This window comes from Acetobacter estunensis, from assembly GCF_011516945.1.
GTDB classification, from domain to species: Bacteria; Pseudomonadota; Alphaproteobacteria; order Acetobacterales; family Acetobacteraceae; genus Acetobacter; species Acetobacter estunensis.
The window spans coordinates 1-115,343 of sequence record NZ_WOTH01000001.1; the positions used below are offsets into that span (position 1 = coordinate 1).

Annotated in this window: 99 protein-coding genes and 2 pseudogenes (1 of these 101 running past the window's edge); 41 read left to right on the plus strand and 60 right to left on the minus strand. The window is 58.7% G+C overall.

Annotation, left to right across the window (positions count from 1 at the left end; genetic code table 11):
* Window positions 1-162: 162 nt before the first annotated feature.
* Genes GOB87_RS00005 through GOB87_RS00065 form a run of 13 tightly spaced genes read right to left on the minus strand, consistent with a single transcriptional unit; the run spans window position 163 to window position 14,490 of the window.
* A complete protein-coding gene (locus tag GOB87_RS00005; RefSeq protein ID WP_242006061.1) occupies window positions 163-1,368 on the minus strand; it encodes an NADH-quinone oxidoreductase subunit N in 1,206 nt (401 codons plus the stop codon).
* On the minus strand, window positions 1,365-2,876 hold the full coding sequence (locus GOB87_RS00010; protein ID WP_166312501.1) for a complex I subunit 4 family protein: 1,512 nt from the start codon (window positions 2,874-2,876) through the stop codon (window positions 1,365-1,367). Before GOB87_RS00010 ends, GOB87_RS00005 begins: the two co-directional genes overlap by 4 nt.
* Window positions 2,873-4,840, minus strand: coding sequence for an NADH-quinone oxidoreductase subunit L (gene nuoL / locus GOB87_RS00015; RefSeq protein ID WP_166312502.1), 1,968 nt, complete (start codon window positions 4,838-4,840; stop codon window positions 2,873-2,875). The genes GOB87_RS00010 and nuoL overlap by 4 nt, the downstream gene beginning before the upstream one ends.
* Before the next feature lie 5 nt (window positions 4,841-4,845).
* Window positions 4,846-5,157 carry an NADH-quinone oxidoreductase subunit NuoK gene (nuoK, locus tag GOB87_RS00020; protein ID WP_166312503.1) on the minus strand — a complete coding sequence of 104 codons (312 nt, stop codon included), beginning with the start codon at window positions 5,155-5,157 and terminating at the stop codon, window positions 4,846-4,848.
* Window position 5,158: 1 nt separating this feature from the next.
* Window positions 5,159-5,659 (minus strand): NADH-quinone oxidoreductase subunit J, encoded by a 501-nt coding sequence (gene nuoJ, locus GOB87_RS00025; protein WP_166312504.1) that lies wholly within the window; start codon window positions 5,657-5,659, stop codon window positions 5,159-5,161.
* Window positions 5,660-5,664: 5 nt separating this feature from the next.
* On the minus strand, window positions 5,665-6,177 hold the full coding sequence (gene nuoI / locus GOB87_RS00030) for an NADH-quinone oxidoreductase subunit NuoI (protein ID WP_166312505.1): 513 nt from the start codon (window positions 6,175-6,177) through the stop codon (window positions 5,665-5,667).
* Between the two features lie 25 nt (window positions 6,178-6,202).
* Window positions 6,203-7,159 (minus strand): NADH-quinone oxidoreductase subunit NuoH, encoded by a 957-nt coding sequence (gene nuoH, locus GOB87_RS00035; protein ID WP_166312506.1) that lies wholly within the window; start codon window positions 7,157-7,159, stop codon window positions 6,203-6,205.
* Window positions 7,156-9,891, minus strand: coding sequence for an NADH-quinone oxidoreductase subunit NuoG (gene nuoG / locus GOB87_RS00040; protein ID WP_166312507.1), 2,736 nt, complete (start codon window positions 9,889-9,891; stop codon window positions 7,156-7,158). Before nuoG ends, nuoH begins: the two co-directional genes overlap by 4 nt.
* Window positions 9,888-11,192 (minus strand): NADH-quinone oxidoreductase subunit NuoF, encoded by a 1,305-nt coding sequence (gene nuoF, locus GOB87_RS00045; RefSeq protein WP_166312508.1) that lies wholly within the window; start codon window positions 11,190-11,192, stop codon window positions 9,888-9,890. Before nuoF ends, nuoG begins: the two co-directional genes overlap by 4 nt.
* Window positions 11,189-11,680 (minus strand): NADH-quinone oxidoreductase subunit NuoE, encoded by a 492-nt coding sequence (gene nuoE, locus GOB87_RS00050; protein ID WP_166312509.1) that lies wholly within the window; start codon window positions 11,678-11,680, stop codon window positions 11,189-11,191. Before nuoE ends, nuoF begins: the two co-directional genes overlap by 4 nt.
* Window positions 11,667-13,427, minus strand: coding sequence for an NADH-quinone oxidoreductase subunit C/D (gene nuoC / locus GOB87_RS00055; RefSeq protein WP_166312510.1), 1,761 nt, complete (start codon window positions 13,425-13,427; stop codon window positions 11,667-11,669). Before nuoC ends, nuoE begins: the two co-directional genes overlap by 14 nt.
* Window positions 13,428-13,432: 5 nt before the next feature.
* Window positions 13,433-14,068 (minus strand): NuoB/complex I 20 kDa subunit family protein, encoded by a 636-nt coding sequence (locus GOB87_RS00060; RefSeq protein ID WP_166312511.1) that lies wholly within the window; start codon window positions 14,066-14,068, stop codon window positions 13,433-13,435.
* A complete protein-coding gene (locus GOB87_RS00065) occupies window positions 14,065-14,490 on the minus strand; it encodes an NADH-quinone oxidoreductase subunit A (RefSeq protein WP_166312512.1) in 426 nt (141 codons plus the stop codon). Before GOB87_RS00065 ends, GOB87_RS00060 begins: the two co-directional genes overlap by 4 nt.
* Window positions 14,491-14,810: 320 nt before the next feature.
* On the opposite strand from GOB87_RS00065, the pseudogene GOB87_RS00070 reads away from it, so the two are divergent.
* Window positions 14,811-15,252, plus strand: a pseudogene (locus GOB87_RS00070) (IS5 family transposase); the annotation flags it as partial.
* Between the two features lie 101 nt (window positions 15,253-15,353).
* On the opposite strand, the gene GOB87_RS00075 reads toward GOB87_RS00070, so the two are convergent.
* The 19 genes from GOB87_RS00075 to GOB87_RS00165 form a co-directional block, all read right to left on the minus strand.
* Window positions 15,354-16,271, minus strand: coding sequence for a LysR family transcriptional regulator (locus GOB87_RS00075; RefSeq protein WP_166312513.1), 918 nt, complete (start codon window positions 16,269-16,271; stop codon window positions 15,354-15,356).
* Between the two features lie 210 nt (window positions 16,272-16,481).
* A complete protein-coding gene (gene argE, locus GOB87_RS00080; protein ID WP_166312514.1) occupies window positions 16,482-17,642 on the minus strand; it encodes an acetylornithine deacetylase in 1,161 nt (386 codons plus the stop codon).
* Window positions 17,639-19,255 (minus strand): GMC family oxidoreductase, encoded by a 1,617-nt coding sequence (locus GOB87_RS00085; protein ID WP_166312515.1) that lies wholly within the window; start codon window positions 19,253-19,255, stop codon window positions 17,639-17,641. Before GOB87_RS00085 ends, argE begins: the two co-directional genes overlap by 4 nt.
* A complete protein-coding gene (locus GOB87_RS00090) occupies window positions 19,255-20,649 on the minus strand; it encodes a purine-cytosine permease family protein (RefSeq protein WP_166312516.1) in 1,395 nt (464 codons plus the stop codon). Before GOB87_RS00090 ends, GOB87_RS00085 begins: the two co-directional genes overlap by 1 nt.
* A gap of 127 nt (window positions 20,650-20,776) precedes the next feature.
* The gene (locus GOB87_RS00095) at window positions 20,777-21,184 is read right to left on the minus strand and encodes a RidA family protein (protein ID WP_166312517.1); all 408 of its coding nucleotides are present in this window, start codon (window positions 21,182-21,184) and stop codon (window positions 20,777-20,779) included.
* 272 nt (window positions 21,185-21,456) lie between these two features.
* Window positions 21,457-22,716 (minus strand): flavin-containing monooxygenase, encoded by a 1,260-nt coding sequence (locus GOB87_RS00100; protein ID WP_166312694.1) that lies wholly within the window; start codon window positions 22,714-22,716, stop codon window positions 21,457-21,459.
* A gap of 114 nt (window positions 22,717-22,830) precedes the next feature.
* Window positions 22,831-23,508, minus strand: a complete 678-nt coding sequence (locus tag GOB87_RS00105; protein ID WP_166312518.1) for a DUF1028 domain-containing protein — start codon at window positions 23,506-23,508, stop codon at window positions 22,831-22,833.
* 282 nt (window positions 23,509-23,790) lie between these two features.
* The gene (locus GOB87_RS00110; RefSeq protein ID WP_242006063.1) at window positions 23,791-24,735 is read right to left on the minus strand and encodes a LysR family transcriptional regulator; all 945 of its coding nucleotides are present in this window, start codon (window positions 24,733-24,735) and stop codon (window positions 23,791-23,793) included.
* A gap of 28 nt (window positions 24,736-24,763) precedes the next feature.
* Entirely contained in the window at window positions 24,764-25,726 is a 963-nt protein-coding gene (speB, locus tag GOB87_RS00115; protein ID WP_166312519.1) for an agmatinase, read from the minus strand.
* Window positions 25,723-26,673 (minus strand): agmatinase, encoded by a 951-nt coding sequence (gene speB / locus GOB87_RS00120; protein WP_166312520.1) that lies wholly within the window; start codon window positions 26,671-26,673, stop codon window positions 25,723-25,725. The genes speB (GOB87_RS00115) and speB (GOB87_RS00120) overlap by 4 nt, the downstream gene beginning before the upstream one ends.
* Entirely contained in the window at window positions 26,670-27,443 is a 774-nt protein-coding gene (locus GOB87_RS00125; protein ID WP_166312521.1) for a creatininase, read from the minus strand. The genes speB (GOB87_RS00120) and GOB87_RS00125 overlap by 4 nt, the downstream gene beginning before the upstream one ends.
* A gap of 31 nt (window positions 27,444-27,474) precedes the next feature.
* Window positions 27,475-28,185: an SDR family NAD(P)-dependent oxidoreductase gene (locus tag GOB87_RS00130; RefSeq protein ID WP_166312522.1), complete on the minus strand. Its 711-nt coding sequence runs from the start codon at window positions 28,183-28,185 to the stop codon at window positions 27,475-27,477.
* A 6-nt stretch (window positions 28,186-28,191) separates the two neighbouring features.
* Window positions 28,192-28,944 carry an SDR family NAD(P)-dependent oxidoreductase gene (locus tag GOB87_RS00135; protein ID WP_194303142.1) on the minus strand — a complete coding sequence of 251 codons (753 nt, stop codon included), beginning with the start codon at window positions 28,942-28,944 and terminating at the stop codon, window positions 28,192-28,194.
* A complete protein-coding gene (locus GOB87_RS00140; protein ID WP_166312523.1) occupies window positions 28,941-29,732 on the minus strand; it encodes an ABC transporter ATP-binding protein in 792 nt (263 codons plus the stop codon). Before GOB87_RS00140 ends, GOB87_RS00135 begins: the two co-directional genes overlap by 4 nt.
* A gap of 2 nt (window positions 29,733-29,734) precedes the next feature.
* Window positions 29,735-30,550 (minus strand): ABC transporter permease, encoded by an 816-nt coding sequence (locus GOB87_RS00145; RefSeq protein WP_166312524.1) that lies wholly within the window; start codon window positions 30,548-30,550, stop codon window positions 29,735-29,737.
* Window positions 30,547-31,536, minus strand: coding sequence for an ABC transporter substrate-binding protein (locus GOB87_RS00150; protein ID WP_166312525.1), 990 nt, complete (start codon window positions 31,534-31,536; stop codon window positions 30,547-30,549). The genes GOB87_RS00145 and GOB87_RS00150 overlap by 4 nt, the downstream gene beginning before the upstream one ends.
* Window positions 31,537-32,004: 468 nt before the next feature.
* On the minus strand, window positions 32,005-33,465 hold the full coding sequence (locus tag GOB87_RS00155) for a glycosyltransferase family protein (protein ID WP_166312526.1): 1,461 nt from the start codon (window positions 33,463-33,465) through the stop codon (window positions 32,005-32,007).
* Window positions 33,466-33,564: 99 nt separating this feature from the next.
* Complete coding sequence (locus tag GOB87_RS00160; RefSeq protein WP_166312527.1) at window positions 33,565-34,485, minus strand: polyphosphate kinase 2 family protein; 921 nt, start codon at window positions 34,483-34,485, stop codon at window positions 33,565-33,567.
* A 27-nt stretch (window positions 34,486-34,512) separates the two neighbouring features.
* Window positions 34,513-35,268: an SDR family NAD(P)-dependent oxidoreductase gene (locus tag GOB87_RS00165; protein ID WP_166312528.1), complete on the minus strand. Its 756-nt coding sequence runs from the start codon at window positions 35,266-35,268 to the stop codon at window positions 34,513-34,515.
* Between the two features lie 86 nt (window positions 35,269-35,354).
* Between GOB87_RS00165 and GOB87_RS00170 the strand changes: the two genes are divergently transcribed.
* The 4 genes from GOB87_RS00170 (at window position 35,355) to GOB87_RS00185 (ending at window position 40,412) form a co-directional block, all read left to right on the plus strand.
* The gene (locus GOB87_RS00170; RefSeq protein WP_166312529.1) at window positions 35,355-35,957 is read left to right on the plus strand and encodes a YqgE/AlgH family protein; all 603 of its coding nucleotides are present in this window, start codon (window positions 35,355-35,357) and stop codon (window positions 35,955-35,957) included.
* A gap of 114 nt (window positions 35,958-36,071) precedes the next feature.
* Complete coding sequence (locus GOB87_RS00175; protein ID WP_166312530.1) at window positions 36,072-37,010, plus strand: SMP-30/gluconolactonase/LRE family protein; 939 nt, start codon at window positions 36,072-36,074, stop codon at window positions 37,008-37,010.
* A gap of 155 nt (window positions 37,011-37,165) precedes the next feature.
* Entirely contained in the window at window positions 37,166-38,989 is a 1,824-nt protein-coding gene (gene typA, locus GOB87_RS00180; RefSeq protein ID WP_166312697.1) for a translational GTPase TypA, read from the plus strand.
* Window positions 38,990-39,260: 271 nt separating this feature from the next.
* On the plus strand, window positions 39,261-40,412 hold the full coding sequence (locus GOB87_RS00185) for a mechanosensitive ion channel family protein (RefSeq protein ID WP_166312531.1): 1,152 nt from the start codon (window positions 39,261-39,263) through the stop codon (window positions 40,410-40,412).
* A gap of 7 nt (window positions 40,413-40,419) precedes the next feature.
* Here GOB87_RS00185 and GOB87_RS00190 read toward each other — a convergent pair whose 3' ends face one another.
* The gene (locus tag GOB87_RS00190) at window positions 40,420-41,019 is read right to left on the minus strand and encodes a DNA-3-methyladenine glycosylase I (RefSeq protein WP_166312532.1); all 600 of its coding nucleotides are present in this window, start codon (window positions 41,017-41,019) and stop codon (window positions 40,420-40,422) included.
* A 165-nt stretch (window positions 41,020-41,184) separates the two neighbouring features.
* On the opposite strand from GOB87_RS00190, the gene acs reads away from it, so the two are divergent.
* From acs to GOB87_RS00210, 4 genes and pseudogenes are all read left to right on the plus strand, one after another.
* Window positions 41,185-43,086, plus strand: coding sequence for an acetate--CoA ligase (gene acs / locus GOB87_RS00195; protein ID WP_166312533.1), 1,902 nt, complete (start codon window positions 41,185-41,187; stop codon window positions 43,084-43,086).
* A 326-nt stretch (window positions 43,087-43,412) separates the two neighbouring features.
* A complete protein-coding gene (locus GOB87_RS00200) occupies window positions 43,413-45,038 on the plus strand; it encodes an inorganic phosphate transporter (protein ID WP_166312534.1) in 1,626 nt (541 codons plus the stop codon).
* 52 nt (window positions 45,039-45,090) lie between these two features.
* Window positions 45,091-45,888 (plus strand): annotated as a pseudogene (locus tag GOB87_RS00205) (IS5 family transposase); the annotation flags it as partial.
* Window positions 45,889-46,206: 318 nt separating this feature from the next.
* Window positions 46,207-46,953 carry a DUF72 domain-containing protein gene (locus GOB87_RS00210; RefSeq protein WP_166312535.1) on the plus strand — a complete coding sequence of 249 codons (747 nt, stop codon included), beginning with the start codon at window positions 46,207-46,209 and terminating at the stop codon, window positions 46,951-46,953.
* Between the two features lie 90 nt (window positions 46,954-47,043).
* Here the strand turns inward: GOB87_RS00210 and GOB87_RS00215 are convergent, their stop codons facing one another.
* Window positions 47,044-53,070 (minus strand): DUF3320 domain-containing protein, encoded by a 6,027-nt coding sequence (locus GOB87_RS00215; protein WP_166312536.1) that lies wholly within the window; start codon window positions 53,068-53,070, stop codon window positions 47,044-47,046.
* A gap of 435 nt (window positions 53,071-53,505) precedes the next feature.
* Here GOB87_RS00215 and GOB87_RS00220 point away from each other — a divergent pair, with 435 nt between their 5' ends.
* From GOB87_RS00220 to GOB87_RS00265, 10 genes are all read left to right on the plus strand, one after another.
* Window positions 53,506-54,402, plus strand: a complete 897-nt coding sequence (locus tag GOB87_RS00220; RefSeq protein ID WP_166312537.1) for a LysR family transcriptional regulator — start codon at window positions 53,506-53,508, stop codon at window positions 54,400-54,402.
* Window positions 54,403-54,571: 169 nt separating this feature from the next.
* The gene (locus GOB87_RS00225; protein WP_198911699.1) at window positions 54,572-55,933 is read left to right on the plus strand and encodes an LLM class flavin-dependent oxidoreductase; all 1,362 of its coding nucleotides are present in this window, start codon (window positions 54,572-54,574) and stop codon (window positions 55,931-55,933) included.
* On the plus strand, window positions 55,930-56,814 hold the full coding sequence (locus GOB87_RS00230; RefSeq protein WP_166312538.1) for a sulfurtransferase: 885 nt from the start codon (window positions 55,930-55,932) through the stop codon (window positions 56,812-56,814). The genes GOB87_RS00225 and GOB87_RS00230 overlap by 4 nt, the downstream gene beginning before the upstream one ends.
* A 1-nt stretch (window position 56,815) precedes the next feature.
* Window positions 56,816-58,207 (plus strand): amidase family protein, encoded by a 1,392-nt coding sequence (locus GOB87_RS00235; RefSeq protein WP_166312539.1) that lies wholly within the window; start codon window positions 56,816-56,818, stop codon window positions 58,205-58,207.
* A 66-nt stretch (window positions 58,208-58,273) separates the two neighbouring features.
* Window positions 58,274-58,657 carry a RidA family protein gene (locus GOB87_RS00240; protein ID WP_166312540.1) on the plus strand — a complete coding sequence of 128 codons (384 nt, stop codon included), beginning with the start codon at window positions 58,274-58,276 and terminating at the stop codon, window positions 58,655-58,657.
* Window positions 58,658-58,728: 71 nt separating this feature from the next.
* Window positions 58,729-59,514 (plus strand): hydroxyethylthiazole kinase, encoded by a 786-nt coding sequence (locus tag GOB87_RS00245; RefSeq protein ID WP_166312541.1) that lies wholly within the window; start codon window positions 58,729-58,731, stop codon window positions 59,512-59,514.
* Between the two features lie 43 nt (window positions 59,515-59,557).
* The gene (locus tag GOB87_RS00250) at window positions 59,558-60,094 is read left to right on the plus strand and encodes an NADPH-dependent FMN reductase (protein ID WP_166312542.1); all 537 of its coding nucleotides are present in this window, start codon (window positions 59,558-59,560) and stop codon (window positions 60,092-60,094) included.
* Window positions 60,091-60,597, plus strand: coding sequence for a flavin reductase family protein (locus GOB87_RS00255; RefSeq protein ID WP_166312543.1), 507 nt, complete (start codon window positions 60,091-60,093; stop codon window positions 60,595-60,597). The genes GOB87_RS00250 and GOB87_RS00255 overlap by 4 nt, the downstream gene beginning before the upstream one ends.
* A 76-nt stretch (window positions 60,598-60,673) precedes the next feature.
* On the plus strand, window positions 60,674-61,783 hold the full coding sequence (leuB, locus tag GOB87_RS00260; protein WP_166312544.1) for a 3-isopropylmalate dehydrogenase: 1,110 nt from the start codon (window positions 60,674-60,676) through the stop codon (window positions 61,781-61,783).
* 110 nt (window positions 61,784-61,893) lie between these two features.
* Window positions 61,894-62,406: a hypothetical protein gene (locus tag GOB87_RS00265; RefSeq protein WP_166312545.1), complete on the plus strand. Its 513-nt coding sequence runs from the start codon at window positions 61,894-61,896 to the stop codon at window positions 62,404-62,406.
* Window positions 62,407-62,445: 39 nt separating this feature from the next.
* On the opposite strand, the gene GOB87_RS00270 is transcribed toward GOB87_RS00265, so the two are convergent.
* The 8 genes from GOB87_RS00270 to GOB87_RS00305 form a co-directional block, all read right to left on the minus strand.
* On the minus strand, window positions 62,446-63,693 hold the full coding sequence (locus GOB87_RS00270) for an MFS transporter (RefSeq protein WP_166312546.1): 1,248 nt from the start codon (window positions 63,691-63,693) through the stop codon (window positions 62,446-62,448).
* A 22-nt stretch (window positions 63,694-63,715) separates the two neighbouring features.
* Entirely contained in the window at window positions 63,716-64,117 is a 402-nt protein-coding gene (locus GOB87_RS00275) for a GlcG/HbpS family heme-binding protein (protein ID WP_166312547.1), read from the minus strand.
* Window positions 64,118-64,211: 94 nt separating this feature from the next.
* Entirely contained in the window at window positions 64,212-64,937 is a 726-nt protein-coding gene (locus GOB87_RS00280; protein ID WP_166312548.1) for an IclR family transcriptional regulator, read from the minus strand.
* 445 nt (window positions 64,938-65,382) lie between these two features.
* Window positions 65,383-67,533, minus strand: coding sequence for an FUSC family protein (locus GOB87_RS00285; protein ID WP_194303148.1), 2,151 nt, complete (start codon window positions 67,531-67,533; stop codon window positions 65,383-65,385).
* A gap of 228 nt (window positions 67,534-67,761) precedes the next feature.
* Window positions 67,762-68,289, minus strand: a complete 528-nt coding sequence (locus GOB87_RS00290) for an adenine phosphoribosyltransferase (RefSeq protein WP_166312550.1) — start codon at window positions 68,287-68,289, stop codon at window positions 67,762-67,764.
* A gap of 174 nt (window positions 68,290-68,463) precedes the next feature.
* On the minus strand, window positions 68,464-70,701 hold the full coding sequence (locus tag GOB87_RS00295; protein ID WP_166312551.1) for an ATP-binding protein: 2,238 nt from the start codon (window positions 70,699-70,701) through the stop codon (window positions 68,464-68,466).
* Window positions 70,702-70,773: 72 nt separating this feature from the next.
* Window positions 70,774-72,057, minus strand: a complete 1,284-nt coding sequence (locus tag GOB87_RS00300) for a multidrug effflux MFS transporter (protein ID WP_166312552.1) — start codon at window positions 72,055-72,057, stop codon at window positions 70,774-70,776.
* A 127-nt stretch (window positions 72,058-72,184) separates the two neighbouring features.
* Window positions 72,185-72,949, minus strand: coding sequence for a TVP38/TMEM64 family protein (locus tag GOB87_RS00305; protein WP_242006064.1), 765 nt, complete (start codon window positions 72,947-72,949; stop codon window positions 72,185-72,187).
* Between the two features lie 122 nt (window positions 72,950-73,071).
* Between GOB87_RS00305 and GOB87_RS00310 the strand changes: the two genes are divergently transcribed.
* On the plus strand, window positions 73,072-74,121 hold the full coding sequence (locus GOB87_RS00310; RefSeq protein ID WP_242006075.1) for a COX15/CtaA family protein: 1,050 nt from the start codon (window positions 73,072-73,074) through the stop codon (window positions 74,119-74,121).
* 116 nt (window positions 74,122-74,237) lie between these two features.
* On the opposite strand, the gene GOB87_RS00315 is transcribed toward GOB87_RS00310, so the two are convergent.
* Both GOB87_RS00315 and GOB87_RS00320 read right to left on the minus strand, forming a co-directional pair.
* On the minus strand, window positions 74,238-74,876 hold the full coding sequence (locus GOB87_RS00315; protein WP_166312554.1) for an SGNH/GDSL hydrolase family protein: 639 nt from the start codon (window positions 74,874-74,876) through the stop codon (window positions 74,238-74,240).
* A 34-nt stretch (window positions 74,877-74,910) separates the two neighbouring features.
* Window positions 74,911-76,092, minus strand: coding sequence for an OpgC family protein (locus tag GOB87_RS00320; RefSeq protein ID WP_166312555.1), 1,182 nt, complete (start codon window positions 76,090-76,092; stop codon window positions 74,911-74,913).
* 219 nt (window positions 76,093-76,311) lie between these two features.
* Between GOB87_RS00320 and GOB87_RS00325 the strand changes: the two genes are divergently transcribed.
* Window positions 76,312-77,421 (plus strand): Mrp/NBP35 family ATP-binding protein, encoded by a 1,110-nt coding sequence (locus tag GOB87_RS00325; protein ID WP_166312556.1) that lies wholly within the window; start codon window positions 76,312-76,314, stop codon window positions 77,419-77,421.
* Window positions 77,422-77,504: 83 nt separating this feature from the next.
* Here the strand turns inward: GOB87_RS00325 and GOB87_RS00330 are convergent, their stop codons facing one another.
* The 4 genes from GOB87_RS00330 to GOB87_RS00345 all read right to left on the minus strand — a co-directional run bounded on the left by GOB87_RS00330 (window position 77,505) and on the right by GOB87_RS00345 (window position 80,046).
* Window positions 77,505-77,843 (minus strand): hypothetical protein, encoded by a 339-nt coding sequence (locus tag GOB87_RS00330; protein ID WP_166312557.1) that lies wholly within the window; start codon window positions 77,841-77,843, stop codon window positions 77,505-77,507.
* 172 nt (window positions 77,844-78,015) lie between these two features.
* Window positions 78,016-79,011 (minus strand): NAD(P)H-dependent glycerol-3-phosphate dehydrogenase, encoded by a 996-nt coding sequence (locus tag GOB87_RS00335; protein ID WP_373320722.1) that lies wholly within the window; start codon window positions 79,009-79,011, stop codon window positions 78,016-78,018.
* Complete coding sequence (locus GOB87_RS00340; protein ID WP_166312558.1) at window positions 78,993-79,844, minus strand: 23S rRNA (adenine(2030)-N(6))-methyltransferase RlmJ; 852 nt, start codon at window positions 79,842-79,844, stop codon at window positions 78,993-78,995. The genes GOB87_RS00335 and GOB87_RS00340 overlap by 19 nt, the downstream gene beginning before the upstream one ends.
* A gap of 43 nt (window positions 79,845-79,887) precedes the next feature.
* Window positions 79,888-80,046 carry a hypothetical protein gene (locus GOB87_RS00345; RefSeq protein ID WP_166312559.1) on the minus strand — a complete coding sequence of 53 codons (159 nt, stop codon included), beginning with the start codon at window positions 80,044-80,046 and terminating at the stop codon, window positions 79,888-79,890.
* Between the two features lie 481 nt (window positions 80,047-80,527).
* On the opposite strand from GOB87_RS00345, the gene GOB87_RS00350 reads away from it, so the two are divergent.
* Window positions 80,528-81,334 carry a tyrosine-type recombinase/integrase gene (locus GOB87_RS00350; RefSeq protein ID WP_166312560.1) on the plus strand — a complete coding sequence of 269 codons (807 nt, stop codon included), beginning with the start codon at window positions 80,528-80,530 and terminating at the stop codon, window positions 81,332-81,334.
* A gap of 16 nt (window positions 81,335-81,350) precedes the next feature.
* Here the strand turns inward: GOB87_RS00350 and GOB87_RS00355 are convergent, their stop codons facing one another.
* The 7 genes from GOB87_RS00355 to GOB87_RS00385 form a co-directional block, all read right to left on the minus strand.
* Window positions 81,351-81,545 (minus strand): hypothetical protein, encoded by a 195-nt coding sequence (locus GOB87_RS00355; RefSeq protein WP_166312561.1) that lies wholly within the window; start codon window positions 81,543-81,545, stop codon window positions 81,351-81,353.
* A gap of 1,024 nt (window positions 81,546-82,569) precedes the next feature.
* Window positions 82,570-82,815 carry a hypothetical protein gene (locus GOB87_RS00360; protein ID WP_166312562.1) on the minus strand — a complete coding sequence of 82 codons (246 nt, stop codon included), beginning with the start codon at window positions 82,813-82,815 and terminating at the stop codon, window positions 82,570-82,572.
* 301 nt (window positions 82,816-83,116) lie between these two features.
* Entirely contained in the window at window positions 83,117-83,854 is a 738-nt protein-coding gene (locus GOB87_RS00365) for a hypothetical protein (RefSeq protein ID WP_166312563.1), read from the minus strand.
* Window positions 83,851-84,429: a type 1 glutamine amidotransferase domain-containing protein gene (locus GOB87_RS00370; protein WP_166312564.1), complete on the minus strand. Its 579-nt coding sequence runs from the start codon at window positions 84,427-84,429 to the stop codon at window positions 83,851-83,853. Before GOB87_RS00370 ends, GOB87_RS00365 begins: the two co-directional genes overlap by 4 nt.
* 183 nt (window positions 84,430-84,612) lie before the next feature.
* Entirely contained in the window at window positions 84,613-86,205 is a 1,593-nt protein-coding gene (locus GOB87_RS00375) for a bifunctional aspartate transaminase/aspartate 4-decarboxylase (RefSeq protein ID WP_166312565.1), read from the minus strand.
* Between the two features lie 135 nt (window positions 86,206-86,340).
* Window positions 86,341-87,756 carry a sensor histidine kinase gene (locus GOB87_RS00380; RefSeq protein ID WP_166312566.1) on the minus strand — a complete coding sequence of 472 codons (1,416 nt, stop codon included), beginning with the start codon at window positions 87,754-87,756 and terminating at the stop codon, window positions 86,341-86,343.
* Between the two features lie 138 nt (window positions 87,757-87,894).
* Window positions 87,895-90,282: a glucose/quinate/shikimate family membrane-bound PQQ-dependent dehydrogenase gene (locus tag GOB87_RS00385; protein WP_166312567.1), complete on the minus strand. Its 2,388-nt coding sequence runs from the start codon at window positions 90,280-90,282 to the stop codon at window positions 87,895-87,897.
* 359 nt (window positions 90,283-90,641) lie between these two features.
* Between GOB87_RS00385 and GOB87_RS00390 the strand changes: the two genes are divergently transcribed.
* The 3 genes from GOB87_RS00390 to GOB87_RS00400 all read left to right on the plus strand — a co-directional run bounded on the left by GOB87_RS00390 (window position 90,642) and on the right by GOB87_RS00400 (window position 93,898).
* A complete protein-coding gene (locus tag GOB87_RS00390; protein ID WP_198911700.1) occupies window positions 90,642-91,478 on the plus strand; it encodes a hypothetical protein in 837 nt (278 codons plus the stop codon).
* A gap of 88 nt (window positions 91,479-91,566) precedes the next feature.
* Window positions 91,567-91,773, plus strand: coding sequence for a hypothetical protein (locus tag GOB87_RS00395; RefSeq protein ID WP_194303157.1), 207 nt, complete (start codon window positions 91,567-91,569; stop codon window positions 91,771-91,773).
* A 10-nt stretch (window positions 91,774-91,783) separates the two neighbouring features.
* Window positions 91,784-93,898 (plus strand): beta-N-acetylhexosaminidase, encoded by a 2,115-nt coding sequence (locus GOB87_RS00400; protein WP_242006065.1) that lies wholly within the window; start codon window positions 91,784-91,786, stop codon window positions 93,896-93,898.
* Between the two features lie 2 nt (window positions 93,899-93,900).
* On the opposite strand, the gene GOB87_RS00405 is transcribed toward GOB87_RS00400, so the two are convergent.
* From GOB87_RS00405 to GOB87_RS00415, 3 genes are all read right to left on the minus strand, one after another.
* Complete coding sequence (locus GOB87_RS00405; RefSeq protein ID WP_166312568.1) at window positions 93,901-96,900, minus strand: rhamnan synthesis F family protein; 3,000 nt, start codon at window positions 96,898-96,900, stop codon at window positions 93,901-93,903.
* 66 nt (window positions 96,901-96,966) lie between these two features.
* Window positions 96,967-97,839, minus strand: coding sequence for a TIGR01459 family HAD-type hydrolase (locus GOB87_RS00410; RefSeq protein ID WP_166312704.1), 873 nt, complete (start codon window positions 97,837-97,839; stop codon window positions 96,967-96,969).
* A 14-nt stretch (window positions 97,840-97,853) separates the two neighbouring features.
* The gene (locus GOB87_RS00415; RefSeq protein WP_166312569.1) at window positions 97,854-98,915 is read right to left on the minus strand and encodes a quinone-dependent dihydroorotate dehydrogenase; all 1,062 of its coding nucleotides are present in this window, start codon (window positions 98,913-98,915) and stop codon (window positions 97,854-97,856) included.
* 283 nt (window positions 98,916-99,198) lie between these two features.
* Here GOB87_RS00415 and GOB87_RS00420 point away from each other — a divergent pair, with 283 nt between their 5' ends.
* The 16 genes from GOB87_RS00420 to GOB87_RS00495 all read left to right on the plus strand — a co-directional run bounded on the left by GOB87_RS00420 (window position 99,199) and on the right by GOB87_RS00495 (window position 112,559).
* On the plus strand, window positions 99,199-99,441 hold the full coding sequence (locus GOB87_RS00420; protein WP_166312570.1) for a helix-turn-helix domain-containing protein: 243 nt from the start codon (window positions 99,199-99,201) through the stop codon (window positions 99,439-99,441).
* Window positions 99,442-99,649: 208 nt separating this feature from the next.
* Window positions 99,650-99,943, plus strand: a complete 294-nt coding sequence (locus tag GOB87_RS00425; RefSeq protein ID WP_166312571.1) for a hypothetical protein — start codon at window positions 99,650-99,652, stop codon at window positions 99,941-99,943.
* Window positions 99,944-99,987: 44 nt separating this feature from the next.
* The gene (locus GOB87_RS00430; protein WP_166312572.1) at window positions 99,988-101,283 is read left to right on the plus strand and encodes a terminase; all 1,296 of its coding nucleotides are present in this window, start codon (window positions 99,988-99,990) and stop codon (window positions 101,281-101,283) included.
* Window positions 101,284-101,333: 50 nt separating this feature from the next.
* The gene (locus GOB87_RS00435; protein ID WP_194303143.1) at window positions 101,334-102,812 is read left to right on the plus strand and encodes a hypothetical protein; all 1,479 of its coding nucleotides are present in this window, start codon (window positions 101,334-101,336) and stop codon (window positions 102,810-102,812) included.
* A gap of 9 nt (window positions 102,813-102,821) precedes the next feature.
* Window positions 102,822-103,343 (plus strand): phage scaffolding protein, encoded by a 522-nt coding sequence (locus tag GOB87_RS00440; RefSeq protein ID WP_242006077.1) that lies wholly within the window; start codon window positions 102,822-102,824, stop codon window positions 103,341-103,343.
* An 82-nt stretch (window positions 103,344-103,425) separates the two neighbouring features.
* On the plus strand, window positions 103,426-104,793 hold the full coding sequence (locus tag GOB87_RS00445; protein ID WP_166312574.1) for a DUF4043 domain-containing protein: 1,368 nt from the start codon (window positions 103,426-103,428) through the stop codon (window positions 104,791-104,793).
* Between the two features lie 59 nt (window positions 104,794-104,852).
* Window positions 104,853-105,248, plus strand: a complete 396-nt coding sequence (locus GOB87_RS00450) for a hypothetical protein (RefSeq protein WP_166312575.1) — start codon at window positions 104,853-104,855, stop codon at window positions 105,246-105,248.
* Window positions 105,248-105,925 carry a hypothetical protein gene (locus GOB87_RS00455; RefSeq protein WP_166312576.1) on the plus strand — a complete coding sequence of 226 codons (678 nt, stop codon included), beginning with the start codon at window positions 105,248-105,250 and terminating at the stop codon, window positions 105,923-105,925. The genes GOB87_RS00450 and GOB87_RS00455 overlap by 1 nt, the downstream gene beginning before the upstream one ends.
* Entirely contained in the window at window positions 105,925-107,826 is a 1,902-nt protein-coding gene (locus GOB87_RS00460; protein ID WP_166312577.1) for a hypothetical protein, read from the plus strand. The genes GOB87_RS00455 and GOB87_RS00460 overlap by 1 nt, the downstream gene beginning before the upstream one ends.
* Before the next feature lie 23 nt (window positions 107,827-107,849).
* Complete coding sequence (locus GOB87_RS00465) at window positions 107,850-109,415, plus strand: phage tail protein (RefSeq protein ID WP_166312578.1); 1,566 nt, start codon at window positions 107,850-107,852, stop codon at window positions 109,413-109,415.
* Complete coding sequence (locus GOB87_RS00470; protein WP_166312579.1) at window positions 109,412-109,837, plus strand: hypothetical protein; 426 nt, start codon at window positions 109,412-109,414, stop codon at window positions 109,835-109,837. The genes GOB87_RS00465 and GOB87_RS00470 overlap by 4 nt, the downstream gene beginning before the upstream one ends.
* A complete protein-coding gene (locus GOB87_RS00475; protein ID WP_166312580.1) occupies window positions 109,837-110,151 on the plus strand; it encodes a hypothetical protein in 315 nt (104 codons plus the stop codon). Before GOB87_RS00470 ends, GOB87_RS00475 begins: the two co-directional genes overlap by 1 nt.
* Before the next feature lie 26 nt (window positions 110,152-110,177).
* Entirely contained in the window at window positions 110,178-110,315 is a 138-nt protein-coding gene (locus GOB87_RS00480) for a hypothetical protein (protein ID WP_166312581.1), read from the plus strand.
* Between the two features lie 986 nt (window positions 110,316-111,301).
* Window positions 111,302-111,439, plus strand: coding sequence for a hypothetical protein (locus GOB87_RS00485; protein ID WP_166312582.1), 138 nt, complete (start codon window positions 111,302-111,304; stop codon window positions 111,437-111,439).
* Window positions 111,439-112,356: a hypothetical protein gene (locus GOB87_RS00490; protein WP_166312583.1), complete on the plus strand. Its 918-nt coding sequence runs from the start codon at window positions 111,439-111,441 to the stop codon at window positions 112,354-112,356. The genes GOB87_RS00485 and GOB87_RS00490 overlap by 1 nt, the downstream gene beginning before the upstream one ends.
* On the plus strand, window positions 112,353-112,559 hold the full coding sequence (locus tag GOB87_RS00495) for a hypothetical protein (RefSeq protein WP_166312584.1): 207 nt from the start codon (window positions 112,353-112,355) through the stop codon (window positions 112,557-112,559). The genes GOB87_RS00490 and GOB87_RS00495 overlap by 4 nt, the downstream gene beginning before the upstream one ends.
* Window positions 112,560-112,603: 44 nt before the next feature.
* Here the strand turns inward: GOB87_RS00495 and GOB87_RS00500 are convergent, their stop codons facing one another.
* On the minus strand, window positions 112,604-114,847 hold the full coding sequence (locus GOB87_RS00500; protein WP_166312585.1) for a TonB-dependent receptor: 2,244 nt from the start codon (window positions 114,845-114,847) through the stop codon (window positions 112,604-112,606).
* Between the two features lie 211 nt (window positions 114,848-115,058).
* Window positions 115,059-115,343, minus strand: partial view of a sugar porter family MFS transporter gene (locus GOB87_RS00505; RefSeq protein WP_242006066.1) — the end only. It continues 1,176 nt past the right edge of the window; 285 of the gene's 1,461 nt are visible here — the last part of the coding sequence; its start codon lies beyond the right edge, outside the window — the gene reads right to left on this strand; it ends in the stop codon at window positions 115,059-115,061.

Below are 115,343 nucleotides of genomic sequence, written 5' to 3' on the forward strand. Positions count from 1 at the left end.
GACGCCCCCATCCGAACTCATGCGACCCCCGTCAAAACGGGCCACAACACGCCGTCCACAGGAGGCTGGAAACTCATACGCGCCTGCGCTACACTCTGTCTGCATCGGGTTTTCTTGATGATTATGGAAATTTCTTTTCTACAAAACAGACTTTTTCATAATCTAACCCGATGTACAACCCTTCTGTGAGATTTCCGCGTCGAATTTTGCAAAAAATCCGATGCTGGGTGGAATGCCCGCAAGCGAAAGTAGCATGAACGACATGGCCGAAGCCAGGAACGGACGGGTGAAAAACAGTCCCTTCCATTGCGCGATAACCGTGCCATCCGGTCCATCAGGGCTAGCAAAGGCGGTCATGGTTGCAAATACGCCTAATGTACTGGTGGTGTAGGCCAGAAGATAAATGGTTATGGCGCCTGATTGCAGACGGCCGGGGCAAAGAAAGGCAATTAAAAGATACCCCACATGCGCAATGGATGAACATGCCATAAGACGAGTGAGACTGGTTTGACGTAATGCAAGCAAGTTGCCTCCCATAATGGTCAGGATTATGACGACATATAGGATGTCGTTGAAGAAGAGAGGCTGCTCTCCCGTCCCGAAATACCGAACAAATGAGGAAAATATCGCGATTTTTGAAACCACAGCCAAAAACGCCGCCACAGGAATGGACGCGCCTTCCATCACGTCCGGTAACCACATATGGAAGGGAACCATGGAAAGTTTAAAGAAAATGCCGACAAGAATCATGACCGTGGCGGCAATCGGCAATACTGGAAAAATATCCCCGGTTGTGATGGGTGGCATGAATCGTAGCGATCCCGTAACACCATAGGACAGACCAACACCAAACAGAAGAATGGCGGAAGATACCCCTGATAGGATCAGGTATTTCATTGCCGCTTCATAAGCCTGTATGGCGGACTCGTGCCGGAAGGTCACAAGTCCCATGAGAGAGACGCCAAGTATTTCCAGACCTAAGAAAAACGGCATGTAATTTGCGCTGAAGACCATGGTCAGCGCGCCAAGCGTACCCAGCATGCATAACAGAGGATATTCATCCAACTGCGGCGTGGTTCTGTCGTGCGCGCCATTCCGCCACGACATGAGAAGAATACAGATGCTGGAAAACATGATGAGTATGGCAGTATAGTTTGCCCATTGATCCTGAATGAACAAACTGTCCCCATTACTCCACGCTGTGCCCGTATGGTGCTCTACAAACATAAGAGCCAGCAGCAGTGTTACCATGCCAGTCAGAAAGCTGCGGTTCACCGAACGTCGCCACGCTGTAGCAGCAAGCATGACCGTGATCCCTACGCAGAGCACCGGCAAAGGTGTTGGTAGGAAAACATCGTGTCCGATCATGGCACATGACCTCCCAGACTGTTCGTCGTCATGACGGACAGGGGAGATGGAGCGGAAAACGTCATGAAAGGTTGTGGATGCAGGCCCAGCACGATCAGAAAAATCATGGCACAGGCGAAAGCCGCCATCTGCGGGACGGACAGATCCTTCAGCGGGGGTTGGCCCTCCCGACGAGCTGCCAGAAAGACACGATTGACCATTCGCAGCGCATAGATGGCGGCCAGAACGAGTCCCACGGTCGTCACTGTCGCAATGATGGGACTGACTTGCCATGTCGCCAGTAGCACGAGGAATTCGCCCGCGAAATTACCCAGTCCCGGCATTCCGAGCGATGCTACGGCAAAAAATAGTCCCGTGGCGGACAGGCGTGGCATGGCCGTCCACAATCCACCGATACGGTGCATGTCACGTGTATGCAGTCGGTCTTGAATAGCACCCGCAATGAGGAAAAGTGAGCCTGCGCTCAACCCATGGGCAAGCATCTGGATGATCGCCCCCTGCATCCCCATGCGTGAGCCGGTAAAGATGCCAAGCACCACGAAGCCCATATGGCTGATACTGCTATAGGCGATCAGACGCTTGATATCCTCCTGCGCACAGGACAGCCACGCCCCATACAGAACCCCGACAACACCCAGCCCCATGGCGACGGGTGCGAAATACATGGCTGCATCGGGAAATAGCATGACATTGAAACGGATCATGCCATATCCGCCGGTTTTGAGAAGGATGCCTGCCAGAAGTACGCTGGCCGCCGTGGGCGCCTGCGTGTGGGCGTTGGGCAGCCAGACATGGGCCGGCACGATCGGCAACTTGACGGCAAAGGCGATGAAAAAGCCCAGCATGAGCAGCATGGACAGGGTGGGGGAAAGATGTGTCTGTGCCAGTGTGAAGTAATCGAATGTCAGCACACCGGTTTCCCGGTCGTGCGTAATGACCAGCCCGAGGATGGACAATAGCATGAGCAGCCCGCTGCCCTGCGTAAACATGAAGAACTTCAGGGCAGCACGCTGCCTGTCCTCATGTCCCCATACGGCAATGAGCACGAACATTGGCACCAACATCAGTTCCCAGAAAAAGAAGAACAGGAAGAGATCGGTGGCCAGAAATGTTCCGATAATACCGGTAAGAGTTGTAAGGAAAAGGAAGTGGAAAGTCCCCGCCTTGACCGTAGCCTGACGGGTTGCAAGACAGGCGCACAAAAAGCAGAGGATCAGCGAAAGCCAGATCAGTGAGAGCGAAAGGCCGTCCATGTCCAGCCTGATCGCGATCCCCATGGTGGGGACCCAAGGCATGGAAAAATGCTCCAGCCATGGTCCCGTATGGCTGGTCGGATGACTGAATGTGATCCATGCAAGCAGCAGCGTTTCCACAATCAGGGTCGCCAGCATCGCCCACCATGACGCATTGCGAGAAGGGGACGAGGGTGCGGGCTGGATACGTTCAGCCAGCCATGCCAGTCCGCCGCCGATGAAGGGCAGCAGCACGAGAGCGGGAAGGGGATTCATGACAGCATTGCCATGGCGAGACCCGCGCTCAGCCCACCGGCAATCCATGCCGCATACCAGCGCACGCGGCCATTCTGTATCTGGCCCAGCAGGCGATCCGTCTCTCTGATGCCACTGGTTCCCCATAGGGTCAGCGTGCCCAGAAAATCCGTTCGCGCCCTGAGAACCGAGGTGCTGGCTGTCCGTGTCAGCCGCCCTGTTCCGGTTATGATGTAATCAAGAATGTCATGCCGCGTCAGCCACGTCAGGAAACGAAAGGGCTGTACGAACAGACGGTCATACAGCATGTCGATGCCCTCGCCGGTGCGGGCAAAGCGGATGACGACCGCCTGTCCCGGCATCTCGCGCATGACGGGTGAAGGGCGTCCCCACAGCACCCATGCGACGGCAAGTCCGGCAAGAGGAACGACCGCGCCCGCCAGCACAAGCCAGCCGGGTTCATCCGCGTGTGAGTGGGATGCCGCAGGATCAAGAAGGGCGCTGAACAGATGAAGGGGAGGAAATGTCGTGGGCATTTCAATGATGCCTCCGCAAAGGGACAGAACGCACAGACAGCCAAGGGGAATGGTCATCAGGCGTGACGTCTGGCCCCTCGTTGTGGTTCCAGATTTTCCGAAAAAAACGATGAATACGCAGCGGAAAATATAAAGCGCGGTCAGGAAGGCTCCCAGCAGGGCCATCCCCCACAGGAAATGTCCGTTCAGGGTCAACTCATGCGTCAGGCGGAAATGGGCGGGCCATACGCCCGACAGGATCATTTCCTTGCTATAGAACCCGGCCGTGACCAGCGGCAGACCGGCCAGTGCAGATGCACCCGTGACAAAGGCGGCGGTCAGTCCCGGCATGGTGTGGCGGAGGCCGCCTAGACGGAAAATATCCTGTTCATGATGGGTACGGACGATAATGGCCCCTGCGGTCAGGAAAAGCAGTGCCTTGAAGAAGGCATGGGTCATCAGATGAAATAGCGCCGCCTGCCACACGCCGCATCCAAGGGCGAGAAACATGTAGCCAAGCTGGCTGATGGTGGACCAGGCAAGGATACGCTTGAGATCGGACTGCACCAGCGCCGTGCAGGCTCCCATAAGAATGGTCAGCGCTCCGAGCACGGCCGTAAGCGCCATGACGGGGGCCGCTTGGGCAAAAAGGTCATGCAGGCGCGCAATCAGGTAGACGCCTGCCGTGACCATGGTCGCCGCGTGGATCAGGGCAGAGGTTGGTGTGGGTCCGGCCATGGCATCCGGCAGCCATGTCTGGAATGGGATCTGCGCCGATTTGGCGAGAGCCCCTATGAGGATGAAAAGGGCTGCCATGTTTAGGGCGGAGGGGGCTATCTGCCCGTTTGTCACCGCCGCCAGCACGGTATCGATATGCAGGGAACCTACCGCCGTAGCCAATAGCAGCAGCCCGCACAGAAAGGCCGTATCTCCCATGCGGGTCATGTAAAAGGCCTTGCGTGCAGCGGCAGTATTGACAGGGTTATCGTACCAGAACCCGATGAGCAGGTAGGAGCACAGTCCCACGCCTTCCCATCCGATAAACAGGCAGAGCAGATCGGACGCCAGCACCAGCACCAGCATGGAGGCCACGAACAGCGTCATGCAGCCAAAAAAGCGGGCAACCCCCGGATCGTCGCGCATATAGCTTGCGGCATAGATATGAATCAGCAGCCCCACGATCGTGACGACAAGGATCATGACCATGGAAATCCGGTCCAGCATGAACGCGATATCGGCTGAAAATCCCGCGATATGCATCCATGGCCATAGCGTTGCCTGCAATAGTCCTGTCGCTGGACCGGACAGAAGCAGGACGGACAGCACAATGCTGATGACGGCGGATAGCCCCACACCTGCGCAGGCAACCGTTCCGACAGCACGTGCACTTATGCGCCCGGCGGAGATAAACAGGATCTCGGAAGCTGCAAGCGGTGAAAGGATGAGGAGGGGAAGTAGAATTTCACCCATGGCCCTTATCCTTGCAGAAGGTTGCCGGTATCGGCATCCAGCGTGGGGCGTCCCCTAGCGTGCAGGCACAGGATGATGGCCAGCCCCACCGCCGTTTCCACGGCAGCGAGGGCGAGGATTAGCAGAAACATCACCTGTCCCGCCGCATCATGCCAGCGCGCGCCAGCGCCCACGAAGACGAGGGCGGCCGCATTGAGCATGATGTCCAGTGACATCAGCATGAAGATCATGTTGCGCCGGACCAGAACGCCCGCCAGTCCGACGGAAAACAGGACGGTGGCCAGAAGCAAGGTATCGTTGAAGGAAAAGACCGGCATGTCAGCGATCCTCCACGCGGTTGCGTCCGATGTGAAAGGCCGCGACCAAACCCGCCAGAAGCAGGAATGATGCCAGTTCGACCATCAGCACGTAGCGGCCAAACAGGCTCAGTCCGACATCATGTGCCGTTATTGGGACAACGGAGGGCACGGAGTCGGAAAGAGGCACGATACAATAAAGAAGTTCCGCACATATAATGGCGGCCAGAACCCCCGGTCCCAGCCACACGTGCGGGCGCAGCCATTCCTTTTCGCGCGCGCTGTCCGGTTGCCCCAGATTGAGCATCATGATGACGAAGACGAACAGCACCATGATTGCGCCGGCATAGATGATGATCTCCAGCATCGCCGCGAAGGAGCCTCCCAGCATCACAAGTAATGCCGCCAGCCCCAGCATTGTCGCGACCAGATACAGCACCGCATGCACGGCGACTTTCCGGGTAATGACCATGGTGGCCCCGATGACGGTCACACTGGCAGCAAGGAGGGCCAGGGCGTGCATGATGGTTACGGCAGCAGGGAGTGGAGATCGACAGGCGGGCGTTCGCGTTCGGACGCGCCTCGCGCCTTGCCGGGAATGGGGATGCCCGCGACATTATAGAAGCTGTAATCGGGATATTTCCCTGTCCCGCTTATCAGAAGATCTTCCTTTTCATAAACCAGGTTGGGGCGCGCATATTCGCCCATTTCAAAATCGGGCGTCAGTTGTATGGCATAGGTTGGACAGGCTTCCTCACAAAAGCCGCAGAAAATGCAACGGGAAAAATTGATCCGGAAATATTCTGGATACCAGCGGCCATCGGTCTCGGTTTTCTGGAGACTGATGCAGTCCACCGGACAGGCGACAGCACATAGGTTGCACGCCACGCACCGTTCCATCCCATCGGGATCGCGCGACAGGATGATCCGCCCACGATACCGCGGCGGCAGGTAGGGCTGCTGTTCGGGATACTGCACGGTAGCGCGCCGGTGGAAAGCATGCAGCGCCGTCAGGAGCAGGGTGCGCAATGTATTGAACATGGGGGATGCCTTTGCATCGGGCGTGTCACAAAGACGCACGCAGCATAAGAAGAGTTCCGGTCACCATGACATTTAAAAGCGAGAGCGGCAGCAGGACTTTCCAGCCCAATGCCATCAACTGGTCATAACGCGGGCGGGGCAGACTTGCGCGCAACAGAATGAAAAACGCCACCATGCTGCCGGTCTTGAGCAGGAACCATACGGCAGGGGGCAGCAGCGGGCCGCGCCAGCCGCCAAGATAGAGCGTGGTCACAAGGCTTGAGATCAGAACGATCCCGGCATATTCGGCAATGAAGAACATGCCGAATTTCATGCCTGAATATTCGGTGTGAAAACCTGCGCCTAGTTCGTTCTCTCCTTCGGGAAGATCAAAGGGAAGACGGTGTGTTTCCGCAATGCCTGCCAGCAGGAACACGGCAAAGCCGAGACATTGCGGGATGATGAACCACAACCCCGCCTGCGCCGTCACGATGTCGTGTAGGCTGAATGATCCGGCCATCATGACCACGCCCAAGAGGGAAAGTCCCATGAAGACTTCGTAGCTGATCATCTGGGCGGCGGCCCGCATGCCACCCAGCAGTGCGAACTTGCTGTTGGACGACCACCCGGCCAGCACTACCGCATAGACGCCCAGTCCCATCATGCCGAGGATGAACAAAAGCCCGACATTCAGGTTGCTTGCAATGCCTATGCCCATTGTGAATGGAATGACAGCAAAGGACAGCAACACCGTCATCATGCCGATAGCCGGTGCAAGGATGAAAACACCCTTATCAGCGAAGGGAGGAATCCAGTCCTGCTTGAACAGAATCTTGATTCCATCTGCCACCGCCTGAAATAGGCCACCCGGCCCTACGCGGTTGGGGCCATACCGGTCCTGCCATAATCCCAGTAGCCGCCGTTCGACCCATGTCAACACTGTCGCAAGGGCAAGGAGGAGAAATGGCATAAGAATGATGGTGAGGAGCGCTGAAGACGTCATGTCCGTTCTCCTTCACCGGGAAAATCCTCAAGCCGGGCCATGCGGGGAAAGCGGAATGCGCGTGCGACCATGTGCGCGGGACAGAGGGCAGTGTCCGCAGGGAGACCGGGCACGGGTTTCACGGGCAGGACGTGTGGTCCGTCTTCCAGATGCAGCATCATGCGATCTGAGGTAGCCGTGTTGGCGGGCAGTCCCAGGGTTGGCGCACTTGATCGCTCCATGATGGGGGGCGAGAACATACTCAGTTCCTCGCTGCCGAACAGACGCGTATCGGGTAATACCAAAACGACATTCGCCTGCGGAACATAGGGAGGCGGAATGTCCGTGGTGTAAGTGTAGGGACGCGCTTGCGTGTTTTTATTTTCCGCAGGAGATAACAGACAGATGCCGGATGGACCGCCACGCAGGGGACCTCCGATTTCGAACTGGAACCGGTTGAGCGCCTGTACCGAATTCCATGCAGGCGTCTGATAGAAGGAAACCAGCGCGCCGGGCATATCCGGTTCATAAGCCCCTTCCATTGAACTGCTGAATGGTGTGTCCGGACTGGCGGGTGGTGGTTGGTCGCGCACACTGACAAAGGAACGGATGACGGTCCGCCCGCTGGCGCGATAGGTCTGGCTGCGCAATTTCTCACCATTGATACGGTAATCCCCTCCCGGTGCGGCCATGGCTGCCGGGGCAAGACCGGGAAATGCCGTTGCCAGAGCGGCGAGAACCGCATCGAGACTTCCCCAGCCGATCAAGCCCGTTACAGGGAGCGTGGAGGGGTCAAGACCGCGGGCCAGTGTCTGTATCCACCGCCAGCCAGCCTGTATGGGGGCAGGGGGAAAGACCGCCTGAAAAAAGCGTTGTGCCCTGCCTTCCTGATTGACCAGTGTACCGTTGCATTCGCTGAAGGCCGCAATGGGCAGGACAAGACTGGCGTGCTGACACAGCGGTGTCATCGTATGGTCGATCACGACGATGTTGGGGACGGTTGCCACAAGGTCTGCCACATCCGCCGGATCGAGATGACGCGTCAGATCATTTTCTACGACGATCAGGGTGAAAATCTCGCCCGCTCGCGCCTGTTCCATCACCGTTTCCAGCGACAGTCCGCCCATCATGGCCAGTCCCATGCTGTTGCATTCCGGCAGAACCAGTGACAGGCCCGCGGCTGGCGTGGTGCGCGCAAGGGCCGCAGCGATACTGGAAGTGGCCTGCATCAGTGCGCGGGAGCCGTATTGCATGCCGGATACGATCAGCGGCTTTCGGGCGGCCATAAGCGTCTGCGCCAAGCGTGCGACGCGTGCGGCATCATCCGGCGTTAGATCCGTGACGGGTGGGGCGGAGGGATCAATTTCGTGAGCGATGGCAAAGCCAAGCCGTGCGATATCATCTGGGGCTGCGTGAAAGGTTTCCGCAGCCACACTGTCGAGATCGGTCGGCGCAGGTGTCAGGATATGCAGGGTGGAAGGGCATTCGCTTCCTAGTGTACGGACCGCTGCATCCATCCACCGAGGCACCTTGGCGTTGTCCGCCGTATGGAAGGAGGCCTGACGCACCGACTGGTGCAACGACAGGCCCAGCCGGGGAGCTGTGGCGCAGACGTCTTCGCCCAGCACCAGCACGGCATCGGCGCTTTCCATTTCATGCAGAGTAGGAAGAGCGCCGGGATGCCGGGTGAGCAGCGCATGCGCCAGTTCCGCGCATTCTTGTTCCTGCCGTGTCTGGCCGGTGGAAAAATGCTTTGCCCCTACCAGCGCCCACAGGCTGAAACAGGTCTCCAAGGCCGCGCGGGAAGAGGCTATGCCCACAACCCGCCCTTTCGTCGCCATATGGGCGAAGGCCGTGAGAGCATCCGCCGTGGGTACGGGCACCTGCTGCCCGTCAATGATGCGTAGCGGCGTGCGTATCCGTGTCGGCGCATTCACAAAACCATGGCCGAACCGGCCCCGGTCGCACAACACATAGCGGTTGATGTCCGTATTATAGCGGTTGAGGACGCGACGGAGGGTTTCCTCGCGGGCATTGACGATGGTGTTGCAACCCACCGCACAATGTACGCACACCGAGGGCGCACCCCGCATGTCCCATTTGCGAGTGTACACGGCAGAAAAGGGTTTGTCGGTAAACACGCCGGTCGGGCAGATTTCCACCAAATTGCCACTGAACGCGTTTTGCAGCGTGCCGTCTTCGGCGCGACCGAAATAGACATTGTCATGCGACGCGAAAGCCGCCAGATCATCGCCGCCTGCGTAATCACGGTAGAACCGCACGCAGCGATAGCAGGCGATGCAGCGGTTCATTTCATGTTTTACGAACGGCCCAAGATCCTGATTGCGATGGGTCCGTTTCGTAAACCGGTAACGGCGGGTGTTGTGCCCGGTCATGACCGTCATGTCCTGCAGGTGGCATTCGCCTCCTTCCTCGCAGACGGGGCAGTCATAGGGATGATTGACCATCATCCATTCGATGACGCTAGCCCGAAAGTCGCGGGCTTCCGGATCGTCGATGGAAATGATGGCGTTCTCGCTGACAGGGGTCATGCAGGCCATCACGATGCGGCCCTTCCTGTCCTCCGGCCCGCTGAACTGTTTGATGGCGCACTGTCGGCACGCCCCGACGGAGCCGAGTTCGGGATGCCAGCAGAAATAGGGCAGGTTCGCGCCTGCTTCCAGACAGGCCTGAAGCAGGTTGATGTCGCTGCGGGTCGGCCAATCCCGCCCATCGATGCGAATGGTGGTCATGGTCCTGCTCCAGCGTGGTGCGGGCAACGGCCCTGCTGGATGTGGGCGGTGAAATCGGCGGCAAAAAGCTTCAGCCCACTGGCCAGAGGCGCCATCGCTCCCGGCGCATGGGCGCAGAAGGTCCGGCCCGGAGCGCCCAGCATGCGGGCATGGCGGTCAAGCTGCTCCATGTCTTCATCCTGCCCTGTTCCGTCCTCAATCGCGTCCAGCAGGCGCTCCACCCATGGCAGTCCATCCCGACAGGGCGTGCACCAGCCGCAGGATTCCTGTGCGAAGAAATGTTCAAGGTTGCGGATCATGCCGATGGGGCAGGTGCGATCATCCAGAATGATGGCCATGCCGGTGCCAAGCCTGCTGCCCGCCTTTTCCACCGATCCGTAATCCATGGCGACATCGAGGGCCGTCGTGTCGATAAAGGCGGTGGACGCTCCGCCGGGCAGCAGGGCGCGCAACTGGTAGCCGGAGCGCATGCCGCCTGCGTGGTCTTCAATGATCTGACGCAGCGGCGTGCCGATCGGCAGTTCCCATGCGCCCGGCTTTGCCACGCGCCCGCTGACACCATAGATCTTGGTGCCGCCATCCTCTCCAAGCCCGAGGCCAGCGAACCATTCCGGTCCGTTGACGATGATATGGGGCAGATTGCACAGTGTCTCGACATTGTTCACCACGCTGGGCGCGCCCCACAGGCCACCGGTCTGCGGAAAGGGCGGCTTGCTGCGTGGCGTGGCGCGACGGCCTTCCAGCGCGGTCAGAAGGGCGGTTTCCTCGCCGCATATGTAGCGCCCGGCACTGGAATGTACGTGGATGTCAAAACTGAAGCCTGAGCCGAGAATATTCTCGCCCAGCCATCCCTGCTGCCGTGCCTCACCGATCGCACGGTGCAGGCGGACGCAGGCTTCCTGATATTCCCCGCGCAGGAACACGATGCCATGCGCCGCCTGCACGGCATAGGCGGCAAGGATCATACCTTCGACCAGTTGGAGAGGATTGCCTTCCAGCAGCCAGCGGTCCTTGAAAGTGCCTGGCTCCATCTCATCGGCGTTGGCGATCAGGTATTTGCGGCGTTCAGAGGCAGGTTCCTTGGGCACAAAGTTCCATTTTTGCCCTGTTCCGAAGCCTGCGCCTCCACGCCCGCGCAGCTTTGAGCGTGTCACCCTGTCAATGATCTCAGCCGGGGTAAGGCTTCCGAGTGCCAGACGTGCGGCCTGCCAGCCCCCAGCGCGTTCGTATGTCGCGCAGTCCGGCGGACCCATGGCAGGGTCGATCATGGCGGTCAGGGGGCGTTCGGAGGCGGCCGTCATGGCGTGTTCCTCAGCGTATCGATCAGGTGATCGAGACTTTCCGTGGTCACATCCCCATGCAGCGTGGCGTCAACCAGCATGGCCGGGGCGTGATCGCAGTGCCCGATACAGACCGTGGGGAGCAGCGTAATGGTGTTGTCCGCCGTGGTTTCTCCGGGCCTGATGCCCAGTTTTCGGCACAGGTGGGCGCAGAGCGGTTCACGTCCCATGATCCAGCATGAAACGCTGTCGCACAGCATGATGACATGTCGCCCGACCGGCCTGCGGAACAGCAGGTTGAAATAGGTCGCGACACCATCGAGATCATCCGCCGACATGCCCAGCAGATTGGCCACTTCGCGCAGATGCGCCGTGCTGATCCAGCCAAAACGGGCCTGCACCAGCCGCAGGGCCGCGACACTCGCGCCGCGCGGGTGCAGTTCCTGCGCCGCAAGGGCAAGGATTTCCGTGCGCAGGGGCGCTGGAAGCGAGAGATCAGCGATCGGCATCGGCCATCACGAAATCGATGCTGCCCAGGATCGCGATCAGGTCCGCGACCATGATGCCGCGACTGAGCAGCGGAAGCATTTGCAGGTGGGCGAAGGACGGTGTGCGGATGCGCGTGCGGTAGCACGTCGTGCCGCCGTCGCTGATGAGGGTGTAGGTGTTCACGCCTTTCGTGGCTTCGATGCTGGCCCGTGCTTCCCCCGGCGGAATGACCGGCCCCCAGCTTACGCTGAGAAAGTGATGGATCAGGGTTTCGATGTTGTGCATCGTCCGCGCCTTGGGCGGTGGGGTTGTCAGTGGATGGTCGGCCTTGACCGGGCCTGCGGGCATGTTGTCCACGCACTGGCGGATGATGCGCAGGCTCTGGCGTATTTCCTCCACATGCACGGCAATCCGGTCATAACAGTCGCCGTTGGCACCAGTGGGAATGTCGAATTCGAGTTGGTCGTAACAGGCATAGGGTGCGTGTTTGCGGTAGTCCCATTCCAGCCCCGTGGCGCGCAATCCCGGCCCGGTAACGCCCCATTCAATGGCCTCTGCGGTGGTGTAGGCGCCAATGCCTTTCGTCCGGGCGCGGAAGATGGGGTTGCGCATGACCATCGCATCGTATTCATCCAGCCGCTGGGGCAGGTCATGGAGAAAGTCGCGAATCAGTCCTTCCCATCCATTGGGTAGGTCCATGGTTACTCCGCCAATGCGGAACCATGCAGGGTGCATGCGAAAGCCGCAGATCGCTTCGATAATCCCGAACACGCGCTCGCGGTCGGTAAACATGTAGAACACCGGAGAAAGTTGCCCGACGTCCTGCGCCATGGTGCCGTAGAAGACGAGGTGACTGGCAATGCGAAATAGTTCCGCCAGCATGACGCGGATCATCTGCGCTCGTGGCGGTACGGTAATTCCGGCGAGTGTTTCGACGGCCATCACATAGGGGAAATTGTTCATGACGCCGCCGAGGTAATCCACCCGGTCGGTGTAGGGGATGTAGGTGTGCCATGACTGGCGCTCCCCCATCTTTTCCGCGCCCCGATGGTGAAAACCGATATCGGGCACGGCATCGACAATCCGCTCTCCTTCGAGTTGCAGCACGATGCGGAAAACGCCGTGTACGCTGGGGTGATTTGGGCCGAGATTGAGAAACATGAAGTCGCTGTGGTCACTGTGTCGCCGCATGCCCCATGCGGAAGGGTCGAAGCGCAGGGCGTCCTGCTCCTGCGCTTCGTGGTCTTCCGTCAGGCTGTAGGGCGGCATTTCCGTGGCGCGGGCGTGGTGGTCCTTGCGCAGGGGATGCCCGGTCCATGTGGGCGGAGTCAGGATACGGCGCAGGGAAGGATGGTTCTGGAAATGGATGCCGAACAGATCCCAGACCTCGCGCTCATACCAGTTGGCGTTGGGCCACAGATCACAGATACTGGGCAGGGTGGGGGCTGCTGCGCCAAGAGGCACCTTGATCCGCACCTCATCCGTACGGGTGGCTAGCGACATCAGGTGATAAACAACCGTGAAGGCCGATTCTGGCTGCCCGTCGCGGTGGGTGCGTTCGCGTTCATCTATGGCCGTCAGGTCCAGCAGCATGAGGGATGCAGCAGCCTTCAGTGCGGCAAAGGTGGGGCGCAGATCGGTCGCCGCGATCCAGAGGATGGAGACACCGTCGCATCCAGTCTGTGTGGCCAGAAGACCGTTGGGAAGACGCTCCGAAATTCGTTCCGCAAGACTCTGTTCGCGGACGGGAGAAAGGAGCGTCGTCATGGGCGTCAGATCCCGTCAGGCGTGCGCAGGTCGCGCACGGCCCGACGCTGGTCGCGCTTTGCATCGCGCAGGCTGGGTGGTGTCACAGGTTCTGCGCCTTGCGACCCCACCATCCAGCTTAAGGGCCTGCGTTGTGTGCCAATGGATTTTTGTAATAGCAGGAGTCCCTCCAGCAGCGCTTCGGGACGTGGGGGGCAGCCGGGCACATACACATCCACGGGCAGGAAACTGTCCACGCCCTGCACGACACTGTAAATGTCATACATGCCGCCGGAATTGGCACACGACCCCATGGAGATCACCCAGCGTGGCTCGAGCATCTGATTGTAAAGATGCTGGATAACCGGAGCCATTTTGACGAACACGGTGCCGGAGATGACGATCAGGTCCGCTTCGCGTGGTGTGGCGCGCAGGACTTCCGACCCGAAGCGGGCGATGTCGAAGCGGCTGGTGAACGCTGTTGCCATTTCCACGTAACAGCATGACAGGCCGAAATTCAGCGGCCAGATCGAATTTTTCTGTCCCCACGCTACAAAATCCTGTAACCGGCCCATGATCAGGTTACGGCGGAGGGTTTCACTGAAACTGGGCGAGGGTTGTACGTCTCTGGGCGTACCGGAAGAAGAAAGGGACCAGTTCATGTCGCACGGTCCTTTCGTGGGGCCGTTACAGCGTGCAGGCGAACCTGCGGCCCCCAGTCCAGTGCTCCGGCTCGCCACAGATAGGCAAGAGAAATCGCGAGTAAGACAATGAAGGCGAGCACCGCGCCATAACCAATCCATCCTGTTTCGGTCACAACGGTTGCCCATGTCAGGAGAATGGCTGTTTCGACATCAAAAATGACAAAGAACATGGCTACCAAATAATACTGTACAGGCAGCCGCAAGTGCGCCGATCCCGTGGGTACGATGCCGGACTCAAAAGGCATGGACATGGAGCGCCCCATGGCTCTGCCGCTTCGTCGGGTGCCGGTTATGGCGGATAGTCCCATCATGCAGGTCATTACTATTCCTATGACAACAACATAGGTGAAAATTGACCATATATTGGAAACATTTTCCATAACTGGTAATTCCGTTTCTATTTGTTCTGAACGGAGATGTTTTGTGTAGGGTTGTTAGCCCTGATGGGCGATAATCGGCCGCTGCTTCATGAAGAAGGTATGTAGGCACCTTCTTCATATTCCGGCTGGATGTATGGAATGCCGGAATATGCCGCCAGTCGCTTATACGCAGCTCTAAAAAGAAAGTTGCGGTATGGGTATGCGAATTTTTTTGTGACGATGTGGTTTGTTACGGGGGCCTGATCCAGGCTCAGGACCTGTTAATTCATTGAACTGGGTATTGCGTTGTGATTCACAGACTTACCGATGGAGGCGAGGCTGTGAGTGACGTGTTTTTGCGGTCTGAGCGCCAGATGGAACGGATCAGACCGTTTTCCCTCTGGCTCACGGAGTACCGCGCGTGGATGATCGGCGGGTTCTGAGCGGGATCATCTATGTGATCTGCAATGGGCTTCAGTGGAAAGATGCCCCGAAATCGTGTGGTCCGCCCAAGAGCTTATACAATCGCTTTATCCGGTGGAGCCGCCTGGGTGTGTTCGATCAGATCTTTGTCGCCTTGGCAGAACAGGCCGGTCGTTCGAAGCCTCTGATGATTGATGCGACACATCTGAAGGCGCACCGGACATCGGCGTCCGTACTCAAAAAAGGGCTTTTTCCAGCCGTATCGGACGCACAAAAGACGGCCTGAACTCAAAGCTTCATGCTGTGTGTGATGACCAGGGACGGCCTGTCCGCCTGTATCTGACTGCAGGACAGGCCTCTATCGATCAAATGATAGAGGCCGATGAAGGAGGCTTATTCTTTCATATTTTCAAGTTGTGATCGCAAGTAAAGTTATCATAATTGAAACCATATGGACCAAATTAGATCGTGCCCGGTAGGTTTCGATTGGAGAGATTTCCGATGCACATTTCGAGAAACGCCGAGACCCGTAGTGGAAGGCGCTGTCCGGTTACGGTGAAAAGCCCATAGACTAGCGGCGCGCATTCATCTTCCAGACCCAGATATGCCAGCGGTTTACCATCAAGGGCGTTCTGATTGCGCGGTCTGGCATTGCCCAGTCCGAACCCCACTCCTCGCGCGGCCAGACTGCGGATGACATCCATACTTGGATAATGTCCTGCGATGCGCGGAGCAATGCCGGCGGACGAAAAGAGCTGAAGAAAGTAATCGCGTGAGAAGGGGAGATCGAGCAGAAGAAAAGGCTCGTCCACAAGGTCTTCCAACCGGACACGTCCCGTTGTTGCGAGGGGATGATCGACAGAAGTGAACACGTAAGGCGGTAAAGCGGAGAGCGGCTGAAAGCTGATCGCCTGTGGCATTGGCATGTTGTAGCCGATCATGACCGAGACTTCTCCGTCACGAAGTTTCTCTGTCAGTTCCTCGTGATGTCCGGCAATGACACGCAAACGGGCGTCGGGGTGAGTGGCCGAAAAACTTTGAATCAGATCGGGCGCCAACAAGGGAAAGAGCGTGGTCATGCAGCCGACGGCGACTTCTCCCTGAACACGTCCCAACATACCGTTGAGTGATCCGCCAAGTTCCTGTGCATGGAGGAGAAGCGTGCGGGCTTCCTGTAACACCATGCGGCCTTCCGGGGTGAGGGAGAGCCCCTGCGCGTGATGGCGGATGAAAAGCGAGACGCCAAACACGTTTTCCAGATGGGCAATCGCGGCCGAGATCGCGGGTTGGGAGATGGGAATCTGGCGTGACGCCTGCACGATGGACCCGCTCTCGGCTGTGGCGACGAAATATTCGATCTGTCGCAGGGAGAACTTCACTCTGGGCAACTCCTCGTGGATGGCGGAGAGGGTCCGCTGTCTGGGAGATAGTGCCGTATCAGGCGTCATGGTGAAATGGATATTTCACAATCGGAATGTTGGCTTATGCCTCGACCACCGGATTTTGATCTGTATCTGGGTTCACCAAAAAATATTGAAAGAATAGTCAACGGCTTTACCGAGCTTTCTTCGCACTCCCTCGTAGCCACGTCAGCTATGAGCCAACATATCTATAATTCGCTCCACGAAACGCACGCCTGTATTCAATTCTTCCGGCAAAATGAATTCATCCGCCTTATGGGCACGATCGATGGAGCCGGGGCCACAGACCACGACGGGCATATCCAGATAATCGTGGAACAGGCCGCCTTCCGTGCCAAAACCGATACGTGAGGGGGCATTGTCGCCTGTAATCCGCATGATTTCATGCAGGAAGGGAGATCGGTCGGGCGTATGCAGACCGGGGTAGGTGTTGAGGGTTTCGATTTCGATGCGGGCATGAGAGTGCTGCGCGCAAAGACGATCCGCTTCCTGTCGCAGTCGATCCAATACGGGTTGGGGGCTGACGCCCGGCAGAAGACGCATCTCGAACTGGACTTCGCACAGATCCGGCACAATGTTCAGCGCCACGCCGCCCCGGATCAGCCCGACCTGCAAGGTGCTGAACGGCACTTCATAACTTTCGTCGTGAGCACCAGCATCTTTCAGTTCTTCCTGTAAAGCCTCAATAACTTTCACCATATCCGTGGCCAGTCCGATGGTATTGCAGCCACGCGAAGGATTGGCCGAATGGGCGGCCAGACCATGACAGGTGATACGCGCGGCCAGCTTGCCCTTGTGCCCAGAGACGGCGTGCAGGCCAGTCGGTTCTCCAATGACACAGCCTTGGGCCTGAAAACCGTTGGCGGCCAGATCGCGCAGCAGCGAGTGTACACCCACACATCCGATTTCCTCGTCATGGGAAATGGCCAGATGCAAGGGAGCGCGAAGAGATGATCGGGCGGCATGGCAGGCCGCCATCAACATGCAGGCAAGAAACCCCTTCATGTCGCTACTGCCGCGTCCGTACAGTTTCCCATCGCGTTCGGTCAGGACAAAGGGATCGGTCGTCCAGGGTTGTCCTTCTACCGGCACCACGTCGCTGTGGGCCGACAACACAACGCCATCCGGTGTGTCCGGGCCGATGCTGGCAAAGAGATTGAACTGCCCGGCTTCTTTGCCCGGGACGCGGTGACATCGTGCGCCGAGGGAGCGAAGGAATGTTTCCACCCAGTCGATCAGTTCCGCATTTTCCGTGCGGCAGAGCGTGCGGAACGCAATCAACCGGTCCAGAATCTCACGAACGGAGAGATCGTGAAAGTCTGCGGTCATGTTGCCTCCGCGAGGATCATGTCGGAGGCCTTGTCCCCGATCATCATTGTCGGCGCATTGGTGTTGCCGCTGATGAGGGTAGGCATGATGGACGTATCGGCCACACGCAGTCCTTTCAGTCCGCGCACTTTCAGTTCCGGTGTGACCACGCTGGCGGCGTCCGATCCCATGCGGCAGGTGCCGGAAGGATGGAACACGGTGCTGGCGGAGGCTCGGAGATAGTCCATGAGCTGGGCATCCGTCTGGAGGTCCGCTGTGGGAGCCATCTCCTTTCCACGGATGGCATCGAACGGAGAGGCGCGCAGGATGCGGCGTGCAAGTTTCACGCCTTCCAGAAGCACGAGTGCATCCCGCTCGTCAGAAAGGAAATTGAAATCGATCTCGGGGTTGCGACTGCCGTCGCGCGCCAGACGAATACTGCCCCGGCTTTGAGGACGCAGCACGCAGGTATGAAGCGCGAACCCGTGGCCCCACTCGAACAGGCGGCCCCGATGGCTACGATAGCCCGGTACGAAGTGGAACTGCACATCCGGCACGCCTTCGGCGTAGCGGGTTGAGGCGAAACCGCCGGCCTCCACGTAATTGGTGGTCAGCCAGCCTTTGCCTCGGAGCAAAAATTGCAAGGGTGCAGGCAGGACAGAGCCGAGTGAGGAGCGCGAGAACCCGAGCGTCGTGGGTGAGTCCGAGCGGACGGTCACCAATCCGTCGATATGGTCCTGCAGATTGCGGCCCACTTCCGGCAGATCCGCAACAACAGGCACGCCGGATTGCAGGAGTTCTTTCGCATTGCCGATGCCCGATGACATCAGGAGATGCGGAGAACCGATGGCGCCAGCGGAAAGGATCGTCTCGCAATGCGCACGCAGAACGTGGAATTGTCCGTTCTGCTCCACGGTGACGCCCTGCACCTCCCGGCCGTCGGTCACGAGCGAGACCACGCGGCATCCCGTCAGCACATGCAGGTTGGGGCGTGATCGCACGGGGGCGACAAAAGCGCGATAGGCGCTGAGGCGTTTGCCGTCCTTCTGCGTCACGTCATAGACGCCCACGCCGTCCAGCCGCGCTCCGTTGAAGTCGGTGTTTTCCTTCAGTCCCACTTCTTCGGCGGCCTTGATGAACAGCCGCGACACGTCCAGCGGGTCACGCGGTTGATCGACCACCAGTTCGCCACCCGTGCCATGAAAATGTGGGTCTTGATGCAGGCGGTTGTCTTCCTCGCGCATGAAGTATTTCAGCACGGAGTCATAACCCCAGCCGGTGCAGCCCATCGCCTCCCAGCCGTCATAATCCGAACGCGCGCCACGGATGTAGATCATGCTGTTCATGGACGAAGAACCGCCAAGCATCCGGCCGCGGGGCACATGGACGCGGCGGTTATCGAGATGCGTCTGCGGCGTGGAGTAATACTGATAGGTGTATTTTCGGCTTTTATAGAGCGAGATGGTGCCGGCCGGCACATGGATGCGGGGCGTATTGTCGGGACCGCCAGCTTCCAGCAGCGCTACACGCAAATTGCTGCGCGCGCTCAGGCGATTGGCGAGCACACAGCCCGCCGCACCGCCCCCCACAATGATGAAGTCGAACTCGGTGGGAAAATCGTTCTGGGCACTCATCAGTCGGCGCTCCCCATGACAGGTTGGGCATGACGTTCGTTGCGCATCATCCAGACGTAGAACACCGTCACGAAGATCAGCCCTACGATCCATGAGATGTCGGCGCCGCCCAGCATGGTGGCGACAGGGCCGGTGTAGAGACCATTCGAGACGAAGGGGATCTGGATGAGAATACCGAAGACGTAGGCGATCAGCGCGGGCCAGCAGTAGCGGCCATAGATGCCGCCATCGGCGCGGAAGAAGGAGGCAACGTCATATTCGCCGTGCCGGATCAGATAGAAATCGGCAAGGTTGATCGCGGTCCACGGCACCATCACGTAGAGCAGAAGAAGGATGAAGTTCGTGTATTCTTCCATAAAGTTCGCTTCCGCACCGAGAGCGATCAGGAGCGAAAGCCCGGCCAGCACGATGGCTGTGCCCGCCCGCCCGACATGCGTGGCCTTCCACGAAGGAATGATGGTCTGCACAACCGTGATGGCCGAAAGTGCGCCGCAATAGAGGTTCATCGCGTTGGTGGAGGCGATGCCCAGAGACAGCACGGGGATGATGAACAGTGCTAGGGGGCCGACCTGTGTCGTCAGTGTCGCCACCACGTCGCCGCCTCCCGCAATCACACCCAGAAGGGCACCGAGGATCATGGGAAAGAGCGAGCCGAGCACACAGCCCCAATAGCTGGCCATGAAGGCCTGACGGTTGCCTGTGCCCGGAGGCAGATAGCGCGAATAATCCGAGACATAGGGGGCATAGGCGATCTGCCAGAGCGCTGCGGTTGAGAGGCCGCCGAGGAAACCCGAGAGGGTGAACGTGCCGTGTGACAGCGTTTCGGAAGACACACCGTTCACGCACAGGATCCACACGAAGCACAGCGCCAGTGCGATACCTGAAACGACAGTCATCAGCTTTGTATAGGCATGGATCAGGTCGTGGCCATAGATCGTGGCGATCAGGCTGACGAGGCCCAGCAGGATGACGCAGGCTTTTTCGGGCAGGAAGGTCGCGACCGTGTGCAGCGACTGGCCGCCCAGCACGAGGTTGGAGGCGAAGAAGCCCACATACATCACCACCACAAGGCAGATGACGGCCATCGCCCCCATGGAGCCGAACTGTCCACGGGTCTGCACCATCTGCGGCACGCCCAGTTGCGGCCCCTGTGCTGCGTGCAGCGCCATGAACAGACCGCCGATCATGTTGCCCAGCACGGCCGAGAGCATGGCGGGCCAGAACGGCAGGCCGAACACGGTGGTGGCCAGTGCCCCGGTGATGATGGTCAGCATCATGATGTTGGAGCCGAACCACACGGTGAACAGGTCACGCGCCCGCCCGTGCCGCTGGTCGAGCGGGATCTGGTAGATGGTGTGGGCCTCTGGGCCTTTGGCCGTCGCGGCGTCGGTCATGGGGCGGTTCCTTCCTCTGGCGTCAGACGGCGGGAGCGTGCCGTAGAGGTTTTTTTGTATCGGAATCGTAATGGTATCGGCCGCATAAGCCCCGCCTGTGCCTGCGGCGGGCGGGGCTGCGGTCAGATCACTCGCGTTCGGCGATGACATCGACCTCGATCAGCCATTCCGGGCGGGCGAGAGCCACGATCACAAGACCGGTAAACACCGGGAAGACACCCTTGAGGCGGCGTCCCAGCACGCGATAGGCGGCCTCACGGTGACGGATATCCGTGAGATAGACCGTGACCTTACAGATATCGGTGAGCTTGCCGCCTGCTTCTGTCAGGAGAAGCTCGATATTGTCCATCACCTTTTCGGCCTGCGCGATCGGATCGCCCACGCCCACATTCTCACGTGTGTCGAGATCCTGTGGCACCTGTCCGCGCAGATAGATCGTGTTGCGCGTGATGACGGCCTGACAGAGATCGTTGTCGAGCGACTGCTCGGGGTAGGTGTCCTTCGTGTTGAAGGGACGGAGGCGGGTGTGGGCCATGATCTGTGTCTCCCTGTGTGGGCTGGTGCGGTCCGGTGGTTTTGTGCACCGGAGCGGATTGGTCCTGCGCGAACGGGGACGGGGTGGAGCTTATGGAAACGTGGAGCGGCTTCCGGTCTCCATCCCGCATGATCCTGTTGCGAGTGTGGAACGAATTGGGCTTTCAGAAAAAGAAATTATTTCTGACGTTCTGCTTCGGTAATCCTGATGCCCCTGTGAAACCGGATGGTCTTCAGCGATAGCCAAAAGTCAGGCTGGTCACGCGGCCTTCCTCACTTTTCTCCATGCGATGGGCGGTAGGCCATATAGCTGCGCTGCTTGGCGATGTGGTCCGCGACATATTTCGCGTCATGCCACACACCCCAGATGAAGGAGGAGCCCCGGCGCGTCTGCCAAGGCAGACCAAGGAAATACACGCCCGGTTCGGAGGAAACGCCACGCTGATGGCGTGGGCGGCCGTTTTCGTCCAATGCCTCCACTTTCAGCCAACTGTAATCCACACCGAAACCTGTGGCCCAGATGATGGTGCTAATGCCCGCTTTTTTCAGATCGAGTTCAAGCAGGGGATGTTTCGCACACTCGGGGTCAGGAAGGAAATCGCGGGCAGATGGCTCTTCGGGAAGATCCAGACCGTTACGGGTGACATAGGCATCCGCTTCCCCGAGAAGAGAGAGATAATTGGCGTCGCCCTTGGCGATGTTTTCGGCGAGATCCGGTGCGAAGGTCAGCTTGCCGTCCTCGAAGGTTTCGGTGCGTCCAAGAAGGGTCATGCTGTCCGCGGCAAGGCGACGGAAATCGACAGTGTGTCCACCATTGGCGCCACTGACGGCAATGGTCGTGTGTTCCACGCCCGGCGTGGCTTCCGCGTCCCATTTGTTGAGAACGCCAAGCCACCATACGAAGTCACGCCCGCGATAGCTGCGGGGTGGGCGGTCATGGGGGCCGATCGAGAGATAGACTTTTCGGCCATTGCGCATCAGTTCTTCTGCAATCTGTGCGCCAGAGGAACCAGCACCGATGACAAGGACCGCACCCTCTGGAAGCTGCTCTGGATTGCGGTAACTGGCTGAGTGGATCTGGGTGAAACCCGCTTTGTCCGGCACAACCGAGGGAATGACCGGGATCTGGAAAGGTCCGGTGGCAGCCACGACACATTCGGCCTCGATCGGTCCTTCGGAAGTTTCGATCTGAAAGCCGGTCTGTCCCTGTTTGCGGCGCACATCCCTGACCTCAACACCACACCGGATGGGGGCTTCGATCTTTTGTGCGTAGGCAGCGAGATAATCGGCGACCCTCTCCTTGGGTACGAAATCGTCCGGACCGTCTTTGGAAAAAGTCAGGCCGGGAAAGCGGTCATGCCATGCCGGTCCATTGGCGACGAGGGAATCCCAGCGGCAACTGCGCCAGCGTTCCGCCACCCTGTTGCGTTCCAGCACGATATGCGGAATGCCGTAACTGTGCAGGTGTTCGCTCATGGCGATCCCAGCCTGTCCGGCTCCCACCACGAGGACTTCGGTTTTCTCGACAGACATGGCTGTCTCCTTTTTCATGACCGCAGCCGAACGCGGTTAAAATGATTCTGTATCGAAACGATTGGACGTGAGAGCCACTCATTCCGAGTGGCGTGTTTTCAGGCAGATCCGAGTCTATTCGTCGCCGGGAACGCCGTAAGACGGAGCGGCTTCGGGATTGAGGCAGCGGGTGACGTAGTCGTGCATCTGCGGCTTCCAGACGGACCACAATGTCGCCAGTCGCGTGATGGGATCGTCTTCCCAATCCACCCGCAGATCGGCCAGCGGCCACGCTTCGCGATCGACCACCAACATTCCGGCAGAGCGCACGGGACCGGCTTCTCCTCCCGCCGCGACACCGGCCTGCATGGCCATCATTACCCGTTGACCGAGTTCCATGTCCGGGTCCGACTGTTCGAAACTGCGCACAATGGCTGCGGGCACATCCGCAGAGGCGAGCAGGTTGCCAGCGGACACGACGTTGACACCTTGGAAGTCCGCGTTGGTGCCAAGAGATTGCTCACCCGACCACAGGGCTGTCCGGCCTTCACGGTCGATCAGGGTCATCTGGCGATAAGATGGAAACGTGCAGGTGCGGACGATGATGTCTCGCGCCTCTAGAGCGGATGCGCCGGCTTCCATAAGATCGAGCGCCCAGGGGCCAAGACGCGGATCGGTCACATTCTGCGTGGTGACGGCTCCCACGCCTGCCCGTGCGAACGCGCAACGGGCCGCTACGGCTGGTGAGGAGGAGGAAACGGCGACCGCAAACTGGCCACTGCGAGAACAACGCGCAACGAGGGAAAAGGTCATGGCTTCGATGTCTCTCCGCAGGAAAACCCTTTCAGTCAGGAAAGGAATTCTGACTGTCTGAAGAGGCTAACATCGTTGTTCTGATACCGTAACATGGACTTTCTGGGGTTTTGGTTCTGTTTTCCTGATGATGAATGTGGCTATGGATCAGAGAAACCGGCACCGCAGAGTAAGATCGGATTCTTGCGACAGCAGGAGAGCACCGATCCTTTTGTCTCACGATCGGTTTGCAAAGTTCGCGCCCTTTGGGGGCATGAAGGCAGCGTTCCTGTCTTGCTGCTGTTAACTCGTTGACCGATGGTTCTTTGTGATTTCATCGATAAATACATTTATCAGGCAGTTATTTTTATCTATATTTCTAAAGGCGACATAGTGCTGGGATGAAAATGTGTAGATGTTGTGCTTTATCGCGCGCATCTGCTTGGTTTTCACGTAAGGGCGGGCGGATTGTTCCGGCAGGAACCCGATGAAACGTCCCGAGAGGATCATCATCAGTTGCGCTTCCATGTGCACGATGCTGCCGCTGGCGCGTGGATGGCGTATGCGCTGAAGATCTTCGAGTTTCCGGTAGGATCTGACCGAAAACCGGGCCTGATCGATCATGTCTTTTGAAATATCCGCATCCTTCATGGTGAAGAAAGGATGCTGGTTGCCGCAGTAAAGTCCGTGTGGTTCCTCGCAAAGTTCCACATAGTGCACGCCGGGCGCGTGTCGGGCGAAGGGGCCTATCACGACATCGCGTGTTCCTTCCGCCACCTGAAGCTCCAGATCCTGAGGCACGCCCAGCCGGAGGTCGATATAGACATTGGGGATCTGATCGACGATGCGGGCCAGCACGTGTTGGAGCGCCATCTGCGGACTGTTGATGATCCCGCCGATCGTGCCGATACGAAGCCGTCCGCCAAGTTCGGTTGGAGCCTGACTGATCCGTGACTGAAAAGCGTCGATGCTTTCAAAAAGATCCTGAATGGCCTCGACTGTTTCTTCCCCAAGAGGCGTCAGACGAAAGCCCTTGCGGCCCCGAAGGCACAGCGCTCCACCCAGCCGTTGTTCCAGTGCGGCCAGGTGGGTGCTCAATGTGGACTGGCTGAGGTTCAGGACGATCTGGGCTGCGGCAAAGCTGCCTGTTTCCGCGAGCGTCGCAAACACGCGCAGAAGCCGCAGATCGATGTTGTCGAACCGGCGCATCCGCGTCGCGCCCGGCACAGCCTGTTTTTTCTGGCTCATCATGGGCGCGACTGTAGATTAAGCGCGTCTAGGAGTCATGGCTCCTGAAATACAGGATGCGGCCGATAAAATTAAGCAGCAGTTGTGAGGCAAGGATCGGGGTTATTTTGGCGGGATCGTAATCGGGTGCGACTTCCACCAGATCGATCCCGGCCACACGTCCTCGCGCGGCAAGGGCGGCGAGCAGTTCCAGTATTTCGTAATATAGAAAGCCACCGTGGCTCGGTGTGCCGGTTCCGGGGGCGATGGAAGGATCGAAGGCGTCGATGTCGATGGAAAGATAGTAGTTCACACCGGCAGGGATACGCTCAAGCAGGGCGTCCAGCCCCAGTTTGCGGACCTGTCGCACGCTGAGGATGTCGGAACCGAATTCCCGCGCGTCCGCATAACCCTCGCGGGCCGTTGAAGAGACGTTGCGGATGCCGATCTGCGTCATGCCGGTGATGTAGGGTTGCTCGGCGGCGCGGCGCATCGGATTGCCATGACCGTGGCGGACCCCTTGCCGCTCATCTACGAAATCGAGGTGGGCGTCGATCTGGATAAGATGCATGGGCGGCTGGTCATCGAACGCCCGGATGCAGGGAATGTTGATCGAATGATCGCCTCCCAGCACGACGGGGAGCGCACCGGCCGCAAGAATGGCACGCACGCCGGCTTCGATGTTGGCGTGGCTCCGTTCCGTATCGGTGTGCACGATGTCGGCGTCCCCGATATCGACAATGCGCCCTCCGGTTCCATCGAGATAGACCCGGTCATCTTCGTGATCGTAAGCTCCCGCATGACCGAAGGCGAAGAGCGTGGATGCTTCGCGGATGCTGCGGGGACCAAAGCGCGTGCCGCTCCGCCACTGTGTGCCGCAGTCGAAGGGCGCCCCCATGATGGCGACGTCCGCATCGATGGCCGACCAGTCTGTCTGGATCGGATATTTCCCAAAGCTGCAGATGCCGACGAAAGGCAGGTCGAGGCGTCCGCTGTCGTAGCTGTTTTTCATGCTTTTTCTCCTGCCGCGATGGCGCAAAGCAGTTCGAACATCATGGTGGCGCCCGCAAGCGACGTGATCCCGCCCACATCGAACGGTGGTGACACCTCCACGACATCCGCACCGATAATGTCGAGTCCGTTGAGACCCCGGATCATTTTCTGGGTCTCGCGTGTCAGGAAGCCCCCAGCTTCAGGCGTGCCCGTGCCGGGTGCTACGGACGGATCGAGGCAATCGATATCGAACGACACATAGACTGGCCCATCACCTACACGTTCACGAATGGCGCGCACGATGCCGTCCGGTCCCAGATCCATGGCTTCGTCCATGAGGATGAGCCGGAACCCGGCTTCGCGGGCGAAATCGTAATCCGTGGGGGAATACAGCGAACCGCGCAGGCCAATCTGGAGAGTCCGGTCCCCGTCGATCAGACCTTCTTCCACAGCGCGACGAAACGGCGTGCCGTGTGTGTAGCGGTTCTTGCCGAAATAGGCGTCACCCGTGTCGGTGTGGCTGTCGAAATGGATCAGACCGACGGGGCGATCTGCTGCAAGGCCCCGCAGGATCGGCAGGCTGACCAGATGATCGCCGCCCGCCGTGATGGGGATCGCCCCCGCGGCGGCAATCGCCGCGTAATGTGCGGTGATCATATCGAGGCATTCCGTCACATTGAACGGATTGACCGGACAGTCCCCGATATCGGCGACATTCAAGACCTCATAGGGCGCGATGCCGTTGGCGTTCACCTGCCGCATCAGTGAGGAGGCATTGCGCAGTTCGCGTGGGCCGTGGCGCGCACCGGAGCGGTTGGTCGTGCCGCCGTCATACGGAATGCCGGTGAAGACGACATCATACCCCTCCGGCCCGGTGGCCAGAGGCAGCCGCATGAAGGTCGGCACACCGGCGAAGCGGGGCACCTGACTGGCGTCGATGACATGAGTTTCACCGTGATGGGTCATAGCCCGAACTCCTTGCGAATGGCGTCCGCCAGCAGGCGTGTGTGATCGTCCATCAGCCACTGGCCTTTTTCGGCGGTCGATCCCTGCGCCTTGGCCAGCACACCTGATGGGGGCACGAAATCCGCACGCAGCGGCCAGCGGTCATAGGGGGGGAACGTGGCGGGGCCGTCATCGGGGGTCTTGCTCATATCGACCAGATCGGCCCGCACGAGCAGCATCAATGAGGTTTCCAGCAGGCTTGCGTGTTCGAGTTCCGTGCCGGGGAAACCTTCGGGGAACAGGCGATCGAGCGTCGCGCGTTCAACGAAATCCCAGTATTCGAGACGCATGGCGGTCAGGCCTTCGATCCCGTCGCGCCGGATGTCGCGCATGGCCAGATCGAGACCTTCGACGGCAGGCCATGCATTTTCGAAATGACCATTGACCAGAACGATCCGTCGGACACCGTGATGCGCCAGCCGACACACGATGTCGCGGATGACCAGCGTAAGCGTGTGGGCATCCAGCCCGATGGTGCCGGGAAAATGCTCTCCACCGCCCGAGCGGGGTTGTGATTTGTAGCCATAGGGCAGTGTCGGTGCGACCAGGCCGCCCACCTTTTCGGCCACGCGCTCGGCGACGGCGGTGGGAAGGATCTGATCGACATTCAGCGGCAGATGTGGGCCGTGCTGCTCCGTGGCACCGATCGGCAGAAACACCACGGGATTTTCAGCCACGCGGGCTGCGAATTCAGGCCAGCTGAGTTCGGCAAGTTTGACGGTTCTGGACATGATGGACTGAAGCCTCCGAACGGAAAGCGGGTCAGTGCATGGCGGCGCCGCCATCCACGTTGAGGCACTGGCCGGTGATGAAGGATGCGTCCGCAGACGCGAGGAAGAGGACGGCCCGCGCAATTTCGTCAGGTCGCCCGATGCGCCGCAGCGGATTGGCAAGATCCTGTGCCTGCGTGGCGGCATCCTGCTGTGCGAAGTTCAGAAGCGGTGTATCGACCGGCCCCGGTGCGATGGCGTTGACCCGGATGCGAGGCGCCAGTTCGCGCGCCCATGAGCGCGTCATGGACAGCAGCGCGCCCTTGGTGGCGCAGTAGGCAGAGGCACCCGCGCGCCCCAGATAGGCCAGTTCGGACGCGATGTTGAGAATGCAGCCGCCCTCGCTCATGAAGGGCAGGGCGTTTTGCGTCACGAGAAACGGCGCACGCAGATTGACCGCCAGTGTAAGATCGAGCGCTTCGCAGGTCAGATCGTGGAGTGTTTCCTCGATCATCACACCCGCGCAGTTGATCACCACGTCAATGCGCTGTTCCAGACGACGGGCGGCTTCCTTGACGCCGTTTCGTATCGCCTGCGCATCGGCCAGATCGACCTCAAGACCCTCCAGACCTGTGGCGGGAGCATTGCGGTCCAACCCGATCACGGTGGCGCCGGATTCCTGCCAAGCCCGTGCGATGGCAAGGCCGATGCCGGAAGAGGCGCCTGTCACAAGAACATGCTGGCATGAGGGGTGTGCGTTCATCGAGACCTACAGAGGATGCTCGCCACGATCGATCTGGATCGTCTGGCCGGTGATGCTGGTAGCGAGAGGAGAGGCAAGGAACAGATAGGTGTCGGCCACATCGGCGGCTTCCATGAGACCGGGCAACGCCTGCGCGTCCATGATGGTGCTCAGGCAGTTGGCTTCGCTCTCACCCGTGCGCGCGGCCATTGTCGCCAGAGACCGCATGGCGGCTTCCGTGCGGACCCAGCCGGGGGCTACGGCATTGACGCGGATGCCCTGCGTCCCGAGTTCCAGCGCCCAGGTTTTCGTCAGGCCGATAATGGCATGTTTGGAAGCGACATAAGCTCCGAACAGCGGTTCCGCCACACGTCCCCAGATCGACGCCGTGTTGATGATGGCGCCCCCTGTCGGCATGAGCGGACGCACCAGCCGTGTGACATGGTAGGTGCCGACGACATTGGTGTGGATGATCCGCTCGAACAGGGTGATGGTTTCGCTGTCCTGATTGTCCAGCGGTGTCAGCCGCTCCAGTCCGGCGTTGTTGATCAGGACATCAACCGGCCCATGCTCGTGCAGACACGTCGCCACAGCCGATGGATTGCCGATATCGGCCACTACGCCGCGGGCGTTGAGAGAAGCGGCGACATCAAGGATCGCGTCATCATCGGCAAGGAGAGTCAGGGAAGCGCCTGCACGGGCGAATGCCTGCGCCACACCAAGACCGATCCCTCGGCTTGCGCCGGTGATGAAGACGGATTTGTTTGAGAAATCCATCATGATGCTAGAGACTTTTTTATCTCGCGTCCTCGGAGGAGGTGCAGGATTTCGGTGCGGAGGTGGAAAAACCGTTCGCTGTCGCGCACATCTTCGTTTCTTTCGGGACCGATCAGGGAGGTGACGTCCACATCCGCTATGACACGCGCCGGACGCGGCCCGAACACGATGATCCGATCGGCAAGGAATACGGCTTCCTCGACATCGTGCGTGACGAAGATCGTGGTCTTTCCAGAGTTCTTCTGAATTTTCCGCAGCTCGAATTGCAGGTCTTCACGCAGGTTGGCATCCAGCGCGCCGAAGGGTTCGTCCATCAGCAGCACGTCCGGGTTGGCGGCGAGGGTGCGGGCGATGGCCACGCGTTGCCGCATGCCGCCAGAGATGCGTGAAGGATAGCTCGAAGCAAAATCGCCCAGCCCAACCAGCTTGAGAAAATGCTCCGCGCGTTCCTTTTTCTGAGTAACCGAAAGGTCTCTGCGGAAACGCATGCCGAATTCGATGTTCTTGCGAACCGTCAGCCATGGAAAGGAGGAATAGGACTGAAACACCATGCCGCGCCGGATGTCCGGCTCACCCACAGGGGCCCCTTGCAAAAGGATCTCACCCGAACTTGGGGTGTCGAGGCCACCGATCATGCGCATGAGCGTGGTCTTGCCGCACCCCGATGGGCCGAGGAACACCGTGAACTGACCGGCAGGAATGGCAAGATTGAACGGCTGCTGCACGACCGGCACGTCCCCGAAGCATTTCGTGACGTTCTGGAACTGCAGATAGGGGGAAGGCTGTTCCATGTTCACTGATACCTGAAGAGCTTGCGGTGCAGCAGGCGCAGGCACTGGTCGGTCACAAGACCGATCAGACCGATCATGATGACGCCCGCCATGACCTGATCCGTTTTCATGAAGCGTCGCGCGGTCCAGATGACGAAACCAAGCCCGCTGTCGGAAGCCACGATTTCCGCGATAATGACATAGGTCCAGCACCAGCCGAGGCTGATGCGCATGCTGTCCATGAGCTGCGGCAGCATGGCCGGAAGAGCTACGGGCAGGAGCGTCTCGCGCGGGCGGGCGCCCAATGTATAGGCTGTTTCGAAATATTCGTTGGGGATACGCTTCATGTCGGCCGCGATCATGAGAACGAGCTGAAAGAACGTACCCAGCCACAACAGGAAGATCTTGGTCGTTTCCCCCACGCCGAACCAGATGATGGCCAATGGCACCAGCGCTGGCACGGGCAGATAGCGGATGAAGTCGATCATCGGTTCCAGCGTGGCCCCGATGATGCGGTATCCGCTCATCAGGATACCCAACGGCACGGCCAGAAGTGCCGAGAGCAGAAAGGCCAGCCAGACGCGCCGGACGGAAACCACCGTGTTGGGCAGCATTGCGCCGTCCGTGCACATGTGGACAAAGGTCTGTGCGACCTTGAGAGGCGTGGGCAGGAAGACGGGCGCCACCACACGCAGCGACACCAGCAACTGCCATCCTCCGAGAAAAGCCGCCGCTCCCAGCAATGCGGCCAGCAGGACGGCGCTGTGTGGAATGGGCTCCCGGAAGCGGAACAGGCTGCGGGGGTTTTTCCGGGAGGTGGGAGAGGCGGTTGCGGTCATGGGGTGGGGAGCGCAGCAATCAGGCTGCTGTCGATGGAATGGGCCGGGTCGAGACGAACGGATGCGGCTCCGTTCTCAAGGTTGAGGTTCATGAGAGTGGCGAAGATCTCCGTAATCTTCCCCGGTTTCTCGGGTGTGCCCATATAAGCCTTGGACTGTGCCAGATCCGTGTATTCAAGGCTTCCCACGACACTTTTCTTGAAATCGTCGGTCGAAAGATCGAAGTGGGGAGCGGCAACTTTCGCGAAGTTTTCCGGGTTGGACTTGTAATAGGCCACGGCTTTGTAAAGGCAGGTCAGAAAGCGCTTGTATTTGTCGGGATTGGCCTTCAGATCGTCATTGCGGGCCACGAGGACATCCACGATGTAGTCGGGATAATCCGCCGATGAGACCAGTTCTTTCGGATTGCGGTCGGACGAGACGGTCAGGATCTGCTGAAGAAATGGCTGATAGGTCACGACCGCCGCAATGCTTGGGTCTGCGAACACTGCCACGCTGTCGGAGGTCAGGATTTCCTTCATCTTGAGATCGGCCAGCGTCATGCCGTGCTTGTGCAGTTCCATCTGCAGCAGCAGGCGGCCCGGAATGTTGCTCTCTGATGCAACAGTCTTGCCTTTGAGTTCGCTCACGTCGTGGATGGAGCCGTCAACGATTACACCGTCGCCGCCAAGGCTGCGGTCGATGGAGCCGATGATGATGCCCGGAGTGGTCTCGTCACGCGGCCGGCCCTGATATTCGTTGAGAGCGCGCATCTCCATCTCGATGGAACCGTGCGCCATGGCGGCCATGACATCGGACCGTTCATCGGAGAATTTCAGATCGACGGACAGATGGGCGTCCTTGAAATAACCGAGATCCTGAGCGACCACGACGGGCGCGAACCCCGTCCAGACCGGTGCCATGATACGGATCGTGTCGTCGGCATGTGCGGCCGTCGTCGCGCAGCCAAAACTGAGTGCAACTGCGAGCACCTTGAGTGACTTCATTACGCACCCCCACCTCATAACGTTACCGAAACATATTAGAGGCGCGATTGCTTTGTGTGTATCAAAATGTTCCGAACATTATATCGATAAATCCGGGTGTATCGTCAGGTGGTGTATTTCATGACGGTTACCGGCTCCAAATTTCAGGATTGCGGCGTCGAGGATGGCATATTTTCTGTCTGCATCGCTGGACAGAAAGTAAAAATCTTTCCGTAATGTCAGTGTTCTATCACTCTCTGATGGAGGAGGATTGCAGCGCTCAAGTTGCCGAATGCGGCAGGTAATTCGTGTTACGGACTTCCTGTTCGGACAATCTATAGCGTCGTCTCCGTCAAAAAAGCCGTTGTGCCGACGGCTTCGTTCCAGAAAGGCAATGGGGGCTAATCGTTACCCCTTGAGAGGCGGAATGGCTACTCATTCCATATCAGGCAAAGGATGAAAAATTCAGATATCGTTGAGATTATTTTGTTACTTACCTATCGTCATCAATTTATTCGAGATCTCATCGAATTCTGGAAATCCAAGACATTTTCCAGGACGATGATAAATGCACATAGAATTATCTACGCATTTAATAAGTGTCCATTTATTTTTTCTTTCAAAAATGACCTGCATGTCATCTGTAATTAGGTAATTAAATTTTTCTTCATTGTAATGAAGTTCATTCATATTATCAAATAGGTAAATAGGAACAATATTTTTTAAAATCGAGTAACCACCACCAAGATTGGAGAAAACACTACTGCTATCATAACCCCACGAGGCAATTCCGCACACGTCATTTTGTTTAGAAGCCCATCTTTCAAAATTAATACCATTTCCTTTCTTGGAAAGGATAGGGGCGTAAGAACCTAAAAAAACACATGTCATGGACACGGAAAATATAAGTATATATCTATACTTTTTTTGGTTATTATTATTCAATACATTATAAAACCCCAAAGCTGCACATAGAATTAAAATAGGAACTGCAGGATACACAAAACTGACTTCCTTATGAGAAATCAAAGAGTGATAAAATACAATAAATGATGATATTGAAATCAAAAAAACCTTTTCTTTTCCTGATTGCAATGCAAATAATATAACTAATGGCAGAAATCCTCCCCATAATTCTGTGTATTTTTTAATATAATAAGTGATGGATTTTTTACCGAAGCTATCTGCAACTCCTAATGTTTGATTGTAGTGATAATTTTTTGTTATAGACTGAAAAATTGATCCTAATGTAATATAATCAAATATACCTAAAAATAAAATCGGAATAACACTAAATATTGATGCAAGAAATATCTGCTTTTTGTGGCCTTTTTTGAAAATAAATAAGAACGCGAGCACACTGGCTGGAGCTATTTGAAACCTTACAGCAGCTGTTGCCCCTAATAGAAATCCAGCACAAGATGCCAAAATGGACGATACTCTAGGATTATATTCGTCTCGATAAGCAATTATGAACACCACAGCTAGGCACAAAAGGTTTCCGGCAACAAATTCTCCAAGAGTTCTCATCCCTCCGCTTGCAATATCAGGCCATAGAGCCGCAGCTAACCCAAGAATCAAAGCTAAAAATAGTCCTCCTTTACGCCAACCATACCAAAAAAATACGGCAACTAAAGACAACGAAATAGTAGAGAAGCACAAACGAATAAAAAGTATAAGATTATCGAAGCCTAAAGCGATTCCTATTTTCATTAAAATTGCAATGAAAGTAGGCAGCAGCCAAGATCGAATGCCAGTTCTCCACTCCCAGGTAACTACACCATGACCGTCTAGTAACTCGTGTGCAGGTTCCATATATTGAAATATTTCATCTGAACGCCAAGCTCCAGGTAAGAAAACAGCAATGCAGATACGCACCAACAATGCAAAAAACAAGCAAAAAATTAAAGGAAATAAGTATTTATTTTCGATAATTTTATTAATATTCATGATGTATTCTTTGCTGGCCGTGCAAATTCTCATACTGACAGATGCTCTGGGTAATATTGTGCATTTCCATCGTCAAATCATGATGAATACCTATACGTCTTAATCCGGTTTCTCGCTCATCAGTTCGTCCCGATACCGATCCAGACTCGTGGCAAAGGCCGGATCCATCACGGGTGGCTTTTGTTTGAGGGCCTCCAGCGCGTCGATAATGGTCTCCATCACGACCAGCCGGGCGTACCATTTGTGGTTGGAAGGCACGACAAACCACGGAGCATAAGGACGTGAGGTATGGCCGACCGCCTCTTCATACGCGCACTGATACTTGTCCCAGAACTGACGTTCCTTCACGTCGGATGTGGAAAACTTCCAGCGCTTTTCCTTGTCGTCGAGCCGTGCCAGCAGCCGCTCGCGCTGTTCCTCACGTGAGATGTTGAGGAAGAACTTGAGGACCACCGTGCCCTGACGGGCGAGATAATGCTCGAAATGACGGATGTCCTCGAATCGTCCCTGCCAGAAGGCATCCGTGTTGATCGCACCGGGAAGGTGCTCGCGTTCCAGCATTTCCGGATGCACGCGCGTGACGAGGACATCTTCATACTGGCTGCGGTTGAAGATGCCGATCCGCCCAGCGGAGGGGGCTACGATGTGAACGCGCCACAGAAACCCGTGCAGCAGTTCCTGCGGACCGGGCTGTTTGAAAGAGGAAACGCTCACGCCCGCAGGATTCACACCTGACATGACGTGCTTGATCGTGCCGTCCTTGCCGGCTGTGTCCATCCCCTGAAGTACGATGAGCATGGAGGTCGTGCCGTTGGCGTAGAGCAGTTCCTGAAGCTCGGACAGCCGTTTGCGTGACAGTTTGAGCAACGCCTTGCCCTGCGCCTTGTCCAGCCCCAGCCCGCCATCGTCTTCCGGGTCATGATCCGCGATGTGAAACGGCTTGGTGCCGTCCACACGGTAGCGGGCGGGAAGAGCTGCGAGGATATTGCGCGAGAGTTTGTGCGTGTCGTGTCCAGTCATGGGGGGAGCATCCCCCATATGGTGCGATCAGTCCATGTCGCGCCGGACAGCAAGGCCACCTGCGGCCTGACACACCGGCATCATTTCGATGCGGTTGATGTTCACATGCGCGGGCAGACCGATGATCCACGCCACCGTCTCGGCAATGTCCTCGGGCAGGAGAGGGTGCGTGCCGCGATAGACGTCCTCGGCCTTTTCATCGCTGCGCAGGCGCACATTGCTGAATTCGCTGCCGCCGCACAGTCCGGGCTCGATATTGGTGGCGCGCACATGGGTGCCGAGCAGGTCGGTGCGCAGGTTGCGCATGAACTGCGACACGAACGCCTTGGTGCCGCCATAGACGTTGCCGCCCGCGTAAGGATAGGTGCCGGCCGTGCTGCCGATGGAGAGGATGTGACCGTGGTCGCGCTCCACCATGCCGGGCAGAAGGGCGCGGGTAATCTCCACGACGCCGGAGATGTTGGTGGCGATCATGCTCTCCCAGTCGTCGATTTCGGCGTCCTGTGCGGGACCGATTCCAAGAGCGAGTCCGGCGTTGTTCACCAGCACGTCCACACGCCGCCACTCCTCGGGCAGACTGTGGGGAAGGGCGCGCAGCGCCTTGCGGTCGGTCATGTCGAGCGTGAGGGGGTGAAATTGCGCCCCCAACTCCGCATGAAGTTCCTCCAGCCGCGCCGCGCGTCGGCCTGTGCCGATCACGCGGTGGCCGTCCTTCACCAGCCGTCGGGCAATCGCCGCGCCAAATCCTGCCGTGGCGCCCGTCACCAGAACCGTCTCGACCATGATGCGTCCTTTCCAGATTGATGCCGTCATTAGCGGCAGCGCGTGCCTGTGTTGTCAAACGGGAAGGGGCACACCATATCTGGAGCATGTCTCATGCATCCATTGACACGATTGCGCCGAGCGACGGGACTGAAAGTCTGACGGGACACCTTCTCATCGCCATGCCATCTCTTGCGGAATCCGGGTTCGACCGGAGCGTTATTTATGTGTGTGCCCATTCGGCCGATGACGGCGCCATGGGCATTGTCGTCAACCGCCGACTTTCGCAGCCACCGCTGGAAGACCTGTTCTCGCAGCTCGATATCGCGCCCACACCACCACGTCGCCGGATCGGCATGTGCGCGGGTGGGCCGGTGGAAATGGGGCGTGGGCTGGTGCTGCATTCCTCGGACTGGAATGGGGACGGCACATTGGCCATCGATGGGGACGTCTCGCTGAGCGCCAGTCTGGACGTGCTGCGCGACATTGCTTCGGGCGAGGGACCGCGTGACGCCCTGCTGGCATTGGGGCACGCCGGATGGGCGGCGGGACAGCTTGAGGAAGAACTGACCCGTCATTCCGCGTGGTTGGTGGCGCCTGCTACGCGCGAGATCGTTTTCGGCACGGATCATGCGACCAAGTGGCGCAAGGCTCTGGCCGCCATCAATATCGATCCATTGCGGCTGGCGTCCTTTACAGGCAACGCCTGATCCACTTTTGCGGCCTCTGCAACCCTGCTGATCGGCGCGGGGTTGCAACCTGTTGCAAAGTCGAGATGTTCTCTCTTGGGGCGTTGCGCGCCGATCCAAGATAGAGAGTCGATCATGACGAATATACCTTTTCCTGAAACGAGCCGTTCTTCGCACGATGACGCGGTGGTGTGCGTCTGGTCGCTTGAGGCGCAGCTTGGCGAGGGACCGGTATGGAGTGCCGCAGACGACGCCTTCTACTTCGTGGATATCCTCGGACACGCCCTGCACCGCTATCGCCCGTCCGATGGGGAGCGGCGGTCATGGACCGCGCCCCGACGCCCGTGTTTTCTCGTGCCGGCGCAGGATGGTGGCCTGATCTGCGGCATGGAAGATGGGCTTTATCTTTTCGATCCCAAAGAGGGCCGGAAGCATCTTATCATGCCGATTGAAGCGGATCGTCCGGGCACGCGACTGAACGACGCGCATCTCGACGGGATGGGGCGTCTGTGGTTCGGGACCATGGACGACGCGGAGAAAAATCCCATCGGTTCGCTCTACAGCCTCGATCGCACGCTTTCGCTGCGGCGGCATCACAACGGTTACACGATCAGCAACGGACCGGTGGTCTCGCCGGATGGTCAGACGCTCTATCATTGCGATTCCGCGGAGGGCGCGATCTATGCCTTTGATCTCGATGGGGATGGAGCGCTGCACAATCGGCGGGTCTTCGCCCGGATTGAGGCGGAAGGTCAGGCACCGGACGGGCTGGCGATGGATGAGGCCGGGACCGTATGGGCGGGTGTATGGGGCGGCGGGCGGCTGGAGCGCTTCCGCGCGGACGGCACGCGGCTTGACCCCATAATGCTTCCCGCCCGCAATGTGACCAAAGCGGCCTTTGGGGGCTCGGATCGTCGCACCCTGTTCATCACGACGGCCCGCAAGGGGCTGTCGGAGGCCGAGATTGCCCGCCAGCCTCTCAATGGGGGCGTGTTCTGCCTGCGGGTGGATACTCCGGGTCTTGAGCAGGGTGTGATGATCCTGCCGGAGTTGACCCCCGACGTCGAAAACTGACCGGTTGACGTGGCTGCAGGGGGCGCTCACGCAAGTTTCGCGTGCAATCCCGGTCGCTGCGCTCTATTGACTGCGGGCAACAGGGGTCCGCTGCAGGCTTGATAGGCTGTCAGTGGCGGATCTGCATGCAGGAAAAGAGTCAGGCCCGCCACACGATGGATATTCGTAACATCGCCATTATCGCGCACGTCGATCATGGCAAGACCACACTCGTCGATGAACTGCTCAAGCAGTCCGGCTCGTTCCATGAGCACCAGCAGGTGGCGGAGCGCGCGATGGACAGCAACGATCTCGAGCGTGAGCGCGGCATCACCATTCTGGCCAAGTGCACCTCGGTCGTGTGGAAAAACACCCGCATCAACATCATCGACACACCGGGTCACGCCGATTTCGGTGGTGAGGTCGAGCGTATCCTGAGCATGGTGGACGGCGCGATCGTGCTGGTGGACGCCGCCGAGGGCGCGCTGCCGCAGACGAAATTCGTCGTGGGCAAGGCGCTGGCCCGCGGCCTCAAGCCGATTGTGGTGGTGAACAAGATCGATCGTGGCGATGCCCGCCCGGATGAGGTTCACAACGAGATTTTCGACCTGTTCGCCTCGCTTGGCGCGAATGACGAGCAGCTCGACTTTCCGATGCTCTACGCTTCGGGTCGTCAGGGCTGGGCGGACACGGAGCTGGACGGACCGCGCAAGGATCTTTCCCCGCTGTTCGATCTGGTGCTGCGCCATGTTCCAGCACCGAACCTCGACAAGGACAAGCCGTTCGCGATGGTCGCGACCATCCTCGAGTCCGACAACTTCCTTGGCCGTGTGCTGACGGGGCGTGTCGAGCAGGGGCGCGCGAAGGTCAACATGCCGGTCCGCGTCCTGCGTGAGGACGGCAGCGTGGTCGAGACGGGCCGTCTGACCAAGCTGCTGTGCTTCCGTGGTCTCGACCGCGTGCCGGTGGACGAGGTTGAGGCTGGTGACATCGTGGCTGTGGCCGGTCTGTCGGAGGCCACCATTCCTGACACCATCGCGTCTCCGGAAGTGACGGCACCGCTGCCGGCCATTCCGGTCGATCCGCCGACGCTGTCCATGACCTTCCGTATTAATGACGGCCCGCTGGGCGGCCGCGAGGGCAAGAAGGTCACGTCGCGTCAGATTCGTGACCGTCTGTTCAAGGAAACGGAAAGCAACATCGCCATTCGCGTGAGCGAAAGCCCCGAGAGCGAGGCGTTCGAAGTCGCGGGCCGTGGCGAGCTTCAGCTTGGCGTGCTGATCGAGACCATGCGTCGTGAAGGGTTCGAGTTGACCATCGGTCGTCCCCGCGTGCTGTTCCGCACGAACGAGGAGACGGGCGAGCGCGAAGAGCCGTACGAAGAGGTGCTGATCGACGTGGACGAGCCGTATTCAGGCGTCGTGGTCGAGAAGATGTCGCTCCGTAAGGGGCAGATGCAGGACATGCGGCCTTCGGGCGGTGACAAGGTGCGTCTGACCTTCATCATCCCGTCGCGCGGCCTGATCGGTTATCATGGTGAGTTCCTGACCGACACGCGCGGCACGGGCATCATGAACCGTCTGTTCGCAGGCTATCAGCCCTATGCCGGTGTGATCGAAGGCCGTCGCAACGGCTCGCTGATCTCCTCGGAAGACGGTGTGACCACGCAGTATTCGCTGTTCTCGTTGCAGGATCGCGGCACGCTGTTCGTGAATGCAGGTGAGAAAGTCTATATCGGCATGATCATCGGCGAGCATTCGCGTGAGAATGATCTCGAAGTGAATGCGGTCCGTGAAAAGAAGCTCACCAACATCCGTGCCGCTGGCAAGGATGAGGCTCTGCTTCTGATCCCGCCGCGCAAGATGAGCCTTGAGCAGGCGATTGCCTACATTGAGGACGATGAACTGGTGGAAGTGACGCCGTCTGCCGTGCGTCTGCGCAAGCGCTACCTCGACCCGCACGAGCGCAAGAAGCACGCGCGTTCGCGCAAGGACGACTGAGCAGCGACATTTTCGCTTGCTGGACGACCGGGGCTCGATCCCGGTCGTCTCGGGCAGGATTTTCTCCTGCCCTGGGGAGGCCAGATGCCTCCCTCCTTCGGGCCATGACCTGTGTGTCCGTGCAACGTCGCTGCTTCTGTCGCGTTGTTCACCTCCGTGCCCGAATATTCTGACTGGCGCTCGCGTATAAACTGGCTCCCGCATCCGGAGACGGATCGGGCCTGTTCGCGCGTTACAGATTCGGCTCACGGAAAGGAAAAGGGACGCTCTGTTGAAGGAGACGTTTTTCTCAGCTCTCGCGAATCTTCTTCAGTGGTTCGTCTGGTTGCCACCCACTTTTGCCTCACTTCTCATTCTCGCGATGGTGGGTGTGCTGGCCGCAGGTGTGACGGGGCTTGTCATCACGCGCGGGCTGGCGCGCGTTCCCGGTAAAAGACGCGGGTCGTTCATTCGCAGCAGCGCCACCACGCTGCGTCATCCCGCGCAGGTGATGGCGGCGGCGGTGATGACGATCATCGCCATTCCAGCACTTGAACTGCCTATGTGGCTGGCGGGCGGTCTCGCGCATGCGTTTGCCGTGATGCTGGTGCTGGCCATGGGGGTTGGGCTGGTCAAGGCCGCACGACTGGCGTCGAGCATTTATATCGAGCACATCGACGCCTCCGCCGATGATCGCGAGGAGGACATCCTCGGGCGCAAGCATTTCACGCAGGTGCGGCTGCTTCAGCGCATGGCGGAAATCATCATCGGCGTGCTGACGATCGGTACGGCGCTGATGACGTTCGACCCCGTGCGGCAGTATGGGCTGAGCCTGCTGGCCTCGGCCGGTGCGGCCTCCATCATCGTCGGTTTTGCGGCGCGCTCGGTCATCACCAACCTGATTGCGGGCGCGCAGATCGCCATCACGCAGCCCATCCGCATGGGGGACATGATTGCCTTCAACGGAGACTGGACGTGGGTGGAGGAAATCAACGCCACCTTCGTGGTGCTGAAAGCGTGGGACAAGCGCCGCCGGATCGTGCCGTTGTCCTACTTTCTCGACAATCCGTTCGAGAACTGGACCTATAATTCCGCCGAACTGACCGGCGCGGTCTATCTGCCGCTCGATTTTCTCGCGCCCATGCCGGCAATCCGCGCGAAGCTGGGAGAGATTGTGGAGAGTTGCCCGGAATGGAACGGCAAGGATTTCAGTGTGCAGGTGGCGGATGCCAACGACCGCACGATGATGATCCGTGTGACAGCGGGCGCGCGCACGGCAATCCGGAGTTGGGATCTGCGCTGCGCGATCCGCGAGCAGATCATCGACTGGATTCGGGACAACTGTCCTGAAGCGTTTCCGCAGACACGTTTCTCGGCACATGCATCGGCACCGGATAATCCACATCATCTGATGGCGCTGGGTGGTCCTGAAACAGCCGCCTGACTCGCATTCAGCGCGGCACCACGAAGCGGGCACGCGCGGCTTCGGCTTTTGCACGCAGGGCACAGCCCTCGGCATGATCGTTCACCAGTCCCATCGCCTGCATGAAGGCGTGGAGGGTTGTCGGCCCTACGAATTTCCAGCCACGTTTGCGAAGTTCTTTCGACAGGGTGCGTGACACCTCTGTCTCAGTGAGCATCTGGGGAGAGGGTGTGCGTGGTGGCTCGAAGCGCCACAGCCACGCCGCCAGCGAGTCTTCGCGTTCCAGAAGCTCGCTCATCCGCCGGGCGTTGTTGATGACGGCCTCAATCTTGCCCCGGTGACGCACAATGCCCGAATTGGCGAGCAGGCGCTGCACGTCGCGCTCATCGTAGTGCGCGATCTTCTCGTGATCGAAGTTGTCGAACGCAGCCCTGAAGTTCTCGCGCTTTTCAAGAATGGTCCGCCAGCTCAGGCCGCACTGGAAACTTTCCAGACACAGCTTCTCAAACAGTCTGCGATCATCCGCGACGGGAAAGCCCCATTCATGGTCATGATAGGCCATATAGGAGGGAGTGGCGGCGCACCATGCGCAGCGGGGGACGCCATCGGCATGTGTGTGAAGAGTCATGGTATTGGTCCGAAGAGCGTGGGACAGTTTGTGAATCTACGCAGGATGTAAAATTTTTACACGCACGTTTTTACAATATTGCACGGTCTTTTGCGGGTGCGAGATGGATGGCGTGACGCTTCAGTGCTGATAATGTCGCAAGATTCGCCATCCGGAAGAAGTGCCATGTCCTCGTCATTCTGCCTTACCCCCCAGACCTATCACGTGTTGACGGATGGCGTGCGCCGTGACCCCGAAGAGTTCTGGCTCAAGGAAGGGCATCGTCGTCTGGTCTGGAGCCGCGAGCCGACCCGGGCCATGGATCAGGAAAAGGGCTGGTTTGCCGATGGCACGCTGAACGCCAGCGCGAACTGTCTGGACCGTCACCTGCCGGAACACGGCGAAAAGACCGCCATCATCTGGCAGGGTGAAGAGGCGGATCATGTCATCCGCCTGACCTATCGCGAACTGCATGCCCGTGTCTGCGCGTTTGCCAATGTTCTGCGTGACTGCGGCGTGAAGCGCGGGGACCGTGTGGCCATCCATCTGCCCTGCGTGATTGAGGGCATTATCGCCATGCAGGCCTGCGCGCGTATCGGGGCCATGCATGTGGTGCTGTTCGGTGGGTTCTCTGCGGAAGCCATTGCGGACCGTGTGGCTGACAGCGGTGCCGTGGTGGTTGTCACGGCCAATGTGGGGCGTCGCGGCGCGAAGCGGATTCCCTACAAGACGACGATGGACGCGGCCCTGCGTCTGCTGGGCGATAAATCCACGGTCCGGCATGTGCTGGTCGTCGGCGTCACGGAGGATGAGGTGCCGCTGGAGGCGGGCCGGGACGCGCTGTTGGAACCGCTGTTGCGGGCGGCATCCATGGACTGTGCCCCGGAGGCGATGAATGCCACCGATCCCCTGTTTCTGCTCTACACTTCCGGCAGCACCGGCAAGCCCAAGGGCATCGTGCATGGAACGGGTGGTTATCTGACGTGGGCGTCGTTCACGCATCAGTTGGTGTTCGATCACCAGCCGTCCGACATTTTCTGGTGCACCGCCGATATCGGCTGGATCACCGGCCACAGCTATGTGGCGTATGGGCCGCTGGCCAATGGTGCCACGATCCTGCTGTTCGAGGGCATGCCGTCTCACCCGACCCCGGGACGGTGGTGGGAGGTTATTGCCAAGCATGGGGTGACCACCTTCTACACGTCTCCCACGGCCATCCGGGCGCTGATGAGCGAGGGAGATGAAATCCCCGGTCGCTATGATCTGTCGAGTCTGCGTGTGCTGGGCTCGGTGGGGGAGCCGATCAATCACGAGGCGTGGACATGGTTCCACGAGGTGATTGGCGGCGGTCGCTGTCCGGTGGTGGACACATGGTGGCAGACGGAGACAGGTGGTGCGATGATTTCACTCGTGCCCGGGGCTGTTGAGGCGCGTCCGGCCTCGGCCACATTGCCGCTGCCCGGTGTGAATCCGGTGTTGCTGGACGAGAAAGGACAGCCGCTTGAGGGGGCGGCCGAAGGCATCCTGTGCATCGATGGCTCATGGCCCGGTTGCGCGCTGACGATCTGGAATGACGACGCGCTGTTTCAGACGACTTACTTCAAACCGTATCCGGGGCATTATTTCACGGGTGACGGGGCACGCCGGGATGAGGATGGTTATTTCTGGATCACGGGGCGCGTGGACGACGTCATCAACGTCTCGGGTCATCGCATCGGTTCGGCAGAGATCGAGGACGCGATTTCGGAAATTCATGACATTTCCGAAAGTGCCGCTGTGGGTATTCCGCACGACCTCAAGGGGCAGGGGCTGATTGTCTATATCGTGCCGCATGAGGGGTTGGATAAGGCGGTGACAGCCGGTCTGAAGGATCAGGTCGTGCGCATCATCGGGACCAAGGTGGGGCGTTACGCGGTGCCGGAGAAGGTGTTTGTCGTGCCGGACCTGCCCAAGACGCGCTCGGGCAAGAACGTGCGGCGTCTGATGCGCAAGATTGCCTGCGGAGAGACGGAAGGTTTTGGCGATCTGTCCACGTTGGCCAATCCCGCGATCGTGCCGGAACTGATTCGTATCGTGGGTGAAGGATAGGTTTCGACAGTCTTTCGCATCGTTTTGAGAAGGGTGCGCTGACGCTTCGGAGGGAGCGCATGGTCTCCGTCGTAGGGCGGACGAAGGACGGCACTCCCCAGAATGGTGCGGAAGGGAGAGTGTCTTTCTAACCCAATAAAATCTGTAATGACATGGAGTTGCAGCCTCTCTCCCGCCGAGTGATCAGTGTCTGGCGGGAGAGAGGTTGTTTTCAGATTCTGCTGTTTGAGACAGCACTGTCATAAAACCATCAAATTTCCTGCGTCGTGTTTCGACACTTCGTGCCGTAAACCCCGGCATTAAGGTTAACGGAACATGGACTGATGATGTCCCAAGCCATCATGAATGCCGACGTAGAGGTTGCTCCCGTTTCCCGTCCTGACATGGACGGTGGCAACAAGCCCCTGCACGTCGTTATGTTTTTCACCGTGCTGATCGGTGCGCTCGGTTTTGCGGCGTTCAGCATCCTGCACGACATGCACGCCGTGGGCGAAGGGCCACTTGCCACGGGTACGTTCGTCCTTCTTGGCGTGGCCCTGATCATTGCGCTGGCCTTCGAATTCGTGAACGGTTTCCATGACACGGCCAATGCCGTTGCCACGGTGATCTACACGCACAGTCTGCCACCGCTTTTTGCGGTCATCTGGTCTGGCTTTTGGAACTTCCTCGGCGTTGCGACGTCGGCGGGGACGGTGGCCTACAGCATTGTCACCCTGCTGCCGGTGGAACTCATCCTCGATGCTGGCAACACGGCCGGTTATGCGATGATCTTCGCGCTGCTGCTTGCCGCGATCATCTGGAACCTCGCCACCTGGGCGTTCGGCATTCCCAACAGTTCGTCGCACGCGCTGGTCGGTTCGATCATGGGTGTGGGTCTGGCCAACCAGTTCATGGCGCCCGCTGGCGCCACGACTCAGGGCGTCAACTGGGAGCAGGTTCGTAAGGTCTTCGCGTCTCTGCTGTTCAGCCCGGTCTGTGGGTTCGTGATGGCGGCTCTGCTGCTTCTGACGCTCAAGCTGCTGGTGAAGAACCGGGCGCTTTATGATGCGCCGAAGGGTCATGAGCCACCACCGTGGTGGATTCGTGGTCTGCTCATCACCACCTGCACGGGCGTGTCTTTCTCGCATGGTGGTAATGACGGTCAGAAGGGCATGGGTCTGATCATGCTCATCCTGATCGGTGCGGCGCCGACGGCGTACGCGCTAAACCGCGCGATGCCGGAAAGCGCGATGCCGGCCTTCATCCAGACGGCCGATCAGGCGAATCATATCTTCCTCGACCATGCGGGTGCTGTGCCGGTGGCGATGGATGTGGCGACGGCCAAGACCACGGTGGGTGCGGCCCTGCGCGCGCAGTCGGTGGCCTCTCCCGAGACGTTCTCCGCTCTCGCGGTGCTGAGCCACGACATTTCCGACTCAGTGCGGACCTATGGCTCCATGAAATCCGTTCCGGCGGCGGCCGTTCCGAACGTGCGCACCGAGATGTATCTCTCCGCCGATGCCATCCGGGTCATGGGAGCGGCCAATGGTTTCAGCGCGGATGAGAAGAAGACGCTCAAATCTTTCCAGTCCGATCTGTATGCCGGCACACGTTTCATTCCGCTGTGGGTGAAGGTCTCGGTCGCCATTGCGCTGGGTCTGGGCACCATGGTCGGCTGGAAGCGCATCGTCATTACGGTAGGTGAGAAGATCGGCAAGACCCACCTGACCTATGCCGAAGGTGCGTCGGCTGAAGTCGTGGCCATGAGCACGATCGGTCTGGCGGAAGGTTATGGCCTGCCGGTGTCCACGACGCACATTCTCTCCAGCGGCGTGGCCGGTGCGATGGAAGCCAATGGCTCGGGCCTGCAGTGGTCCACATTGCGGTCCATGGCGATGGCCTGGGTGACGACACTCCCGGCCGCCATGGCGATTGCGGGATGCCTCTACGTCATTTTCCGTCAGGTTTTCTGAGGGCCTAGAGGGTGTTATGTACTTTCTGGCGTGAGTGTTGCAGAACAGATGGATGAATACTGCCCGCAAACCGTATCCGTCTGATATCAGTGACGAAGAGTGGTCTCTGATTGTTCCCTATCTCCTTCTGATGAAAGAAGATGCAGAGCAGCGACGTCATGATCTGAGAGAGTTGTTCAACGGTCTTCGGTATGTGATCCGTTACGGCATTGCATGGCGTGCGATGCCGAACGATCTGCCGCCATGGACTGCGGTTTACCAGCAATCGCGGCGCTGGATGGAAGCAGGATGTTTCGAGGCTGTTGTCCACGATCTTCGGGCTGTACTGCGTATTGCGGCAGGCAGGAAGGCGGAGCCGACGACGGTAGTCATCGACAGCAGGACACTGCGTTCGACCCCGGAAAGCGGGCCACGGTCCGGGTATGATGGTGCGAAAAGAAAGAAGGGATCGAAGCTGCACATGGCGGTCGATACTCTGGGGCATCTTCTGGCTCTGCATGTCACCCCGGCAAACAGGGACGACCGGGCGGAAGTCGGTCCACTGGCGCAAGCCATTCAGGAGGCAACAGACGGTAGTGTGGAACTGGCATGGGCTGATCAGGGCTATACCGGATCAAAACCGGAAAAAGCTGCCAAAGAGCAGGATGTCACTCTCGAAATCGTTAGACTACCTCAGGCTAAACGGGGTTTCGTTCTGCTGCCACGTCGCTGGATCGTGGAGAGATCGTTCGCATGGGCAACACGGTGCAGAAGGCTCGTAAAAGACTACGAGCGCTGTGCTTCAACCCTCGCCGCAATGCACACCATCGCCTTCGCAGGTTTCATGCTGAAAAACGCAGCTAACCTGCTCATCCAAAGTGCAGAACACCCTCTAGGGGAAATACCGTCGGGTATTTCCTCCTTCTCCTTGTTTCCAGCCCCGTCTGTTGCTGTCATGACGACATGCGGCAGACGGGGCTTTTTTTATGGAGATGTGCTCGTCAGATCGCCATGTCTGTCGATCGAATTTGTTTTGGTGGGTAAGCGGCGATACTGCTGGTCGTCTATCATAAAGGCGTCAGCCTAAGCCGTTCTCCTCATGGGGAGTGTTCAGTCGCATGAAGAACATGGGGTTCTTTTGTGTGTAAGATCGCGGGTCGTATGTTCGCGATCATAGGAGGAACGGCTCATGTCCATTCGTGTCGGCGTTGCTGGCTGGTCGATTCCCCCTGCGTTTGCCACACAGTTTCCTTCAAGCGGCACGCATCTTGAACGCTATGGCACACGTTTTTCAGTAGTCGAGATCAATAGCAGTTTCTATCGGCCGCATCGACGCACGACATATGAACGCTGGGCAGCAAGTGTGCCGCCTGCATTTCGTTTCTCCGTCAAGCTGCCCAAGGCCATTACGCATGAGCATCGTCTGGTCGATTGTCAGGCGCTCATGGAGAGATTTGCAGAGGAGACGAGCGGTCTGGGTGACAAGCGTGGCCCCATTCTGATTCAGCTTCCGCCGAGTTTTGCCTATCCCGGCGATATTGCCGAACAGTTTCTCAGCGATCTGAAATCCCTGACGACAGGAGGGCCTCTTGTTCTGGAGCCGAGGCATGTCAGTTGGTTCCAGCCGGAGGTTGACCGCATGTTGAAGAGGCAACAGGTGTCACGGGTTGCGGCGGATCCGGCCAAACCGTTACAGGCCGCGCAGCCCGGAGGCTGGGAGGATCTCGTCTATTTTCGATTGCACGGCTCTCCCCGTATTTATGAGTCACCCTATGGGGAGCAGGACATTGAGGTTCGCGCAAAAGCTGTTGCCTCACTTAACGCTCATGGCGTCGATGTCTGGACGATCTACGACAACACCACATATGGTGCTGCCACGAAAAATGCTCTGGAACTTGAAGACGCTGTGCGCCGTCAAAGACAAAGCGGGCAGTGAAATGGCCCGTGGCCGCTCGGTCTTTTGATATCGAAAGATTGATCGACTGCGTTCAGAAGAGCCGCAAGAGCGCCACCTCGTCAGAATAAGCTACGTCGCTTCCTTATTCGTCTGACATGCCGGTGTCGAACGGGCCTGAGTCAGCGCCTTTTCCAGTCGGGCACGCGTGGCAGTTCCCATGCGTCCCATGCCACAGGCTTTACGCATCGCGCTCAGAAGATCGCTCTCGCTGTATCCGTTCCCATCGAGAGAGCGGGCGAGCGTGACGAGGGCCGCCAGCGGAACCGTTGAGGGGTCGAGGCTTTCCCCGGCTGCAGGCGCGGGAAAGGGGATATCTGTCTCGGGTGAAAAATGCGGTGGCCAGATGAAGGTGCCGCAGTCTTCCATGCTGCGTGTCAGTGTCGGCGGAATGGCTGTGAGAATCCGCTGACGGATGTCGCGTCCTACGCGAGCAAAGCCGTGGTTGCGCGAGAGGGATTGGACGAGAATATCTTCGCGGATCGGCCCTTTCTCTGTCACGAGATATTCGATCATGGCCTGTAAATGCGGCGTATAATCTTCTTCGAAGAAGCGCTCATGGTCGGCAGGAATACGTGGTGTGGGTTCTATTGTGTTCACGGGACCGCGCGCGAGAAGAGTAGGACGGGGCATTTCCGCTGTCGTAGAGAAGGTCTTTTCTGGCGCGTGCGGAGCGGAGTCCTTGGTATCTTCCTCCGGTTTGGATGCATTTTCTCGCAGGGCTTCCTCCGCCGCCGCCTGTGCGGCGACGGCGCTCTTGCGATCACGTTCTTCCTGTTCGGCGCGGCGCTTGCGTGTCTGCTCCAGAACGCTGCGTAACTGCTGGTCGATGCGGTCGCATTCGCGGGCGGCGTTGGTCCACCAGTCGGTGGACCATATACGCAGAATGGACCATCCAAGCCCTTCCAGCACTGTCTGACGCAGTCGGTCCCGGTCCCGAGCCGTGGCGCTGCGGTGATAGGTCGCGCCGTCGCACTCCACGCCTGCGAGGAATGCGGCAGCACGGTCGGGATCGACAATGCCAAGGTCGATGCGAAAACCCGAGACGCCCACTTGTGGAATTACCTGCCACCCCTTGCCGCGCAGAAGCGCGGCAACTTCTTCCTCGAACAGGCTGTCGAACCCGCCTACGGAACCTTCGTCCACGCCTGCGAGCGCTTTTGAACCGTGTTCGGCAAAGACGAGGAACTTCCGGAGATCGCGCACGCCCTGTGCGCTGGTGCGGTTGATGTCGATGCGGTCCGGACGGAAGGAACCGAACACGACCAGCTTTTCACGGGCACGGGTGATGGCCACGTTGAGTCGCCGCTCTCCACCATCGCGATTGAGGGGGCCGAAATTAAGCGTCATGTGGTTTGCCTGATCGGGACCATAGGTGAGGGAAAAGAGCATGATGTCGCGCTCTTCTCCCTGCACGTTTTCAAGATTGCGGATCAGCACGGGTTCATTGGCATCGTCATTGAAGAAACGCTCGATGTCCGGATGGCTCTCGCGGGCCTTATCGAACAGGTCGGTGATGAGGGTCTGCTGCTCGCTGTTGAAGGTGACGATGCCCAGAGAGCGGTTCGTGCCGTCGCGCAAAAGCGTGAGTGCTTCCGCCACGATGGCCTGTGCTTCCATCGGGTTGGTGCGCGCGCCACCGCGCAGATAGACGCTATCGGGCACGAAGCGGAAGGAAACCGCCCGATCCTGTGTGACGGGTGAGGGAAAGGTGATGAGCTGACCGCCGTAATAGGCGTGATTGGAGAAGGCGATCAGGCTTTCGTGACGACTGCGATAGTGCCAGTTGAGTTGTACGGAGGGGATGCCCGCACCACGACACTCATCAAGGATGGATTCCAGATCGCAGGTTTCGGCGTCACGGACGCTTTCGTCTTCACTGGCGCTGCGATTGAAAAAATCCGTCGGGGGAAGCTGTTTCGGATCGCCCACGACGATCACCTGCCGTCCACGGCCGATCACGCCGATGGCGTCCCATGTCGGGATTTGCGAGGCCTCATCGAAGATGACGAGATCGAAAGGCTGCGCGTCATGGGGAAGATATTGCGCGACGGAAAGCGGGCTCATCATCAGGCAGGGCGTGAGCTGACGCAGCGCGTGAGGCATTTTTTCGGCAAGCTGGCGGATGGGCAGGTGACGCGCCTTCTTTGCCGCTTCGCGTGTGAGAACCTTGTATTCCGTGTCGGTTGCCCGGGTTTGCGCGTCAGGGATCTGGCCGGCGAGACGGGCACGGGTCAGTTGCGTGGCCATCTTCATGATCTGGCGGTCGAGTTCACGAAACCGCTCGATGCTGCGCTCATGCGTGGCAGCGACAAAACCGCGCAGGAGCGGGGACCGTTCGACGGCTCCTGTGAGCCACCAGCGGGCATAGTTGGCCTCGAACACCGTTACGGTTTCGGGGGCCGGGATGAGTCCGCTTTCCACCGCGTCCACCAGTGGGCCGAGGCCGAGCCGCTCCGCGCGTTGGCAGGTGAGTTTCCAGTTGCACCAGTCACGCAGGTTTCGTGACGCTGCAATCCAGCCTCTCAAGCGTTTTGTCAGGGCAGGAAGCCAGTCGGGGGCCGTGGTGTCGGCCATGCGATCGGGTGCTGTTTCGCTGATCGTTGCGAATGTTTCAAGATTTTTGATAACGGTTTCAAGATTTTGGCTGAACGTGTCGAACGACGCGCGTGCCGATCCGCTGGGAGTGAGCAGATCGCGTCCTTCTGACAGCAGTGCCCGCAGGTGGGTGCGTGCGGCCAGCAGGACCGTGACATCGGGGGCACAGGTGGCCAGCGCTGCGCGGGTAGAGCGGCCCCAGGCGTGATGCGCGTCCACACGGTCGAAATCCGTATCCAGTCCCTGCCACAGAGTCGTTCCGACTGTAAGACCATGTGGCGCATCGGCCAGATGCTTTTCAATGTCACGCAATGCAATCAGACGTTGCAGATCCGGTGCGCAATCCTCGGGCAGTGCGCCATCTGCGTGCGGTTCGAGTTGCTTGCGGACGGATTTGATGGCCTTGGATTTGGCGAGAAACTGAAAAACGGATTTTTCCTGCGCTTCGTTCCATGTTTTCAGAAGATCATCCAGAGGCAAGGTTTTTGCCTCGGGTTTCCATGCGACGGAAAGCTGAGCGGTCAGTTCGCCATGACGGGCGATGTGTGGCTTTTCGGCATGCATGGCATTGCGGGTGGCGTCCGAATCTTCTGCGAAAGCCCACGCGGATGCTTCATCTTTTTCAAGACAGGCGCAAAGGATTCGCAGATGCTGCAGTGCGGGAAGGGACATGTCCTCGATCCCGAGATTCAGCGTCTTGCGTACGGCTTTCGTACTGACGGCGAGTTGCTCGACCCCTGTTAGAAGAGTGCGGGCGGCATCCACGAAATCCTTTTCCCACTGGGGCCCCCACTCCGTCCGGTCCAGACCGGAGAGCGCGGGTGAACTGATGACATCGCCGATCCGTTCATGAACACTGGCAATATCGTCGGCGGCTTTGCATAGTGCTTCGTATCCGTCCTCGTCGTGCATGTCCGGTGAAGGCCATGTGAAGGTAAGTGGCAGGAGCTGGGCGTCATCGGCCCGCAGAACGACGCCGATGGCGCGGAAGGGTGTCCACCCGTTGCGCCAGCGCTGGTGAAGTTCATGGACATAGGCATTCAGTTCGCCGCGTAGGAGATTGATCTGCTCGCGGGAGCGGCGCCAGTCGCCTTCATCGAAACGATCAAGCACGTTCTGGGCCGTCTGGAATTGTTCCAGCACGGCCATCTTGCTCGCTTTGGGCGAGAACAGGTCGAGGCAGAACTCCGCAAGTCCGATCTGACGCAGGCGGTTGCGCACCACTTCCAGAGCGGCGCGTTTTTCCGCCACGAACAGGACCGAGCGGCCCTGTGCCAGCGTGTTGGCAATGATGTTCGTAATAGTCTGACTTTTTCCGGTTCCCGGTGGGCCGATCAGCACGAAGTTGTCTCCCGCCGCTGCGCGGGCGACAGCGCGGAGCTGGGAGGAATCGGCCTCCATCGGACAGGCGAGATCGGCCTGCGAAAACAGTTCATCCAGCGCGCCATCCGTTTCTGTCATGGGCGCGGCACCGGTGGAGGAGGGGCTGTCCTCGCTCACGCCGTCGAGCAGGCGACGGGCGACCTCGTTGGAGCGCAGGCTTTCGCGACGCTCCAGCAGATCTTTCCACATGAGGAACTTGGCAAAGGACAGGGTGGTCAGAGCGACGTCATCGTGCACTTCCCATCCTGGAACATTTCTCAGGCCCGCGCGAAAGATAGTGATGATGCGGGTGACATCCAATCCGTTGCCATCTTCGGGGAGTTGGTCCCCTTCCAGTTCGGGGAAGCGGAGGTTGTAGTCGTTGCGCAGCATTTCCAGCAGTGTGATGTTCACGCGGCTGTCATCGCCGTGCGGGCGCAGCACGAAGCCGGAGCGCACACTGGGGCGTTCGAGCGTCACGGGCACGAGGATCAGCGGGGCCAGCCAGGGGGTATCGCCGTCCTTGCGGGTCCATGCGAGTGCGCCGATGGTGAGATAAAGGATATTGGAGCCACCCTCCTGCTCGGCGGACTGGCCACGACGGTAGATTTCGGTCAGAGCGGCCTGAAGCGCGGTTTCGGTGCGCGCGACGAGCAGTTCGCGCCGGTCGAGAGCTTCGATGGCGTAGGCGCGGGCGGCATCTTCGTGCAGGCGGTCATGATGCAGCGCAGCGTCCCGCGGATCGCCGTCTTTCATCATGTCGGGCCATGGGCAGAATCGCAGAGGGCGACCTTTCCCGCCAGCGCGGAGGCTGGCGAGTGTGTCCTCGAGCCTGCCCGGATCGGGGCAGTCGATACGGATGATCTGCTTTTCGCTTTTGGGTAGGTTCAAAAGCCGGTTGCGCCCCGACATGTCGAGCAGGCGGTTGCACCAGCGACTGATGCGGTCAGCAGGAGAAGACGCAGCGTCCTCTTCCGTCTCCAGCCTGTCTTCACGCAGGCTCGGCGTGTCCTCGAAGGCGGGTTGGTCCTCGGAGCCTGCGTTTTTTGTTTCTTTCTCTGCTGTGGCGGTGGTGTTGGCGCCGGGCATGGAGAGCGGACGGATGCGACGCAGGCGTGCACGATGAATGTCGATGAGTTCGCAAAATGTGTTGTCTTCGTCCTCTCCCGCGTGGCGAAGATTGGCTTCTCCTTTCTCGCACGCCACGGTGAAGGACGGTTTGCGGTCGAGAGTGACGAGGGTGGTCTCGAACACCTTGATCTCGTCCAGCTTCAGACGGTTGCGCAGGCTGGGAAGATCACGGGTGACGGAGGTGAGGGTGTCGGATTTCGTCAGCCAGACGCCCGTGAAGGCATGACCTTCGGTGATGACGATGAGCGGGTGCAGCCCCACGGCTTCCAGACAGGCGGCGAACAGCAGCGCCGTATCGAGACAGGTGCCGAGGCGTTCTTCCATGATCTGGGAAGGCAGACGCACACGCTGGCCGTTTTCCACGAAAGAAGCAGGCGGGCTGATATAGGTGATGTCCAGCGCACAGATGGCGCACCAGATGGCTTGCGCCTGTTCCCACACACGCGCCTTGTCGCGCTGGTAGCCTTCAAGCGTGTGTGGTTTTCCGGCGGCGCGGAGAATCTCGGAAGCGCTGCGCAGGATGCGGCCGATGGCGGGGTCGTTTGGTAGCACGAAGGCGGCGAGGATATCGGGAACGCCGGACAGGCCGCCCCATTCGCTGCGGGCCAGTACGCGGATGTCATGAGTCTTGCGCAGCAGTTCTTCTACGCCGCTGCGGACGATGAAGGTGATCTCCGCACGAGAGGCTTCTGTCTGCTGCTGGAGCCATGTGCCGTTTAGCCGCACATCCTGCGGGCGCAAACTGCGGTATTCGCCGGCGCCAACCTGCTGGAGCCGCCATGTGTGCGGCTGGATGGCGGGAGGCTCACAGGTCAGGCTGATTTCGAGTTCGGACCAGCTTTTGGAAGTGGCGTTTTCCAGCGCTAGTTCCGACAGAAACGGCACGCTGTTTTCCCATAAAGCGGCGTTGACGGAGTCCTGAAGGCTGACATGCAGTTGAAGATGGGCTGGAGACTCGTCAGAGAGCGCGGTTGCGGAAGTGTCCACATCCATTGATTCGCCGGTCATGGTCAGTCCGTCTTTCCTGTGAGCAGATCAGAACATGAACAAGCAGTTAATGGCGCATGTGTCGAGGGGATATGGCGCATTGTGAAGATGCTGCAAGCGCTGAGAAAGATGACAAGAATATGAGATATGGAGTGATCTCAAAATTGAGAGATGCTTCTGTGCCTTGTTGCGCAGACTAAATTTCGTGACAGCGGGTGGGGCTGTGTCGTGTTCATCCAATGCTGTCGCAACTCAATGCCAGGATCGTCTTGGTTGGCTCACTATTCGACTGTGGTGAACAGCACTCTCCTCCGTAAACGCTGGAGATGAATGTGACGTCAGCGGTATCGTCCAAGTTATGGGCCTATTTTCATCTGCCGTTGCAGATGTGCCCCGAGGCCCGCATGCTCAGCATCTGTTGCGTGCACGCTCACCGGCCGTTGGCAGAAGGGCATCATGAAGAATCTTGATCTGTTCCGGTCTTTCGCTGCTCTTGGAGAACTCTGCAACTTCTCTGACGCCGCCGCACGACTGGGAATCACTCAGCCCACTCTGACCAAGCAGATTGCACGGCTTGAAGACATGATGGGCACGCAGTTGTTCGAGCGCTCTCGGCAGGGAACGGAGCTTACCGCTTTCGGCTGCCAGTTTCTGGCTGAGGTGCAGCCGCTGGTGCGCGAAGCGAACCGTATATGGGAACGCGGATTGCGAATGGCCCATGGAGAAACTGGCCAGCTTGCCATTGGCTTTACGTTTTCCGCTTTGGAAATCATGACGCGCGCGTTGATCGCCTACCGTGACGCCTATCCGGAAGTTGAACTGACTTTCAACGACATTTCCTCACAGTCCCAGTTGCCGATGGTGCGTGAACGGCAACTCGACGTCGCGTTTGCCCGCTGGCCAGCGGCCCCTGATCTTGCCTCCTGTCTGATCTCGCGTGACAGGCTGGCTTTCGTCTTTCCTGTTGCGCTTGAGGACCGGATCGCAACGATCGATAGCCCTGCCGTAAGCGGGCTGCCATTTATCCGACTGAAGAAATCTGTGGCGCCGGGTTTCGAAGAGGCTGTGGAGCGACTGTTTGCGTGGAAGGGTATTGATCCCGCCGTGACGCATTGGGTCAATGAAAGCCTTGTACAGCTGCGCATGGTCTCCGCAGGGTTGGGTGTAGCGGTGATGCATGAGTCGGCCCTTTCGGGCGTGATCGACACTCATGCGATCGTTGCCCAAGGAATCGAGGGACCGGCCCTCTCGTGGCAGGTGGGCATGTTCTGGCGCAAGGACGAGAAAAATCCTGTCGTCGGAAATTTCCTGCGTATCGCGCATGAGATGATGCGAACCTCATCTGCCTCATGAACGAATGGAACAAGAGCCGCCGTCTATTTCGGAGGTCAACGTCATTCCATAAGTTATCACGGAAGGAAACTCTTTACGGTTCAAAGCCGGAGATTACGCTGCCTATGCTGCGTGAAAGAGAGGGTAGCGCTGCTCCCACAGCGTGATGCCAGCAGAAGAGAGGCGGCTCATGACCAGACAGATGCATCTCGCAGCTTTCATGAACGCAGGGCCGATGGGCACCACAGGCTGGCGCCATCCCGATGCCGATCCCGGCTTCATGACGCCCGGCTATTATCGCAAAATCGCGCGCATTCTTGAGAGCGCGCGTTTCGATCTGGCCTTCATTCCCGATGCCCTGTCCATGCCCCGTTCACTGGGGAACTCATTCCGCCCGGCGGTGGAGTGGGGATCCGGCACGCCACGTCTGGACCCCATGACCGTGCTGGGCGTTATGGCCGGGGTGACCGAGCATCTGGGGCTCGCCGCCACGATTTCGACCGGTTATCACGAACCTTACAATCTTGCCCGGACCCTTGGCACATTCGATTACATGACCGATGGGCGTGCGGGCTGGAACATTGTGACGTCCTTTCAGGATGCGGAGGCCCAGAATTTCGGACAGCCCCGTCTTCCGCCGCGTGACGAGCGTTATGCGCGCGCTGAAGAAGTGCTGGAAGCCACGACCCGGCTATGGGACAGCTGGGATGACAATGTGATCTTTCAGGATAAGGAAGGCGGACATTTCGGTGATCCTGATCGGGTGCGGTCGGTGGATTATTCCGGACAGTATGTCAGCACGCAGGGACCGTTGTCAGTGCCTCGCCCTCCACAGGGGTATCCGCTTCTGATTCAGGCTGGTGCGTCGCCTCGTGGGCGTGATTTTGCGGCCCGCTGGGCCGATGTCATCTTCTCCAGTGCGGAATCTCTCGAAAGCGCGGCAGCTTTCTATGCGGACATCAAGAACCGGGCCCGGGCGCATGGGCGCGATCCTGAGCAGATCCGTATCCTGACCGCAGCCACGGTTGTTGTGGGTAGGACGGATGAGGATGCCATGGCGCGGCATGTGGCCTTTGTCGATCTGGTGCACCCCCTCGCCGGGCTGTCGCGACTTGCGTATCATGTCAATGTAGATCTCACGAAATACGACCTTGATGGCCCGCTTCCCACGCTCGATGAGGTGGGTGTGCAGGGGCATTACGAAGAAGTCGTGGAATTTGCCCGACGTGAAAATCTCTCGGTCAGAGAGATCGGCCGCTGGTACGGGGCACGCACGGAAGGCAACATGATCGGCTCTCCCGCAAGCATTGCCGACAATATGGAATTGTGGATGAAGGAGGGGGCCTCGGACGGCTTCATGGTGCAGGCCACACATCTGCCTGCGGCTTTCGAGGATTTTGCCCGTTTTGTCGTGCCGGAATTGCAGAGGCGAGGTCTTCACCGCACGGAGTATACCGGTCGCACGGCACGTGAGACGCTGGGGCTTGCACGTCCCGCCCGCGATGAGTGGAAAAATCGTATTGCTCCCGGACGTAAGGGGAGCGTGGGATGACGCTTCCCGATGGTCCACTGATCGCGGCACCTTGGCTTGTCGCGCATCGTGCTGAGGTGATCGTGCTTGATGCCTCTGTCGGTAGGGTAGATCGTCCGGGAGGCGCCACGGCTTTTGTTTCCGGTCGGGATGTGTTCACGGCAGAGCATATTCCCGGTGCCCATCTGGCCGATTTGTTCGGAGCGTTTTCCGACCCGGATGCCCCTTTTGCGTTTACACGTCCGCATATTGCGGCGCTTGAACGGGAAGCGCGTCGGCTCGGCATCCGTAACGACAGCGACGTGGTGGTCTATGATCGCCTTGGGGGCGCGTACGCGGCGCGTATCTGGGTTCTTTTTCGTGTCTGTGGATTTGACAGGGTGCGCGTGCTCAATGGCGGTCTGGCGGCATGGGTCCATGCAGGCGGTATTGTGGAAACCGGGCCTGAGGTCTCAGCTTCTCCCGGTGATTTCACCGCTCGTCCCGCACCTTCGATTTTTGTCTCGACCGAGGAGGTGGTGGAACTGATCGCCTCCGGTGACACGTCCCGTTCGCCTCTGGTCTGCGGTTTGCGAAAGGTTCAGTTCACGGCGGAAGGCAGCAATGATCCACGTCTTGGTCACATCCCGGGCAGCCTGAACCTGCCGTATGCGGACCTGCTCGACGGCATGGGGCGGCTGGATTTTGCGCGGCTCAACAGCGCGTTGGAGGATCTGCAACTCGGACCGGAATTGGGCCGTCAGATAACGCCGGTGCTGTATTGCGGCGGTGGCATCAATGCTGCGGGTTTGGCTTTGGCCCTTGCCGCGACAGGGCGACCTTCTTTCCGGATCTATGATGATTCGATGAATGGCTGGACGGCCGATCCGTCGCGTCCCGTGCACCGTGGGCAGGAGAGGTAATGTGACCGATCTGCCCCCGATGAGTGCCGCCGAACTGACGCAGGCTTATGGGGCTGGCACGCTTTCCCCGGTCGAAGTGGCTGAAGCAGCACTGGCTGTGGTGGCGGGGCCTGCGGCGAGTCTCAATGCTGTGGCAAGTTCCGATGCCGATATGGTCCACGAGAGCGCGCGGGCAAGTGCCTGCCGTTGGAAAGCGGGGCGGCCATTGGGACCGCTGGACGGCGTGCCCATAAGCTTCAAGGACAGTTTCCATATCAAGGGGCTGCCGCGCTGGCATGGCACGGCCTGTCATGAAGGTGTCGTCTCTGGGGCCGATGCGCTGCCGGTCATTCGCGCCCGGGAAGCGGGAATGATCGTAACTTGCAAGACCACGATGCCGGATTTCGCGATGATCATGTCCGGGATCAGCTCCGAACACGGTGTGATCCGCAATGCATGGGATCCGCGTACAAGTCCGGGTGGGTCTTCGTCCGGGGCCGGACCCAGCGTGGTGCTGGGAGCCGCGACCATTGCCCTTGGCACCGACATGGTCGGCTCTGTTCGCATTCCCGCCGCTCTGTCGGGGCTGGCGTCCATCAAGCCCACGCAGGGGCGTATTGCTTACGACCCTCCCGGGGCTTACCGCAGCGCGGGCCCGATGGCGCGGACGGTGGGAGATGTCACGTTGGCGCTGGGCGCCCTTGGCCGGTTCGCGCATGAGGATTTCTATTCGCTGGATGGCCGTTTCGTGCCGGCTCCTCCTCCGACAGACCTCAAGGGGCAACGGATTGCGGTCTGGAAACGGGCGGGTTGGGGGGATGCGACCGATGCGGAAACCCTGACGGCTGTTGACTGGGCTGCGGAGCAGTTGAGCGCTCGTGGTGCCGAACTGATCGAGATCAAGGATCTGGATGTCGGTGCTGACGATTACATGGCGATTCACTGGAACATGCTGCATGTCGGTGCTCCCGATTACTTCGGGCTGCCCGCTGCGGCGCGGGGTCGGATCGCTCCTCCCATAGGGGCGCTGTATGATGGCCTGCTCTCTCAGTCTGCCATTCACGCCGCCAGCGTGACGCGCCGTGTCAACATGGCGGCGATCCGGGTGGCCCGGCAGTTGGCCTCTTTCGATCACGTGCTGTCACCAGCCGTGCCGGTGCGTGCTTTTCCCGCTGAACTCTGTTGTCCCGACCCACGATGGGGTGCGGCCAGTCATCAGGCCTTTGCCTGCTGGTTCAACCAGATCGGCTGGCCCGCCGCCACCGTGCCGGTCCATCAGCCTGAAGATGGTGACGTGCCGGTTTCCGTCCAGATCGCGGGCCGACGTTTCGACGATGCGCGGGTTCTTGGAATCGCAACCTTACTTGAGACTGCACGCGGGTTTGCCATCCGCTGGCCGCAGGTCCGGACATGAATGCGTCGGGTTGCAGCAGTTGGCGCAATTATCATCACGCCTTTGATGGAGCAGCAGGAGGGTGAAATGAGCCGTCAGACTGTCTCGACTGGCAGTTCCTATGAGGAACTCATGGGATACGCCCGCGCGGTTAGCCAGAGCGGGCATGTGTTCGTGTCAGGCTGTTCGGGACTGGCACAGGAAGGGGCCGCGCATGGTGACGCCACGGTCCAGTTCGCTCGTGCCGTGGAGAAAGTCGCAAGAGTTCTGGGGCAAGCGGGAGCGAGCCTTGCCGATGTGGTCCGTAGCCGCGTTTATCTGACGGACCCGCAGGACTGGCAGGCGCTCATCCGCGCGCATGGCGTGGCCTTTTCCGCAATCCGTCCGGCCTGCACGATGGTGCTGGTTGCGGGTCTTATCGATCCGGCCATGAAAGTCGAGCTGGAAGTTACAGCCATGAAAGATGCCTGAACCGGATGGGCATTTTTTTATGGTTGCTTGATCTCACAGATACCTGAGCATCGCCACCGCTGGAGATACGCATGAAGGAACTGACCTGGAAAGATCCTGAGATCCGCCACGAACTGGCGCGTCTCAAGGCGCTTAAACCCTTCTGCTACGGGCTTACCAATTACGTTGCGGCCAATCTTTCGGCGAATGTTCTGCTGGCCGTAGGGGCAGGACCGGCCATCGGCACGGCGATGGACTGGCCAGCCGTGTTCGGTCGTCACGCCCATGCGGTGTGGATCAATGCCGCCAGCCTGATGAGTTGTGGCCCGGAAGATATCCGTCTGGCCGCCCGTTCGGCACACGAGGCCGGAGTGCCGTGGGTTCTGGACCCTGTTGCGGTGGGAGCCGGGGCGCCAGCCTATGACGCGGTGGTGAAAGGTCTTCTGGAATTCAGGCCGACTGCTATTCGTGGCAATGCGTCCGAACTGATCGCTCTGGCTGGCGGTCAGGGGGGAGGACAGGGGGTCGAAACGACGATGACGTCCGATCAGGCCGTGCCTTTTCTGGAGAATGTCGCGGCCAGCATCGGCACAGTCGCGGCTGTCAGCGGTCCTGTGGACTACATCACGGATGGCCGCGTGACGTATGCGGTGGGTGGGGGCGATGTGCGGCTGACACAGGTGACGGGAGCGGGCTGTTCATTGGGTGCCCTCATGGCGGCGATGCTGGCTGGCGCACAGGACCGGATGATGGCCGTCGCGGCGGCCCATGCCGTCTATGCCGAAGCCGCCGAACGCGCGCAGCCAGCGGTGGGCACGGGCAGTTTCGCGGTGGCCTTTCTCGATCAGCTTTCGCTGCTGAATCCCTTGGAAGAGTGATGTGACCATCCGGTTGTTACCGGGTGCATAGGAGAATTGAAGCATGAAGATCACCATGCTCTGCGGCAATCCCTCCGCTGGAGGCCGTACGACGGCTCTTGGCATGGAAGTGGCACGCGCACTGGCGTCTTTACTCGGAGCGCAGGAGCCAAGTGCTCCGATCGAGCTTGCCGAGCACACACAGGGTCTTTTCAGTTGGGGGCACGAAGAACTGGCCGCCGTCGTCAGGGAGGTGGCGGAGAGCGATTTTATCGTCATCGCCACACCGACTTACAAGGCGAGTTTCACAGGGCTACTGAAAAGTTTTCTCGATCAATATGGCGCGGGTTCCCTGCGTAACAGGGTGGTGCTTCCTGTCTTTACGGGAGGTTCGGCTGCTCACAGTCTGGCGCCGGATTACACATTGCGGCCGCTGCTTGCGGAACTCGGTGCCAGCGTGCCGGGATCAAGCCTCTATGTGATGACGTCAGAACTGGAACGTCAGTCCGAGATTGTTGCCGATTACATCGAAGTCAACCGCTATGTCCTGCTCGGTGCCGCTCATGGCGTCTCTTTGGCGCGGCAAGGGGTGGAGGGATGAGCGGTCTTGTTGCGACGGCCATAGATCCCACCCATCTGCGCGAGGTGGTCGGAGCTTATGTCTCGGGCCTCACCATTGTTACGTCTCGGCTCCCGGGCGGTGAACTTGTGGGCATGACCTGTCAGAGCTTCCATTCGCTTTCGCTCAATCCACCGCTTGTGGCTTTCTTCGCGGGGAGGCATTCGAAAAGCTATGCCGCTCTACGCTCGGCAGGTGGGTATGTGATCAATGTTCTCGCAGCCGACCAGAAGGCGCTGGCCTTGCAGTTCGCCCGTTCGAGTGGAGACAAATGGGCTGGCGTGAAGTTTCACGACGATGCTGCCGGCCTGCCGCGTCTTGACGGGGCCATTGCGCATATTTCCTGTTCTCAGGCGGCGGAATATCCCGGTGGGGATCACATGATCGCAGTTGGGCAGGTGAGGGAGCTGGCGCACGATCCAGCAAAACGGCCCCTGCTTTTCTTTCGTTCCGATTTTCACAGGCTGTATGTGGCGGAGGAATGAGGTCGGCACTCAGATTGAATCCCCCTCTTGTGGCTGGTAAGCACGGCGGACCAACCAGAGAAGGCCGGAGATTGTCATGAGCGCCAGAAAACTGCTGATTCTTCCGGGTGACGGCATCGGACCCGAGGTCATGCGCGAAGTGGCGCGCGTCACCGCGTGGCTGGGGCGCAAGCGTGGCATTACGTTTGAGGTCTCGGAGGATCTGGTAGGCGGTGCGTCGCTTGCGGAATATGGCGTACCGCTGTGCGATGAGGTGATCGAGAAGGCGCGGGAGGCGGACGCTGTCCTGTTCGGCTCGGTGGGCGATCCGAAATGGAACCATGTCGGCTTCGACAAGCGGCCGGAACTGGCCATCCTCAAGCTGCGGCAGGAACTGGGTTTGTTCGCCAATTTGCGTCCGGCCAAAGTGTTCGATGCGCTGGTGGATGCCTCCACGCTCAAGCCCGAGGTTGTGAAGGGCCTCGACATCATGATCGTGCGCGAGAGCACGGGCGGCATCTACTTCGGTGATCCGCGTGGCATCGAAACGCTGCCGAATGGTGAAAAGCGTGGCATCAACACCGAAGTCTACACCACGCATGAAATCGAGCGTGTGGGACGTGTGGCGTTCGAACTGGCGCGCAAGCGGAAGAACAGTGTGTACTCCGTTGAGAAGTGCAATGTCATGGAGAGCGGACTTCTGTGGAAGGAAGTCATCACCGATCTGCATGCACGTGAATATTCCGATGTGACGCTCTCACACATGCTGGCCGATAATTGCGCCATGCAGTTGGTGCGCAACCCGCGCCAGTTCGATGTGATCGTGACGGGCAATCTGTTTGGCGACATCCTTTCGGATCTGGCCTCCATGCTGACAGGCAGCCTCGGCATGCTGCCGTCCGCCACGCTGGGTGCGCGCGGTGCAAATGGAAAGATGCCGGCTCTTTATGAGCCGATTCATGGCAGTGCGCCGGATATTGCAGGCAAGGGCATTGCCAATCCGATCGCACAGATTCTCTCGTTTGCGATGCTGCTGCGCTATTCTTTCGACCTGCAGGCTGAGGCCGACATGATCGAGACAGCGGTTTCCAACGTGCTGGCCAGCGGGCTGCGGACGGCCGACATCATGAGCGAGGGTAAGGCGCGCGTGGGCACGGATGTGATGGGTGAGGCCATCGTGCGTGAATTGGACAAGATGGCAGGATAAGCTCGTTTTTCACGGGCACTCGAATGGCAGCCATGCCCGGGCTGCTTTCTTTCTGTCCTCCCACTGACGGTAGAACCACGCTCATCCGCAGTAGCGCATGAGGCAAGGCAATGACGAGCACGTGGGGGGACTTTCAGGCGATCATCCAGCTTTCGGCTGGCTTGAACGTCGCGATTCTCAGCTTCGTGGATATCAGCATTCCGGCCATTAAGGAGCGTCGGCGCGTTTTCACCAAAGCGCGGCAGGAACTCGATATCTATCGCAAGAATCCCCACAAGGTGACGGAAGAGGAAAAGATCGCTCATGCGGGCGAGGTCGGGGTGATTGACCGGCAGCTTTTCGATTTGTGGCGCGAGACCTCCGAGTTCGAGACGGTGGAGGATTCCATGATGAAAACCACCGGTGTCTTCGGGCTGGCAGGCGCGGTTCTGAGCATCAGCCTGCTATGGTATTCCGGACTGCATTACGATGAGAGCATGTCCATTCTGGGAGAGGCGCTGACAGGAGGTTCTTTTCTGTCGTTGCTGGCCGCGTTCGGCATGAACTTCTTCACGGCTTTTCGGGCCACTCACTATACCCAGCGTTGCAATGAACTTCGGGCGCAGATGCGCAAGCGCCTGTAAAGAGACTGCCCCCGCCTTGTGGCGGAGGCAGAGATGTCTTCAGACGATGGGCTGACGGATTTCCTTCTGGCCGCTGCGTTTGAGAAGCAGGAGGGCGAGCAGATAGGTGGCCAGCCCTCCGCAGGACAACACGGCGCCACCAATGCCCAATGCACTGTAACCGAACTGATGCGCGAGCAGCATGCTGCCGAGCGAAGCGCCCAGCGCATTGGCGATGTTGAAGGCAGAGTGGTTGAGGGAGGCTGCGAGAGTCTGGGCCTCTCCTGCAAAGTCCATCAAGCGCGTCTGCAAGGCTGGTCCCAGTCCATTGACGAAAGTGGGCACCAGAAAGACGGTCACCGCCAGCGCGATGGGCTGCTCCAGAACGCAGGCGAAGGTCAGCATGATGATGGCGCTTCCCCCAAGGGCGAGGATTGCCGCGAGATCGAGCTTGCGATCCACGATCCATGCGCCGGCATTGGCTCCGGCCAGCATTCCGCATCCCCATATGACCATGTAGAGCATCACGGCCCATTCGGGCACATGTGTGACGTTCTGCAAAATGCTTGTGAGATAAGTGTAGATTGCGAACATTCCGCCAAAGCCGATGGCAGCGGTGAGAAGGGTGAGCAGCACCTGCGTGTTGCCCATGGCGGTCACTTCGTGCAGGGGCGAGTTTCTGCGGTTGGGCTGGTCTGCCGGAATATAGCGCCACACTCCGAAGAAGGTGAGCAGTCCGAAGAGGCCGATAATCAGATAGGCGATGCGCCAGCCGAAATGGTTGGCCGCGAACGTGGAAAACGGCGCACCGATGAGCGTGGAGATGGCGATGCCTGACAGCACGCGACCAACGGCCCAGCCGCGGCGCGACCGCTCCACCATGGTCGCGGCGACAAGGGCCGAGATGCCGAAGAGCGCTCCATGTGGCAGGCCGGTAATGAAGCGCGCGACTTCGATCAGGCCCGGCGTGGGCATGCAGATGCTCAGGATATTGCCGAAGACGAACAACAGCAGCATCGAGAGCAGCAACTCCTTGCGCGACAGGCGCGCGCCAAGAATGGTGATGAGCGGCGCACCGATCACCACGCCCAGCGCGTAGGCCGTGATGGCGTAGCCTGCATCGGCATCGCTCAGACCGAGCGATGCCGCAAACTCCGGGAGCATTCCCATGATGGCGAATTCACCGGTACCCACGACGAAGGCGCCGAATGTCAGCACCCCGATGGCAGCCGTGCGGCCATGAGGGGGCGGGATGAGAGGCGCCGCCGCAGGGGGGGCAGCGTCTGGCGGCAAAGTTTCTGAGGACATGGAGGAGATCTCGGAAAAGGGATCAAATATCGGCAAGGGTGCGTGCAGCAACACGCGCTATGGCGATGTCATCCGGGGTGGCGGCGCCGGATACGCCGATGCTGCCCAACACCGTGCCATCAGTGTTTCTGAGCAGGATGCCGCCGCCGAAGCTGGTCAGGCCATCGTTGGTGTTTTCAAGGGTGTAGGCCTCGCCATCGGGTCGGCCGAGAACTGCGAAATCGGCGCTGTCCATGTGGAACAGGATCGCTGTGCGCGCCTTTTTGCGGCTGACATCGATCACACCGAGAGGCACGCCCTCCATGCGGGCGAAGGCCATGGGCCATGCGGCGGCGTCGAGAATGGTGACGCAGACCTGTAACTCAAGTCGTTTCGCTTCGGCCAGAGCCGCGTCCAGCATGGATAGGGCGGAGGAAAGTTTCATGGTCCCGACCTTTGTTGAAAGGAGCGGCAGATTAGCGACGATGTTGGAGAAGGATACGGTAAAAATAGGCCGTAACGGTACAAGTTCACTTTGTTCAGTAGTGTTGAACGCGGACACGCTCCAGATGGCGCATCATGACCCACGCCAGTCGGACGAGACGGTGACGGGGAAGGAGATCGGTGGGACCAGTGAGGCACAGGCTGGCGCGGACTTCCCCATTCTCCCGCCACGGGACGGCGACGCCATTCTGGCCGGGACGATAGGATTCGAGATCGAGGGCATAGCCGTGGATACGCACGGCTTCGATCTGGTTCAGAATGTCCGTGTGCAGCGCGCCCGTGCGGGTGCTGAGCACGCGGCGGCCAAGTCCCGGCACGAAGGCGAGGAAGACGAGGCCTACGGCTGAGCCTTCGAGCGGTTCGCGACGGAGCGGGCGCGAACGTGTTTCGCCAGTGGGTTCCACGATATCGAGATAGGTGGCTTCATCCCCGCTCGGGACGGCGAGCCATGCCGTGGCGCCACTCTCCCTTGCCATGGTTTCCAGCGTGGGGCGTAAAAGGCTGCGAAGCGCGCTATCGTCTCCAACAATGCGCGCCAGATTGAGGATGCGTCCTCCGAGATGATAGCGCACGTCTCCCGGCCGTCGCTGGACATAGCCCAGTTGGGTCAGGGTCTGGAGGATGTTGTGCGCGGTTGTCTTGCCAAGTCCTGAGACGGTGGCGATCTGTTGCAACCGCGCGCCACCGCCTTCCTGTGCGATAATTTCCAGTATGGCGGCCGAGCGCTCGATGGACTGGATCAGTTTGGGTGGTTTCGACATTCGGTGACGTATTCCATAAGGCGTGATGCCTCTCGTCGTTCAACAATGTTGAACATATGCTCGGGTGTGAGTGAAGCTTCAGCCGAAACGGCCCTTGCTACTATGAAGGCCGATTTTCCGCAGGAATGGTTTCTTTCCATAAAGTGTGACCATTCCCTATCTGTGCATCAATCGACAGGCGACATCATGAGTGTCGGTGTGATTTCGGACATCGGGGGATGGCACTTGCCGGTCTGCGATACAGCATAGGGAGGTGCGGTCGAATCTTGGCGGCCGCTGGATATGTTGGGGTAAATTCGATCAATCCGTGGTTGTCACGGAAGACCATGGGCAAGAAATTGGCCGTCGGCTTCCAATGGGCAGTCCCGATGTCCCCGCATTGGGCTGCCGTTTCAGACATAAAATCTCTCGCCAGTTCCCTGCTGCTGACGTCCGCAACAGCCTCTTACGAGAATACCGGATCCAGATAGGGGCTGGAGGCGTCGAAAAACAGCCGGTTCTCCGCCAGTTCTTCCGCGATGACCTGTAGGCTGGCCAGTGCGCGCAGGATTTCCACGCGACGGCTCAGATTGGTTTCATGCTGTTCCAGATGTGTGAGGGCGTTCACGGCCATCAGGGTGGCGCGTTCCGTGCGCCCATAATGCCCACCATAGCGTCCCGTGAACTGGGCCATGCGGCCGAGCATGTCCTGAATGTCGCGGGCGGCTGCGGGCGGTAGTTCATTCCGGACGAGGATTCCACGTAGGTTGAGGATGGCCAGACCGACGGTCATGCCGGACAGAACACCGCGCAGATAGGCGTCAATCACTGGCCCACGTCGGCCCGCCACGGTGTTGAGCAGGCGGACCATGCGTTCCACGCTCACGCCAATCACATCGCGCGGCATGAGGATGTAGCGTTTTTTCGCCAGCCCACGCAGCATCTGGAGGATCTGGACGCGCATGTTCCAACGCACGCCATCCGGGTCCAGCGGCAGGAATGTGCGATACATCCATGTGCAGAATGCCATGGCGAGGCACAGTGGCATGGCAGTGTTGAAGAACAGGATTTCGTCCGTGCGACCCTGATTGAGCGGACCGATAAGGATGGTCAGGAAGAGGTTGTAGGCGACCGCGCCAAGGATCATGCGGGGATTGGAGAAGGCAAGGCCGCCAAGCATCATCGGGGGCACCAGCACCATGGCGAGCATTTCGTAGACGGTCACGGCGGGCACGGCCCAGAAGGTGATGATGAGCGCGACCGCCGAGACGCACACCGCGCCGTGGAAAAAGGCGCGGCTGGCCATGGCGGGCGTTTCCAGTGTGGAGAACAGTGAGCAGACGATGCCCACGAACATCATGAACACCAACCCGTCCGGCCAGGCGGTGGTGATCCATATGACGCCCGCGAGGAACATCGACACGCTGGCGCGCAGGCAGTTCGCAGTCGCGATGTGCCAGTCACGCCATGTCTGGATGCGGTAGCGAAAGCGGTCATGCGCGGGAGGATTGCGGCTTTCTTCGAACTGGGTAAGGGACGCATCCAGCCCGTCGAGCATGCCGCCCAGAACATGAATGGTCTGGCCTTCACGGGTGACACGTTCCTCCAGCGCCGTATCCACTGGCGGATGCGTGACCATATCCATTTCAAGGGCCAGACAGTCGGCGGCGTCCACGCGGGTCGCCGCGCGGAGTTCGGCCAGATCGGTCATGACGTTGGGAAAGTCGGACGGATTTTTCAGGCGGTCGGGCAGGGAGAGGAGGAAGTTGCTCCCGCGGTCGGCAATTTTCTGCCAGCGTTGCCCGTGGGCAGCGGGATCGCGCATCAGTGCCGAGAGGTTGAGGCCGCAGGAAAAGAGATTGACCACGCCGGCCAACGCGGCACGGGCGTGGTCGCCTTCGTGGCCGTGACGGCCCATTTCCACTTCCGCGAACTCGATCTGATCGCCCATGGCCGCCATGGCCGCCATCATTTCGGGAGAGGTGTTGAGCGCGTCCGGCTTGCCTTGCAGCAGAGCGGCCAGGGTGTGGCACACGCGGTCCATGGCCGCGATGAAGTTCTCCGTCAGGCGGTCGCGCGCGCGTTCCGTCAGTTTGAACTGGAACAGCGAGGAGATGACGGTTTCGCAGGTGATGCCGAGTGTGATGTAGGTCGCACGTGAGGCGGCGATCATGAAAATGTGGTGTGGATCGGCGGACCCGTCGAGCGCGATGATGGTGAGGGTGAAGCCGCTCGCGCGCATGCCGTGCATACGATAGTTGGTCATCGCGGCCGGGCCGGGCAGTAGTGTGCCGATGAAGCACAGGATGCCGATTGCCGCTGAGAGCAGCAGGATGAACATGAGCGGTTGCTGGGGTGTGGCGGCCACCAGCGCGATGGCCACGAATGTGCCCACCACCATTCCGAACATATGCCATCGGGCCTTGGCCAGCGATTTGCCGCGTGAGCCCTGCGCGATCATCCACACCGTAAGCGGTGCCCATTGCGGGCTGCCGAGTTCCCACCATAGCGCGATTCCCAGCGCGATGAGGGCGGCGAGAGTGGTCCGCAGCGCGTAACCGAAATTGAAGATATCGGGGGCGATCAGCCAGCGCAGACGCCCCATCCACCCGGACATGAGCGGAGCGGACAGGCCGGTGCGGGCGAGAAGGCTTTCAAGGGCGACCAGCAGAGGGTGTTTTTCGGGAATGGCCCCGCCGCTCATGCCTGTACCCCGTAATGCTTCCGAAACCCGACTGTCATGGCCTTTGCCTTACACCAGCCGCGTTTCAAGCATGTATCGACGGGATGAATAACTCAATTCCCCGTTGGCGGAGGCTGGAATGCCGCCAACGGGTGAGTGGATTCAGTCTTTGTATGTGAGAAGGGCGTGAAGCGGTACGTCGATCTTGTCGCGACCGCGCAGTCCTGCCAGTTCGATCATGACGGAGGCGCCCACGACATTGGCGCCGGCCTTGCGCAGCAGGGCGATGGAGGCGGCCAGCGTGCCACCGGTGGCAAGAAGGTCGTCCGTGACCACCACGCGCTGACCGGGCTTGATGGCTTCTGCCTGAATGTGCAGGCTGTCGGAGCCGTATTCCAGATCATAGGACAGGGACACTGTCTCGCCCGGCAGCTTGCCCGGTTTGCGCAGCATGATGATGCCGCAGCCCAGCCGTGTGGCGAGGGGAGCCGCAGTCAGGAAGCCTCGGGACTCGATGGCGGCCAACTGGTCCGGCTGCCACGGCATGACGGCGTGGGCCATGCGGGAGGTGGCGAGCTGCCACGCATCCGCGTTCCGCATCAGGCTCGAGATGTCATAGAAAAGGATGCCCGGCTTGGGGAAGTCGGGGATGTTGTCGATATATTGCTTGAGATCGATGTCGTCGTTCATGAAGCCGTGCCGGAAGCGGGGTTGAGAGGGCGGGCCGCTGCCGGATGTTCATCGTGGCGGGAGCGAACCGGTTCACACAAGTGCCGGGGCTGTGCTGGCGGCGCGGACACTACCCCCCGTGTCGATGGGGGGCAAGACTCTCGCTCACTCTCATGTGAGACCGGGCGCGTGAGGTCAGGCGGAGATGCGTTCTTCCATGGCGGCACTGACGGCCTTGAGCAGCCCGTCACGACGGAATGGCTTGGGCAGAAGCTGGACTGCGGGCGGTGCGTTTGCCGGGCGGGGGCCATCTGCCGTGAAATCGCCGGACATGCAGACGACGCCAATCATCGGCAGCCGTTCGCGCAGCAGGGTGGCCAGACGGAAACCGTCCAGCAGGCCGGGAAGCTGGATGTCGGTCACGAGAAGATCGTAGCTGTTGCCCGCATCTTCCACGAGATCGAAAGCGGCTTCGCCATCGGCGGCTTCCGTCACGCGGTATCCGCCCAGACCGAGGATCGTGGCCACGATATCGCGGATGGCGGGGTCGTCTTCCACGACCAGAGCGCGGAACGTGGCCGCTGCGGGTGCGCTTTCCGGTTCCCTTACAGGTGATGGTCTCTGCTCGACGGCGCGGGGCAGCCACAATGTGATCTGGGTTCCTTCGTCGGGCGCTGAAGCCACGACCACGCGCCCTCCGCTCTGACGACAGAAATTCACCACCATCGCCATGCCCAGACCGGTGCCGGCGCCTTCGTCCTTGGTGGTGAAGAAAGGCTCGAAAAGCTGCTGAAGCACCTCCGGCCCCATGCCGCACCCTGTATCGCTGACGTCGATGCGAACCCATGCGCCCGCAGGCAGGGGCGTGCTGTCAGAGGCGACACGTAGGGCGCGGTCGGAGTCCACTGGGAGGGCCAGCAGGTTCATGCCGGTGGAGAAGCTGACATTCGCGGCGCGGATGCTGACGGTGCCGCCCTTTGGCATGGCGTCACGGGCGTTGATGGCGAGGTTGAGCAGCGCGCTTTCGAGTTGCGCCGGATTGACCTGCACTGGCCAGATGGTCTCGGCCTTGTCGCAGTTTACAGCGATACGCGGGCCGATTACGCGGGCGAGCAGATTGCTGGTCAATGCGAAGATGTCGGCCAGTCGCACCGTGTCGGGCGCGGGTTTCTCGCGGCGGGTGAAGGACAGGAGCTGGCCGGTCAGGGTTTCGGAGCGGCGTGCGGCGTGGGCTGCGGCTTCGAGGCAGGTCTGGCGACGGGCCATGTCCTGCGCGCTGTCGGCTTCGGACGCGAGTTCGAGATTGCCGAGGATGATGGTCAGCAGATTTTTGAAATCGTGCGCGATCCCGGCGGTGAGTTGCCCCACGGCGCGGAGCTTTTGCGCTTCTCCCAGCGCCCGCTCGCTGCGCAGACGGAGCGTGATGTCGTTGGCGGTGAGCACGAAGCCGCGGCGGTCTTCGGCGTCGGGCACATCGTCAGGGGCGAAGAACAGGGTGCGGCAGAGTTCGAGATCGGCGCCGTTGATCCCGCGACATTCCACCATGACGGGCAGGGCGCATTCGCCGCGTTGGAGCGCACGTTCGACATGGGTGAAGGGCTCGAGCAGCGGACGGCCATCCACCACAAGGGCATCGCTGAGTTTTTCGTAGGACATTTCCTGATGGAGAAAGCCGTCTTCCAGCCCGAGTGTCGCACCGAAACGGTCGTTCCAGTGGCGCAGGCGGCCTTCCGTGCTGAACACCGCGACGCCCATGGTCAGGCTGTCGAGCACCGCGCGAAGCTGAAGGGCGAGGTTGCGGCTGCGAGCCTCTGCGCGGGCTGCGGCGAGGGAGGTGCGGTCGAGCACCCAGCCGGCGGTGATCATGATGAGCACGCCGATGACGATGCCCAGCGCGTCGAGCCGTTTCTGCCAGCTCGTATTGCGCAGCATGTCGGCCAGCCGCCCTTCGCGTTTGGCGGTGTCCACGCTGCTCAGGGTTGTCAGCGCGTCATCGAGTTCCGCAAGCGTAGTGTCGGTTTCGGTGTGGATCAGGGCGTCATGGGGCGTGGCCTGCCAGTCGGCAATGCGGTCCAGCGCGTGACCCATCTGGTCGAGGCTGGGTGGATGGGTGTGACTGAGGCGTTCCTGCAGGGCCACGACGGACGGGAAGGCTTCGCGGGCGGTGGCGATGGCGCCGATGGCATGGACGAAACAGGTGGCGTCGCTGTCCTCATGCCGGGCCAGCCATGCGAAATGACAGATGCGCGCGGTGCCCACCTCTCGTTCCAGATCGCGCATATAGGCATCGGCTCCGGCACTCTGGCGATCGAGCTGACCATGTCGCGCCATCTCGTTGCCCAGCTGCATCGCCAGCGTTCCGAAGGTGACGATGAGCAGTGCGGCGCCGAGGAGGGCGAGCACATGGGCCCGTTTGGCCGGATGACGTGCCATCGCGTGTTTCGTCCGTTGTTTGACAGACGTGATAGTCGCCGCAACTGGGCGGCATCCGTCAACCCCGCAGATTTACTTCCCGCGTGGACGCAGGGGCAGGGTTGCGACCATCATCAGGGCACCGAGCAACATGCCGATCGTCATTGGCATGGGACTGCCCTCCCGCGGAAACACCTGTGCGGAGAGGATTCCGATGAGGCCGCCCGTCAGGGCGCCGAAGACATACTGCATGGTGCCCGCGAGCGCGGAGGCCGCGCCAGCCACCTTTGCGTGATCGGCCAAGGCTCCCATCATGGCATTGGGGTAGATGATGCCTGTAGCGCCGAGGGCCACGATCATGGTGCCGATGGTGACGACGGCTTCCAGTGAAATGCCGGGTGGAAGCGGCATATGCCCCGAAACCCACAGCGAGACGCCCAGCAGCGCCAGCGATCCGCCTGCGGCCAGCATGACCGCTGCGGCGAGCAGTCGCTCAGGGCTGAAATGATTCACGAGCATGCCGTTGAGCTGGGACGCGCCAATCATGAAGATGGCGAACAGGCCGAACAGCATCGAGAAATGCAGGGGCGTAAAACCGAATCCATTGATGAAAACGGGTGACGCGGCGGTCAGGTAGCTGAACGACATGAAGGTGGAGAAGCCCACGATCAGAGCGTGAGAGAGAAATCCCCGGTCCTTGAGCAGCCCGACATAGCGCGTCACCAGCGAAATGGGAGAGAGTCGCGAGCGCAGGTCGGGCGCGAGGGTTTCAGGCAGGAGGCGGATTACGAGCAGGGTGCAGAGCACGCCATAGCCCGTTGAAGCCCAGAAAATGACGCGCCACGAGACGAACGTCACCGCGACGCCTCCGAGCATGGGGGCAAGGATGGGCACCACGCCCATGACCATGACGAGCCGCGACATCATGCGTGCGCCCGCCCGCACATCCGGCACGAGGTCGCGCACGCAGGCCGTGGGGATGACCAGACTGGCCGAGGCTCCGAGGGAAGCGACGAAGCGACCGCCGAAGAACGTGTAGATGTCGGGAGCGGCGGCGCAGACGGCGGAGCCGAAGGCGAAGATCAGGTTGCCGATGATAAGCGGTGCCCGCCGACCGAAGCGGTCCGCCATTGGTCCAACCGTGAGCTGACCGATGGCCAGCCCTATGAACCAGATGGAGAGGGTCTGCTGCACGCCCGCAAGATCGGTGTGGAGATCTTTCACCATGATCGGGAAAGCCGGCAGATAAATGTCGGTCGCGATGGGACCGGCAGCGGTCAGGAAGCCCAGAAGGATGGGCAGCCACCATGGCAGCGCGCCCGTGGGATTGGGGGGCCGGAAGGTGTGGAAAAGCTTGGGCTGGCCGTTGGCAGGCATGCCGACTCCGCGATGTGGGCACAGGATGGCGCAGACCCTACGGTGTAAATATGACCGTTTTGATCACGGGTCCGCTGGGTGAAGGTAGGCGGGCGATGAAGATATGTGTCGGAAGGGGTGGGTTGCTTCAGGGGTATGTCTGAGGTGGTTCTGCTGCCGTGGATGAACGGCGGAGAAGCCACATACCCAGAAGCCCCGAAATGAGGAAGAGCAGCGCAGCCATCACGATCCGTCCTCGTCCGTCAAGCTGTACGCCCGAGCCGAGCAGCACGAAAATGATCGTCTGTGGCAGACTGCCCACAGTGGTGGCGGCGACAAAGGGCGTGAAAGGCAATCCGCTCACACCTGCGAAGAGATTGAGCAGCAGCGATGAGCCGACTGGCAGCAGGCGCAGCGTGACGATGGTGGTGAACGGATGCTGCTGTGTCGCGCGCCCGAGATGGGCGAGTCGGCGTCGGAAGCCCTGTGGAGGCATTGCGTTGTCTCTGATGCCGAGCCTCTGTTGTGCCCAGTGACGACCGCCCCAGCGTGCCCAGCCGAAACAGGCGGCGGCTCCCATCACGGTGGCCAGCGTGGCGAGCAGTGTGCCTTCCATCAGACCGTAGGCGAGGCCGGCGGCGAAGCAGAGTACCTGACGGGGAAGCCCGAAGAGGCACCATAGCGCGCCACACACTGTAAAAAGGCTTCGTCCCTTCAGGCCGAGCCGCAGGGTGGCGGTGTCATCGAGCAGGTGGCGGAACCCGGGCACCGAGGGCAGGAGCAGTGCGCCACAGGCGAGGACCAGCAGCATCAATGCGGGTCGCAGGAGAGTGGAGATGCCCTGCCTTATGTCTTTGGAGCCGGAGGGCGCGTCAGATGGCGCGGGAGGCTCTAGCGGCGCGATGTCGGGCATGGCGCGCGCGGTAACACCTCCTTGCCCGCGATTGCAAGAGCGCGGTAGAGGGGCGCATGTCCAATACGACCTCTTCGGGCGCGCAGGCGGCCCGACTTTCGGATTCGACCGTGATCGACGGCATGTCGATGCGCGATCGCAGGCGCGTTTCCAACTGGCTGCTGACGATCTGCGTCATGCTGCTGGGCATGATCGCCCTGGGGGGAGCGACGCGCCTGACGGGTTCGGGCCTGTCGATCATGGACTGGCGTCCCGTCACGGGGATGCTTCCTCCGCTCAGCCATGCGGAGTGGGAGCGGCAGTTCGAACTCTACAAGGGTATTCCCCAGTACAAGATCCTGCATGAAGGCTTCGGCCTTGCAGGGTTCCAGAAGATTTTCTGGGCCGAATGGATGCATCGTTTCTGGGGGCGCGTCATCGGGCTTTACCTGCTGGTGCGACTGGTGATCTTCGCAGTTCAGGGGGTGCTGACGCGCGGTCTGATCCTGCGGCTGGCGTTCTTCTTTGTCCTCGGCGGCCTTCAGGGGGCGATCGGCTGGTTCATGGTGGCCTCGGGGTTCCGCCCGGACAGCACGGCGGTCGAGCCGGTGCGTCTGGTGCTGCATCTGGGCATGGCGCTGATCCTCTACGGCGCGATCCTGTGGACGGCGCTTTCGGTGCGCTATCCCACGGTGGAGCCTGTGCCGGATCGTGCGGGCGGTCGCCGCACACGCATGGCGTTGCATGCGGCGCTGGGTCTGGTGGGGCTGACCATCGTGGCGGGTGGCTTCACGGCGGGTACCCATGCGGGTTTCTCCTACAACACCTTTCCGCTGATGGACGGTCATCTGGTGCCGGAAGGCTACGCGCGGCTGCATCCGTTCTGGTTTAACTGGATCGCGAACATTCCTGCCGTGCAATTTGATCATCGCCTGCTGGCCACGCTTACGGTGCTGGCCATCGGGCTGACGGTGTTCTTCGGCATGAAGGCAAATCTGGGACCGCGCGCGCATGCGGCTGTGGCGCTTATGGGCTGGGCTGTGCTGATTCAGTATGCGCTGGGCGTGACGACGTTGCTGCTGGTGGTGCCGGTGTGGGCCGGGACGATTCACCAGACCTTTGCGGCGGTGCTTCTGGGTGTGGGGATATATGCCATGCACGCATTGCGTGGCGCGAAACGTACGCGGTGGTAAGGTTGGGTCGTCAGCCGGTGTGCTGCCTCGGGGAGGGGCGCGCCGGGCTGGGCAAGGAATGAGGATATTCGCGGGCTCCTGGTCTGGATCAGACAGGAGCCCGTTTTCGTTTTTTCTCAGGCGCCGACGGGCAGAGTGACGTTTGCGAGGCCCGCGATCCAGCGCGCCAGAGCCTCTCCCAAAAGCGTGTAGCCGAAATCGCCCAGATGCAGCCCGTCGGGTGAAAGGGCGTCGCGTTCGATGTGGTGCTCTTGGCACCACTGTTTCATGGCGTTGTAACGGTCGAAGCAGGGAACGCCGAGTTCGATGGCCAGCGCCGGCACGGCATCGCGGAACGCGGGGAAGTTGGGCAGTTCCTCCAGCATCTTGCACCATTGCGGGCCGATCATGGCGAGATCGCAGCCCTGACGACGGAGCATCTGAAGGTCATCGCGGGTCAGGTCGATGAAGGTGGAAACGGGCTCTTCTTTCCACACATCGTTGGTGCCGCCCTGCCAGATGACAAGATCGGGGCGGTCGTCGATCACCTGTTGCAGGCGCTCGTGCATTTCGGGCGCGCCGTTGCCGCCGATGCCACGGTTGATGACGGTCAGACCACCTGAGGCGGCTGGGGCGAACGTGCGCTCGAAGACGGGACACAGACCATGCTCAGGCGCGCTGGCGCCAATACCCTCCACGGTGGAAGAGCCGAAGAGGCAGATCCGGACCGGTTCGGAGTCCGCCAGCAGGCGGGTGAGGCGGGGAAGTGTGTACATGCGTGAATGTCCCTGACAGATGGGGCGCGAAAGATCAGGCCGCGGCTTTACGGTGAGCGGCGGCCTGCGCCCGCGCGCGATTGCGTTTGCGTTCGTACACCACGGTCACGCCGTAGAGGATTGCCAGTCCGGCACAGTTGATGACCACCTGAAACAGCCAGCCTTCGCCAAAGGTGGTGAAGATCAGTCGGCCAATCAGATCAAGGACGGTGCCCACGGTGAAGACCTCCAGCGAGTGACGGCCGCACAGGGCGAGCGCCTGTCCGAAACGGGTTTCGGAAAAGCGTTTTGCGAGGGGGGAGGACTGGACGAGATAGAAGATGGCCAGCACATCGAGCAGGCGCAGCGGGGCCAGCGTGCTCTTGTCGGGTGAAGGCAGGGCGAGTGGGCGGATGACGGGCAGACCCCACTGGGTCCACGGAAAGGCTTCGAACAGCGAAAAGACGAGATAGAGACCGCAGGCCACTTTCAGCCATGGGAAGGCAGGCAGATTGCCGTTGTATTTTTCCGCTTCGATGGCACCGAACGCGCCGATCATGAAGAGGAACTGCCACGCCAGCGGATCGAAATACCAGCCGTCCGGGTCCAGCCAGTTGGGGAAGTTCACGTCCGGGTCGATGTTGATGAGCAGCCAGAGTGCGGCTGACAGGCCGAGCGCCAGCCAGCGGTTGAATTTCAGCACCACGTACATGAGCGGAAACGCAGCCAGCAGCACCATGTAGAGCGGCAGAATGTTGAGGTTGGATGGCAGGGCATTGAGCAGGAATACGCGCCAGAAGCTGGAGATGCCGTGGGCCAGTTCGGGTTCGAGGAAATCGACCGGAACGGGTGTGAACTGTCGCCACGTGAGGATGATGGCGATGAAGGCCATGATCATCAGGGTCTGGGAGACGTAGAGCTTTACGCAGCGTTTGGCGAGGCGCGTGAGCGTCTCGCGTGTGCCGTAGCGGGGAAAGCCACGTCCGTATGCCAGCCACGAGGCGTAACCGGCCAGCAGAACGAAGATTTCGGCGGCGTCCGCGAAGCCGAGATTGCGCAGGGTCAGCCGGTTGAGGAGGTTCTGTGGCATGTGGTCCACGAACATCATCAGAAGTGCGATGCCGCGCAGTGCATCGATGCGGTGATCGCGGGTACGGGCAGGACGAGCGACCGAAGGTGTGGCCGTGGTGGGCTGGGCGCCTGCTGGCAGGGTGGCGGAGGAAGGGATGACCGTCATATCCTGTCCCGTAAGGGTTCCGGCTGTAGCGGATCTCCGCTGGTGCGGGCGCGTTTATCGTGCATCGGGTCATGAAAGACCAGTGCTGCGGCACGTTCCTGTACAATGGATAATGTTTCGTTCATGCACATAATCGGATGGTGGCCCTGAACTTGTCCGCTGGTCTGCGGTCCCCATTTTGGTCATACAGACGCGCTTCGGCAGAAAAAGGACATTCTCATGACGCAGCGACACATTCCCTCACGTGAGGACATCGGACGTGTGCTGGGCGGCGTGATCGGCGCGCAGGCGGGCGAGGATGTGGCTGTGGAGTCCTGTCGCGTCGAAGGTGAGCGGCTGCTGGTGACGCTCAGTGTGCCGCAGGCGCTTGCGGCGCGGATGGGGGACATCGCGCCGCGTCTCGAATCGGTGCTGGCGAGTGCTTTTCCGGGCTGGCAGCCGCGTGTGGTGTTGACCGCGCATCGGACGACGACAGCCACCGCTCCGCCATCACGGGCTTCGGGGGGCGGACACAGACCGCTTGGGGGCGTGGGACATCCGGAGGCGGCGGATGCGCCGCTTCTGCCGGGTGTGAAGGCGGTCATTGCCGTGGCGTCCGGCAAGGGTGGAGTGGGCAAATCCACAACGGCGGTCAATCTGGCGGCGGGACTGGCGCTGGAAGGGTTGTCGGTGGGGTTGATGGACGCGGATGTTCATGGACCGTCGCTGCCGCGGATGCTGGGGATAAAGGCAAAGCCCGAAGTGCGGGATGGGAAGCTGATCCCGCTGGAGGCGTGCGGTCTGAAGGCCATGTCCATCGGCATGATGGTGGATGAGGAACAGGCCATGATCTGGCGTGGTCCGATGGTGATGGGGGCAATCGGTCAGCTTCTGGGGGATGTGGAGTGGGGTGCGCTGGATGTGCTCGTCATCGACATGCCGCCGGGCACGGGCGACGCGCAGTTGACGCTGGCGAAGAAAGGAGTGCTGGGCGGGGCGATTATTGTCTCCACGCCGCAGGACATCGCCCTTCTGGACGCGCGGCGCGGCATTGCGATGTTTGGCAAGACGAACGTGCCGGTGCTGGGGATTGTGGAGAACATGTCCTATTTCTGCTGTCCCAATTGTCACCACCGGACGGAACTGTTCGGGCATGGTGGTGCACGCGATGAGGCACGGAAGCTGGACGTTCCGTTTCTGGGCGAGATTCCGCTGCTTGCGGACATTCGCATGAGCGCCGATGCGGGGCGTCCGCTTGTGATTGCAGCACCGGACAGTGAGGGAGCGCAGGCCTATCGTGGGCTGGCGCGCACGGTTGCGGGGACGCTCAGGCGTCTGCCGGGACGTTGAGGTTGCAGGCAAAAGAAAAGGGCCGGGAACATGCGTCCCGGCCCTTTGGTATTCCGACCTGCTGAAAGGTCAGATGCGCATTCTCAGTTGGCGCTGTCAGTCGCCGTGCTGTCGGTCGTAGCCGTGCTCTTCTTCGCCTTGTGCGTGTGATGCTTGTGCGACTTCTTGTGAGCGCGGTGCTTGTGATGCGTGGTGGACTCGGTGGCCGACTTCTCGCCTTCAGCGGCGGGAGCGGTCTCGGAGGGAGCCGGGGTGGCGGTCGGAGCCGGGCCGGGGTTCGTCGTGGCGTCCGGAGCGGGGCTGGCGGGAGCTTCCGTCGTTGCGGCGGGAGGTGCCGTTTCCGTCTGGGCAAGAGCCGGTACGGCTGTCGCGCCCGTCAGGGCCACGATGGAAAGGGCTGCGAAAAGGCGCGATGACTTCATGAAACAGTCTCCAGAAACTCCGGTCCGGCAATTATCGGTACGGACCAGTGGCGGTTGTTTTATCATTCGTCTCGAATAGTGTCTCGTATTAAGTTTTCATCATGCCGTCATCTTGCGACAGGGTCGCCATAATTCGATCACAATAGCCGTTTTGGGCTGCTGCAACTGAGTTTTAATTAAGAAAACCTGTCGTTTTCATTTCTGGACCGGGTGGGCGGGTCAGGAGTTGCTCCGTCGCGTCTTTCAGAGCGATGCGGCCGGTGACGACATTGGCGACGGCCTCCATCACGGGCACGCTCACCTGCTGCCGAGCGGCAAGTGTGGTCAGTGCTTGTGAGGTGGCCACTCCTTCGGCTACGCCGCCAGCCGCTTTTTCCGCGTCGTGAGGCGACATTCCTTCTCCCAACGCATGACCGACACGAAAGTTACGCGAAGATGTTCCTGTGCAGGTGAGGAGAAGGTCGCCCATGCCTGCGAGACCGGACATGGTGGCGGCCTTGCCACCCAGCGATTCAGCCAGACGGCTGATTTCCGCCAGTCCGCGTGTGACGAGGGCGGCGCGTGCGTTTTCCCCCAGACCCGCGCCGATGGTGGCTCCGGCTGCAATGGCGATGACGTTTTTGGCGGCGCCTCCAAGCTGAACGCCGATAACATCGGTGCTGTCATAGAGTCGGAAGGTGGATGTGCCGAGACCATCGGCCAGATGGCGGGCAAGTCCGTCTTCCTTGGCCGCGATGACGGCAGCGGCGGGAAGGCCTGCTGCGATTTCGTGCGCGAAGTTCGGTCCGGACAGCACGGCGCCAGCATGACCGGGTTTTACATCGGCAAGAATGTCGAGGGGGAAGTGCAGGCTGTCGGGACGCACGCCCTTGCAGCACAGGACAAGAGGGGAGGCCGTGTCCAGCCGAGCCAGAACGATGGCGAGATGTTGCATGGGCACGGCCACCAGCGTCATGTCCGCGTCCACTGTCAGGTCATCGGTGACATTGATGGAATCGGGCAGGGGGTGTGCGCTCAGGCGCGGCATTGCGCCGTTGGCCAGACGTGCTGTTGGGTCACGCGCCCATAGATGGACAGCCGCGCCTGTGCGGGCTGCCTGAAGGGCGAGTGCCAGTCCCCATGAACCGGCTCCGATGACGGCAATGCGCTTCATTCCGGGACGACCCATTGTACGGAGGTTTCCGTGTCTTCAGTGCCAAGATGTTGCCGCAGGACCGTCAGGACGGCGGCGGCCTCTTCGTCAAGCTGGAAAGGTGGGTTGGCGATGAGCAGACCGCAACCGTTCAGACGTGTGGGGTCGAGCGGTGGGCGCAATGTGAACTCGAGCGCGAGCAGCTTGCGCTGTCCGGCGTCTTTCAGCGTGTTGAAAAAGGTGCGGACGGGTGTGCGGTGTTTGATGGGATACCACACCGCCATGACGCCGGTGGGAAAGCGTTGACGGGCTGTGATGATGGCGTGACTGAGGGCGGCGAATTCGTCGCGCTGCTCGAAGGGTGGATCCATCAGGACGAGACCGCGCCGGGCGGTTTTTGGAGGCAGCAACGCGGTGATGGCTTCATAACCGTCGCGGGCATGGACGGCGACAGCGGGATTGCGGCGGAACAGGCGCCGGAGGATGGGCTGGTCTTCCGGGTGACGTTCGCAGCAGGCCAGCGTGTCACCGGGCCGTAGCAGGCGGGCGATCAGTTCGGGGGAGCCGGGATAGAACAGCTTTCCGTCATGCTCGCTGATGACATCATGCACGATGCGAAGCCAGTCACGCAGGGGACTCAAAGCTGGGAGTTCGGGATTGAGGCCCAGAAGGCGGCCGATACCATCGCGCCATTCTCCAGTGGCCTGGGCTTCAGGTCCAGAGAGGTCATACAGGCCGATGCCGGCATGGGTGTCCAGCACGGAGATGGGTGTCTCCTTGCGGGTGAGCAGGCGCAGGAGAGTGACAAGCAGGGCATGCTTCATCACATCTGCGAAGTTTCCGGCGTGGTAGGCGTGGCGGTAGTTCATAAAAACCCTTTAAAATCAATAGGTTATTTTGTGTCAACCCCGTTCACGTGCTTTCACGTAGCGTGTTAACCCATTGAAAATAAACAATTCCTAAAAGTGGGTTTTCACGTTTTTCTTTCACGTAAAGGCGGCTTTCACGTTCATAGGTCAGAGAAAATGTCAACGCCTTATTCCATCTTTCGTCGCCCTGACTCCCCTTCATGGTGGGTATCTTTCACGTGGAGGGTTCTAAAAACCCCGATTTCGGATCTTCCAGACACAACAATATCAATGAGTTATCATTTTAAATTGGCTGTAAAAGAGGGTTTTTCGAACCCTCCACGTTACCGAATGTCGGCTTAATCAGAGAAAGCCTCAAAACCACCAACGCCACAGAGGCAAAGGAAAAGGCAGCGCAGGTCTATTGGACGACCAAAGCCAAGCAGGAAGCCGGTATCCCATTAAAAAACAAAGCCATCTCTGAACTGATTCCAGCTTATGTCGATTTCCTAGATGGGCGGCTGTTAGCAAAGAAACTCACCAAGTCACGCCACCACCAGCACAAGCAGTTCATCAAGACCTATTTTGCAGAGTATTTTGCAAAGAGGTCGCCATCCACACTGGATACTCAATCACTCAATAAGTTTTTTGAGTGGCGCTGCAATTATTGGCTAACTGGTCCCGGAAAAGACCAAGAGTTCCGAATGGTGAACCGGTTAGGACGACCTGTAAGACGTGCCATTCCTCAATCAGCCAAAGTCTATCCCACCTCATCCACATTGGAGGCTAATCACTCCGCCACTTATCTCTTTCTCAAGTGGCTACATGACAACGGACACCTCCGCCTTATTCCGACATGGGACAGACCCAAGCCTGTATCAGCGGCAAGGCCATCTTTCACGGAGGCCGAACTGTCCATCTATATGCAGCAAGCCCAAGCAGACATCATCGCACCAAACCTGAACCAAAGAGAACGATATGACCGCGTTCTGATATGGGCCTTTTCAGAGTTCATGGTGCATAGCGGCTTGCGCCCCACAGAGGCACTACGCCTGAAATGGAAAGATGTTCTCGACTGGGACAAAGATGTCCTATCAGATTTTAAATTATTGGTTCATGGAAAAGGAAAATACCGAACGGCCATTCCATTTCCTGCCGCTAGTGCGGACCTCTCCACCATGTGGGTTTTGTTTGAAACGCATTTTGGACATGAACCCACCAGAGATGATTTTGTTTTCTGCAATACCTCACGCAAGAAAACGGAATACACCAATGTCCTGATGAACAGGATTCTTGAAAAAACCAACCTACAGACAGACTATCGCGGCATCCGACGCACAACCTATTCCTTTCGGCACTACTACATCACGAAACAGCTTGAGAGGGGCGTCGATGTTTACCTCATAGCCAAAGCCTGTGGCACCTCACCTGAACAAATCAGAAAGCATTATGACCACTCATCGCTTGACCAATACCGAGACAAGCTGATTCCCGAAGCCTTTAGGATATAAAACAAAAACCATCATCTTACATCTCATCAGTGGGAAGAAGCAGCTTCGCCTTAGACACGTCCTTGGGTTCCTCGGCCAGTTCTGCCACCAGTCGCAATCTGTCATAGCGTGAGGCATCAGCCAGCATCCATGAACCAAGCTGGCTTCTATGAGAGGCGTTGCCGTGCTGATAGACAGCCTCACGAACAGCACCACTCCTGTCATTAACCAACGCATTTCTGTCTGTGTCAGTCCCATGAACAGCAATGGCTAATCTGACTTCTGCCGACCTATGGCCGACAAAACCAGCACGGGTTACGCCATCCATATAAGGCACCAATTCACGTCGATAATAATATGAACTGGGTATGATACATCCAATTCAAATTATTAACGCCTTATATGGACGCCATATAAGGCCGCTACAGCCGTTTATTAAATGAAATGGGTATGATACCTCCCATTCAAATAATTTAAATGAGTTCTTGTCTGACTGATATATATCTGAACCGAAACGAGAGGTGGCTACCTCTATTATAGGTGCCGATAAGGTGGTGCAATGTACCACATATATATGTGTGTTTTTTGAAAAACCGGTGATGAAGTAGTCCTGTAAACCACTGATTTGCCATTTATATAGGTCAGACATTTCGGCGTTTTGGGGGGGGTATCGGCGGGTTATCGGCACCTTATCGGCGCTATAAAAATGAGTGTTTATCTATTAAAAATGGCTGTTTTCTCCCGTTTTTCATTCATTTATATATATAAAAAAGAGGGAAGTGCCGATAAGCCGATATCTTTTACATAAATTAGCTTAGGGATAATTTTTTACAAAAAAGCCATAGGGGAACAAAAACATCCAAAAGATATCGGCACATAGCGGCATAAGATGGATTCGGTCTGACCAATACCAGCACCATCGCATTATGGATGAGGTTTCCTGTCCGTAAGATGGGCAATAAGAGGGGCAAGGCTTAAATCCCCTGCACTACCTCCGCAGAGAACTGCCATAAATCACCAAAGGTTCGGTTCCTACATAAGAAACCAAACGCTTGTCTCATCCAGAAACCAGCGCCAGCTTGTCAGAGTGATGGAGTCGGTTAAACCGATAGCATCACCCATTCACAAGCAGGACGAACCAGCGGCAAGGGCATCTCACAGGGCTACCCCCCATACCCCTTTGGGAAAAACCACCCCCTATGACCATCGCGGTTCCCACGAAGTTTTCCCTTGTCCCATTTTTTTCACTTTGAAAATCAATATTCATCATAGGCAATTTTGTCCCATCCCCATGGGCTGGTGTCGTCCACCAGATGCAAGGCTACAGGACTACCGTTGTCTGCATGGATACCGGCGTTACCCATCGCATCCTTAATGGCCTGAATATCAGCCGGAGACAGGTTCAAAGTCTCATTGCCAGAGGTATGAACACTGATAGCAGACACGCCCTGCCTAACAGCCTCCGCTATCGCCTGAATGTCGGCTTGTGACAGATGAACCATTACGTCTTGTGCGGTAGCCATCCCTCGCCCCTCTAATTCGTTCAGGGGTGTTCATACCTGTCCTCATTCGAGACAGGGAGAGGCTTGACGAATCGACTCTAAATTGCGAGAAATAAGAAGAGTGGCATGGCTAACATGCCGATAGTTCACGCTGCTTTCGCGTGAGGAAAAACACCCTTTAATATCAATGGGTTATTGCGCACCTACGGCACGGTAGGCGTGGCGGTAGTTCATGAGATGTGTTGTAGCTCAAGCGAGGATATGCGTCATCTCTTAACGGCGCGTTTTCATGTGCTGGGTGTCATGCTGGTAACTTTTTCGGCGGGATCCACCGGCCGGGATTTGCGCGCCAGTCCCGCCAAGCTTCTTCCAGATAAGGGAGCACTTCGAACAGGGCCATGGCACCGAGCGAGGAGACTGCATAGCACAGGCCAAGCGGTTCCCGTTTGAAGCGGGGTGTCTGCGCAGGGAGTGTTTTCTGTCCGAGTAATGCCATGAAATGCGGCCAGCGCAGTACCGTTACAAGAGAGACAGCGAGCAATGGCACCATTTCGAGGAAGCTATGGACATGCTGCTCTACAGGTTGCACGTCGCGACGGGTGACAGCGTAGGTGACATCCCACATGGCTGTGGCTTCATGTGTAAAGAAAGCGGCAATCATGAGGGAGAGAACCGGCGCATCGATTTCAAGAAACAGTCCGGCCAGAACGGGAATGGCGGCTTCCCCCAGCAGCATGAGGTGAATGGCGGTTTCCTTGAGGCCTGTCGTGTGTTCGATATCCGTACGACGGTGACACCACCAGTCTGTCAGGCCGGCCGCGAGCCACAGAGGAATGACGAAATACTGAATGGTACGCCGCACAATTCCCTGAGTGTGATCGGGTTCGGCAGGAGGGGATGTGGTGGTTTGAGCAGTGGGCTCGCTTGTGGCCGTTCGCCGTCCTCGCCGCCAAGCGAAATAACCGGCAGCGAGAGACGCCACTGCGGCAGACAGCATACCGGTCGCATAGAATTTCAGGAAGTTGGTAGGCTGAATCATGAGACAGCACTTTTGGAGAACAGGTTGACGGCGGCAGGACAGAACGCTTTCAGATCATTGGGGTTGCGTGATGTCACGAGGTTGCCGTCCGTCACGACGGTTTCATCCACCCAATGAGCGCCGGCATTCGTGAGATCCGCTTTCAGAGAAGGCCATGAAGTCATGGTGCGGTCGCGCACACCTTCGGCATTGATAAGCGGCCATGCACCATGACAGATGGCGGCAATCGGTTTTCTCTCGTTCACAAAGCTGCGGACAAAGGCAACTGCCTTGTCGTTCATGCGAAGATGATCTGGGTTGGTGGTGCCGCCGGGAAGAAGGAGGCCATCGAAATCCTGTGCCTTTGCTTCATCGACTGTTTGATCCACATCGTATTTTCGTGTGGGCGTAATATCGGCTTTCATGGCCTGGATTTGGCCGGGCTTGAGAGAGACGAGAACCGTGCGGATGCCAGCTTCGTGCAGGGCCTTGGCTGGCTCTGTCATTTCCACTTCTTCGACACCGTTGGTGGCGAGAATGGCGATGGTCTTACCGGCGGACTGAGGATTGTGCGGGGAAGATGGAGTTACCGTCATCGTGCGTCATCTCCTTATGACCGGAGGGTCGATCGATTCAGGAAAGCTATGGATTTTTCATATGCTTTCGAAGACTCCAACGGGACAGAGATGAGGATGTTTCATTGGAAAATGAATGGCGGGGTTGCGCGTAGCGAAAAATAGGCCGGATGTCCGGATGAGATTTGCTCACGCTGTTAATCTTTAATCGTGGCTTTTCAGAAATGCTTGATAATACTCATCCGCCATCTTTCGTAGGGAACGACCGATGGAGATGTAGTTATATTCATCGAGGTTCGCGAGGGAGGCACGGGCGGCAGGGTGCTTCACGCCGAAGCCTTCGCCGGGTAGCAGGATGACGCCGGTTTCATCGGCGATGCGGAACAGGATTTCGCTGGTGCTGGAGCGTTCGGCCACCCATTCGGCGAATTCGTTGCCGTAGAGAGAGCGGCAGATGCTCTTGAGATCGAGCATTGTGTAGTAATGGACGGCGTTTGCATCTTCGTGCGGTTCCACGCCAAGTGCTTTGTAAAGCGTGGCTTCGCGGCGGCGGATGATGTTCTTGACGGTCTGTTTGTAGTGGTCGCCTTCGTCCATCAGGCAGAACAGGGCAAACATGACCATCTGCACCTGTTGCGGGGTCGAGAGACCGGCGGTGTGGTTGAGCGCTACCAGGCGGCTGTCGGCCACGATGCGATCGATGAATTTCAGGTTGTTCGGATCGGTAGTCAGGCTGGAATAGCGCTCGGTCAGTTCTGCTGTGAGCGGAGCAGGAAGTTTGCGGATCAGTCCGTCGATGGCGTTGTCCTTGTGCATGCCGATCACGCCCAGTCGCCAGCCGGTTGCGCCGAAATACTTGGAGAAGGAATAGACAAGGATCGTATTGCGTGGGCAGACGGCGAACAGGGAGCGGAAATTGTCGGCAAACGTACCGTAGACGTCATCGGTGATGATGATGAGGTCCTGATGCTCTTCCTGCACGATGCGGGCGATCTCCTGCATGGAGGCATCGTCCATCTTCACCGAAGTGGGATTGCTCGGATTGACGCAAAAGAAGATGCGCACGTTGGGATCGCGCAGCTTGTCGAGTTCGGATTTTGGATATTGCCAGTCCTGATGCGGGTCTGCGTGGATGGCGACCTGTTCGAGTTCGAACTCCTTGAGATGCGGAATCTCGATATAGGGCGAGAAGATTGGCATGCCGAGCGCGACCTTGTCGCCCTTTTTCAGGAGGCCGTTTTCCTTGAGCGAGTTGAAGATGTAGGCCATGCCAGCAGCGCCACCTTCCACCCCGAAGAAATCGACGTCGTCACGAGCGAGTGTGTCGCCGGTCATTTCCTTGAGTACATAGTGCCCGGTCACCTGTTCGCTCAGCGGCAGCATGCGCGGGGGCGTTGGGTAGTGGCAACCGAGGATGCCTTCGGCCATTTCGTGCAGGAATTTGTCAGCGGGCAGGCCCATCTGGTCGCGCACATAGCTTAAGGCGCGAGCGAGGAACCGTGTGCCGTTATGGCCGCGTCGTTCTGCGAGAAAGCGGTCGAAGCGATCTTCGATTCCTTCGATGCGCGCCAGCCCTCCGACGCCAGCACTCATGTAGGAGAATGAGCGTTCGGACTCTGCGAGGGCGAACTGACCGAAATGGAAGAAGGCGGAGCGGGGCAGGGTGGCGAGGAAATTGGGGTTGCCGCGACCGGCGTTGAGCATGAGACGGCCCGATTTGCGGGTGGCCATGCGGATGAGTTTGTCCTTTAGTTCGAAAGGACTGAGGTTCTTGAACCGCCTGAAATCAGCAACCACGAGATCATCCCTTCTGATCCGGTATCGGCAGAGGGCTTATGGCTAACACATTTCTGCACTCAGAGCAGAGTTGGGTGGGCAGGGGAAAATGATGGTTACGCCTTCACGTCTGCGGGAGAAAGGCAGGTGGATTTTTCATCGCCTTTCAGCCGCAGGACGGAGGTAGCTGGAGCCTGAAATTCCCACATGACGCCATCTTTTTTCAGATCGTAGTGGACCTTTCCGCCACGCAGGGTGCGGGGGTTGTGTTCGATAACGATCGAACCGAAGCCGCGGCGTGCGGGAGGCATGACGCTGGGGCCGCCGGTTTCGGCCCAGCGCAAGAAGAAGGTGGTTGCGTCGGATTGGTCTGTCGTTCCCCATTTCTATGGTGACGGTTCCGCTGAGGGTGGAGAGGGCGCCATATTTGATGGCGTTGGTGGTCAGTTCGTGAATGGCGAGGCCCAGACGTTCGGCGGCATCGGGCAGGAGGCGAAGGGTGGGATCACCCCGAAAGACGGTCTGATGACCGGCGCTGTCACCTGAGACGGCGGTCTGGGTCATCAGCAGGTCGGAGATGGAGGCGCCGATCCATGCGCCCTGAAGTAGAATGTCCTGACTGCGGGAAATGGAGCAGACGCGCCGTGTAAGGGTTTCCACAAAGGGTTCGTCCGGGTTGGGGACGGAGCGGCGGATGAGCGCCTGAATCACGGTCAGGAGGTTGCGTGAGCGGTGGTTGAGTTCGTGCAGGAGGATGTCGATCTGGCGACGATTTTCGTGGGCCAGTGTCACGTCGCGTGAGACGCAGAGGATGGAGCGCACACTGCCATCGGTTGACGTGATGGGGGTGAGCATATTGTCCCAGTAGCGTGGTTGTTCACCCGGTACACGGCTTTCGCCGGGGAAGCGGGCGTTTTCACCTTGTGCTGCGGTGTCCAAGGCTTCCTGTCCTTCGGGGTGGACCTCGGGTGGGAGGAGCGGCAGCCACTCCATTCCGAAACCGCTGTCGGGATCGACGTTGAGGGCCTCGCATCCTGCGCGGTTCATGTGGACGAGGGCGCCCTGTGCGTCGATGACCTTGATGCAGTCCGGGCTGGCATCGAGCATGTGAGAGATCAGCGCGGCGCGTTTCTCGTGCCCGATTTCCTGCTGTTTGCGGGTGTGGATGTCGGTCAGGATATGGAGCCAGAACCTGAGGTCGCCCTGTTCATTGTGGTCGGGAACGATGCGCAGGAGGAACCAGCGCGGTGACTGTCCCGGTGCGCGCAGGCGCAGATCGGTTTCGGTGGACTGGCGGGTGGCGTGCGCTTTTCTCAGCGTGCGCAAAACGTGAAGCCGGTCTTCCGGTGCCACGCTGCGGAGCCATTCGGCATTCTCCGACAGGCCGAGGTGGCGTGCGGTGCGCCATGCGTTGTTGCTCCAGTGAGCGTGACCGTCCGCGCTGGTGACGCAGATGAGGTCGGGCATCAGGTCGAGGGTGAGGGTAGAGAGTCCGGCCAAAGATGTGGCGTGCGCGTGAGGAAGGCCGTCTGTGGCGCGCACTGTCTCCTGAGTGGCAGAGAAATGGGACACGTTCGACCTCCTCGCGCTGCTGACCCATCAAATTAGAGATGAATCTCTAATTTGAGATTTACCGGGCGGCGGTGGGACAGGACAAGGAGTTGGGAATGGTTCTCCGTGCCTGTCTCACCTGCAACGCGCCACCGGGTGTCAATGTTCCGCGGGTGTGTCCGCGAGCGTGTAGGCTACGATGTAGTCTCCCAGCTTCGTGCCGAACGAACCATGGCCGCCATCGGCGGTCAGCACGTATTGTTTGCCATTCGCCTCATACGTCATGGGTGTGGACTGGCCACCAGCGGGGAGGCGGTCCTGCCACAGTTGTGCGCCGGTGGTGACGTCATAGGCGCGGATATAGGCGTCGGCGGTGGAGGTCAGGAACGCCACGCCGCCCGCCGTGACGATGGGGCCGCCAAGGGAGGGGATGCCGACCTTGAAGCCGATGGGTAACGGGGAATTGTCACGGGTTGTGCCGTTACGGTGCATCCACATGATGCGGTTGGTCTTCAGGTCGATGCCCGCGACATAGCCCCAGCCGGGCTGTTTGCAGGGAATGCCCAGCGGCGAGAGGAAGGCGTGCAGGTCCACGCCGTATGGCGTGCCGTATTGTGGCTGCACGCCGCTCTCCGAGCCGGATGGTCCGGCGGCGGCATCAGGTGAAGCAGGATTGTTCGGGCCGCGCGGAATGAGCGTGGAGACGAAGGGGATGGCGATGGGATTGGCAAACGCCACCTGCCGCACCGGATCGACGGCGAGCCCACCCCACTCGAACATGCCGAGATTGCCGGGGAAGACGAGCGTCCCTTGCAGGGAAGGTGGTGTGAACGGTCCCTCATAGCGCAGGGATTTGAACATGATGCGGCAGACCAGTTGGTCCAGCATGGTCGCACCCCACATGTCCGCGTCCGTCAGCTTGTTCTTGGGACGGAAGGTGAGGTCCGAGAAAGGCTGTGTGGGAGAGAGGTGATCGCCCGGGGCGGCGCCCTGTGGCACGGGTGTTTCGGGGGCTGGGACGACAAGTTGTCCGGTGCGGCGGTCTAGCACGAAGATGTTGCCGGTCTTGGCGGGGGCGTAGAGCGCGGGGATGACGGTGCCGTCGGGACGGTGAATGTCCACAAGGCTGGGCTGGGCGGGGATGTCCATATCCCACAGATCATGATGGACGGTCTGGTAGAACCAGACTTTCCGGCCGGTGTTGGCGTCGAGCGCAAGGATACCGGAGGCGTAGCGTTCCTGATCCGGTGTGCGGTGACCGCCCCAGATGTCGGGGGTGGCGACGCCGGTGGGGATGTAGATCAGGCCCAGCTTGCGATCATAGGATGAGGTGATCCACGAATTGGGAGAGTTGGCCACGAAGTGATGGGTGGCGGAGGGCATCTCGTTCGGGTCGGGATTGCCCGGATCGAAGGCCCAGACAAGCTGGCCGGTGCGCAGGTCGTAGGCGCGGGTGACGCCGGAGGGCTCGTGTGTGGAGTAGTTGTCGGTCACGGCGCCGGAGATGATGACGACCTTGTCGGTGACGACGGGCGGCGAAGTGGGTTCGTAGAAACCGGGCGTGCGCATGGGCATGCCCTCGGTGAGGTCGATTGCGCCATTGCGACCGAAGCCGGTGCAGAGCTGACCGTTCGCGGCGTTCAGCGCGATGAGGCGCCCGTCGTTTGTGGGCAGGAAGATGCGTTCGGCGCAGTCATCCGCGGCAGGTGTGTCCATGGGCGGCGTTGCGGCCCACGACACACCGCGACAGGTCATATGCTGGAAGGTGGCGTTGTAGGTGATCTTGGGATCGAACACCCAACGCTGCTTTCCGGTCGCGGCGTCGAGCGCGAAGACAAGCTGGTGGGGCGAGCAGAGATAGACGGTGTCGTGGATCTTGATGGGGGTAACTTCATCGGTGATTTCGACGGGATCGTCGGCGCGTTTGAGGTCGTGGGTGCGGAAGGTCCACGCGACCTTGAGCTGCTTCACATTGGCAGGCGTGATCTGTGCGAGCGGGGAGTAGCGGTCTCCGAACTGGGTGCCGCCATAAGCGCTCCAGTCCTCAGGAGGCTTTTCGTCGGCATCGGCGGGAGTGACGGAAGCGGTGGCCTGGGGCAGGGAGCCGGTGCGGTCCTGTGGATCCTGCGTCAGGGCATAGCCGAACACGGCGATGCCAGCGACGATGCTGGCGGCGAGAGGCGCGCGGGCGCGGGAGGCTTTGGGGCCGAGATCGCGGGTGACGAAGGGGAGCAGGAGCCACAGGCCGAGCGGCAGGATGATGTCGCCCCGTGGTGCAAGCGTCCAGAAATCGAAGCCAGCTTCCGTAACGGCCCAGATGAGTGTGGCGGCGACAAGAGCGGCGTAGAGCCACCATGCCGCAAGGTTGCGCTTCCACAATAGGACGGCAACCACAAGCAGCGCGAGGCCGCAGGGTGCGTAAAACAGCGAGCCGCCGAGGGTGGCCAACCATGTTCCGGCGCCGGCAAGGACCAGCCCGAGTGCGCCGGTTGCGAGTGCTGTTGCCGTCAGAATGAAACCGGGCCTGCGCGCCGCTTTTGTCGTCATGAATTGATGGACCTGCATGTGAGTAATGTGGGGTGGAAGAAAGTGGATTGGTCATACGGTGTCAATGGTGAGGCATCGGTGGATGGGGTGTGAAGTGTAAAATCTCTTTTCGTTTCAATGAGGAGATGAAATTTTACCTGAAGTATTGCGTTTTATTTCATATTATTCAGAGGATATTTTTGTTTCTGTTAACTTTGACGATGTTTGGAGAATTTTCTGCCGTTCATGTTGGGTGTGGGATACAGCTCGTGTGATGGATGTATCGACTTCGGGGTGGAACCGTGTCTTTTTGTCGGCGTGTCGGGCGCGTGTCCGGCGTTTCCTTTTTGGCCCCTGCACGGCATAGCCGGATGGAGAGCATGTCCTTTCAGCTTGATGTTCCAAGAGCGTCCGATGCTCAGCTTGCCGCTCTGTTCCACAACATCATGGTGGACGACGAGATCGACCTGTCCGTCTTGTGTCCGGATGACGTTTCGCCCCGCTGCACGGAAGAAGAATTGCAGGCGTGCTATCGTCTCTGTTGGCAGTTGCTTGAGCGCGGCGTGGATCTGAATGCTTTTCGCCGTCTGATCGTCCGCATTGCGCTCACGCGGTCTCCCGATGCAGAGGAACGCGCCGCTTTCAAGAAGGTTCGGGCGCGCTTCAAGCATATGCGTTTTGCCTGCTCCAATTTCGATCGCCGCCACCGTTACCCCCGGCAGCTTCATTTCATCACCAGCATCATGGGGTTCTTGCAGGACGCCTTCAAAAACGGGCAGCAGCTTCGGACTGTCTGGCTGGCTGTTGTGCTGCGGCTGGCTCTCACGAGAGGGCCTTTTGCCATGATCCGGCATCGTCTGGCGGCCTTCCAGCCGACCACGCCGGACGAGTTCATGACGTTCCAGAAAGCCGAGACCGGAAAGTTGGCGGCGGCTCTGGAGGGTGAAAAGCCGATTACGGGGCGGCAGTTTCATGCCCTGCGCAAGATCATCAGTCGCCGGACGGCGTTTGTGGATACGCTGCGTGTCGTCCGCCCGTCCGTGAAACTGAATGCGCTGTCGCTTTATCTCGCCACCATCAACGGGCTGATGGGGGACATGCATGACGAGTTGATCCTCAAACAGGTGCGGGGCGAGTGGGATTATCATGAGGGACTCTTTGTTCTGCCCGATGAAATTTCCAGTCGCCTGCGGATGCTGGTCAGCCGTTCCGTGTAATTGTGTCTCCCTTGCGGGAGGCCTTGACGGTGAGGCATCGTGAAGATGTCCGGTCGTCGATTGTGGCGAGCGGTCGTGAGGACGAAAGATGATGCGTTCGCGAGTTCTGTCAGCCTGTTTCGGGCTTGCCATGATGGCGTGTGCCAGTGTGGCGGTTCCTTCTTCTTTCACGGTGATGAGTGTGGCCCATGCGGCGCCAGCGTGCCGCGATGCGAAGGGGAAATTCACGAAATGTCCGCCGCCCCGTCCTCCGCGTTGTCGGGATGAGCGCGGCAAGTTCACACGATGCAAGTGATCGCAGGCGTATGAAGCGGGGTTGTATCGTCGGGGTGTTGGCGCTGGTGGCGAGTGGGGTTGTCTTCCCATTTGCGGCTGAGGCGACCGATACCGGTCGGTACCCCCTGATGCCGTTTCCTTCTTCTGTCACATGGAAGGGGGGGACGGCAGCGCCCTGCGCCCGGGTTGAGGTGACATGGGCCACTGCACCGACGCCGTTACTCCGGCGTGCAGCGGTGCGGTTTGATCATCGGGTGAGCGCTCTTGCAAAAAGTGGGGCGGTCTGCTCGCTCTCGGTGCGTTATGCGCCGGATGCCGGATGGCTGACAGTGGCCGCGCGCGAGCACTATCGGCTTGAGATGACAGGGCGACATGCGACGCTGGAAGCCGATGGACCGGCGGGTGTTCTGCGCGGGCTGGCGACGGTTCTTCAGTTTCGTGCATCTTCGGATGGGGGGGTGGAGTTCCCTGCGGCTGTGTTTGACGATGCGCCGCGTTTTGCGTGGCGTGGCATTGTCATTGACCCCGTGCGGCATTTCCTGTCGGTGACGACCATCGAGCGTCAGTTGGACGCGATGGAACTGGCCAAGCTGAATGTGCTGCATCTGCATCTGAGCGACGGTACGGCGTTTCGTGTGGAAAGCCATCGTTTTCCCCGGTTGCAGCAGGTGGCGTCGCACGACCGGTATTTCACGCAGGCCGATATCCGGCATCTTGTGGCTTTTGCCGCGGATCGGGGTATTCGCGTGGTGCCGGAGTTCGATGTGCCGGGGCACGCGCGCGCCATTTTGGAGGCGTATCCCGAGCTGGCGGCACGACCGGAGACGGTGGCGACAGGCAATCCGAACAATCCCGCGTTGGACGTGACCAATCCGCGTACGCTGGCTTTTGTAAAAACGCTTTTTTCTGAGATGGTGCCGCTTTTTCCCGATGCTTACTTCCATGCAGGCGGGGATGAGGTGGTGGCGTCGCAGTGGACCGGATCGCCCCGGATCGCGGCATGGATGCAGACGCACGGATACCGGGATGCCGCAGCATTGCAGGCGGTTTTCACCGAACAGGTGCGGCAGGTGCTTACCTCTCTGGACCGTACGATGATCGGGTGGGACGAGGTGATGACGGCGCCGGTGCCCCGGTCGGTGGCCGTGGAAGTCTGGCGGGCCTCGAAATGGACGGGCGAGGCCACGGCGACGGGGCATCCGACGATTGTCGCGGCTGGGTATTATCTCGATCTTCTGCGTCCAGCGCGACAATCTTATGAAGTGGACCCGTTTGATGTGAAGGCCGAGGGTATGTCGGCGGCGGAACTGGCGGCGGCACAGCGCAAGCATTTTCCGCATGCGGAGGCGTTTGCCATGGACCCGCAGGCGCGTGCGCTCGATGCGGAGCAGGAGCGTCATGTGCTCGGTGGGGAAATGCCGTTATGGACGGAAGAAGTGTCCGAACCCATGCTGGACGGGCGGTTGTGGCCGCGTGCGGCAGCGATTGCCGAGCGACTGTGGTCTCCGGCGTCCGTAAGGGGTGTGACGGACATGGAGCGGCGTCTTCCTCTGGTGGAGGATGAACTGGAGCGGTTGGGACTCAGGACTCAGCACGAGCGGACGGCGATGATGGCTGGTCTGGCGGGAACGGATGTGGAGCCGGTTCGCACGTTGCTCGACATGACAAGTCCTATTCGGAATTATGGTATCAACCGGATGGCGAAGACAGCGGGTGAGGCTCTGCTGACATGGCCGGTGGCGATTGCGGTTCCTGATAATGCGGCGGCACTCCATTTCAATGCGCTGGCGCTGGCTTATGCACGGGGGGAGCGCTCGGTGCGTCCGGAACTGGAAGCGGTGCTGGTGAAATGGGCGACCAACGATGCGGCTTTTGCTTCGGTGGCGGAGCGTTCACAGGCTTTGATGGATGTTCGTCCGATTTCACGACAGTTGTCACAACTTGCGAGTGTTTCTCTCAAAGCATTGCGTGGAGAGACTGATGCGGGCTGGCGGATGGACGCGGAGCGGCTGTTGGCCGGACAGGCCGAGGCCTTGGCGTCCTGTTCGTGGAACGTATTGCCCGGTCCGGGTGTGCCCCCGGCTGGTGGGCTGTTGATCGATATCGTCCCAGGCGTACGGGCGCTTGTGCAGGGTGTGCGATAGCGTCAGGGGCGTGCGGCGACTTCTCCGCGGCCACAGAAAGCGTCTTCGGTGAACAGGGCGTCGGCAATATCCGGTGACAGCAGGAGAGCGCCTTCTTTGAGGGCTTTGAGAGGCGTGAGGGCGGCTGTGGGACCATGCGTGAGAGCCGGGAGAATGTGCGGCCCGTAACTGTCGAGCAGATCTGTAAGGAAGGATTCTGCGCCGTCGATGATGCGCGTCAGGATGGGGAAATGGTGCTGGCTAAAGCCTTTCGGTCCCGTCAGAGGCACAGGGGGCGTGCGTGTCGTGTCGTAGCCGATGGTCTGACCGCATGGGCCTGTGAGGATCGATTCGAGAAAAATCGAGTGATCGACGCGGAAGGTTGTGGCGGCCGTATCGGCGGCCAGCAGTCCGAAGGCGAGGCCGCCGGTCTTTTCCACACGCCGGGTGCCGGGCTCGGCGGCCATGTAGAACCCTGTCAGTGGTTGGCCAAGGACGGTCTGGAGGTGGCGTTGGATGGTGGCGCCATATCCGACGTCCACGACGCCGTGACGGTTGCCGTCATGCGTTTCCATTCCCTGCGCTGCGGCGAAAGACAGCAGCGCCTCGCGTGTGAGGGCGGCCTGTCGCTCGATCTCTGGGCGTAGGAGGAGAGTGAGGCTGCGGGTGGTTGCGCGATCTTCGGGCAGGGCGATGGGAAGATCGTGGAGAGAGTGGTCGGGGGGCAACACGAGGCCCAGACGGGCTTCGAGCAAGGCGGCCATGGTGCCGCGATAGCCATCACCGCTGCGGGCAAGGATGTCGGGATCGAAACGGACCGCCTGTGCCGCGCTTATGGCTACACGGCGCGAGATGGGGAAGACGCGGCCTTCGGGAAGGTCGGGTCGCCAGCGTTCGCGCAGACGGGTGTAGAGGCGCTCAAGGAAGACGCCTTCGCGTGAGAGAAAATATAGCCGGTCCAATTGCGTGAGAGCAGGATGGAGGGCGAGGCGCGCGAGGAAGGTTGTGAGCAGGGGACCGAGCAGGACGCGTCCGACCGTTTCAGGATGATCGAGCGTAATGGGTGCGGTAAGGCTGTCTGTGCGGGTTCCCGGTGTGGGCGGGAAGAGAAAAGGCGAGCCGAAGAGATCGGTGATGAGCGGCCCGAGGAGCAGGTCTCCGGCGAGGCGATGCTGTTGCGTCAACTGAGCGGAAGCGCCGGGTGGGGCGGCGAGACTGGCGTGTACCAAGGGACCGAGCGGAGAGAGACGCAGTCGGTTGAGACCGGAGAGGACGTGCTGGTGGCGAATGCCGAGATCGGCGGTGCGCTGGATGTCGGCCTGTTCGTTGTCGCCCACATGAAGAAGCGTTGTCGTGTCCTCCCGTGCCTTGAGGAGATCCCACATATCGCCTCGGTCTTTGCGGGCAAGGTGCTCGGAGGAGAGAGAGATTTCGTCGATCAATGGGGCGATGCCGGTGCGTTCCAGCACGGGATCGAGTTCGGCGCGGGTGAGATAGGTGTCGCTGACGAGCAGAGTGCGGCACCCGGCGTTGCGGGCTGTGCGGAGAGCGTCGATGACACGTGGACGGGGGCGCAGGATGGCCTGATCGATCCGGATTTCTTCAGTGCGGGCGAGATCGAGAGCTTCTCGGGGCCAGTCGGTGAGGGTGGTGAGGGCAGCGTGAATGTCGGCCAGAGTGACGTCATCGGTGTCGAATTTTGCCTTGCGGGCAAGGTGCTCGGCCTTGCTGCGGAGCGTGACGAACTGCTGGCCCGGCGGGGAGAGCGTAGGAAACGTGCGGGCGAGGCGATCGGCCACGGTGTAGTGCACCGTATCGGAGGTGAGCGCGATGCGGGTGAGCAGCGTGTCGAACAGGTCGAAGGACACGGTTCGGGCTGTTCGGATTTCGGCATCGAGGGTGGATGGGGTGATGCGTTCGTAGAGATCGAGGTTCTTACGCCCTGTGCCGATGCGGATGAGACCGGCGCTGCGGTCGTATTCATCGACGCGGTGACCGGTCGCGCGTGCAACGAGGCTCAGGCAGCGCTCGATGGCATGGGCCAGCGTGCTGTCGGTCTGACCTTGTTCGAGGGGAAAATCCTCGGATGTCCAAGGAAGGTTCAGGAGGGGTGCGAGGGCACTTGTGCGTGCCCAGAACATACCGCCGACCGGATAGTCGAAATAGCCCGCAGGTGGCGTGATGTTCAGGCGCTTGAGCAGGGGAACGGCCTGTGGAGCGTTGGTGAGCCACGTCCAGGCCCACCATGGCACGGCGGGGCCGGGAGCGGGTTGGAGGAGGCCGAGTGTGGGATCGTCCGTGAAGCGGCGGATGATGCCGGCGATTCCTTCTTGTGTGGGAAGGAGGTTGTTGAACAGGGTCGTGCGCCAGCCGTGCTGCTCTGTTCCGGTATAGAGCGATTTCTTGGTGTGCAGATGCAGCAGCAGATCGTGACCGAGGATGGCGTTGCGAAAGAGCGAAAGCAGGGGGCCGAAATTGCGTCCCCGGTTGGGCGCTGTGCGTATGAGGACAGTGGCGTTTAGTTCGGCATCTTTCAGAAGATGCTTGATGTGACGCTGTTTTTCGTCCGTATCCGTGCTGATGAGAAGGGTGGTGCGGCAGGGAAAACCATGCAGGCGTGGCAGGATGTCGTGTTCGAAAACATCCACATGGTAGGCGTGGATGGCCACTGCGATGGAAGGGCAGGGGGCTGGCAGCGGCGTGAGGCGTGTGGGTGTGGTGGGACCACGGTCATTGTGCAGGCCGCGATCTTCCACACCTTCGGCGCTGCGTCCTTCCGCGATGCCCTGCGTGAGATAGTGCAGGAGAGCGTTGTCGATGCCGGGAACGAGGTGCCAGCACTGGGTGAGGTAGCGGTCCGTGCAGAAGAGAGGACCGGGATTGAGGTGGCGACGTGTGCCTTCGGTGAGGAAATGCGCCACGAGATCGGGCGTGTCACGTTCGTGTTCGGGCAGACGGGCACGGTACCATGCGGCGTCGAACAGGCCGGAGTGGGCGATAAGGCTGTGTGGGTCCGTGCTCATGGCCTGATTTCTGTCATGCCGGGCGGAGTGGGGCAATCGCTCTCAACCGGCGTGACGGACGGCATGTCACCATACGAAGGCAGGGACCGTGGCGATGGGGGCGAGACCGGCGCCGTCGGCTTCTTCCTGCGCAAGTGCGGGATCGTTGCCCAGTCCTTCGCCATGGATGCCGCCAAGTACCCACAGGGCGTCGATGCCGGTTGTCTTGGCGCCCCGGATGTCGGTGGCGAGGGCGTCTCCCACAGCGATGATCTTCTCGCGTGGCATGTCGAGGGTGGCGAAGACGGGTTCGTAGACGGGCGCGAAGGGTTTGCCGATCCAGTGGACGACGCCTCCTTTTTCCTCGTAGGTGCGGGCAAGGAGACCGGCACAGATGAGGCGCACACCACCGCGGATCACTTCCATGTCCGGGTTGGCGCAGACCATGGGCAGATCGCGCACGGCGCAGGCGGCCAGCGGCTCAAGGTAAGGCTCGATGTCGGTCTGACCGCGCTCCTGACTCGGGCCGGTGTTGAGAACGAAAGTGGCGTCGGCCGGGTTCTTCACGAGTTCGACGCCGAGCCCTTCGAACAGGGCGAGGTCATGCTGCCCTCCGATATGGAAGACGCGGGTGCCAAGATTCTTGGCCCATGGCCAGCGGTTTGCCGCCGAGGGCTGGCTGCTGTTGGCGAGAATCTGCCACGTTACTTCCCCGCTGGTGACGAGGCCGTCATACAGTTCGTCAGGAACGCCCATGGTGCGCAACTGGCGTCGGACGACATTGGCCGGGCGTGGCGCGTTGGAAAGCAGGACGATCTTCTTGCCCGCTTTCCGAAGGGCGGTGAGACATTCCAGCGCGCCGGGGAAGGGTTTCACGCCGTCGTGGACCGTGCCCCACAGGTCCACGATGAAGCCGTCATAACGGGGGACGAGGGGCGCAACACCGCTGAGTACGTCCATGGGGCGGCGGGTGGTCACAGATCGGCTCCCTTCAGGTCGGCGATGGTCTCGATGCCTTCCTCGCGCAGAATGGTCTGCATTTCGCGTTTGAGGCGAGGCAACAGGGCCGGGCCATCATAGGCGAAGGCTGTGTAGACCTGCACGAGATCTGCGCCTGCGCGGATGCGGGCGATGACGTCGGCGCCTGTCTCGATCCCGCCGCAGCCAATGAGAGCGATGCGACCGTTCACGAGACGGGCGACGTCATGCAGAAGGCTGAGGGCGCGGCTTTTGAGCGGTCGGCCGGACAGGCCGCCCGCTTCGGACGCGAAACGACTTTTCAGATCAGCCGGACGGGCGAGAGTGGTGTTGCTGATGATGAGGCCCTGTGCGCCACCGGCGATGGCCGCTTCCACGATGGGGCCGATTTCGTCCTCGGAGAGATCCGGGGCCAGTTTGATAAGCAGCGGTGGTCGTGTGGCATGGGCGGCCGAGATAGCCCCGAGCAGTTCGGTCAGGCGTGCGGCACCCTGAAGGGCACGCAGGCCGGGGGTATTGGGTGAGGACAGGTTGAGGACGATGTAGTCCACGTAGTGCTTCACACGCCCGATGAGGGCCGGGTAGTCACGCTCGGGAACGGCGCCGACCTTGTTGATTCCGAGATTTGCACCGACCGGCACGCTGGGGTGGAAGCCTTTTCCTCTGTGCAGGCGGGCGAGACGCACGGTGAAGCGGTCGATTCCCTGATTGTTGAAGCCCATGCGATTGATGACGGCGCGGTCTTCATCCAGCCGGAACAAGCGCGGTTGCGGATTGCCGGGCTGCGGACGTGGGGTGACGGTCCCCGCTTCCACGAAACCGAACCCGAGGCGTGCGAGCGGGCGTAGGACGCGGGCATCCTTGTCAAAACCTGCCGCCATGCCGATCGGGTTGGGGAACCGCATGCCCAGCGTGCGCACGGCCAAGGCCGGATCATCCTTGGGATGTGTGACCGGGATGCCTACGCCCAGAGAGAGGGCCTCGATGGCCAGACGATGGGCCTGTTCGGGGTCAAGTTTCCGCACGAGCGGCAGCAGGGAGGAGGTGATGTCTGTCATGGGGCGGATGCTGCCTCAATGCGTCCGGTCTGAAAAGGGGATTGGCTGTGTGGGTGTGGAATGGGGTTGGTGTCCCATTTGTCTTATCAAGTGGTTTATTTCAGGTATTCGATTGATGAGGTGAGTGGGGACACTTAACAAAAGGACATGATTGCACGAACTGATGTGCAATTCCCCACGAATTTACTTGAACGGGCGTGCATTTGCACGATTGCGCGCTGGTTCTTCATGTCCGGGTTGTCACATGGCAAAGAAATTTGATGAGCAAGAGCGCCTGCGCTGCATGGATGCACTGCGTGTGTGCCAGAAGAAGCGCATGTCCATTCGGGAAATGGCCCGACATATTGGGGTCAGCCGCAGTTACATTCATCGTCTGACTGTACAGATGGGCGTATCATGCGGTGCGATGCATTCGGCCACCGAGAGACGCAAGGAAGCGGGTTGGGAGCCTCTGGCCCCCGGTAGCGCGATTTCCTGCGAAGCGATTGGACTGAAGTCATTCGGGTTCTCTTCGGCTTCGCGTTGAAACATCGTGTTCCCGGGTATCGGATTCGAAAATTTTGCCTCCCATGAAGAAGAAGCGCCGGCCCCTGACGGATTCCGAATTTGATTCCCTGTGTGAATGTATCTCAGGAAATGGAAATATTTCTGAGTGTCTGCGGACAATTGGGGCGTCTTTGTCGTCTCTTTACTTCTATCTGAAGACAAATCCTGACGAAAGGGAACGGATCACGTTGGCGCGTGGTCTCTTTCATGACGATCTGACCTCATCGGTGCGGGATTTGGCTTTGTCTGGTGTGAAGAGTGTGTCCATTCGTAGAAAAAAGGGAGAAGGGAACGAGGAAATTGCGCCGAATGTGCTGTTGTTGCTGGCTGTTCTCAAAGAACACTCCAGTCGTCTGGCCCGCGATGAGAAGAACGATCTCGTGCGGGCGTTAAAGTCCACCGATCGTGGGCGAGGGGATGTCATGCGTGAGGAGATTCTGTCTGACGCGCCACCGGGTCGGATCGATATCGGGAAAAAATGACGGCTGGACGAAAGAATACAAGGGTATCTCTGACCAATCCGCAGATGACGATCTATCAGGCGGGTTGGAAGGAACAATCCCGTTTTCGTGTTGCGGTATGCGGACGACGATTCGGGAAGACGTTTGAAACGACAGAAGAAATAAGGCGTGCGGTTCGTCTTGCCGTGGAGCGCCGGATCTCCGTCGACAACGAGATCTGGTATGCGGCGCCCACCTTTCGCCAGGCGCGGAAGATATTCTGGCCAAAACTGAAAAAGTTTTTCCCACCATCATGGTTGTGGACAAAGCCACGTGAGTCCGATCTGTCCATGGAGGTGGGGCCATATCGACATGTGGTTCGGGTCGTAGGTCTTGAAAATTATGATGCCTTACGAGGTTCGGGTCTGTTTTTCTTTGTGGGAGATGAATGGGCGGATACGCGCCCGGGTGTGTGGAACGAGGTTATTCGACCTATGCTTTCGACGGCACAGGGGCATGCGCTGTTCATTGGAACTCCAAAAGGGCGCGATCATTTTCATGAAATTTATGAAAAAGGTCAGGATGGACCGACACATGAGCGCGGATGGTGGTCATGCTCCTACACCACGATTGAAGGAGGGAATGTTTCTGAAGAGGAGATCGCGTCTGCGCGCAGTTCACTAGATCCACGGCAGTTTCGTCAGGAGTATGAAGCGTCTTTCGAAAGTTTCGCAGGTCAGTGCATTTACGCGTTTTCGCATTCTGGGTCTATTAAAGATCGAACCTATGATCCGGATAGTCCGGTTTTTATTGGGTTGGATTTCAACATCAATCCTATGTCTGCCACGGTCTGGCAGGAGCAGGAGACGCCAGAAGGAGAGACGATCACGTTCCAGATTGACGAGATCGTTCTTCCCACCTCCAACACGGATGAGATGGCGAAAGAGATTGTTGTGCGATACGGAATCAGGGCATCGGATTTTTCGGGTAATGCCACCGTACAGGCAGGACATATTTCGGTTTATCCAGATCCTTCCGGTGGGTGTCGACGCACGTCCTCTGGTGGAAATACGGATATTTCCATTCTGAAGTCCTATGGATTGACGGTGGTAACCCGGCGAAAGGCACCTGCCGTGCGGGACCGGTTGAATTTTACAAATTCCATGTTCCTTACCTCATCGGGGAAGAGACGGGCATTTGTATCACCAAGGTGCACACAAAGCATCGAAAGCTATGAACGATACGCCTATCTCGTGAATTCTTCGGAGCCGGATAAAAGTGGAGGGTACGATCATCTGGTCGATGCGACCGGATACTACCTTTTCTTTCGTTTCGCATCCCAAGCCGTTGATGGCAGTCGTTTGAGATTTCTTGAGCGTTAGGCAATCTGAAAAGGTAGTAATCATTGGACTGGAAGGAATTGAAGCGGAGCATGATGTTCCCGTCCCGGTATTCTCACCGGACACGCGAACTTCTGGCTCTTGAGCGTGTTCTTGACGGTACGCTGTACGATCATATCCATCATCCGTTTTTCAGAAGTTGCGACACGGATGGTACCTATATTCCCATAAACAGACGGCGTCCCTCGGTCAGGTCGAATCTGTGTAATGTTGTTGTAGATGATTCGGTCTCTCTTCTGTTTGGAGCCTCGCATTGGCCATCGGTCACGGTCCATGGAGCAGATGAACAGGCCAATCACCAGGCGGAAAACACGATCCGTCAGATTGTGAAAGCCATGCATCTGTCCTCTCTCATGGAGCAGGCGGCCGTCATGGGATCGGTTGGTTCTGTGGCGATTCTCGTGCAGGTGATTGAGAACGAACTCGTCATCGAGATCAAAAGAACCTGTTTTCTGGAACCGATATTTTCTTTGTTTGACGCCTCCAGACTGATCCGTGTTCGTGAGCAGTATATTGTTGATGCGGAAGGATTGAGACGGGCTGGTTTTGGCCAGTTTGAGGCCGGGAATTACTGGTTTACTCGTGATTTCACGGAACAGGAGACAATTTGGTACCAACCGATCCGCGTCGATGCCTGTGTCGGTATGCCGGATGACCTTGTGCGTGACGACGAGCGGTCTCTTGTGCATGGGTTGGGAGTGGTGCCGGTTGTATGGATCCGGAATCTTCCCGGAACGGACCCTGTATATCCAGAAGGGAAATGTACATTTGCCGCGGGTATCGATGCTATGATCGATGCTGATTATCTTTTGTCGCAGACGGTACGAGGGCTGAGATATTCCGCCGATCCGACGATGGTACTGTCGGTTGATGAATACATGATGCCGGGCGGAGGCATTCCTCCCATTACTAAGGATGCGTCGAACGCTATCGCTCTCCCACAGGGCGGCGAAGCCAAACTTCTTGAGATCAATGGAACAGGTGCGGCGGCGGCACTCAACATGTGGGAATCTTTGCGGTCGCTTGCCCTTGAGGCCATGCATGGAAATCGTGCGCATGGCGACAAGGTTTCGGCAGGTCAGTCGGGACGTGCAATGGAGTTGATGTGCCTCGGTCTGACCTGGCTTACCGGACGGCTGCGACGGTCTTATGGAGAGTTCGGTCTGTTGTCAGTCATCAGACTTATTGCTCGTATCAGCCAGATTGTTCCGGAACTGACTATACGCGGCAAACAATATGGTCCCCTGGAGTTAGAGAATCTTTCACTGGTGTGGCCACCATGGTTTGAACCGACATTTGGGGACATGCAGACTATGGCCAATGCGGTACAGGCTGCCAGGTCTTCAGGTTCAGTGTCCGTTGATACGGCGGTCAGAATGATGCGGCCTGCAACGCATGTTCAGAATGTTGGTGAAGAAATCAACAAAATACAAAACGATTTTGAGTCGCACGATGCCCGTCTGTCTGCCCTGTCGGGCACAGTCGAGGACCGTGACATGACTGAGGTTTGAATGGAAACCATGCATACATACGTGCGCTGTCCCGATGACGGATCCGGGAGCGCTCCGGCTCCGGAGGTCTCGGCGTCTTCTTCTGCCTCATCCGGTCTGCGATCAGCGGCTGACAGCGTAGCGGATGCTTTTTCGAACCAGCTGGCGCAGGCCCAGGCGGATCTGGTGGAAGCGCGGGCACGTGCGGCCGCTATTGAGGCGGAACTGACGCAAGTGCGTAATGAAGCCCAGACAACCGCCGAGGCCCGAGCGATGGAGATTGCCGGAGTTCGTAAGGATGCTGCCATTCGCACGGCGGCTGTTACTTCGGGACTCGTGGACATGGAATGTCTTCCGCTGCTCGATATCGCATCTATTTCTGTTGATGAAAGCGGCAATGTCTGTGGTGTTGAAGAGGCATTTGAAGAACTGAAAGAAAAAAAAGCCATTTCTTTTTTCTGGCGCCAAGGAAAACTCGACACGTGTCAGCGGGACAGCAAAGCTTGCCTCGGCTCCGCGTGCGAAAAGCGTGTCCTCGGGCTCTATTCGTGACCTTTCCGAAGGTGAATATCGCCAGTCATTGAAGAAGCTCGCGCCATCCTACGCGCGTCGCTACAATTAAGGATATTCCTACGTGACGATTGATAATTTTCCATCACAGCTTCAGCCTATCATTCAGCAGGGTTATCTGGCCCGTGAATTTTCTGCTGGTCTTCAATCCCGTATTGCCTTTCGTGCTATCGCGGATCGGGAAGTCTTTCCAAACCGTGTCGGTGAGACGATCACCAAGACGCGTAAAGGGCTGAAATCTCCTGTGACGACGCCGATGAATCCGTCGCAGAATGTCAATTTCGACAATGGCCTTACGCCTTCGACGTGGAGTGTCGAACAGTACACACTGACCATCAATCAGTATGGCGACACCATTGACCTGAACGTTGTCAGCGAAGGCGTCGGAATTGCCGATCAGTTCCTCGCTAATGCCAATACCAATGGTATTCAGGCTCTTCAGTCACTGGACCGGATTGCGCGTAATGCGCTGTTTGGCGGGGGTGTCGGTGGTGTGGGTGGTTACATGGGAGGTAATACCTGTGTCACTACAGCTCTCGGTTCGAGCAGTACGCAGGTGGCTGTGGATGATATCCGTGGTTTCGAAAGGCTGGTAAATTCGACCGGACAGGTTGTGTCGGTGGCGCAGTCCGCTGGCATGACGGTGACCATCGGAAGCAATGCCTACACGCTTGTGTCGGTGACGGCGGATAGCGTGAACACGTCCACTGCTCCTCTGGGGCAGTCGGGGACATTGACGCTGTCCACCTCGGTATCAGTCAGTGATGGCGCAGCGGGCAGTCCGGTGGTCAGCTCCACGGCGCCGCTGGTTCTGCGTCCCAACAACCGTCTTACGACGGCCCAGCTTGTGGCGCCTACGGGCAACTATGGATCCAGCAACTATGTCACAGGTGACACGCTGGGCATCCAGACGGTTCTGGCAGCGGTTGCGGCTTTGCGTATGAACAATGTTCCGACAATCGATGGTGCTTATCACTGTTATCTGGACGATCAGCAGATGCTTGGTCTTTTCCGCGATGGAGACTTTAAATATCTCTATCGAGGTGCCTACGGAAGCGATACCTATCGGGCAGGTTCCGTTGTGGAGCTTCTTGGTGTTCGTTTCATCCCGACGACGGAAGCACCTTTGCAGGCGTCCCTTGGGGCGGGAGTCATTCATCGTGCCATCGTTTGTGGTCAGGGCGCGTTGATCGAGGGCGATTACAGTGGTGCTCTTGAACTTCCTGATAGCGAGCGATCGCTGGTCGAGAACGTAGATGGTATCATGATGGTCACACGTGAGCCCCTGGATCGTCTGAAACAGATGATCGCTCAGTCGTGGTACTGGATCGGCGGTTTTGCACTGCCAACCGACGCAACCGTCAACCCGACAATTATTCCGACTTCGACCAACAGTTATCTTAAACGCGGTGTGGTTATCGAGAGTCTGTAACGTGGCATGACCGGTGGTTCCTTGGTTATGGAATTACCGGTCATTGAAGGGATAGGGACGTGAGCGACGTTGCGCCACAAACCGAACTGACGGCAGGCGAGAAAGTGGATATCCGGCGTTATTGCTGGTATCCACTTCTGGGAAATGGCCATGGTTTCGGTTTTTTTTGCGACTATTCAAACCGATGCTCGATTGAGTATCGAATGAATACATTATCCTCTGAAGAAATTAACGTCGTGCGTCGTATGTTAACGACCCTTATGTCGTTGGAAACAGGGCCTGCAGCTTCGGCGTCCAATCTGGACACCGACAAGGCATCGGTGTGGACACATAATAAGGACGAGGTTGCACAGAGAATTGGTCTGTTCAACCAGCAGAGATTTGAACTTGTTCGTTTTCTCGGGGTGCGTCCCGGTCCTGCCTGGCAATCAACGGATATCAGGCTCGTAGTCTGATGGACCTTTCTTTATTACAGCAAAAAATTTCATCCGGTCTGACTAAGGCTGCTTCGATCGCGGGCGTTCCTGTAATGCGGAAGCGGCCACAGGAAGCATTTGATCCTCTTGGAACGGGTGATTCAATTGCACTGAAAAGTCTGTTTGACATGTCAGCTTCTTTTCCAGGAACTTCACCTGATACATGGGGGCATGTCTCCCTCTTTGCCTCAGTGAATAGTGATATCTTGGTTGGAGATTATCTTCAGGTCATCCCGGATTCTGATCTTCCTACTCTCCTGACCGATACCTATTTCGTGGCTCGTACAGAGCCTGCTCGGCCGTCTCTTGTGATCATGACAAATGCTGTCATTTCTTTTTTGCAGTCAGATTCATCATTGGATGATGACGATTTCGGTTTGCGTGTACCTCAGGGTCCTGTCAGGAAAGATGACATTTCAGTGGCTACAGGTTGGCCTGCATCAATGTTGCGATCTGGTGGCGGAGGAAAGTCAACGACTGATCTGGGAACGGACGTCAGGGTGGCGGGATGGGAGATCCTTATGCCTGTGATTCCAAGGGTGAGGATCCATGAAGGACTGCGTATGCAGGACGAACACAATAACTTTTTCCATGTGTGTTCCGTTGAGCAAACGCCTTTTGGTCTGCGTATCGAAGTGACAGCGGATCAGACGTGATGACAATTGCTCAGGTTGAACAGCATCTGGCACAAGTCATCGCGGAACGGATTTATCCCCAGACCGATATTGGATGCATGCGTTCCAGTATCGGTTTGGATGTCAAGGTGGCGCGTGGGGAACCTCAGCAGACGGAACTGCAAAAGGATTTGATGTCGCTCACGCCGGTAGGATGGATTGTCGTCAATCAGGCGGAAGGCCAAGTGACAGACAAGACACGCTATCGGCGTGACTGGCGGAAAGCCAAGAAGCAGTTTTGTTTTGGGCTGGAAGCCGTCAATGCACGCGATGGATTTTCCACCACGTTTGTGGGAACAGCACAAACTGATGGTGTGGCTGGTATCGAGATTGAGGGTATATCCTATCCCATTGAGGTGAAAAAAGGGCAGGGGGCCACTCTGGTAGCGCAGAAGATTTCTGCACTTGTGGCATCTATTGGGCGTTCGACCTGTACATGTATTGAATCGACGCTGACGAGCACGACAGGAACCGTTCTCATTGGAAAAGCGTCTGGGCGTCTCCTCTTGCAACGGGAAACTGGCCGGTCAGATGTAAGTTTTATCATCTCCTTATATGCACCCTCCATTTTTCATCGTGATTCCATGGAGAAAGCGGTGATGGATGCTGTTTTGGAATGTAATGATTTTTCGTTGGCCCAGGTTGATACGGGGAATTTTAGATTTTGTGGGCGTAAACTCAATAATGCCAACCTGAATGCCAATGTATATGGGCTTGAACTCGAATGGAGGGCAGAAATTGCTTTCAGCGAGGCGTTACTTACCGTGCCGGTTATGTGGACGACTGGGGTGGTCAATGACGTCCTGACATTAGGTACCAAGGAAGGCTTGAATATCTCGGATCTACCTCCTATGGGAGCATTCCGACAGGACTTCTGGTATAATATGACACGTTCTGTGGACCAGCAATGCGCAACCGCTCTTTCTGATGCTCAGTGGTCTGATCGACTTCCTGTCAATACACTGACGTCTCCTTCCGGGAGTGTGTCATGGCCTGTGGCGGATCAGGCGGTTATGGATGTAGAAATTACGTCGGCAGTGCAATGCGGCTTGTCATTCTGGATTTTCGATACAAAGTTCTGGTTGGATGGGAAGGGAGATGATTTCTCCCTTTATCTTTCCAGTGCACAAAAGAACGCATTGAAATTCGGTTTTCTTGTGCATTTTGAGCAGATTGTTGCCGGCCATCAACCTGAATACGAAATATATTTAAATGATCCAAGCCATTTCTTGTTTGGGGACGATCGTCCTCTTTTGTGTCTTGGTATGGAATCGATGGATATTTCGTTATCGGAAGTTAATATTGTAGCCGACTACATAAGAAAAATTCGAAAAGAAAGACTGTCTGAAAATTTGTCCAATCCTTATGTTCTTCTCGTGCCATCACCTGTCAGTGTTCAAAGTGAAGTAGAGCGCATGCGGAAAAAAGTTGGTGCGGACGCAATTGCAGCAGGAAATATTGCCCAACCGATCATAGAACCAACTCCTTATTCCGAGTTGGCAATAAGTGTAAAAAACGATTGGCAAGACAAAGAAAAAAGCGGTTCTCCTATAATTCCTGTGGCGATGATGGGATGGGACAGGCGACCATTGGCGGATGTTCCGCAAGCATTATTTCCACTCAGAGAGAATGAAAATAGAGATTCATTTTATGAGGAAAATATAGAGGCTTGCGCGGAACTTGTTCAGGATCTTCTGAATTTTTCCAGAAATTCTGGAAGCGTTTCGGCAAAAGTAGGTCTTATCAATGCATGGAATGATTTTATCGAAGGTACATGGCTAGCGCCTACCCGTGGGGACACGGATATGGATGAAACGCGCGTGATGTGCGTTGCGCACAAGATCGAAGAAATCAAAGCTGCGGATATTTTTCCTGACGTATGATTTCATAACATCAAGGGCATAAAATGGGTATCATTACTCAATCTGGAACGCTGAATACAGCTTCCCTCGTGGTTCCGGATCTCTATGTGCAGATCCAGACAAATGGTAGCACGTCACTTTCTGGAGCGCAGACAAATGTCATTGGCGTTGTGGGAACAGCGTCGTGGGGACCGGTAAATACACCTCTGGTTTTTGGTACGTCCGCTGAACGTATCGTGGCTTTCGGTCTCATGCAGACGAACCAGTTCGATCTGGCCACGGTCGTTTCCACAGCGATTTTGCAGGGAGCCTCCAGTTTCGTTGGTGTTCGCGTAACCGATGGTACGGATGCTGCTGCATCCGCGGCTCTGCTGGCCGATGAAAATGGTGCGACTTACCCTGTGTTGCTCTCTGCGCGTTATACGGGGACATCAGGTAACACCATTACGGCGGCGCTTTCGGCTGGCTCGGCGTTGAATACGTGGAAGCTTACGGTTTCCATGCCAAACAGTATTCCTGAGACGTTCGATAACATAGCGGTCGGAAGCGCCCCTGCTGATTTCTGGGCGGCTCTTGTGTCGGCTGTCAATAATGGTGTGTCAAACGCCCGTGGACCGAGCAATATCGTTGTGGCGGCTTTGGGTGCCGAAACGAGCGTGGCACCAACGGCAATAGCGAACATCACCCTCGTCAATGGCAAGGATGGCAATACAGGGGTTGTCGCAGAAAATCTTGTGGGCACAGATGGTGTCACCCGTACGGGCATGTATGTCCTGCGCGGACAGGATTGCAGCATTGGCGTGTTGAGTGGCGTAACGGACAGCTCCACATGGTCCGTGCAGGTGGCTTTTGGCGTGGCTGAAGGTCTTTATATGATTTCCGGCGGTCCGGCTGGGCAGGCGATTTCCGATGCACTCGCCAGCCGCACTAATGCGGGAGTGGACAGTTACGCCCTCAAGGTCATGTTTGGCGACTGGATATATTGGTATGATTCAGAAAATTCATTGACAAGATTGGTGTCACCAGCAGGTTTTGTCGCAGGTCGTCTTGCGTCTCTGTCGCCGCAACTGCCCAGTCTGAACAAGCAGCTTTATGGCATTGTCGGGAGTCAGAAGAGCGGTTTGACGAGTACGGGTCAGACTCTGACGTATTCGTCCTCTGAATTGTCTTCGCTTTTTGAGAACGGTTTCGACGTCATCAGCAATCCGGCTCCTGGAGGGAGTTACTGGACGGTGCGGGGTGGATTCAACTTTTCCAGCAATTCTGAAATTGATGGCGATGAATACACCCGTGTAAACAATTTCATTGCCCGTACGATTTCGGACGGTATGGGCATCTACATCGGTGAGCCGATTTCTCCCACCCTGTTCCGCAATATTGAAGCGACACTGACAGGTTTTTTGTCCGACCTGCAATCGCAAGGTGTGATTGGCACGGAAGATGGCAGCGTGGCCTATTCGGTTACGTGTTCATCATCGAACAATCCACAGTCCCGTGTGGCTCTTGGGTTTGTGCAGGCCGATGTCAGCGTGACCTATCTCGGCGTGAACAGGAAGTTCATCGTGAATATTGATGGAGGGGCCGACGTGACCGTGGCCAGCGCATCGTGACAACACCTTATACCCTTGGCCGTCAGGGCTCGATCATTCTTGTCTGGAATGGTACGCGTGTGGATTTGCAGGATGTAGTGGATTTTCACGCCCAGCAGGAAATCCATGTTCAGCGCGCCAATCCGCTGAATAAACCACCTATCGAATTCAACACGCCTGCGGGTTGGAGGGGCAGCTTCACTCTTGATCGCGCGAATGCCGCACTTGATACGCTGTTCAATGAGGACGAACTGGCATTTTGGAATACAAACACCATCTCTTCCGGTGTGCTTTATTGCTATATTGAAGAAAATGATGGGTCAACCTCAAAATTTGAGTATAGCGGTGTCACACTGGCGTTCACGAATGCGGGGAAATTCGATGCCAATAGCATCGTTTCGCAATCGGTGACCTTTTTCGCCAGTCAGAGGCGTGCCATCTGATGAGCCAGGCTGGAAATGATACGGAAATTGTCACAGCGGAAGGACGGAAGCTGTCCTATCGTGAAATGAATCCGGGAGAGATCCTTGATTTTCTTCTGGCTTGTGGAAGTGAGGGAGCCCGCAACGAAGCGTATCTGAATGCGGCTCAGGCATGGTGCTCGGTGCGGGCCATCGATGGCATTCCTGTTCCTTTTCCTTCCAGCCGAAATGGCATCCGTGATCTGGTCAATCAGATCGGGGCGGATGGTATCGACGCCATTGAACGGCATTTGCAGGTCGATGATGAAGATCAGGTCCACGACATAAAAAACTAGCAACCTCTCCATCCATGTGGACCATCATGATGCTTCTCAAGGCGAATGTTCCTTATGAAATCATCATGAAATGGGACTGGAAAACACGTGCCGCTGCTCTCGTGGTTGCCGGCACGATGGATGGAGGGGAGTTCTCATGGGAAAATCTCTGCTGGAGGGAGTGAGCCTTCCTGCGGGAAGGTATGTGGAGTGATCGGAAATGTTTCGGAGAAGGAGCGACAGCCACGCACAGCGGCGTGTGACCGGACGAAAAGGAAGTGTGGCTCGCGCTTCTGAGATTGGTCCAGGCGCGGCTCGCCTTATGCCCCGTTTTTTGCGGCGGGGGCAGAACCTTCATGATGAAATGGAAGGCAGAGTATCTGTCCTGCGTCGAGAAGCTTCTGTCTCGCCTGCGCCTTCAATGGATAGGTCGGTGCGTAATCATGCATCTTCACTGATTCTACGCACTGGTGTTCGTCGGATATCCTCGACTTCCGAAAGACCGTGGAGAGCAGAGGTTCGTGAACCAGAAAAAGTTTCTTTAATATCTAAACAGCGAGCACGGCAGAGTTTCTCTATTGCGTCTTTTGTTCACAGAGAGACACACGCGCGGCGTATGGAACATTTTCCTGTCCGTGCAATTGGTAATTTGAGACCTACGACTTTTTCAACCGATCGCATGTTGCGTGCTCACATTCCACGTATATCAAAGACAAAAGGAGAAATTAAAGAACGCAATGGATTCGTCATCACTCCGAGGGTGTCAATTTCACGCACGATCAGAACACCTTCGAGTATGATTCCCTCTGAGAAAAACAAGCAAAGTTATATTCTCCGTCCTCATCAGAATCCGTCTCGAAGAGCCTCGATAGAAGCACGATTTATTCGCAAATCCATACCGAATGGAGGCATGGACAGCGTTATGAGACATGGTCGGAAACAGAAGGATGCACTTTTGCGGAGTTTTGGAGAACGCACGAACTCGCATGAGAGCACGATGCCTCATTTTGGTGGAACGTCTCGTCCGGATGCGCCGTCTCACTCTTCCCCGTTTTCGTCAAGTTCCCCACGCCAGAACGGTCTTGCCGCAGCGGCGCGCTCGCCTTCACCTTTCATGCCGAAAAAAAACGGTGATCTATCGTCTTCTCGAAGTTCGGAACACGGACAAACCATGAAAGACCATCAACCTCATGCTGATCTACGCCGCATGATGATGACTGAACTTCAGGGTATTCTCTCGGCACCTCCCACAATGTCACCGCTGTCGTGGGTGCAGGCAACTCCCAGCTATCCGGGGTTTCATATCTGATGAGTCTTCTGGGTGTTGTTGGAGCGATCGGGGCGGCTCTGGGAAGTCAGGCCTTTCGTCTGGGAAATGTCGTATTTCTTGATACCGAGGTGCCGTCCGCGCTCAGTTGGGGTGGCTATCAGGCAACCTCGACGTTTTTTCAGCCGGGTGGTGGAAAAGTTGTCGTTCTTGGGGGGTATTTCGATGAACCCCTCGTCTGGAACGGCATATTCCGGGGCAGCACTGCGCTTGCGCGTGCCCGCACGCTCGATGCCATGGCGCGCAGTGGCTCCGAATGGGTCTTTTCGGGAGGAGGAGTCGTTCGGCAGGTGGTCATAACCGCTTTCGAAGCGGCTTATACGGAAAACGGAACGGTCATTCCTTATCAGATTGCCTGTGAGGTGATACCGCAGGCGGCAAATACGCTTTCGTCCACGCGCTCGGTTCTCACCAGTCTGATCGGGACACAGGCGACGAATGCGCTGGGGGCCATATCGGGCACATTTACAAGTCTTTCGTCGTATGTCTCGGCAGCATCATCGTCACTTTCGTCCTATGCGGGTGAGATTACACCGCTGGCGAACCTCTTTGGGAGTGGCGGGAGCGTGTCCAGCCTGTCTGCCACTCTCTCTGGGATTTCGACGCAGGCGAACGCGCTTTCGTCGTTGAGCAGTAACGCGACGCTTACGACACTGGGAAGCAGCATCACGGACGCGGGGACGTCCGTTTCGTCCCTGTCGGCAACCTCGGAAACTGAACTGGCGTCCATTGCGGCCAATGCGAACGGCAATATCGTTTCAGACGGCTCATCTCTGATTGCCGCCATCTGCCATTCCGCCACATCATCCTCTTCGTCTCTGGCAGGATCTTATTTGAATCAGGCTAATGGCACGATCGAAACCATTACGGGAAATTCCATTCAGAGCGCACAACCATGACAAATGTATATGAAAGCCAGACCATTACCGTGAGCCCCGCGGATATTTCCCTGTGGCATGTGGCCGCGAAATATCTTGGTGACGCGACGCAGGCCAATCGCATCATGGATGTGAACGGCCTGTCCGAGACATGGGTGACGGGGACGCTCACCCTGCAATTACCCCCTTATGACAGCAGTCAGACGGGCGGTCTCAGTACCTGAGAATATGGGTCTTTCTTCGTTATGGAGGAAAGACCCATATTCCATCAGAATCGTTGCGAGATCCCTGTCAGGATCGTGCGGCGAAGTCCATATTGTGGCGCGCCGACACCGATGCCATCGCCACTGCGCAGCATGTAGCGTTTATCGAACAGATTCGTGACATCCAGACGGAGTTCCGTGCGCTTGAGCCAAGGCGTGTGGAAGAGATTCTCGAACGACTGCACGATACCAAGATTGAACGTGGCGTATTGAGGGACGGAGGCGCCGTTGGGTGTGGCTCCGTCCATTCTCAGGCCGCTGCCATAGACCATCGTGGCGGACAGTCGCAGAGGGTGATCCGTCTTGTGAAAGATGGTGTAACTGGCACCTGCGGACGCTGTCCATCTCTGGTCATGGTCCAGATGCACCCAGTGGCGACTGATATAGGCCAGATCGGCCGGATCGAGATTCCACTGTGCCGAGACGATGTCCTTGCCGATCGCGCGTGACCACGAAAAATTGCCATAAACGCTGAATGGACCGCGCGAATAATCGGTGGCGAATTCGAAACCATGCACCTGTCCACGTCGATAGTTGAACGCGGACAGGATGATTGGGGAGCCGAACTGACCTTCATCGATCATGTTGCGGGCAAGTTTAACATACGCATCGAATGAGGCGTGCCAGCCGGGCAGAAGATCCTGTGCGAACCCGGCATCGAAGTAATGATCGCGCTCGGCTTTGACCATCGAGTTCCCGAAATTGGCAGGCTCTCCCGAAGTCGCCGCGTATTTGCCAAGCTGGTTCGTCGCCACGAGTTCGAAGGGTGGTGGTGTGAAGTAGCGGGAATAGCCCGCATGGAACGTGCCACCTGTCCATGGACGCCAGACGACATTGATGCGTGGACTCACCTGTTTGGAATGGGTGTATTCATCCACTCCATCAAAGCGCAGGCCGTAATTCACTGTCAGATTATGGAGAGGGCGCCACTCGTCCTGCGCGTAAAGTCCATACACCCAGCCGGTGCGGCCCGTGCCGTCATGAATGGACGCGGTGGCCCCATCGAAGACCGCGTTGCCGTCCTGATCCGTGCCGGTCTGCGTGTAGACGGTGGAATCCATCTTGGCGATCGTGCGTTCGACATAGGCCTGATATCCAAAGCGCAGCGTGTGACGCGGTGCGATGCGCCATGTGAGATCGCTCTGTGACCCGGAAGAAAACACGGAGCGCTGCGCGCGCTGGGCAATCCCGTTATAGACGAGATCACCCAAGGGATCGGGGGAATAGCCCAGCGAGCTGTAACGCACGATGGCCGAGGATTGCAGGCTGAGTTTCCCCATCTCCTTCTGGAGTGAGAGAATGCCGAAATCCGTGATTTCCTTCTGGTGTTCATCCAGCGAAGCGCTGTCCACACTGCCATAAAGCCGCTGCGCCAGGTCGCTTCCCATATAGGTCGGGTTGGCAAACTGTCGCTGCTGACCGGGATTGTTGGGAAGCTGATATTCCGCGTTGGACACGCCGGCAGTAAAGCTGATGCGGGTGTCGGCGTCCGCCGTGTAACGCAGATGTCCCAGAAAATGGTACTGATTGCTCAGGTCGTGCAGGGCGTTGAAGCTGGGTGTCGGGTTCTCGATGCCGACCCGATTATGAACGAAATCCGCCGTTGCGAAATAATCCCATTTGCCCGTGTGGCCGCCATATTGAAGCGAGGGCAGCATATAGTCCCGGGCGCCGCCATAAACCGACGCATTGCCACCTTCATCCGACGTGCCGTTCTTCGTGGTGATGTCGATCACACCTGCCTGAAGAAAGCCGTATTCGCTGGGGAGCGCGCCTGTCGTCAGCGACATGGAGTGCGCGAAACGTGTCATCAACGCCTGCCCGAATACACTCAGCCCTTCCGGCAACATCACGCCATCGAGCCGGAACTGCACTTCATTGTGGTCACCACGGATATGGATCTGTCCGTAACTGTCCTGCGCCACGCCGGGGGCCTGCAACAGGATGGTGGTGAGGGGCGCATTGTCACCACCCGGAATCCGTTCGATGTCCTGTCGGGAAAACCGATACACGGTCGCACCCGTGGAGGGCTGAAGGCTTGCGCGCTGACGGTCGAGATGTGCGGTGACGATGATGTGGTGATCGCGCGCCGAGGCATCCTTTTTGGTCTTTGATGTGTTTTCGCTCGTGCTCTGATCCGTGACATCCGTGCTGGCAACGGAGGCGGCTTCGACAGGTGTCGTTTCGCCCAGAAAAAGGAACGGACTGGCAAGCAGAAGCAGGGCGGGAGTGCGGAGTGATGTGTTCATTGTGGGTCCGTGTTGTCCTGATCGAATACCTCCTACACAAGTATGTTATAACATAACAGAATAAGATGATGCGCAATCGGAACGCGACGCCGAACTGTGGCAATTCTGCACGGCCAATACGCAGGAAGGCCCGCAGAACCTGTCTGCGAGCCTTCCTCATGTACCGTCATTTTTCCGGATTTCTTAAAGAAATCCGAAGGATATGTGCCAGTTAGACGTTGTCGATAATCCGGGGACTGTGACCGAGGCGCGGGCGGAATGTGCCCTTTCGGAGTGTGGTTTCGATGTCCTCAAGGGAGGCTCCCGCCGTCTCGGGCACCAGCAGCCAGACGAAAATGACGCTCGCCAGATTAACGCCCGCGTAGAACCACATCGTGCCGCCCAGTGTGAGAAACTGCACAAGCTGAAGCGTTGTGGCCGTGACCAGCAGGTTGCTGCCCCAAAGCATTGCCGCGTGCGCGCTGGTGGCGGCGCCACGCATGGGCAGCGGGAACAT

Coding starts and splice junctions, on each gene's coding strand:
- GOB87_RS00005 (WP_242006061.1), bottom strand. CDS start 1,368: ATGATCGGACACGATGTTTTCCTACCAACACCTTTGCCGGTGCTCTGC.
- GOB87_RS00010 (WP_166312501.1), bottom strand. CDS start 2,876: ATGAATCCCCTTCCCGCTCTCGTGCTGCTGCCCTTCATCGGCGGCGGA.
- nuoL (WP_166312502.1), bottom strand. CDS start 4,840: ATGGGTGAAATTCTACTTCCCCTCCTCATCCTTTCACCGCTTGCAGCT.
- nuoK (WP_166312503.1), bottom strand. CDS start 5,157: ATGCCGGTCTTTTCCTTCAACGATACCTTGCTTCTGGCCACCGTCCTG.
- nuoJ (WP_166312504.1), bottom strand. CDS start 5,659: ATGCACGCCCTGGCCCTCCTTGCTGCCAGTGTGACCGTCATCGGGGCC.
- nuoI (WP_166312505.1), bottom strand. CDS start 6,177: ATGTTCAATACATTGCGCACCCTGCTCCTGACGGCGCTGCATGCTTTC.
- nuoH (WP_166312506.1), bottom strand. CDS start 7,159: ATGACGTCTTCAGCGCTCCTCACCATCATTCTTATGCCATTTCTCCTC.
- nuoG (WP_166312507.1), bottom strand. CDS start 9,891: ATGACCACCATTCGCATCGATGGGCGGGATTGGCCGACCCGCAGCGAC.
- nuoF (WP_166312508.1), bottom strand. CDS start 11,192: ATGACGGCCGCCTCCGAACGCCCCCTGACCGCCATGATCGACCCTGCC.
- nuoE (WP_166312509.1), bottom strand. CDS start 11,680: ATGCCGATCGCTGATCTCTCGCTTCCAGCGCCCCTGCGCACGGAAATC.
- nuoC (WP_166312510.1), bottom strand. CDS start 13,427: ATGACGACGCTCCTTTCTCCCGTCCGCGAACAGAGTCTTGCGGAACGA.
- GOB87_RS00060 (WP_166312511.1), bottom strand. CDS start 14,068: ATGAACTGGTCCCTTTCTTCTTCCGGTACGCCCAGAGACGTACAACCC.
- GOB87_RS00065 (WP_166312512.1), bottom strand. CDS start 14,490: ATGGAAAATGTTTCCAATATATGGTCAATTTTCACCTATGTTGTTGTC.
- argE (WP_166312514.1), bottom strand. CDS start 17,642: ATGACCGCAGACTTTCACGATCTCTCCGTTCGTGAGATTCTGGACCGG.
- GOB87_RS00085 (WP_166312515.1), bottom strand. CDS start 19,255: ATGAGTGCCCAGAACGATTTTCCCACCGAGTTCGACTTCATCATTGTG.
- GOB87_RS00090 (WP_166312516.1), bottom strand. CDS start 20,649: ATGACCGACGCCGCGACGGCCAAAGGCCCAGAGGCCCACACCATCTAC.
- GOB87_RS00095 (WP_166312517.1), bottom strand. CDS start 21,184: ATGGCCCACACCCGCCTCCGTCCCTTCAACACGAAGGACACCTACCCC.
- GOB87_RS00100 (WP_166312694.1), bottom strand. CDS start 22,716: ATGTCTGTCGAGAAAACCGAAGTCCTCGTGGTGGGAGCCGGACAGGCT.
- GOB87_RS00105 (WP_166312518.1), bottom strand. CDS start 23,508: ATGACCTTTTCCCTCGTTGCGCGTTGTTCTCGCAGTGGCCAGTTTGCG.
- GOB87_RS00110 (WP_242006063.1), bottom strand. CDS start 24,735: ATGAGCCAGAAAAAACAGGCTGTGCCGGGCGCGACGCGGATGCGCCGG.
- speB (WP_166312519.1), bottom strand. CDS start 25,726: ATGAAAAACAGCTACGACAGCGGACGCCTCGACCTGCCTTTCGTCGGC.
- speB (WP_166312520.1), bottom strand. CDS start 26,673: ATGACCCATCACGGTGAAACTCATGTCATCGACGCCAGTCAGGTGCCC.
- GOB87_RS00125 (WP_166312521.1), bottom strand. CDS start 27,443: ATGTCCAGAACCGTCAAACTTGCCGAACTCAGCTGGCCTGAATTCGCA.
- GOB87_RS00130 (WP_166312522.1), bottom strand. CDS start 28,185: ATGAACGCACACCCCTCATGCCAGCATGTTCTTGTGACAGGCGCCTCT.
- GOB87_RS00135 (WP_194303142.1), bottom strand. CDS start 28,944: ATGATGGATTTCTCAAACAAATCCGTCTTCATCACCGGCGCAAGCCGA.
- GOB87_RS00140 (WP_166312523.1), bottom strand. CDS start 29,732: ATGGAACAGCCTTCCCCCTATCTGCAGTTCCAGAACGTCACGAAATGC.
- GOB87_RS00145 (WP_166312524.1), bottom strand. CDS start 30,550: ATGACCGCAACCGCCTCTCCCACCTCCCGGAAAAACCCCCGCAGCCTG.
- GOB87_RS00150 (WP_166312525.1), bottom strand. CDS start 31,536: ATGAAGTCACTCAAGGTGCTCGCAGTTGCACTCAGTTTTGGCTGCGCG.
- GOB87_RS00155 (WP_166312526.1), bottom strand. CDS start 33,465: ATGAATATTAATAAAATTATCGAAAATAAATACTTATTTCCTTTAATT.
- GOB87_RS00160 (WP_166312527.1), bottom strand. CDS start 34,485: ATGACTGGACACGACACGCACAAACTCTCGCGCAATATCCTCGCAGCT.
- GOB87_RS00165 (WP_166312528.1), bottom strand. CDS start 35,268: ATGGTCGAGACGGTTCTGGTGACGGGCGCCACGGCAGGATTTGGCGCG.
- GOB87_RS00170 (WP_166312529.1), top strand. CDS start 35,355: ATGTCTCATGCATCCATTGACACGATTGCGCCGAGCGACGGGACTGAA.
- GOB87_RS00175 (WP_166312530.1), top strand. CDS start 36,072: ATGACGAATATACCTTTTCCTGAAACGAGCCGTTCTTCGCACGATGAC.
- typA (WP_166312697.1), top strand. CDS start 37,166: ATGGATATTCGTAACATCGCCATTATCGCGCACGTCGATCATGGCAAG.
- GOB87_RS00190 (WP_166312532.1), bottom strand. CDS start 41,019: ATGACTCTTCACACACATGCCGATGGCGTCCCCCGCTGCGCATGGTGC.
- acs (WP_166312533.1), top strand. CDS start 41,185: ATGTCCTCGTCATTCTGCCTTACCCCCCAGACCTATCACGTGTTGACG.
- GOB87_RS00200 (WP_166312534.1), top strand. CDS start 43,413: ATGTCCCAAGCCATCATGAATGCCGACGTAGAGGTTGCTCCCGTTTCC.
- GOB87_RS00210 (WP_166312535.1), top strand. CDS start 46,207: ATGTCCATTCGTGTCGGCGTTGCTGGCTGGTCGATTCCCCCTGCGTTT.
- GOB87_RS00215 (WP_166312536.1), bottom strand. CDS start 53,070: ATGACCGGCGAATCAATGGATGTGGACACTTCCGCAACCGCGCTCTCT.
- GOB87_RS00220 (WP_166312537.1), top strand. CDS start 53,506: ATGAAGAATCTTGATCTGTTCCGGTCTTTCGCTGCTCTTGGAGAACTC.
- GOB87_RS00225 (WP_198911699.1), top strand. CDS start 54,572: ATGACCAGACAGATGCATCTCGCAGCTTTCATGAACGCAGGGCCGATG.
- GOB87_RS00230 (WP_166312538.1), top strand. CDS start 55,930: ATGACGCTTCCCGATGGTCCACTGATCGCGGCACCTTGGCTTGTCGCG.
- GOB87_RS00240 (WP_166312540.1), top strand. CDS start 58,274: ATGAGCCGTCAGACTGTCTCGACTGGCAGTTCCTATGAGGAACTCATG.
- GOB87_RS00245 (WP_166312541.1), top strand. CDS start 58,729: ATGAAGGAACTGACCTGGAAAGATCCTGAGATCCGCCACGAACTGGCG.
- GOB87_RS00250 (WP_166312542.1), top strand. CDS start 59,558: ATGAAGATCACCATGCTCTGCGGCAATCCCTCCGCTGGAGGCCGTACG.
- GOB87_RS00255 (WP_166312543.1), top strand. CDS start 60,091: ATGAGCGGTCTTGTTGCGACGGCCATAGATCCCACCCATCTGCGCGAG.
- leuB (WP_166312544.1), top strand. CDS start 60,674: ATGAGCGCCAGAAAACTGCTGATTCTTCCGGGTGACGGCATCGGACCC.
- GOB87_RS00265 (WP_166312545.1), top strand. CDS start 61,894: ATGACGAGCACGTGGGGGGACTTTCAGGCGATCATCCAGCTTTCGGCT.
- GOB87_RS00270 (WP_166312546.1), bottom strand. CDS start 63,693: ATGTCCTCAGAAACTTTGCCGCCAGACGCTGCCCCCCCTGCGGCGGCG.
- GOB87_RS00275 (WP_166312547.1), bottom strand. CDS start 64,117: ATGAAACTTTCCTCCGCCCTATCCATGCTGGACGCGGCTCTGGCCGAA.
- GOB87_RS00280 (WP_166312548.1), bottom strand. CDS start 64,937: ATGTCGAAACCACCCAAACTGATCCAGTCCATCGAGCGCTCGGCCGCC.
- GOB87_RS00285 (WP_194303148.1), bottom strand. CDS start 67,533: ATGTCCGGGTGGATGGGGCGTCTGCGCTGGCTGATCGCCCCCGATATC.
- GOB87_RS00290 (WP_166312550.1), bottom strand. CDS start 68,289: ATGAACGACGACATCGATCTCAAGCAATATATCGACAACATCCCCGAC.
- GOB87_RS00295 (WP_166312551.1), bottom strand. CDS start 70,701: ATGGCACGTCATCCGGCCAAACGGGCCCATGTGCTCGCCCTCCTCGGC.
- GOB87_RS00300 (WP_166312552.1), bottom strand. CDS start 72,057: ATGCCTGCCAACGGCCAGCCCAAGCTTTTCCACACCTTCCGGCCCCCC.
- GOB87_RS00305 (WP_242006064.1), bottom strand. CDS start 72,949: ATGCCCGACATCGCGCCGCTAGAGCCTCCCGCGCCATCTGACGCGCCC.
- GOB87_RS00310 (WP_242006075.1), top strand. CDS start 73,072: ATGTCGATGCGCGATCGCAGGCGCGTTTCCAACTGGCTGCTGACGATC.
- GOB87_RS00315 (WP_166312554.1), bottom strand. CDS start 74,876: ATGTACACACTTCCCCGCCTCACCCGCCTGCTGGCGGACTCCGAACCG.
- GOB87_RS00320 (WP_166312555.1), bottom strand. CDS start 76,092: ATGACGGTCATCCCTTCCTCCGCCACCCTGCCAGCAGGCGCCCAGCCC.
- GOB87_RS00325 (WP_166312556.1), top strand. CDS start 76,312: ATGACGCAGCGACACATTCCCTCACGTGAGGACATCGGACGTGTGCTG.
- GOB87_RS00330 (WP_166312557.1), bottom strand. CDS start 77,843: ATGAAGTCATCGCGCCTTTTCGCAGCCCTTTCCATCGTGGCCCTGACG.
- GOB87_RS00335 (WP_373320722.1), bottom strand. CDS start 79,011: ATGGGTCGTCCCGGAATGAAGCGCATTGCCGTCATCGGAGCCGGTTCA.
- GOB87_RS00340 (WP_166312558.1), bottom strand. CDS start 79,844: ATGAACTACCGCCACGCCTACCACGCCGGAAACTTCGCAGATGTGATG.
- GOB87_RS00345 (WP_166312559.1), bottom strand. CDS start 80,046: ATGAAGGGGAGTCAGGGCGACGAAAGATGGAATAAGGCGTTGACATTT.
- GOB87_RS00350 (WP_166312560.1), top strand. CDS start 80,528: ATGGTGAACCGGTTAGGACGACCTGTAAGACGTGCCATTCCTCAATCA.
- GOB87_RS00360 (WP_166312562.1), bottom strand. CDS start 82,815: ATGGTTCATCTGTCACAAGCCGACATTCAGGCGATAGCGGAGGCTGTT.
- GOB87_RS00365 (WP_166312563.1), bottom strand. CDS start 83,854: ATGATTCAGCCTACCAACTTCCTGAAATTCTATGCGACCGGTATGCTG.
- GOB87_RS00370 (WP_166312564.1), bottom strand. CDS start 84,429: ATGACGGTAACTCCATCTTCCCCGCACAATCCTCAGTCCGCCGGTAAG.
- GOB87_RS00385 (WP_166312567.1), bottom strand. CDS start 90,282: ATGACGACAAAAGCGGCGCGCAGGCCCGGTTTCATTCTGACGGCAACA.
- GOB87_RS00390 (WP_198911700.1), top strand. CDS start 90,642: ATGTCCTTTCAGCTTGATGTTCCAAGAGCGTCCGATGCTCAGCTTGCC.
- GOB87_RS00395 (WP_194303157.1), top strand. CDS start 91,567: ATGATGCGTTCGCGAGTTCTGTCAGCCTGTTTCGGGCTTGCCATGATG.
- GOB87_RS00400 (WP_242006065.1), top strand. CDS start 91,784: ATGAAGCGGGGTTGTATCGTCGGGGTGTTGGCGCTGGTGGCGAGTGGG.
- GOB87_RS00405 (WP_166312568.1), bottom strand. CDS start 96,900: ATGAGCACGGACCCACACAGCCTTATCGCCCACTCCGGCCTGTTCGAC.
- GOB87_RS00410 (WP_166312704.1), bottom strand. CDS start 97,839: ATGGACGTACTCAGCGGTGTTGCGCCCCTCGTCCCCCGTTATGACGGC.
- GOB87_RS00415 (WP_166312569.1), bottom strand. CDS start 98,915: ATGACAGACATCACCTCCTCCCTGCTGCCGCTCGTGCGGAAACTTGAC.
- GOB87_RS00420 (WP_166312570.1), top strand. CDS start 99,199: ATGGATGCACTGCGTGTGTGCCAGAAGAAGCGCATGTCCATTCGGGAA.
- GOB87_RS00430 (WP_166312572.1), top strand. CDS start 99,988: ATGACGATCTATCAGGCGGGTTGGAAGGAACAATCCCGTTTTCGTGTT.
- GOB87_RS00435 (WP_194303143.1), top strand. CDS start 101,334: ATGATGTTCCCGTCCCGGTATTCTCACCGGACACGCGAACTTCTGGCT.
- GOB87_RS00440 (WP_242006077.1), top strand. CDS start 102,822: ATGCATACATACGTGCGCTGTCCCGATGACGGATCCGGGAGCGCTCCG.
- GOB87_RS00455 (WP_166312576.1), top strand. CDS start 105,248: ATGGACCTTTCTTTATTACAGCAAAAAATTTCATCCGGTCTGACTAAG.
- GOB87_RS00460 (WP_166312577.1), top strand. CDS start 105,925: ATGACAATTGCTCAGGTTGAACAGCATCTGGCACAAGTCATCGCGGAA.
- GOB87_RS00465 (WP_166312578.1), top strand. CDS start 107,850: ATGGGTATCATTACTCAATCTGGAACGCTGAATACAGCTTCCCTCGTG.
- GOB87_RS00475 (WP_166312580.1), top strand. CDS start 109,837: ATGAGCCAGGCTGGAAATGATACGGAAATTGTCACAGCGGAAGGACGG.
- GOB87_RS00480 (WP_166312581.1), top strand. CDS start 110,178: ATGATGCTTCTCAAGGCGAATGTTCCTTATGAAATCATCATGAAATGG.
- GOB87_RS00485 (WP_166312582.1), top strand. CDS start 111,302: ATGAAAGACCATCAACCTCATGCTGATCTACGCCGCATGATGATGACT.
- GOB87_RS00490 (WP_166312583.1), top strand. CDS start 111,439: ATGAGTCTTCTGGGTGTTGTTGGAGCGATCGGGGCGGCTCTGGGAAGT.
- GOB87_RS00495 (WP_166312584.1), top strand. CDS start 112,353: ATGACAAATGTATATGAAAGCCAGACCATTACCGTGAGCCCCGCGGAT.
- GOB87_RS00500 (WP_166312585.1), bottom strand. CDS start 114,847: ATGAACACATCACTCCGCACTCCCGCCCTGCTTCTGCTTGCCAGTCCG.